Genomic DNA, 93425 nt, shown 5'->3' with positions numbered 1-93425 from the left:
GGCGGGGGGCGGCGGGACCGGCCGGGAGAGGACGATCGCACCCGGCCGCTCGACGTTGCCGCGCTCGCCCGCACTGCCGACGTTGGCCAGCACGACGGCGAAGTAGGGCAGGACCACGGCGCCGATGGCGAAGAACAGCAGCCACCAGCCGTGGGCGAAGAGCAGGCAGATGACGCAGAGCATCCTGATGCCCATGGCGATCGAGTACTTGATCGCGCGGGAGCGCCGCTCGGCGCTCGGCGACGGCGGTAGGGAGGTGAGTGTCTCGCGTGGTTTCACAGCCCTGCAAGCCTACGTCGCGGCGGGCGGGTGCAGGCCGGGAGGGCCTCATCCCGGAATCTGTTGCGCGACGCGCCTCTAGGATGTACGGGTCGCCCGGCGCCGCACGAGCGCCGGCAGGAGGGACACCATGACCACGCCGCGCACCGTCCTCGTCACCGGGGGCAACCGGGGGATCGGCTTCGCCATCGCCCAGGAGTTCGTGGCCGCCGGTCACCGGGTCGCCGTGACCGCGCGCTCGGGATCCGGTCCGGAGGGCTCCCTCACCGTCGTCGCGGACGTGACCGACGCCGCCTCCATCGACGCCGCGTTCACGCAGGTCGAGGCCGAGCTGGGCCCGGTCGAGATCCTGGTGGCGAACGCGGGCATCACCCGCGACACCCTGCTGCTGCGCATGACGGAGGAGGACTTCACGTCCGTCGTCGACACGAACCTCACCGGGGCGTTCCGCGTCGTCAAGCGCGCATCGAAGGGGATGCTCAAGCAGCGCTTCGGCCGCGTCGTCCTCATCTCCAGCGTGGTCGGCCTCTACGGGTCGCCGGGCCAGATCAACTACTCCTCGTCGAAGGCCGCCCTCGTGGGCTTCGCCCGCTCGCTGACCCGCGAGCTCGGCGCCCGCAACATCACCGCCAACGTCGTCGCTCCCGGCTTCATCGAGACCGACATGACCGCGGAGCTCTCCCCGGAGCAGCAGGCGGAGTACCGGAAGAGCATCCCGCTCGCCCGCTACGGCACCGCTGCCGAGGTCGCGAAGGTCACGCGCTGGCTGGCCGGCGACGAGGCCGCGTACATCTCGGGTGCCGTGATCCCGGTCGACGGCGGCCTCGGGATGGGCCACTGATCGATAAGCTCTGGGCTTATATCCGGCGGATATAAGCTCTAGGCTTATGCGATGACCTCCTCCGATGTCGTCGCCGTGCTCCTGGACCTGGTGACCTCCCGCTCCCTCGTCGACCGCGCGGGTGCTCAGCGCGAGATCGAGCGGGGCTTCGCCGAGGTGGAGGCCGCGGTCCCGGCGATCCAGCCCCTGCACCCGACGGTCGGCGACGAGTTCCAGGCGATCTACCCCTCCGTCCACGCCGCACTCCGGGCGACGCTGCAGGCGCGCCTCTCGCTCCCGGCCGGCGTCGACTGCCGCGCGGGCATCGGCCTGGGCGAGGTGCGGGTGGTCGGGTCGGGGATCGCGGGGGACCTCGAGGACGGGTCCGGCTGGTGGCGCGCGCGCGAGGCCATCGATCGCGCCCACGCGCTCGAGGACGGTGCCGTGCCCACGGCCCGCGGATGGTTCGTCGCCGGGGACGCCGACGGGGACTCCGGCGAGGCGGCCGTCAACGCCTACCTCCTCTCCCGCGACGCCCTGGTCGGAGCGCTCAGCGCGCGCGATCGCCGACTCGTGCTGGGGAGCCTGCGCGGAGCGTCGCAGAAGGAGCTGGGCGAGCAGGAGTCGATCTCGCAGCCCGCCGTCTCGCAGGCGCTGCGGCGCGCGGGAGCGGGCGCCCTCCTCGCCGGCGCGCGCCTGCTGGAGGAGACGTGCTGACGGCGCTGCTGCTCGCCGTGATCGGCCTCGGCGACCTCGCGCGCACGCACCTCCGCCGCCGTGCGGCCCTCCTCGCGATCCCCGTGCTCGCCGCCGCAGCCGTGACCGCAGCGCTCCTCGTCGGAGTCCCGCCGCTCGGTGCGGCGATCGTCGTCGTCCTGGCCGGAGCCTGGCTGCTGACGACCACGACCGTCGAGAACGCGCGGCCGCCCGGGGGTCTGCGTCCGGCCGTCGCCCTCGTCGCGGCGGTCCTGGTGCTGACCGCTGTCGACCGCGCCGCCGGCGTCCCGACGGGGCCGCTCGCGCCGACCACCGTCGCGAGCACGCTCCCTCCGATCGAGCAGCTCGCTCTGGCGGTCGGAGCCGGGCTCTTCCTGCTGGAGAGCGGCAACGTGATCGTGCGGGCGGCGCTGTTCCGCGAGCTCCCGCAGGCCGAGCCCGCGCCGCGTCCGCGCTGGAGCGAGCGGTTCGCGCGTCGGGAGCCGGCCGACGCCCGCCTGCCGGACCTCCAGGGCGGGCGCACGATCGGACCGCTGGAGCGGCTGCTGATCGCCGGTCTCACGCTCGCCGGAGCGATCGGCCTCGCCGGTGCCGTGCTCGCGGCCAAGGGGATCGTGCGCTTCCCCGAGATCTCCCGCGACGGCGGCAGCGGCGAGAAGGCGGAGTACTTCCTGGTGGGCTCGCTCGTCAGCTGGGCGCTGGCGCTCGGCTGCGCCGGACTCGTCGCGATCGCGGGCCGCTGACCTTCCTGAGGCCGGGGGAGGCGGGCCTCAGCCGCGGAGGCCGAGGACAGGCAGCAGCTGCGACAGGTCGAGGCCGCCGACGACGAGGTCGGCGCGCTCGCGCACCAGGGGCTTGGCGTTGAAGGCGACCGCGAGGGAGGCGACCGCCATCATCTCCAGGTCGTTCGCACCATCGCCGACGGCGATCGTGCGCTGAGGCGGGACGCCCGAGACCGCCGCCCACTCGCGGAGCGCCTCCGCCTTGGCCGCGGCGTCGATGACCGCCCCGTCGACCGCTCCGGTCAGCAGGCCGCCCCCGCAGCAGAGGCGGTTGGCCCGGACGAAGTCGAGGCCGAGCGCACCGGCGACCGGGTCGAGGACCTCGTGGAACCCTCCGGACACCACACCGATGCGGCCGCCGGCGGCGTGGACGCCGGCCACGAGCTCGGCGGCGCCGGGCGTGACGCGGACGCCCGAGCTCACACCGGGGAGCACCGACTCCGGGACCCCGGCGAGAGTGGCGACCCGCTCGCGGAGGCTCTCGCCGAAGTCGAGCTCGCCGCGCATCGCCCGCTCCGTGACGGCGGCGACGCGCTCCTCGGAGCCGGCGTGCACCGCGAGGAGCTCGATCACCTCGTCCTGGAGGAGGGTGGAGTCCGCGTCGAGGACGACGAGGAAGCGGGCAGGCGTCGCAGGACGCTCACTCATGGGCCGGTCCGATCGGTCGGGTGGGCGCGCCGGGGCGCAGAGCTCGACCCGCGGGGGTGCTACGGGTGGACGACGACGCCCTTGCCGACGACGGTGATGCCCGACTCGGTGACGGTGAACCCGCGCTCGCGATCGCGGTCGTGGTCCACGCCGACTCGAGCACCGGGCTCGACGACGACGTCCTTGTCGAGGATAGCGCGGACGACCAGCGCGTCCGGGCCGATGCGGACCTTGTCGAAGACCACCGAGTCGGTGACCGTCGCGTTCGACTCGATGACCGTCCAGGGCCCGACGACGCTGCGCTCGATGTGCGCGCCCGAGATCACGGTGCCGAGCGAGACGACCGAGTCGACCGTCGATCCCATGTTGCCCTTGCCGTCGCGGACGATCTTGGCCGGAGGGGAGTTCAGCTGCGACGAGAAGATCGGCCACTGCTGGTTGTAGAGGTTGAAGACCGGCAGCGCCGAGATGAGGTCCTGGTGGGCCTCGAAGAAGGAGTCGATGGTGCCGACGTCCCGCCAGTAGTAGCGGTCGCGGTCGGTCGAGCCGGGGACGTCGTTGAGCTTGAGGTCGTAGACGCCGGCCTCGCCGCGCGCGACGAAATCCGGGATGATGTCGCCGCCCATGTCGTGGTCCGACGTGGAGGACTCGCCGTCGCGGATGACCGCGTCGATCAGGGCGTCCGCGTCGAAGACGTAGTTGCCCATGGAGGCGAGGACCTCGTGCGGGGAGTCGGCCAGGCCGACGGCGTCCTTGGGCTTCTCGAGGAACTCGGAGATCATCGTCGGGACGATGCCGTCGCCCGCCTCGTCACCGGCGAGCTGGATGACGCCGAACTGGTCCGCGAGCTCGATCGGCTGGCGGATGGCCGCGACGGTCGCCTTCGCACCGGACGTGATGTGCGCGTCGATCATCTGCGAGAAGTCCATGCGGTAGACGTGGTCGGCGCCGACCACGACGACGATGTCGGGCTTCTCGTCGCGGATCAGGTTGAGGCTCTGCAGGATCGCGTCGGCCGAGCCGCTGAACCAGCGCTTGCCCAGGCGCTGCTGCGCGGGGACCGAGGCGACGTAGGAGTTCAGGAGCCCGGAGAGGCGCCAGGTCTGCGAGACGTGGCGGTCGAGCGAGTGCGACTTGTACTGCGTCAGCACGACGATCTGGGTGAGACCGGAGTTGATCAGGTTGGACAGCGCGAAGTCGATCAGCCGGTACTGCCCGCCGAACGGCACCGCGGGCTTGGCCCGGTCCGCCGTGAGGGGCATGAGGCGCTTTCCCTCGCCGCCGGCGAGGACGATGCCGAAGATCTTCTTTGACTGCATGGCACCACAGTAGGGGCTCGGGCTTCCCCGTGGACCCCGGCTGTCGCCGGGGGAGCGCCCTGTACTACGGTTCGGGGGTGCGAGTCGATCTGCTGACCAAGGAATACCCGCCCGAGGTGTACGGGGGAGCCGGTGTCCACGTGGCCGAGCTCACCAAGGCGCTGCGCAGCGACCTGGAGGTCGTGGTGCGCTGCTTCGGCGCGCCGCGCGAGGAGGAGGGCACGTTCGCGTACTCCGTCCCCGCGGAGCTCGCCGAGGCGAACGGCGCGCTGCAGACCCTCGGGGTCGACCTGCAGATCGCGCAGGACGCGGCGGGGGCCGACCTGGTCCACTCCCACACCTGGTACGCCAACGCCGCGGGGCGTCTCGCCCAGCTCCTGCACGGCATCCCGCACGTGGTCTCGGCGCACAGCCTCGAGCCGCTGCGTCCGTGGAAGGCCGAGCAGCTCGGCGGCGGCTACCGCGTCTCGAGCTGGATCGAGCGGGAGGCGTACGAGAACGCCGACGCCGTGATCGCGGTGTCCGGCGGCATGCGCGAGGACATCCTCCGCTCCTACCCGGCCCTGGACCCGGCGAAGGTCCACGTGGTCTACAACGGCATCGACCTCGACGCCTGGCACCCGGTCGAGGACGAGGCCGTCCTCGCCGAGCTGGGCATCGACCCCTCGCGCCCCTCCGTGGCCTTCGTCGGCCGCATCACTCGGCAGAAGGGCCTGCCCTACCTGCTCCGCGCCGCGGCGACCCTGCCTCCCGAGGTGCAGCTCGTGCTCTGCGCGGGCGCCCCCGACACCCCCGAGATCATGGCCGAGGTCACCTCCCTCGTCCGCAGCCTCCAGGAGGAGCGCACCGGCGTCGTCTGGATCGACCGGCACCTGCCGCGCCACCAGCTCTCCGCGGTCCTGACGAACGCGACCACGTTCGTCTGCCCCTCGATCTACGAGCCCCTCGGCATCGTCAACCTCGAGGCGATGGCCTGCGGTGCGGCGGTCGTCGGGACGGCGACCGGCGGCATCCCGGAGGTCGTCGACGACGGCGTGACCGGGCGACTCGTCCCGATCGAGCAGGTCACCGACGGCACCGGCACCCCCGTGGACCCGGAGCGCTACGTCGCCGACCTGGCCGCCGCCCTCGCCGAGGTCGTCGCCGACCCGGAGACGGCGAAGCGGATGGGCGCCGCGGGCCGCGAGCGCGCGCAGAGTCACTTCAGCTGGACGCAGATCGCGCGGGACACCCGGGCGATCTACGACTCGCTCGTCTGAGCCTCCCGGCCGCCTCCTTTAGAATGGCTCCCATGCCCAGCGTTGTCTCGTTCGTCGATGTGTCCTTCGTCCGGAACGGCAAGCGGATCCTCGACCACGTGTCGTGGGACGTGGCCGAGGACGAGCGCTGGGTGATCCTCGGCCCCAACGGGGCGGGCAAGACCTCGATCCTGCAGATCGCCGCCGCGCAGAACTACCCCTCGACCGGTGCCGCGCACCTGCTCGAGGAGACCCTCGGCCGGGTCGACGTGTTCGAGTTGCGCCCGCGCATCGGCTACGCCTCGACCGCGATGGCCCGCCGCCTCCCGGCCGGCGAGACCGTGCTCGACGTCGTGATGACCGCCGCCTACGCCGTCACCGGCCGCTGGAACGAGGGCTACGACGCGATCGACGAGCGCCGCGCCCGCCGCGTGCTGTCCGAGTGGAAGCTCGAGCACCTCGCCGAGCGCACCTTCGGGACGCTCTCGGACGGCGAGCAGAAGCGCGTCCAGATCGCCCGCGCGATCATGACCGACCCCGAGCTGCTCCTGCTCGACGAGCCGGCCGCGAGCCTCGACCTCGGCGCCCGCGAGGAGCTCGTCCAGCTGCTGGGCGGCTTCGCGAAGGACCCGGCGTCGCCCGCGATCGTGATGGTGACCCACCACGTCGAGGAGATCCCCGACGGCTTCACCCACGCCCTGCTCCTCCGGGACGGAGCGGTGGTGGCGGCGGGCCCGCTGGCCGAGTCCCTGACCGAGGCGACGCTCGCCGAGACCTTCGGGCTCGACATCGCTCTCACCCGCGAGAACGGGCGCTTCTCGGCCCGCGCCCGCGGCTGACCCCGGCTCCGAGGTCCGGGCGCGGCGCGACTTCTGCGCGCGCTGCCGGTCTGGTATTCTCGGTAGCTGGTTCGGGCCCGTTCGCGGTGCGCCCGCCCTCATCCACCCGTTCCCGTCGACGACAGGTGCGGTTCAGGACCATCGACGACAGGACACGACCATGAAGACCGACATCCACCCCGAGTACTCCGCGATCGTCTTCCGCGACCTCGCGTCCGGTGAGACCTTCCTCACCCGCTCGACCGCGAAGAGCAGCAAGACGATCGAGCTCGACGGCGTGACCTACCCCGTCATCGACGTCGAGATCTCCTCCGCCTCGCACCCGTTCTACACGGGCAAGCAGCGCATCATGGACTCGGCCGGCCGTGTCGAGAAGTTCAACAGCCGCTACAAGAACTTCGGCAAGTAGCCTTCCTCGAAGGGCCCTCGACCTCACGGTCGGGGGCCCTTCGTCGTTCGTGCGGGGCGGTCCTCAGTAGCGGTAGAAGCCCTCTCCGGTGGCCGTTCCGAGGCGGCCGCGATCGAGGTACTCCGTCTTCAGGTGGGCGGCGAACGCCTGGGAGGCCTCGTCCGGGGCCGCGGCGGCGATGTTGTAGGCGGTCCGCAGACCGACGACGTCGAAGATCTGGAAGGGTCCGAGCGGGGCGCCGGTGCCGATCCTCCAGGTCTTGTCGATGGTCTCGTGGTCGGCGTAACCGCCCATGAGCAGCCCCGACGCGGCGTTGAGGAGCGGCACCAGCAGCGAGTTCAGGACGTAGCCGGCCTTCTCCTTCTGCAGCCTGATGGGCTCGAGGCCGCTGGAGACGGCGAACTCCACGATGGCGTCGACCACGGCGGGGTCCGTGTCCGTCGTCCCCATGATCTCGGCCGTGTTCTGCGCCCAGACGTGGTTGGCGTAGTGCAGCGCGAGGAACCGGTCGGGTCGGCCGGTCGAGGCCTTCAGGTCGCTGGGGAGCAGCGTGGACGAGTTGGTCGCGAAGACCGTGCGCTCGGGAGCGAGCGCACCCAGGCGGCCGTACAGCTCCTGCTTCAGGCCCAGGTCCTCGGGGACGGCCTCGATCACGAGGTCGGCGTCGGCGACAGCCTCCGCGAGGTCGGAGGTGAGGCGGAGGGAGTCGAGCGCCTCCTGCGGTCCGCCGGCGACGCCGCCGGGCACCGACTCGTAGACGCCCGCGAGACCGCGGAGCCGCTCGCGCGCCGACTCGAGGACGTCGTCGGAGAGGTCGTAGACGGTGACGGCGAAGCCGTGGAAGGACGACTGGAAGGCGATCTGGGAGCCGAGCACTCCGCTGCCGAGGACGGTGACCGTGCGGATCGTGGGCATGACTTCTCCTTGCGAGAGGGGGGGAGGGGGAACACGTGCTCACCCGATCCCACAGCGCCGCGGTCCGCGGAGCGAGGGCTTGCGCCGACGGGCGGGCCGTGGCCGTCGGGGAGCCGGCGCGGTAGCGTCCCGGCATGGTGTCCTTCGCCGACAAGCCGATCCTGCCGTTCACGACTCCTGAAGAGTGGGACGCCTACCTCCGCGGCGAGCCCGACCCGGACGGAGTCCGGCTGAAGCTGCGGAAGAAGGCCGCCGTCGATCCGGGGATCACCTACGCCGAGGCGCTCGACATCGCGCTCTGCCACGGCTGGATCGACGGTCAGGCGGGAGCCTTCGACGAGCAGTTCAAGCTCCAGGCCTTCACCCCGCGGCGTCGCGCGAGCCCGTGGTCCAAGGTCAATCGCGATCACGTCGCACGGCTGCTGGCGGAGGGCCGGATGCTGCCGGGCGGGCTGGCCGAGGTCGAGCGGGCACGCGCCGACGGGCGCTGGGACGCGGCCTACCGGCAGCGCGATGCGGAGGTGCCGGACGACTTCCAGCGGGCGCTCGACGCGGATCCGCAGGCCCTGGCCTTCTTCGCGACCGTCGGCGGGCAGAAGCGCTTCGCGTTCCTCTTCCGCCTCTCGCAGCTGAAGCGGGCGGCGACGCGGGAGCGGCGGATCGCGGAGTACGTGGCGCTCCTGCGCGAGGGGCGCACGCTGACCTGAGGGGTCAGTGGCGGACCGGCCAGCCCCCGTCGGCGACGAAGGACTCGTCGCGGACGCGGCGCATGTACTCCTGGAAGGACTCGGCCTGGGTGCGGCACCAGTCGACCTGGAGCGCGTGCAGGGCCTCCGCGCCGACTCCGAGCTCGTCCGCGAAGGCGCGGCCCAGCGCCTGGGCGACGCGGCCCGCCGCGATCGCGTCCGCGCCCGCGTCGTGCGCCTCGGTGAGGGCGACGCCGTAGTGCTCGGCGGCGAGGGTCAGGGTGCGCTTGCCCTTGCGGTAGCGGTCCACCGCCTTGTCGATCACGAGCGGATCGACGACGGGGCTCGGGTCGAGCAGCACGGGCACGCCCCAGCGGCGCGCCTCGTGGGCGAGGAGCGAGAGGTCGTAGGGGGCGTTGTAGACGACGACCGGGATGCCGCGGGCGAGGAGCGAGCGCAGCGCCTCGGAGATCTCGGCCACAACCTCGCCGGCGGGGCGGCCGTGCGCGCGGGCGTGCTCGGTGCTGATCCCGTGGACGGCGGAGGCGCCGGCCGGGATCTCGACCCCGGGATCGGCGAGCCAGGTCGTGCCCTCGATCGGCTCGCCCGCCGCGTCGATCACGCCGACGTGCGCGGTGACGATGCGGCTCGTGCGGACGTCGATGCCGGTGGTCTCGAGGTCGAACACGGCCAGCAGGTCGAACCACCGCGCCCCTTCGGAGGGGACGAGCTCCTGCTCGGCGTCGTCGAACAGCATCGGCTCGGTCTGCGTCTCGGTCGTTCCGGTGGTGCTCACGCCGACAGCCTAAAGGGGGCCTCCGACATCGGCCGGAGGCCCCTCGGCGTGCTGCCGGGTCAGCGGGCCTCGTGCGCCTTGGCGACGTGGAGCCAGAAGAAGCCTTGCGTGCCGAGCGTCATCGTCAGCGTGCCGTCGTCCGAGAATCCGGGGAAGCGGCCGCCGCCGAACAGGTCGCTGAGCGTCGATCCGGGGTTCTCCGGGTCCGTGATCGTGACCGAGACCGGGTTGTGGTTGAAGCTGAAGACGCAGAGCACCTCCTCGGGCTGGTCGCCCATCTCGGAGCCCGAGCCGGCGTAGTCCCGCACGAAGGCGAGCACCGACTCGTGGTCCGTCTCGAGGACGCGCATCGACCCGAGGCCGAACGCCGGGTGGCCGCGGCGCACGTGCAGGACGTTCCGCATCCAGTGCAGCAGGGAGCGGGACTGCGCCAGCTGCGCCTCCACGTTGACCTGGTTGTAGTGGTAGACGAGCGACTGGACGATCGGCTGCACGAGCTTGCCGGGGTCGGCGGCCGAGAAGCCGGCGTTGCGGTCGGGCGTCCACTGCATCGGCGTGCGCGACGCGTCGCGGTCGTTGAGCCAGATGTTGTCGCCCATGCCGATCTCGTCGCCGTAGTACAGGAACGGGCTGCCGGCGAGGGAGAAGAGCAGGGCGTTGATCAGCTCGAGCTCGGCGCGCGAGTTGTCCAGCAGCGGCGCGAGCCTGCGGCGGATGCCGATGTTGGAGCGCATCCGCGGGTCGTAGGCGTACCAGCCGTACATGGCCTGGCGGTACTCCTCGGACACCATCTCGAGCGTGAGCTCGTCGTGGTTGCGGAGGAACACGCCCCAGGCGGCGCCGCTGGGGATGTCGAACGTCTCGGAGAGCACCTTCTTCAGCTCGTTCGCCGTCTGCGCGCGGAGGGAGTAGAAGATGCGCGGCATGACCGGGAAGTCGAACGCCATGTGGCACTCGGGCTCCTCCTCCGTGCCGAAGAACGCGGCGACCTCTCGCGGCCACTGGTTCGCCTCGGCGATCAGGATGCGGCCGGGGTAGTCGCGGTCGACCATGGTGCGGAGGTTCTTGATGAACTCGTGGGTGGGCGGCTCGCCCTCTCCGTTGCCCTCGTCGGACTCGTAGAGGTAGGGGATCGCGTCGAGCCGGATGCCGTCGACGCCGAGGTCGAGCCAGAACTTGACCACGTCGTGGATCGCCTCGTGCACGGCGGGGTTCTCGAAGTTGAGGTCCGGCTGGTGCGAGAAGAAGCGGTGGAAGTAGAACTGGCGGCGCTCGGCGTCGAAGGCCCAGTTCGAGTCCTCGGTGTCGACGAAGATGATGCGGATGTCCGGCCACTTGTCGTCGGTGTCGTTCCAGACGTAGAAGTCGCCGTAGGGGCCCTCGGGGTCGGACCGGGACTGCTGGAACCACTCGTGCTGGTCGCTGGTGTGGTTGAGCGGGAAGTCCATCACGATGCGCATGTTGCGCTCGTGGGCCTTCCGCACGAGGTCGCGGAAGTCCTCCATCGTGCCGAACTCGGGGAGGATCGCCTTGAAGTCGGAGACGTCGTAGCCGCCGTCGCGCAGAGGCGACATGTAGAACGGCGGGAGCCAGAGGGCGTCGATCCCGAGCCACTGCAGGTAGTCGAGCTTGGAGGCGAGCCCGTTGATGTCGCCGGCGCCGTCGCCGTTGGAGTCGTAGTACGACCGGATCATCACCTCGTAGAACACCGCCCGGCGGTACCACTGGGGGTCGAGGGCGAGTCCGGGGAGTTGGATCGGCGACGTGAAGCTCACGGTGCTCCTTCTGCTGCTGCCTGAGCGGATGACCGTCTCGCGAGACGGGTGGGCGGTGCGCCGTGTTGCGAGCGCGTGATCATGCTCCCGGCTCGGATCGAGGCCACGCAAGGCGTTGCGGCCAGATCTTCGACGGGCTTTCCCTACGATAAGGAACGCGATGACCACTCCCTCCCCTTACGCCTCCGATCTCGGCCGTGTCCCCGTCCGCGAGGCCGCGGTGGACGTCGCCGGATCCCGCACCGCCTACTGGACCTACGGCGCTCCGGACGCCTCGACCGTCCTCGTGCTGGTGCACGGGTTCCGCGGCGAGCACCACGGCCTCGAGCCCGTCGTCGCCCGTCTGCTCGCCGGGGGAGCGGACGTGCGGGTCGTCGCTCCCGACCTGCCCGGCTTCGGCGCCTCGACCCCGATGACGCGCCTGCCGCACGACGTGGACGGCTACGCCTCCTGGCTCGGCTCCTTCCTCGACACGCTGGGGCTCCGCGGCGAGGCGGCCGTCCTCGGCCACTCCTTCGGCTCGATCGTCGCGGCCGCGGCCGTCGCCGACGGGCTGCCCGCTCCGCTCCTGGTGCTGGTCAACCCGATCGGCGCGCCCGCCCTGCAGGGTCCGCGCGGCGTCCTGACCAGGCTCGCCGTCCTCTACTACCGGCTCGGCGCGCTCCTGCCGGGGCCCCTCGGACGCCGCCTGCTCAGCGACCCGCTGATCGTGCGGGTGATGAGCCTGGCGATGGTGAAGACGAAGGAGCCGGCGCTGCGACGCTTCGTGCACGACCAGCACGACCGCTACTTCAGCGCCTTCGCCTCCCGCGACACGGTCCTCGAGGCGTTCCGCGCCTCCGTCTCGCACGACGTCGGCGAGTACGCCTCCCGGATCCGGGTGCCGACGCAGCTGATCGCCGCGGCGCAGGACGACATCACTCCGCTCCCGGCGCAGTACCGCCTGCTCGAGAGGCTGCCGCACGCCCGCCTGCACGTCATCGACGGAGTCGGCCACCTGATCCACTACGAGACGCCGGACGAGGCCGCCGCCGTGCTGCGGACGGCCCTCGAGGAGGGGATCGACCGATGAGGATCGTCGTCGACTGCCGGTACACCCGGCTCGAGCGGCACGACGGGATCAGCCGCTACACCGCGGAGCTCGTTCGCGAGCTCGCGAAGCTGCACGACGTGACCATGCTGATCAGCGACCGCCGCCAGCTCGCGATGCTCCCGTCGCTCCCGTGGGAGCGCGTGACCGGGCCGACCAGCCCGTTCGAGCCGTTCGTCGCGCTGCTGGTGAACCGGCTGCGGCCCGACGTGGTCTTCTCGCCGATGCAGACCATGGGCTCGCTCGGCCGCCGCTACCGGCTCGTCCTGACCGTGCACGACCTCATCTACTACCGCCACCGCACTCCGCCGCGCGACCTGGCCGCTCCCGTGCGCGCGCTCTGGCGGCTCTACCACCTCGCCTGGTGGCCGCAGCGGAGGCTCCTCCAGCGCGCCGACGCGGTCGTCACCGTCTCGGAGACCACCCGCGACCTGATCCGCTCCCACCGCCTCACCACCCGGCCGGTGGTCGTCGTCCCGAACGCGGCGACCGAGCCCGACGAGGCGAGCGCCGCTCTGGCGGGATCGCTGCCCGACCGGTCGGCCGCGCGCTCGCTCGTCTACATGGGCTCGTTCATGCCCTACAAGAACGTCGAGACGCTCGCTCGCGCGATGCGGCTGCTGCCCGACTACGAGCTGCACCTGATGAGCCGGGCGAGCGACGGGACCGTCGAGACGCTCCGGGCCCTGGCGCCGACCGCGAAGCTGGTGTTCCACCAGGGGGCGCCGGACGCGGAGTACCGTGCGGTGCTCGCGCGGGCGACCGCTCTCGTGACGGCGAGCAGGGACGAGGGCTTCGGGATCCCGCTGGTCGAGGCGATGGCGCTCGGGACGCCGGTCGTGGTGAGCGACATCCCGATCTTCCGCGAGATCGCCCAGGACGCCGCCGTGTACGTCGACCCGTCGAGCGCGAAGGGCATCGCGGACGGCGTGCGATCGCTCGAGGACGGCGCCGTGTGGCGGACGCACTCGGCCCGGGCGAGGGAGCGGGCCGCGGCCTTCTCCTGGCGCGACTCCGCCCGGGTGCTCTTCGGGCTCCTGCACGACCTCGGCCGGCGCTGACGCGGGGCCGGCGATCGGACCGCTGCCGGGAGGCGGGCCGTCAGGCTCCCGGGGCCGGGCTGAGCACGTCGTCGAGGTCGACGTCCGCCACGACCACGTCGCCGGAGTCGTCGACGCCGACGATGCGCAGTGCCCCGTCGACGATCGCGAAGTCGTGCCGGGAGCCGTTGCCGACCGAGACGCCGTGCACGGGGAGGTCCTCGCTGCTGAGCGCGCGGATCAGGCTGCCGATGACCGCACCGTGCGTGGCGACGACGACGGACGCGTCGGGGAAGCGCTCGGCCACCTCGAGCAGCGCGGCGGTCGCCCGCTCGACGACCTCGGCGCGGGTCTCGCAGCCGGGGATCGGCGCGCGCTCGATGCCTCCGGGGAAGCGCTCGGCGAGCTCGGGACCGGTCATCCCCTCCGCCTCGCCGTAGGCGCGCTCGGCCAGGCCCGGCACCGCCAGCGGCTCGTCGAGTCCGAGACCGCGCGCAATGATCGCTCCGGTGTCGAAGGCGCGCTGCAGCGGACTGGCGACCACCGCGTCGAAGCGCCGGTCGGCGAGCAGCCGCGCCGCCGCCCGCGCCTGGGCGCGCCCGGTCGCGTTGAGCGGGATGTCGCTCCTGCCCTGGATGCGCCGGGCGGCGTTCCAGTCGGTCTGGCCGTGGCGGACGAGGGTGAGCTGGGTCACAGGGGCCTCTCGGGAGGTCGGGTGCGGAGCGGGCGGGAGCTCAGAGGGCGGCGGTGCGGCGCGCGGGCAGGCGCTCGGCGAGCTCGCGGAGCACCTCGCTGGTGCCGCCGTCGATCTTGATGCTCGCGCGCGAGTCACCCTTGGTGGTGCCGCGGTTGACGATCACGATCGGCATCCGGGCGCGACGGGCGATCTCGAGGAAGCGGATGCCGGAGTTGACCACGAGCGACGAGCCGGCCACGAGCAGGGCGTCGGCGCCCGCGACGATGGCGCGCGCCTCCTCGAACCGCTGGGTCGGGATGAACTCGCCGAAGAAGACGATGTCCGGCTTCAGGATCCCGCCGCAGACCGTGCACTCGGGGACGGTCATCGCCGAGACATCGTGGACCTCGGCGTCGCCGTCGGGGTTGAGGGAGGAGACGTCGGGGTCGTCGAGCCAGGGGTTGAGCGCCTCGATCCGCTCGGCCACCGCGTCGCGGGCGAAGTACTGGCCGCAGGTCATGCAGCGCACACGGTCTGCCGAGCCGTGCAGATCCACCACGCGGCGCGAGCCGGCTCGGACGTGCAGGCCGTCGACGTTCTGCGTGACGACGCCCGTGAGCAGGCCGCGCCCCTCGAGCCGGGCCAGGGCCCGGTGGCCGTCGTTGGGGAGCGTGCTGGTGAAGCGGCGCCAGCCGAGCTGGCTGCCGGCCCAGTACCGGCGGCGGTAGTCGGGATCGGCGACGAACTGGGAGTAGGTCATCGGGCTGCGCACCGGTGCCCCGGCTCCGCGGTAGTCGGGGATGCCCGAGTCGGTGCTCATGCCCGCGCCGGTGACGGCGGCGATACGGCGCCCGCTGAGGAGTTCGACGGCCTGCTCGACCGCGAGCGCCTCGGGGCCCTCGGCGACCGGTGTCGGACTCGACTCCATCCGCGCCTCCTTCGAGGGCCGTTCGAGCGGCCCCTGGACGAGTTTAGTCCGCGCCGTGCCCTAGATTGCCGGGATGCCGATCGTGCACATCACCGACCTCGACCACCCGCTCCTCGCCGACTACCACCGCCTCACCGACGTGGCGCTGCGGCGGGTGCTGGAGCCGGAGGGCGGTCTGTACATCGCCGAGTCCGCCAAGGTGATCGAGCGGGCGCTCGACGCCGGGCACCGTCCCCGCTCGGTCCTGGTGCAGGAGAAGCGGCTGCCGGACGCGGCCGGGGTGCTCGAGCGTCATCCCGAGGTGCCGGTCTTCGTGGCGCCGGATCCGCTGATCGAGGAGCTGACCGGGTTCCACCTCCACCGCGGAGCGCTCGCCTCGATGCACCGTCCGCCGCTGCGGCCGATGGCCGAGCTGCTGGAGGGCGCGCGCCTCGTCGTGATCCTGGAGGACCTGGTCGACCACACCAACGTCGGCGCCGTCTTCCGCGCCGCGGCCGGCATGGGCGCGGACGCGGTGCTCGTGACGCCGCGGTGCGCGGACCCCCTGTACCGGCGCAGCGTCCGGGTGAGCATGGGCACGGTCCTGCAGGTGCCGTGGACGCGCACCCCCGAGTGGGCACCGGCCCGCCGCGCTCTGGAGGAGGCCGGGTTCTCGGTCGCCGCCCTGGCGCTCGCTCCGGACGCGGTGCCGCTCGACGAGTACGCGGCGGCTCGCCCCGAGCGCGTCGCGATCGTCCTGGGCGCCGAGGGGGACGGGCTCAGCCGCGCGGCGCTGGACGCCTCGGACACCGTCGTCACCATCCCGATGCTGCACGGCGTCGACTCGCTCAACGTGGCCTCGGCGAGCGCCGTCGCACTGTGGGCGCTGACCCGCGGGCGCTGACCGCCCGGCTCCGGCGCTCGGCGGCCCCGCGGTGACCTGCTGCTGACGCTCCCGCCGCGGGATCGGGGTCGGTGCCGCGCGTCACCCGCCGCGTCCGACGACGGGGCGGCGTCCGGGACGGGTGAGAGGCCCGCCCGTACGATGACGGGGTGACCTCCCCGACCCGACCCGACGACGCCCTCGACCTGTTCGGGGAGCCCGCCGCGCCGGAGCCGCGACCGCGTCGACGGCGCGGGGCGGTCGTCGCCGGTCTCGTCGCCGCGACCGTGCTGGTCGGTGGAGGCGGTGCCTACGCGACCAACGCGGCGACCGCGGAGCTGCCGACGGCGAGCGCCGTCGCGGTGGACCCCGTCTCGAGCACCGTCGACGCGCCCGCTCCGGCCTGGCCGGCCTACGGCTCCGGCGCCGTGGCGGCCGTGGGCATCGACGGGACGGAGGAGGACGGGCTGCTCGCCCGCTACGGCTCCACCGGAACCGTGCCGACGGGGAGCATCGCCAAGGTCGTCACCGCTCTCGTCGTCCTCGCGGCGAAGCCGATCGCAGAGGGGACGGACGGGGAGACCATCACCTTCACGAGCGCGGACGTGCAGTACTACAACGACACTCTGGCCGAGAACGGCTCGAACGCTCCGGTCACCGCGGGTCTGCAGCTGACCGAGCGGGAGGCGCTGACCGCCATGATGCTCCCGTCCGCGAACAACTACGCGAAGTCCCTCGCGATCTGGGCGTACGGCTCGGAGGACGCCTTCCTCGCCGCGGCGCGCGGCTGGCTCGACGGGCAGGGGCTCGAGCGGACCTCCCTCGCCGACACCAGCGGGCTCTCGCCCGCGACGGTCAGCACGACGGCCGAGATGGTGCGCCTGGGCGAGCTGCTGATCGCGGACCCGGTGCTCGCTCCGATCGTCGCGACGCCGACCGCGGTCATCCCGGGGGTGGGCGAGGTCGACAACACCAACTCGCTCCTCGGCCGCTCGGGAGTGGACGGGATCAAGACGGGGACGACCGATGAGGCGGGCTCGTGCCTGCTGTTCTCGCTCGACGCGACCGTCGAGGGCCGGCCGATCACCCTGGTCGGCGTGGTGGTGGGCGCGCGCACGCACCCGCAGCTCGCCGCGGACGTGCTGACCCTCGTCCCGACCGTCGAGGCGGGCTTCCGGACCGTCCCGCTGACCGTCGAGGGGCAGGACTACGGCACTCTCACGAGCGCGTGGGGGGAGACGGCGATGGCCGAGACCGTGGAGGCGCGGTCCGTGCTCGTCTGGGGCGCGGTCTCGACGTCGACCACGGTCGCCCTCGATCCGCTCGAGACCGTCGCCGACGGCGAGCGCGTGGGGACCGCGACCGTCGACGTCAACGGCACCCCGTACGAGCTTCCCCTCGTCGCCGACGGATCGATAGAGGACCCGGGCTTCGCCTGGCGCCTCGGCCACCCGGCCGAGCTGTTCGGCTGAGCGCGGGGCGAGCCGCCGCCTCCCGGGAGCGGATCAGGCCAGGGGATCCGCGGCCCGGTCGCCGACGATCCGCACGCCGGCGGTCGCGATGTCCTCGGCGACCTCCTCCGGCGTCGCGTTGCCCGGCACGACCGAGCCCGGCTCCGAGGCCGCGGGATCGATGCTCCAGCGCTCGGCGGAGGGCCGCTTGGCGGTGATGAAGTCGCCGGAGGACTGGTGGCGGACTCGGCGCAGCACCCAGGGCACGAGGTACTCCCGCGCCCACTGGATGTCCTCCGTGCGGGCGGCACGCCACGTGCGGGCGTGCAGCGGCTCCGGGGCGAGGGGGCGCAGGTCGTTCTCGACGTTCAGCGACTCGAGGACCATGCGCGCGACCTCGTGGTGGCCGTGCGGGTTGAGGTGCAGGCGATCCGGCGCCCACATCCGCACGTCCTGGATCTCCTGGAGGGACCACTGGTCGGCGACGATGCAGTCGTACCGCTTGGCCAGCGCCCGCAGGTTCTCGTTGTAGATCGCGACCTTCCCGCGGATCCGCCCGAACACGGGGGAGAAGCCCACGTCCACTCCGGTGAAGAGGACGACGGTCGCCCCGTCGGAGCGGAGCCGGGCGAGGCCCGACTCGAAGCGGGACGCGATGTCGTCGGGGTCGGTCCCCGGGCGGATGACGTCGTTCCCGCCCGCGGAGATGGTGATGAGGTCGGGGCGCAGCTCCAGGGCGGGCTCGACCTGCTCGTCGACGATCTGCTGCAGGAGGCGGCCGCGCACCGCCAGGTTGGCGTAGGCGAAGTCCTCGTTCTGGCTGCCCAGGACCTCCGCCACGCGGTCCGCCCAGCCGCGGTGCCCGCCGGGGCTGCCGGGCTCCGGATCGCCGATCCCCTCGGTGAAGGAGTCGCCCAGGGCGACGTAGCGGGACCACGGATGACGCTGCTCGACCATCCCTCCATCATGCTCCGCACCCGGCCGCCGGTGGCACGGCGCGACACGCCGTGCGCCTCCCGGCGGGCCGCGGAGACCGAGCCGCTGTCGGAGGCGTCGGCTAGATTCGGTCCACGTGAACAGTCCCTCGAGCTTCGGTCATCAGGTCGGCACCTCCGCCGCTGAGCACCTGTCCCCGTCGTTCCCGGGCAGGGCACCGTGGGGTACCGCGAACAAGCTCCGCGCCTGGCAGGCGGAGGCGCTCGAGGCCTACTTCGAGCACGAGCCGCGCGACTTCCTGGCCGCCGCGACCCCGGGCGCGGGCAAGACCACCTTCGCGCTGCGGCTGGCCGCCGAGCTGCTGCACAACCGCACGGTCGACCGGATCACCGTGGTCGCGCCGACGGAGCACCTCAAGCGCCAGTGGGCCGAGGCCGCGCACCGCGTCGGCATCCGCCTGGACCCGACCTTCACCAACCGCATGGGCCGCCACGCCCGCCACTACCACGGCGTCGCCGTCACCTACGCGCAGGTCGCCGTCCGCGCCGAGCTCCACCGCGAGCTCACCCTGTCCGGCCGCACCCTCGTCATCCTCGACGAGGTGCACCACGCCGGCGACGCGCTCAGCTGGGGCGACGCGGTGCGCGAGGCCTTCGAGCCCGCCGTCCGCCGGCTCTCGCTGACCGGGACGCCGTTCCGCTCGGACACGGCAGCGATCCCGTTCGTCAGCTACCTGCCGGACGAGGAGGGCATCCGCACCTCGCTCACCGACTACGCCTACGGCTATGGCCGCGCGCTCGCGGACGGCGTCGTCCGGCCGGTGCTGTTCATGGTCTACGCCGGGCAGATGCGCTGGAAGTCGAAGGCCGGCGACGAGATGGAGGCGCGGCTCGGCGAGGGCAACACCAAGGACATCACCTCGCAGGCCTGGCGGACCGCGCTGGACCCGAAGGGCGACTGGATCCCCTCGGTCCTCCGCGCCGCGAACACCCGCCTCACCGAGGTGCGGCGCGCCGTGCCCGACGCCGGCGGCCTGGTCATCGCGACCGACCACTACACCGCGCGCGCCTACGCCGCGATGCTCCGCGAGATCAGCGGCGAGACCGTCACCGTCGTGCTCTCCGACGAGAAGGAGGCGAGCGACCGGATCGAGGAGTTCGCGAAGGACACCAGTCGCTGGATGGTCGCGGTCCGCATGGTCTCCGAGGGCGTCGACGTGCCGAGGCTCGCCGTCGGCGTCTACGCGACATCGGCGTCGACTCCGCTGTTCTTCGCCCAGGCGATCGGCCGCTTCGTGCGCGCGCGGCGCCGCGGCGAGACCGCCTCGGTGTTCCTCCCGAACGTGCCCGGCCTGCTCGCGCTGGCGGGCTCGATGGAGCTGCAGCGCGATCACGCCCTCGACCGCAGGACCTCCGACGACGAGGAGTACCCCGAGGCCGACCTGATGGCCGACGCCGAGCGCAGCGAGAAGGCGTCCTCGGATCTCCTGGAGGAGGGCCGCTTCGAGTCGATCGGCTCGGCCGCCACCTTCGACCGCGTCGTCTACGAGGGCGCCGAGTTCGGGATGGAGGTCGAGGTCGAGAGCGAGGAGGAGCTCGACTTCATCGGCCTGCCGGGGCTCCTCGAGCCCGACCAGGTGCGGGAGCTCCTCCAGCACCGGCAGCAGCGGCAGGCCAAGCGCGCTGGCAGCCGCGCGGGGGCGGCGGCCCCGGCCGAGCCGGTGAGCGAGATCCCGGCACCGCTCTACCGCACGCTCAAGGAGCAGCGCAGCCTGCTCAACTCCCTGGTCGGCCTGTGGGCACGGGGGACGGGCGAGTCGCACGGCCAGGTGCACACCGAGCTGCGCCGGCTCTGCGGCGGACCCGCGGTGGCGCAGGCGAGCGTGACCCAGCTGCAGGCGCGGATCGATCTCCTGCGGCGCAGGCTCGGCTCGCACTGATCGCGGTGAGGCGCCCCGGTACGTGGCGCCGCGCTCTCGACGACGGAGCCGATCGCTGCTCCTGCCCAGCCCGACCGGCCCCTCCGCGTGCGCCGGACAGTCCCTCCGGCGCGTTCTAGCCGATGCACCCGGCGCGGCGCCAGCCCTCCCCGGCGGACCGGGCGCGACCGTACTGTTCGAGCGTGACCCACCGGAACGACCTGCCCGCTCACGCGCCCGCAGGACGAACCGGACGGCGGTTCCGGCCGCCGGTCGTGACCACCGGAGGAGGACCGCGCGATGAGCGCTGACCGTCAGGGGAATGCTCGAGACACGCTCGCTAAGCTGAGCAGTCGGTCCGTCGCGGAAGTGACGGACCATCACCCCCGACGTCGGGCATCCGCAGACCGCACATCGGCGTCTCCCGGACTGCCCGAGAACAATCCCCTGAGGAGTCTCGTGGAGACCTGGCCCGGAACCGCCTACCCGTTGGGCGCGACGTTCGACGGAAGCGGCACGAACTTCGCCCTGTTCAGTGAGATCGCCGAGCGCGTCGAGCTGTGCCTCTTCGAGGAGGACGGCACCGAGACGCGCGTCGAGATCCAGGAGTCGGACGCCTACGTCTGGCACTGCTACCTTCCGCAGGTCCAGCCGGGCCAGCGCTACGGCTTCCGCATCCACGGACCGTACGACCCCGATGCCGGCCACCGCTGCAACCCGAACAAGCTGCTGCTGGACCCCTACGCGAAGGCGATCTCGGGGGAGATCGACTGGGACCAGTCCCTCTTCTCGTACACCTTCGGCGACCCGGACTCGACGAACGACGAGGACTCGGCGCCGCACATGATGATGGGCGTCGTCATCAACCCCTTCTTCGACTGGGCCGGTGACCGCCGCCCGCGCACCTCCTACGACAGCACCGTGATCTACGAGGCGCACGTGAAGGGGCTCACCAAGACGCATCCCGACGTGCCGGAGGAGCTCCGCGGCACCTACGCCGGAGTCGCCCACCCCGCGGTGATCGACCACCTCAAGCACCTGGGCGTCTCGGCGATCGAGCTCATGCCCGTGCACCAGTTCGTGAACGATTCGACGCTGATGGACAAGGGCCTCTCGAACTACTGGGGCTACAACACGATCGGCTTCTTCGCTCCGCAGAACACCTACTCCTCCACGGGCGACCAGGGCCAGCAGGTCCAGGAGTTCAAGAGCATGGTGAAGGCGCTCCACGCGGCCGGCATCGAGGTCATCCTCGACGTGGTCTACAACCACACGGCGGAGGGCAACCACCTCGGCCCCACGCTGTCGTTCCGCGGCATCGACAACGAGGCGTACTACCGCCTCGTCGACGACGACAAGCGCTACTACATGGACTACACCGGCACCGGGAACACCCTGAACGTGCGCCACCCGCACTCGCTCCAGCTGATCATGGACTCGCTGCGCTACTGGGTGACGGAGATGCGCGTCGACGGCTTCCGCTTCGACCTCGCCTCGGCGCTGGCACGCGAGTTCTACGACGTCGACCGGCTCTCCACCTTCTTCGAGCTCGTCCAGCAGGACCCGGTGGTCTCGCAGGTGAAGCTGATCGCCGAGCCGTGGGACGTCGGGCCGGGCGGCTACCAGGTGGGCAACTTCCCGCCCCAGTGGACGGAGTGGAACGGCAAGTACCGCGACACGGTCCGCGACTTCTGGCGCGGCGAGCCGTCGACGCTGGGGGAGTTCGCCTCGCGCCTCACCGGCTCGGCCGACCTCTACGCGCACTCGGGCCGCTACCCGGTCGCCTCGATCAATTTCGTCACGGCGCACGACGGCTTCACCCTCCGGGACCTGGTCTCGTACAACGAGAAGCACAACGACGCCAACGGCGAGGACGGCAACGACGGGGAGTCGCACAACCGCTCCTGGAACCACGGAGTGGAGGGGCCCACGGACGACTCGCGGGTGCTCGCGCTCCGGGCGCGCCAGCAGCGGAACTTCCTCGCGACGATGCTGATCTCCCAGGGCGTCCCGATGATCCTCCACGGCGACGAGCTGGGCCGGACCCAGAACGGCAACAACAACACCTACGCCCAGGACAGCGAGCTGACCTGGATCGACTGGGCCCACGCCGACCGGCCGCTGCTCGAGTTCACCGCGGCGCTCATCCGCCTGCGCGCCGAGCACCCCACCTTCCGACGCATGCGCTTCTTCGACGGCCGCCCCGTGCTGCGCGGCGACGGCGAGCCCCTGCCCGACATCGTCTGGTTCACCGCCGCCGGCACCGAGATGTCCCCGTCCGACTGGGACTCCGGTCTCGGCCGATCGGTGGGCATCTACCTCAACGGCAACGGGATCCGCGAGCGCGACCAGCGCGGGCGCCCCGTCACCGACGTCAGCTTCCTCCTGTACTTCAACGCCGACGACGTCGACGTCGAGTTCGCGATCCCGAGCGACGAGTACGCGCTCGAGTGGAGCGTCCTCGTCGACACCGCCGGCGCCGAGGCGGACTCGATCCCGCGTCCGGCGGGGGCGATGCTCACCGTCCAGGCGAAGTCGCTCGTCATCCTCCAGGAGCACAGCACCCCCGAGCCCGAGGTCGACCACTCGGTCGCCGCCTCGCTCGCGTCCCTGGCCGCCACCTCGGCCATCCCGATCGTCTCCTCGACGGGACCCACCAGCCCCCACGCCGAGTCGACCGACTCCGCGACCGCACCCTCGACAGGAGCCTGACGTGCGTCTGCCCGCCTCCACCTACCGCCTCCAGATCCGGTCGGCGTTCGACCTCGACGACGCCGCCCGCGTCGCCGACTACGTGCGCGCGCTCGGAGCGGACTGGCTGTACTTCTCGCCGCTGCTGAAGGCCGAGCCCGGCTCGGACCACGGCTACGACGTGGTGGACCACACCGAGGTCGATCCCGATCGCGGTGGCGCGGCCGGCCTGGCGAACGCCTCGGCCGCGGCGCGGGCGGAGGGCCTCGGCGTCCTCATCGACATCGTCCCCAACCACATGGGCGTCGCGACCCCGAGCGAGAACTCGTGGTGGTGGGACCTGCTGAGGAACGGGAAGTCCTCCCGCTACGCCACCGCCTTCGACATCGACTGGGAGGCGGGGGGCGGGAAGCTGCGCGTGCCGATCCTCGGCGACGGTGCGAGCGAGGGAGACAGCGACAGCGAGCTCGACGCGCTCGAGGTCGTCGGCGACGAGCTGCACTACTACGAGAACCGCCTGCCTATCGCGCCCGGCACCGCCGAGCCCGGCGACTCCGGCCGCACGGTGCACGAGCGCCAGAGCTACGAGCTCGTGAACTGGCGCCGCGCCGACGCCGAGCTGAACTACCGCCGCTTCTTCGCGGTGAACACCCTCGCCGCCATCACGGTCGAGCGGCCCGAGGTGTTCGACGCCTCGCACGCCGAGATCGTCCGCTGGTTCACCGAGGGGCTCGCTGACGGCCTGCGCGTCGACCACCCGGACGGCCTGGCCGACCCGGGCGGATACCTCGACGACCTGGCCCGCGCGATCGGCGGCGCGCCGGTCTGGGTCGAGAAGATCCTCGAGGGCGACGAGGAGCTCCCGCCGCATTGGGCGACCGTCGGCACCACGGGCTACGACGCCCTGGCCGACGTCGACCGCATCCTGGTCGACCCCGACGCCCGCCCCGTGCTGGAGGGCCTCGACGCCGAGCTCACGGGGAAGGGCGCCCCGCTGCAGTGGGCCGACCTCATCCACGACACCAAGCGCGGCATCGCCGACGGCATCCTCCGCTCCGAGGTCCTGCGGCTGGCCCGCCTGATCCCCGGCATCGAGGGAGCGGACGACGCGCTGGCGGAGCTCCTGGCGACCTACCCGGTCTACCGCAGCTACCTCCCCTACGGAGCGGAGCACCTCGAGCACGCCCGCGTCGACGCCGTGCGCCGCCGTCCCGAGATCCGCGCGACCATCGACGAGGTCGCCGCGGCGCTCGGCGAGACCGGCACGCCGGTGTCCGTGCGCTTCCAGCAGACCTCCGGCATGGTGATGGCGAAGGGCGTCGAGGACACGGCGTTCTACCGCTTCAGCCGCCTCACCTCGCTGAACGAGGTCGGAGCGGACCCGGACGAGTTCGCGATCGACCTGGTCGAGTTCCACCGCCGCCAGGCCGTGCGCCAGGCCTCGTTCCCCGCCTCGCTCACCACGCTCTCGACCCACGACACGAAGCGCGGCGAGGACACCCGTGCCCGCATCACCGCACTGGCCGAGGACCCGGAGGCGTGGGCGGCGACGCTCCGCGAGCTCCACGCCCTCGTCGGCTTCGGCGACGGCCCGATCGAGCACCTGCTCTGGGAGGCCGTCGTGGGGACCTGGCCCGCGAGCCGCGAGCGCCTGCACGCCTACGCCGAGAAGGCGTCGCGCGAGGCCGACGACTCGACGCACTGGACCGCTCCTGACGAGCAGTTCGAGAAGCGGATGCACGCGGCGATCGACGCGGCGTTCGACGAGCCCGCCGTCCGCCGGCTGGTCGAGCAGACCGTCGAGCGGGTGTCGGCCGCCGGCTGGTCGAACGGCCTCGCCGCGAAGCTCGTGCAGATCACCGCCCCGGGCATCCCGGACGTCTACCAGGGCAGCGAGCTCTGGGAGACCTCCCTCGTCGACCCGGACAACCGCCGCGAGGTCGACTTCGGGCAGCGTCGAGCGCTGCTGGAGCGGATCGACGGCGGCTGGAAGCCCGCGATCGACGCCGAGGGAGCCGCGAAGCTCCTCGTCACCTCGCGCGCCCTCCGGCTCCGCCGCGACCGCCCCGAGCTGTTCACCCGCTACGCCGCCGTCCCCGCGATCGGGCCCGCCGCCGAGCACGCGATCGCCTTCGACCGCGGCGGCGCGCTGACCGTCGCGACCCGGCTCCCCGAGGGCCTCGCCGCTTCGGGCGGGTGGAACGGCACGGTCGTGGTCCTGCCCGGGCACCCGATGGAGGACGTCCTCACCGGCCGCACCTTCGCGGGAGGAGTGACTCCGGTCGCCGAGATCCTCGCCGACTACCCCGTGGCACTGCTCGCCCCGGTCTCCTGACCGGTTCCGCACCGCACCGCAGACCGATCCGACCCCTCCTGGAGACAGCAGTGATCAGCACGACTCCCTACCGCTACGCACTCCCGACGACCGGGCCCGAGCGGTTCGACGTCTGGGCCCCCGAGGCCTCGACGGTCGAGCTCCTCCTCGGCGACGACTCGTCGCTGACGATGACCCGCCACGGAGACGACGGATGGTGGCGGGCGCCCGCGTCGGCCCCGGCCACCGGCGAGGTCGACTACGGGTACCGGGTGGACGGCAGTGGTCCGCTGCCGGACCCCCGCTCGCGCCGCCAGCCGAAGGGCGTGCACGAGCTCTCGCGCACGTTCGACCCCTCGGCGCACGAGTGGGGCGACTCCGCCTGGACCGGGCGCGAGCTCGCCGGCGCCGTCATCTACGAGCTGCACCTCGGCACGTTCACACCCGAGGGCACCCTGGACGCGGCGGCGGAGCGCTTCGAGCACCTGCGCTCGATCGGCGTGGACTTCATCGAGCTGCTGCCGGTCAACGCGGTGAACGGAACGCACAACTGGGGCTACGACGGCGTCCTCTGGTACGCCGTGCACGAGCCGTACGGCGGACCCGAGGCGTACCAGCGCTTCGTGGACGCCGCCCACCGTGCCGGCCTCGGCGTGGTCCAGGACGTCGTCTACAACCACCTCGGCCCGAGCGGCAACTACCTGCCGGAGTTCGGCCCGTACCTCAAGAACGAGAAGGCCAACACCTGGGGCAGCTCGATCAACCTCGACGGCGAGGGTTCGGACACCGTCCGCGGGTACATCATCGACAACGCTCTGATGTGGCTGCGCGACTACCACGTCGACGCCCTGCGCCTGGACGCGGTGCACGCCCTCTCGGACGAGCGGGCCGTGCACGTGCTCGAGGAGATGGCGAGCGAGGTGGCCGTGCTGTCGGCCCACCTCGGGCGCCCTCTGACGCTGATCGCCGAGTCCGACCTCAACGACCCGACGCTGATCACTCCGCGGGAGGCGCACGGCTACGGGCTCGACGCGCAGTGGAGCGACGACTTCCACCACGCGGTCCACGTCGCGCTGACCGGGGAGACCACGGGCTACTACGAGGACTTCGCGCCGCTCGGCGCCCTCGCGAAGGTGCTGACCCGGGGCTTCTTCCACGACGGCACCCTCTCGACGTTCCGCGGCCGTCACCACGGCCGTCCGGTGGACACCGAGCACATGCCGACCTGGCGCCTGGTGGTCTGCAGCCAGAACCACGACCAGATCGGCAACCGGGCGGTCGGCGACCGTCTGACGGCGACCCTCGACGAGGGGCGCCTCGCGATCGCCGCGGCTCTGACGCTGCTGGGCCCTTTCACTCCCATGCTGTTCATGGGGGAGGAGTGGGCGGCGTCGACCCCGTGGCAGTTCTTCACCTCGCACCCGGAGAATGATCTGGGCGAGGCGACGGCGAAGGGCCGCATCGAGGAGTTCGCGAAGATGGGCTGGGACCCGGAGGTCGTGCCCGATCCGCAGGACCCGGAGACGTTCCTGCGCTCGCGGCTCGACTGGTCCGAGGTCGGGGAGGGGCGTCACGCCCGCACCCTCGAGGTGTACCGCGAGCTGGCGGCGATCCGCCGCCGCTACCCCGAGCTGACGGACCCGCGCTTCGGGTCGCTCCGCGTGGATTTCGACGAGGAGGCCCGCTGGCTGACTCTCGGCCGCGGTCGGGTGACCGTGGCGATCAACGTCGGCGAGTCCGCCGCCCGCATCGCCCTGCCGGAGGTGGCGGAGACGCTGCTCGGCGTCGGGGAGTACGCGGTGCAGCCCGGGGACACCGAGGTGGATCTCGGCGGTTCCTCGCTGCTGGTGACGCTGAGCGCCTGAGCTCCGTGGCGGCCGGCTGTTCAGGTGGCCGGCCGCCGCTGTCCTGAACGGTCGCCTCGGGCCCGAGCGCTCAGAGCGTGACCGCGGCGTACTCCGTCGCGGTCACGACCCGCACTCCCTCGTCGTGAACGAGCAGGAGCGCGCGGAGGGGGATGGCCCGCTTGTGGCACGCCGCCGCCAGGTGACGGGCGAGGACCCGATCGGTCTCGCCGAGGAAGGCGCGCCCGGGACGTTCGAGGGCGAAGGCGAGCGAGCCCACGTCCTGGTGCGCCACGGCCTTGGCGAGGGTGGCGACGATCCGCTCGGTCTTCTCCTCGTCGGGGTGCACGGGGAGCCCGTCCACCGGGTAGAGGATCGGCAGCTGCACGCCGTCGCGGTCGAGGAAGATCGGCCACAGGGCCCGGCGGTAGGCCGGTCCGATCAGCGAGGAGACGCGCTCGCGCAGCTCGCGGTCGTTCAGGAGCGGCGCATCGAGGTGCGGAGCGGGAGCGGCGTGGTCGAGAGTGGTCATGGTGTCGCTTTCTCGTGGGCGAGCGGGCGGTGCCGCTGAGGGGTCATCGGAAGTTGCGGGAGGTGGTGCGAGCGCCGACCGTGAGGGTCTCGAACCTGTCGGCGAGGAGGTTCGTCACCCCCTCGTCGGAGCGCTCGAGTATCCCCCTGACCAGCAGGGCGGGTGCCTCGCGGGCCACGCGGCGGTAGCGGTTCCATACTCCGACGGAGCAGATCACGTTGAGGATCCCGTGCTCGTCCTCGAGGTTGAGGAAGGTCACTCCACCGGCTGTGGAGGGACGTTGGCGGTGGATCACGACCCCGCCGACCTCGATCCGGGTCCCCGAGGGGATGCCGGGGAGATCGGCCGAGGAGCGGGCGCCGCGGCGAGCGAGTCCCTCGCGGAGGTGGCGCAGCGGATGGTCGTCGGGTGAGATGCCGGTGGCCCAGAAGTCGAAGACCACGCGCTCCTGAGGGGAGAGCATCGGCAGGAGCGGGGGCTGCACGACGACCGTGGAGCCCGCAAGGAACTCCTCGCGGTCGCCTGCGGCGGTGCCGGCCTCCCAGAGCGCCTGCCGACGCTGCAGACCGAGCGAGTCGAAGGCGCCCGCGGCGCCGAGGGCCTCCAGCTGAGCGGCGGTCGTGCCGACCCGACGCGAGAGGTCGGCCATGCTCGCGTAGGGTCCGCCGCGTTCGCGCTCGGCGACGATGTGCTCGGCGAGCGCGGTGCCGATGCCCTTCACCCCTGCCAGCCCGAGCCGGATCAGGAAGCCGCTGTCGCGCCTGTGGTCGTCCGTGTGGAAGTGCTCGGTGCGGTCGAACAGTCCCGTGGGCGGCTGATCGGCGCGGAGGCAGTCGTCGCTCCCGTAGGCGGCGCCGCCCCTCCGGCGTGCGGGGGCGTCCTCCTTCGCCTCGAGCCCGGGAGGCGCCAGGGAGCGGTTGACGTCGGGCGAGACGACCTCCACTCCGTGACGCCGGGCATCGGCGACCAGGGTGTGCGGGGCGTAGAAGCCCATGGGCTGCGCCCTCAGCAGCGCGGCGGTGAACGCGGCGGGGTAGTGCAGGCGGAGCCAGGCGCTCGCGTAGACCAGCAGGGCGAAGCTGATCGCATGGCTCTCGGCGAAGCCGAAGTTCGCGAAGGCCTGGATCCGGAGGTAGATGTCGTCCGCGACCTCGCCCGTGATGCCGTTGCGGGCCATCCCCTGGTAGAGCCGCTCGCGGAGGGTCTCGATCTTCTCGGTCCCGCGCTTGGACCCCATCGCCCGGCGCAGCAGGTCGGCGTCCTCCGCGTTGCAGTCGCCGACGGCCACGGCCACCTGCATGAGCTGCTCCTGGAAGAGCGGCACGCCGAGGGTGCGCTTGAGCGGCGTCACGAGGAGGGGGTGCTGGTAAGTCACCGGCTCCTCGCCGAGCTTGCGGCGGATGTAGGGGTGGACCGCACCGCCCTGGATGGGGCCGGGGCGGATGAGCGCGACCTCGATCACCAGATCGTAGAAGCGGCGCGGCTGCAGCCGGGGGAGGGTGCCCATCTGCGCCCGGCTCTCGACCTGGAACACCCCGATCGAATCGGCGCGGCAGAGCTGGTCGTAGACGCCCTTCTCCTCCCGGGGAAGGGTGGAGAGGTCCCACTGCTCGCCGACGTGCTCGGCGACGAGGTCGAACGTGTACTGCAGGGCGGCGAGCATCCCGAGCCCGAGGAGGTCGAACTTGACCAGGCCCATCCAGGCGCAGTCGTCCTTGTCCCACTGCAGGACGGTGCGGTCCTCCATCCGGGCGGGCTCGATCGGGCAGACCTCGCCCACGGGCCGGTCGGTCAGCACCATGCCGCCGGAGTGGATGCCCAGGTGCCGGGGCGTGCCCAGCACCCGGGTGGTCAGGGCGACCACGTCCTCGGGGATGTCGTGGTCGGTGCTCTCGGTGACGGACCCCCACCGCTCGACCTGCTTCGACCAGCCGTCCTGCTGCCCGGCGCTGTATCCGAGGGCCTTGGCCATGTCGCGCACGGCGAACTTGGGCCGGTAGGTGATGACGTTGGCGACCTGGGCCGCGTTCAGACGTCCGTACTTCCGGTAGACGTACTGGATCACCTCCTCGCGTCGCTCCGAGTCGAAGTCGACGTCGATGTCGGGCTCCTCGTCGCGGATGCTGGAGAGGAACCGCTCGAACGGCAGGTCGTAGAAGATCGAGTCGACCGCCGTGATGCCCAGGACGTAGCAGACCGCCGAGTTGGCGGCCGAGCCGCGTCCCTGGCAGAGGATGCCGTTCCGCTTGGCGTAGTGGACGATGTCGTGGACGATCAGGAAGTAGCCCGGGAAGTCCTTCTGCTCGATCACCGCGAGCTCCTTCTCGAGGCGCGCGAGGACGTCGGCGTCGGCGCGGGGGTACTTGGCCGGCACGGCCTCGCGCACGAGCTCGCGCAGCCAGCTCATCGAGGTGTGCCCCTCGGGGACCTCCTGGCTCGGCAGCCGGGGCCGGACTCGGCCGAGCTCGAAGGCGATCTCGTCGGCGACTCGCACCGTGTTCTCCACGGAGCCGGGGTAGCGGCCGAAGCGCTCGGCCATCTCGGCGCCGGAGCGCAGGTGGGCGCCGCCTGCGGCGGGGAGCCAGCCGTCCATCTCGTCGAGGCTCCGGCGTGCTCTGACCGCGGCGAGGGCCGTCTGGAGGGGGCGCTCCTCCGGCCGGGCGTAGTGCACGTTCCCGGTGGCGACCGTCTGCAGCCGGAGCTTCTCGGCGATCGCCGCCAGCTGGTCGTTGGCGCGCGAGGCGAGGGGATCCCCGTGGTCGTACAGCTCCACGAGGACGTTGGCGGGACCGAAGAGCCGGACGAGCTCGCGGACCTCCCGCTCGGCCGCGGCCACTCCTGCGGCGGCGAGCGCTTGACGGACCGCTCCCTTGCGGCAGCCCGTCAGCACGATCCAGTGGCCGTCGGCGGCGCGCGCGAGCTCCTCGAGGTCGTAGCTCGGCTTGCCCTTCTCGGCTCCGGCGAGCTGGGCGGTGGTGATCGCACGGGCGAGGCGGTGGTAGCCCTCCTCGCGGCGCGCGAGGACGAGCAGGTGGGTCCCCTCCGGATCGGCGACCCCGTTCTGAGGCGAGGTGAGCCCGATCGAGAGCTCGGCTCCGAAGGCCGTGCGGACGGCGTGCCCCTGCGCGGCCTCGGCCATCCTCACGATGCCGTAGAGGCCGTCGTGGTCGGTGAGCGCGAGAGTGTCGATGCCGAGCCGGACCGCCTCCTCGACCAGCTGCTCCGGCTTGCTCGCCCCGTCGAGGAAGCTGAAGTGGGAGTGGGCGTGCAGCTCGGCGTAGGGCACCGGATGAGCCGGCGGCCGGACGTCGTCCCCTGCCACGTAGGCGGGGCGCTTGTGGGACCAGGCCGGACTGTCGCCGCCGTCGCCCCGGACGACCGTGCCGTCGGCGCGCTTGCCGCTGGAGAGGCGGCGCTCGAACTCCGACCAGGGGATCGGCGGGTTGTTCCAGCCCATCGGGGCTCCTTCGGTGCTCGTTCGCGGTGGTGGAGGGATGCTCCGGTTCAGTCGTAGCGGGCTTCTGCTGCCCAGACCCCGTCGAGGCAGAGCAGCAGCCAGGCGACACCGGCGGCGTCGACCACCTGGAAGCGGTCGTAGCGGACGGCGGTGCGCGGATCCCACCAGCGCTCGTCGATCGGCCAGGGACCCGCCCATCCGGCGAGGGGCTCCAGGCGTGCCTGAGAGGTCCCGGGGGTGAAGTAGGCGGGCACGGAGCTGAGGGCGCCGCGCTCGTCGACGGCGACGGGTTCGCCCCTCGGTCCGCGGACCAGCACGGCCGCGGGCTCCGCGAAGACCGTCGGCGGGAGGGGCGGCGGCAGGGAGCCGGGCCAGGGCAGGGTCCTCGGCCGTGCGTCGCCCGGCTCCCGGTCGCCCCAGGGGATCAGGTGCTGGCGGTCGCGGAGGGATCGACCCCCTCCGATCGCCGCGGTCATCACGGCCTCGTGCCCGAGCATGCTCTGCACGCGGCTCAGCCCGTGGTGGACGCGCTCCTCCGGAGCGGTGCCCCAGAGACCCTGCTCGTGGTTGCCGATCGCGTCGACCGCCTCGGGCTCGACGCACAACCGCGAGATCGGAGCTCCGAGACCGGTGTCGATCTCCCCGCTGCCCTGCAGCTGCCAGCGGACCCGGTCGAGCACGTCGCCCGGGGTGAACCATCTCGGGTGCAGCCAGCTCCGGGAGGAGACCTCACCGCGCTCGCTGACGACCTCGATGCGGATGGCGGTCGCGACCAGCTGTGCGCGGGTGAGCCCGGCGACGAACTCCTCCGCGGGGACGCGGAAGGCGAAGGCGGCCTGGTCGATGCGGTCCAGAGGGGGCTCGAACTCCATCGCCCGGTCGAGACGCTCCGGCGGGAGCCGGGGCACCACCGTCTCCGACTCCGCACCGGCGGCGAGGAGGTGCGCGTGGGCGCCCTCCGGTCCGAACCGGGCGGCGACGTCCTCGCGAGGGAGGGCGGCGAAGGCGCCGAGGGTGCGGACGCCGAGTCTGCGCAGGAGCGCCACCAGGTCGTCCCCCCGGCGGGGAGCACGGGCAGGGGCTGCGACGGACTCGGTCTCGAGGGCGTCGAGCGGGAGAGGAGCGAGGAAGCCTGCCGCTGCTCCTGGGGGCACGACGGCGACAGGACGGCCGGAGTGCTTCGCGGCGAGCTCGGAGGCGAAGAGCCCGTCGGCGATCCCGATGCGGGCGTCGGGGAGACCCAGCTCGGCCAGCCGCTGCAGGATCGCCTCGGCCGCGCTCTGCTCGCTCCCGTAGTAGCGGCGCGGACCGCGGGCGCGGATCGCGCACAGACCGGGCCGGATCAGCTGGACGCCCGGGGTGATCTCCTCGAGCGCTTGGATGAGCGGCTCGAACGCCCGGTGGTCGAGCACCGGGTCGTACGGGAGGACGGCGAGACCCGTGCAACGGGACTGCGCCTCGCGCACGCGCATGCCCCGCCGGACCCCCTCCGCCCGGGCAGCGGGGGAGGAGGCGAAGACCAGGCTCTTCTCCGTGAGGGCCAGGGGGTGCTCGTCGCCGAGGCCGGCGTCGGCGGCGGCCGCGAGGAGGGGCCAGTCGGGGCACCAGACGAGGATCGTCCGCCGCAGCTCGGGTGCGCTCGCCATCTCAGACCGCCCGCTCGTGCAGGCGGCCGTGCTCGACCCGGGAGCCGAAGGCGCTCTCGACGCCGGGCATGCTCATCCGCACCGTGCGCACCCGGGTGCCGGCCCGGCCGACCACATCGACCATCGCCTCACGGGAACGCAGGTAGCCGTGGCCGTCGCCGAGCCCCTCCCAGCGGCTGCTGCGGATGCTGAGCCGCGCCTCGGCCTGGGGCCACTCGCCGAGGACCACGAGCGCGGCACCCCGCTGGCGCAGTCGTGCTCCCAGACGCGAGACGTCGGCCGAGGAGACGGAGGCGGGCGGACGGGTGAGCACGACGGTCAGCACATCGACCAGAGCGGCGGTGACGGTGAGCCAGTGCTCGGCCGGTGCGGGCACGAGCACCAGGCGCTCGAGGTCGATCCCCATGCCTGCCGCGGCCTCGGCCCCGAACTCCGGGACGCCCACCACGCCGCACCACGAGCCCTCGGCGGACGGGCCGGCGAGCAGCCCCATCGCCAGACTCATCGAGCCCTCCACCGAGTAGGCGGCACCCTGCTTGAGCGAGCCGCCCGGGAGCACGGAGGAGAAGGCCGGCAGGGTGGCGAGGCTCCTGGTCTCGAGAGTGGTCGCCTGCATGTCCCGGATGCGGGACTGCAGCTCCTTCACCGACGCGAGCTGCCGCAGAAGGGGCTCTGCGGCCTCGGCCGTCTCCGCGGAGACGAGGGGTGAAGGGGGGCTCATCTGCCCATGTTCGAACATGTGTTCGAGTATGTCAATCGCCACCGACATCCACCGGCGAGCCGCTCGGACCCTTCCGCGACCGCCCGGCGAGGCGCACTGAGGAGGAGGTTCCAGACGTCCCGGGCAGTCTCGCATCCGCCTCCGACATCCCCGTCCGGGGGCGTTCTCCACCGGGTCTCGGCGAGGGAGGGCCTCCTGCCGCGCCTCTACCATGGGAGCCATGTCCGACGCCCTGCCCGACCCCGCCGACTCCGACGCCACCGCCCCGGCCGCGCCGCGCAGAAGGACCCTCGTGGTCAAGATGGGGTCCAGCTCGGTCACCAAGCAGTCGGGTCCGGATCCCGTTCTCCTGGCCAGCGCGCTCGAGAGCGCCTTCGCCGCCCGCGCGCTGGGCTGGGACGTCGTGCTGGTCTCCTCCGGCGCCGTCTCCTCGGGCCGGGCGCTCTTCGCCCGCTCGCAGGAGGAGCCGATCAGCGCACGCCTAGCGGCAGCGGTGGGCCAGACCGTCCTGATGGGCTTCTACCGCTCGGTGGCCGAGCTCTCGGGCGCCCTGGTCGCGCAGATCCTCATCGGCGAGTCCGACCTCGCCTCTCCCCGGCAGATGGCGCACGTCGCCGAGGCGATCCGCCACGCCCTCGACGCCGGAGTCGTGCCCGTGGTCAACGGCAACGACACGATCGACTCCGCCGGCTCGGACAACGACGGCGTCGCCGGCGGACTGGCTATGCTCCTCGGGGCGGACCTTCTGCTGCTGCTCACCGACGTCCCCGGCGTCTTCGCCGGCAGCATCGCCGAGGGCGTGCACCTCGAGGAGCTGGGCATCTCGGAGCTGCGCCGCATCGGCGTGCAGAAGGGCGGTACCGGCCGAGGGGGCATCCGCTCCAAGCTGCGGGCCGCCGAGCTCGCCGCGCACAACGGCGTCTCGACCAGGATCGCCGGGGCGCGCACCCCCGAGGTCATCCTGGGCGCCCTGGGAGGGCCGGGCCCGGGCACCCTCGTCCGCGCCGTGCACGCGCATCCGCCCGTGGAGCAGCGCTGGATCTCCGGAGTGGCCACCGGCCGCGGCCGCGTCGAGATCAACCTCGAGGCCGAGCGGAGCATCGGAGCCGGCTCGAGCCTGTTCGCCTCGGGCATCAAGCGCGTCTCCGGCGAGTTCGGCGGCGGCGACGTGATCGAGGTGCGCGCCCTCAGCGGAGAGCTCCTCGCGCGCGGCGTCTCCCGCGTCTCCTCGCGTCTGCTGACCCTGGTCCGCGCACTCCGGGTCGACGAGATCGCCCGCGTCTTCGTGGCGGTCCTCGGCCATGCCGCCACGACGGCGCCGTCGGCGAGTCCGGAGGGGGAGGAGAGGCCGCAGCTGACCCGCGCTCTGGAGTACGCGCGCACTCTCTCCTCCGAGCACGCGCGGGCCGTCGCGATGGAGATCGTCTCCCTCTTCCCCGCCGAGAGCATCTCGGCCCTGCTGGGGCAGGGCGCGGGGGAAGGCGAGCTCGTCGAGCGCTACACCCGCCTCGTCCGCACCCTCGCCATCGTGGAGAACGAGAACCTGGCCGTCTTCCGCTCCTGACTGCCGGTGGCGCGCCACGTCTCAGTGCATTTCGCGCCTTCGCGTCATGATCGCCGTTCTCCGGTGTCTTCCTGGTGATGGCGCCGCTCCTGGGCGCCCCCGACGGAACGGATCATCGATGAGCGTCCCCACTTCCACAGCCGGCCACTTCCGCGAGTCCGACATCACGCCCGAGAGCTTCGAGATCGAGCGGCTCGAGCGGCGGCTCGCCCTGCTCGAGGCCTCGATCGCCCAGGGGGAGCGGGCACTGCTGGGCCGGGTCGACCCGAGCACCGGAGATCCCCTCCCAGGCGCCTGCGGGGGGCACCGAGCCCAGCTGGTCAGCAACCTGACGACGGAGCGGGCCCTCGCCGACCGCATCCGGGAGATGCTCGCCGCTCGGAGCTGACGGGGTGCGTACGGCACCATGGGGCCATGGTCACCATCACCGTCGCCGGTCTCGCCCAGCACTTCCACCCCGCCGAGCGGGGCACCGTCCGCCTCGAGATCCGGCGCGAGTCGCGATCCCGACCCCAGGCGCTCGCCGAGGTCACCGCCCTGCACGCGCGGGTCCGTGAGGAGGCGGCCGCCGAGCAGGCGTCCGGCGCCGCCACCTGGTGGTCCTCCGATCAGATCTCGGTCTCCTCGATCCGCCGGTACATCAAGGACTCGGACGTTACGCAGCTGTTCCATGTCGCGGCCGCCGGGGTCCGGGTGAAGTACCGGGACTTCGCGGCTCTCGGGCGCTGGGTCGGCTCGATCTCGGAGGTGCCGGGGATCCAGATCTCGGGGGTCGACTGGGACGTGACGGCGGCGCGACGGGCGGGCATCGAGCGCGAGGTCCGCACCGCTGCCGTGCGCGACGCGCGCGAGCGGGCCGAGGCCTATGCTGCGGCCCTCGGCCTGACCGAGGTGCGGGTGCTGACCCTCTTCGAGCCGGGACTGCGGCCGCACACGCGCATCGAGGGCGGCTCGGCGATGATGAGCCGCGCCAAGGCGTTCTCCTCTCCTGAGGAGCCGCTGGCCCTCAAGCCGGAGGACATCGAGGTCACCGCCTCGGTCTCCGCCGACTTCGAGGCGCACTGACGCGGAGACGCGACCGGGCGACCGGTTCCGCTGCGGACGGAGAGCGCCTGCCTGCACCTGCGACCCGCTGATCGTCTGCATGGCGACCCCGAGAGTCGCCCCGAGGCGACCGACCATCGGCTCCACGACGACCCCTCTCCGCCCCGATCAGCGGGCACGCGACCACCATACGTGTATTGAGGACTCCTCGGGAGCGCTGTCGCGGTTCGGCGTCCGCCGTGCACACCCTCCGGGAATAGCGGGGGACCGCCGAGCGCTGAGGCAGGCATGGCCTCGCGCATCGGCTTCCTCTCCTTCGGCCACTACCAGTCCGTCCCCGGGTCTCAGACCCGCTCGGCTCGCGACGTCCTCCTCCAGACGATCGAGCTCGCGGAAGCGGCGGAGGAGATCGGCATCGACGGCGCCTACGTCCGCGTGCACCACTTCGCGCCGCAGCTCGCCTCGCCGTTCCCGCTGCTGGCGGCGATCGCCGCGCGCACCCGCCGCATCGAGATCGGCACCGGGGTCATCGACATGCGCTACGAGAACCCGCTCTACATGGCGGAGGAGGCGGCCGCCACCGACCTGATCTCCGACGGCCGGCTCGAGCTCGGGGTCAGCCGGGGATCGCCCGAGACGGCCCTGCGCGGGTCCGAAGCGTTCGGCTTCGTCCCCCAGGAGGGGATGACCGACGCCGACCTCGCCCGGCAGAAGGTGCGGATCCTCCGGGAAGCGCTCGCCGGGGCGCCGGTCGCGCAGTCCGATCCGGCGATGACGCGCCAGTCGCTCCCGCTCTCGATCGAGCCGCGCTCGCCCGGCCTCGAGGACCGGATCTGGTGGGGTGCCGGCAGCTTCGCGACCGCGCGCTGGGCGGCCGAGCAGGGCATGAACCTGCAGTCGTCGACCCTGCTCCTGGAGGAGGAGGGCGTGCCCTTCGACGAGCTGCAGGCCCGCCAGATCCGCGAGTACCGCGCCGCGTGGAGCGAGGCGGGCTGGGAGCGCACCCCGCGCGTCTCCGTCTCGCGCAGCGTTATCCCGATCACGAGCGATCTCGACCGCCTGTACTTCGGCGGCCGCGGTGAGCAGGACCAGGTCGCCACCCTCGAGGGCGTCCGCGCCCGCTTCGGCCGCAGCTACACGGGCGAGCCGGACGCCGTCGCCGCCGAGCTCGCTGCGGACGCCGCCGTGCAGGAGGCGGACACGCTGCTGCTCACCGTTCCCAACCAGCTCGGCGTTGATTTTAATGTACGTTTGCTGGATTCCATCATGCGTGACATCGCGCCAGCGTTGGGATGGAAGCCAAGCCAGGTTACTCACAAGGCGTCAACGTCGATCTGAGCTCGCGAGGTAGCTACGACAACGGGACGCAGGCTCAGGCGCTAGCGGCGTCTCAGGTTGCCTCCGCTACGCGAAGCGTCGGCGATCAGCTGTCGAGCGTTCCACTCGTCGCCGAGGACCTAGCGCAGCGCCGATCTACGGCCCGAGAGACAGCCCCAGGCCCCGTCCGATTCCACATCCTTGGCTAGCTCCTCGACGCCATCCTGTTGCGGAAGCGACTCACGAGCGCGTCGAGTACGTTGAGAGCGAAATTCTGCCAGTATTTTGCTGGGAGGTAGCACGCCGGCGTGCTCCGTCCTGCGGCTGAAGGCGGGGGCACATGTACATAGCGCGAGTGATCGTGAAGAACTTCCGGGGAATCTCCTCTGCGGACGTTCGATTTACGGGGAACGCGGTTCTCTTGGGAGATAACAACTCCGGCAAATCAACTCTGCTCGAAGCTGTGGAGTTGGCTATAGGCGCAGACCGGCTGCACCGCCGACCTGTCATCGACGAACACGACTTCTACGGCGGTCGATACCTGGACACCGAGATACGAATCGAAGTCGTCATCGCAGACCTGGATGGAGAACTGCAGTCAAGGTTCCGGGGAAATCTAGAGTTCTGGGACGAGTTGACCGGCTCTGTAGCGGAGACAGCGCAGACCCCTGATGCAGGAGCGGTCCCATGCGTCCGTGTGAACTTCGTCGGACGCTACGATCCCGACGAGGACGATTTCAAGGGCCGCACGTGGTTCAGCAGCCCCGTCGATGACTCTGGTACCCCAACGCAAGAAGCGAAGTCGCTCGACAAGCGCGAGTTCGGCTTCCTTCTGCTTCGTGCGCTGCGGACAGGAACACGCGCCATGTCCATGGAACGGGGCTCGCTTCTGGACTTCGTGCTCCGCGCTTTCGAGATCGAGGTGCAGATGTGGGAGAACCTCCTCGACAGGCTGCGCGTCATCCCAGTCGCTGGTGACGAAAACCCTGAGTTCGGCAATGTCCTGTCAAGCATCGATACGGCGATGAAGCGCATCGTCGCCATGGAATGGGCTGACGCGCCGCATCTTCGAGTGTCCGAGCTGACGCGCGATGACCTTCGTCACGTGTTGCGCTCGTTCATGGCCACTGGAGTACCAGGACATGCTGCCCCCTTCAATCACCAAGGATCAGGCACCATCAACTCTTTGGTCATCGCGATGTTGACCTTGATCGCGGAGAAGAGAGGTGGCCGCGTCATCTTCGCGATGGAAGAACCCGAGATCTCGGTACCGCCTACGTCGCAGAAGCGCGTGGTCGATCTCATCACAGGCCTGGGAGGGCAGGCGATCTTCACAACGCACTCGCCATACGTTCTGGAGGAGTTTGAGCCGGACCAAATGATGGTGCTCTCTCGCGAACATGCTTCGGGCGCCCTAAGCGGCAAGCGGGTAGACCTTCCTGGATCGCTCAAGGTCAAGGCATTCCGCTCCGGTATACGCACCCGATTCTGTGAAGCTCTCCTCGCACGGCGAGTTCTGGTCACCGAAGGGGATACGGAAGCAGCTTCGTATGCGACTCTCTCGAAGACCGCCGCACGCGCGAACCCGGAACGATTCGCGAGACTCGACACACGAGGATGGGCCATCTTCGACGCACAGGGTGAGACCAACGTGGCAGCCTTTGCGGACTTCTTCCGCGGCCTCGGAAAGCATGTTGCAGCGGTCTTTGACCAACAGCCCGCTGAACGGCTTGCTGAAATCGAAGCAAGCGCCGACCTTGCGTTCGAACAGCAGTACTCGGGCTTCGAAGCGCTCGTCCTGGCTGAGGTTCCGGCCGATGCGCAAAAAGCTTACGTAGACGATCTGATTTCTAGCGGCGTCTGGCCCGCCCATGTGGGACAGCCGGAAGGAGCCGACGATGCAAGCTACGCGCAGGCACTCAAGACGCTTCTGAAGAAGGGAAAGGGAGATCGCTATGCCGCCGAGCTTCTGGCCGGTCTCACGGAGAACCAGTTCCCCGCGACCATGGCGCTGATCCTTGAGGCGCTGAAGGAAGCTAGTGAGGCGCCGGTGGAATTAGCGGTCGAGGCCGAGGAAGAAGTCCATGACGGCAACCCCGTCGACTGACCAAGCCTACGAGGAAGCGATCGCGCCGCTTCTCGATGCTCAGGGGCACGCGGTAGTCGTAGGAAGCGCTGGTTGCGGTAAGACCACGGTCGCTCTCCGCAAGGCCGCATTGACCATCCAGAGTGGTATGCGCGACCGTCATCAACGGGTGCTGTTCCTTAGCTTCGCCAATGCGACGGTCGATCGGATATCGGAGCATGCGGCTAGTCAGTTGGGGAGAGAGGACCGCCGGCAGCTAGAAGTTGGCACCTACCACAGCTTTGCTTGGTCGATTCTGAGGAGTCACGGTTACCTGTTGGGCGCACCTCGGGGCGTGAGGATCATGACTCAGGCGGAGCAAAACTCCTTTCGGTCTCACCTGGATAGTCCCGACGCTGACCTCAAAGCGGAATTCCTTCGACAGTTCCAACTTCTCGGCCACGTGCGGTTCGACGATTTTGCTGCGTTGTCCAACCGCATTCTGACCGAGAATCCGACGCTCCTGAGGGCCTATACCTCCGCCTACCCACTGATCGTCCTAGACGAGTTCCAGGACACCACAGACGATCAGTGGGATCTTGTGAAGACACTCGGGCGGCAGTCCCGTCTGATCGCTTTGGGCGACCCCGATCAGCGCATCTACGACTTCGTTGAGGGCGCTAGCGACACTCGCTTCGCAGACTTCACGGCGGAGTTTCATCCGATCGAAATCGACCTCTCCGCCTGGAATTGGAGAAGTCCTGGAAGTTCTATTACCCGATTCGGGCGTGACATCTTGCGCGGTCAGCTAGAGGGCACCTACGACGAGGTTCGACTCGCGCGAAGCGACTATCCCCCACTGGTGACATTGAAGTCCGAAGTGTTGAAGGCGCTTAGACGCCTTCGCGAGAGGGGGGGAGGGACCCTGGCCATCTTGACGCCAACCAACAATTTATCCGCGCGCGTCTACGAGTATATAAGCGCGACTCAGCAGCAACCAGCGTTCCCAGCGCTCCAGATAGACATCCACGCCGGCAAGGAGGAGGGCTACGCCGCGCTGATCTTCATAGCCACCGTCTTGCAGTTCAGCGAGCAGACCGAAGACCGTCACGCACTAGCCTGCGACGCCATGGCGCACTACCTTCGCACCAAGTCAGACAAGCTGACAAACACGGCGCGGACGCTGGCGACCAAGTTAGAAGGCTATGGTGCGCGACTCCGCTCGGGTGCGACCGTCAATGTCAAAATTGTGGCGGCGATTCGATCGGTGGTCGAGTACTCGCTTGATCACGGCCGGACTGGCCACGTTCTCGGAGACTACCTGACGCTAGTGAGTTCCTTGGCGGCTTCGGATGCACCGGAGTTGGTGTCGATGGCTGCGGCGGCTCGCATGTTGAACTTCGTCACGCGCGGCTCGGAAATTGAAACATCCTTGGCCGGGATCTGGCGAGCAACGGGCTCGTACATCGACGCTCGCGAGGTCATGCATGCCGCCGTGTTGCAGTATCAGTTGACTAGCAGTAAGCGGGGAAACAGAGACCTCATCGTCATGACCATCCACCGCGCCAAGGGCCGAGAGTTCGACGAGGTCATCGTCTATGAGGAGAAGCACACGCCTCTGCTCAAACCAAACCCAACTCACCGAGACTTGGAGTCAGCTCGGTACGCCTTGAACGTCGCCATTACGCGAGCGCGAACACGCGCGACTTTGATCACGCCACGCCGCGACCCCACCCCCTTGCTTGGCCTCTAGGCGCGTATCGCCGAAACCCTGAGCTTAAAGCACGGCCAGCGCCAACGAGCTACTAGTTCGCGGCACGCAGCTTCTTGCGGTTGAACACCAGCAACGTCTCCTTTGGCGTCACGAAAATCCGGCAGTAGATGGCAGCATTGCCTCGATTCGTCATCCAGTTCTGTTCCGCGGGAAAGCGGTAATTACATTACTAAACGATCCCCAACCAGCTCGGGGTCGAGTACAACGCGCGGCTCCTGCGCACTGTCGTGGAATCGATCGCTCCGGCTCTCGGCTGGTCGCCGGCAGCAGTGGGCGTCTGACACCGAGGCTCGGTCCGTGCGGGAGGGCCCTGCGGTGCAGGAGCGCCCGTCCGCTGCAGAAGCGCCCGTAAGATGCAGCAGACGCCCCGCCTCTTCGGGAAAGAGCGGGGCGTCTGCTCTCTCCGCCCGCCGCATCCCTCCCACCGGCACGAGGAGGGAGGTGCCGGAAACGACGGAACCCCCCGCCTCTCCGAGGAGAGACGAGGGGTTCCGATCAGTGTGTCCGAGGGGGGACTTGAACCCCCACGCCCTATACGGGCACTAGCACCTCAAGCTAGCGCGTCTGCCATTTCCGCCACCCGGACGAGTGTTTCCTTCGACCTGCGTTTCCGCGGCCGAAGAAGACATTAGCACGGTTCCGGGGCCTCTCACGCCACCTCCCGGCCCACCGTCCTCCGCGCGCCGTCGAGCCCGCGCCGGTACCGTTGCCCGCATGTCCGACAGCATCGACAGCGCGCCCGTGACCGACAGCACCCTCGACGAGACGGCGCTCATCGCGCGCGATCTCATCCGCTTCGACACCAGCAACTACGGCGACGGGAAGGCGGAGCCGGAGCGCCCGGCCGCGGAGTACGTCGCGGCGAAGCTGCGCGACCTCGGCCTCGAGCCCGAGCTGATCGACTCCGACCCGGGACGCACGAGCGTCGTGGCGCGGGTCGCCGGGGAGGACCGCGAGCGCGGCGCCCTCGTCGTCCACGGGCACCTCGACGTGGTGCCCGCCATCGCCGACAACTGGAGCGTCGACCCGTTCGGCGGCGAGATCAAGGACGGCATGCTCTGGGGCCGCGGCGCGGTCGACATGAAGAACATGGACGCGATGATCCTCGCCTCGCTCGGCGACATCCTCCGCGAGGGGAGGCGCCCCTCCCGCGACCTCGTCATCGCCTTCTTCGCCGACGAGGAGGCGGGCGGCGTGCGGGGATCGGGATTCCTGGCCCGTGAGCGGCCCGAGCTGTTCGCCGGAGCGACCGAGGCGATCAGCGAGGTCGGCGGCTACTCGATCGAGCTGGCCGGCAAGCGCGCCTACCTGGTGCAGACGGGCGAGAAGGCGCTGATGTGGCTGACCCTCCGCGCGCACGGCACGGCGGGGCACGGCTCGCAGATCAACTCCGAGAACGCCGTCACCCGGCTGGCGCAGGCGATCGCCCGCATCGGAAGCGAGGAGTGGCCCACCCGCCTCACCGACACCACGCGCGAGCTGCTCGACGAGGTCGCCCGCCTGCTCGGCCACGACCCCCAGCGCAGCACTCCGGAGGAGCTGGCACTCGCCACCGGCACCGCCTCGCGCTTCATCGCCGCGACGCTGCGCACCACCGCCAATCCGTCGATGCTGTCGGCCGGCTACAAGGCCAACGTCATCCCGGACACCGCGGACGCCACCATCGACGTGCGCGTCCTCCCCGGCGAGGAGGATGCGGTGCTCGAGCGCCTGAAGGTCCTCGCGGGCGAGCACGTCGAGATCCTCGTCCAGCACCGCGACATCGGACTCGAGGTGCCCTTCGCCGGCCCCCTCGTCGAGAGCATGGCCGCCTCGATCCGCCGGTTCGATCCGGGCGCCGAGGTCCTCCCGTACCTGCTCTCCGGAGGCACCGACAACAAGGCGCTCTCGACGCTCGGCATCACCGGATACGGGTTCGCGCCGCTCCAGCTGCCGTCGTCTCTGGACTTCCCGGCGCTGTTCCACGGGGTCGACGAGCGCGTTCCACTGGACGCACTAGTGTTTGGCAGGAAGGTCCTGACCGATCTCCTGCTGAGCTCCTGACGGCGCCGCGGACCGGGTCAGCACCGACCGATCCCGACCGACTGCTGGCCGACGACGCCCCAGCCCTCCTCGAAAGTGACGCATGGGCCTGCTCGACGCGCTGATCCTGGGACTCGTCCAGGGTCTGACCGAATTCCTCCCCATCTCCTCCAGCGCCCACCTCCGGATCGTCAGCGAGCTGCTGCCCGGTCTCGGCGGCCGCGACACCGGAGCCGCTTTCACCGCGATCACGCAGCTGGGCACCGAGACCGCCGTCATCATCTACTTCTGGCGCGACATCGTGCGGATCGTGTCGCACTGGGCGCGCTCCCTCGTCGGCCGGATCCCGCGCTCGGACCCGGACGCACGGATGGGCTGGCTCATCATCCTGGGCAGCCTTCCGATCATCGTCCTCGGCCTCGTCTTCCAGGACGCGATCGAGACGACCCTCCGCTCTCTGTGGGTGGTGGCCACCACCCTCATCCTCTTCGGCATCCTGCTCGGCATCGCCGACGCGGTCGGCGCGAAGAAGCGCCGCCTACGCGACCTGGGCGTCCGCGACGGCCTGATCTTCGGAGGCGCGCAGGCGCTCGCCCTGATCCCCGGCGTCTCGCGCTCGGGAGGCACCATCACCGCCGGCCTCTTCCTCGGTTACGAGCGCAAGGCGGCGGCGCGCTACTCCTTCCTCCTCGCGATCCCCGCGGTGTTCGGCAGCGGTCTCTACCAGCTGTACAAGAGCATCAGCGACCCGGTCGTGCTCCCGAACCAGGTCCAGGTCGGCGGCCTCGAGACCCTCGTGGCGACCATCGTCGCGTTCGTGGTCGGCTTCGTCGTGATCGCGTTCTTCATGAGCTACATCTCCCGCCGCAGCTTCCTCCCGTTCGTCGTGTACCGCATCGTCCTCGGCGTCGTCCTCATGGTCGCGCTCGCCACCGGCCTGATCGCCGCCTAGATGCGCGCCTGGACCGCCGCCGACGTCCCCGCCCTGCCCGGCCGGGGGAGCGCACCGCGCCTGCACGACACCGCGACCGCCGGCCCCGTCGAGCTCGACGCGCCCAGCGGAGTCGCGAGCCTCTACGTCTGCGGCATCACGCCCTACGACGCCACCCACCTCGGGCACGCGTCGACCTACCTCGCCTTCGACACGGTCCAGCGCGTCTGGCTCGACGCGGGCTACACGGTCGAGTACGCCCAGAACGTGACCGACGTCGACGACCCGCTGCTCGAGCGTGCGACGGCCACCGGCGTCGACTGGCGCGACCTCGCCGAGGAGCAGGTCGAGCTGTTCCGCGGCGACATGGCCGCCCTGCGCGTCCTGCCTCCGCAGCACTACGTCGGAGTCACGGAGACCGTGGATCCCATCGCGGAGGCGGTCGCCCTCCTGGAGCGCAACGGCGTCGCCTACCGCGTCGCTGCTCCGGACGCGGCGGAGGAGGGCGCGAGCGACCTCTACTACGACATCGCCGCGGCCGAGAGCGCCGTCTGGCACCTGGGCAGCGAGAGCCGGCTCGACGCGGAGTCGATGGCCCGCTTCTCGGCGCTGCGCGGGGGCGACCCGGAGCGCGCCGGCAAGCGCGACCCCCTCGATCCGCTGCTCTGGCGGGCCGAGCGCGCCGGCGAGCCCGCCTGGGACGCCGAGGTCGGTCGCGGCCGTCCGGGCTGGCACATCGAGTGCTCGGTGATCGCCCTCGACCGGCTCGGACCCGAGTTCACCCTGCAGGGCGGCGGCAGCGACCTGGTCTTCCCGCACCACGAGTTCAGCGCCGGCCACGCCGCTTCGCTGTCCGGCCGTCCTCTGGCCAGTGCCTACGCGCACGCCGGGATGGTCGCCTACCAGGGCGAGAAGATGAGCAAGTCGCTCGGGAACCTGGTGCTGGTCTCCCGTCTGCGGAGCGAGGGCGCGGACCCGCGGGCGATCCGCCTCGCGCTCCTCGCGCACCACTACCGCTCCGACTGGGAGTGGCTGCCCGAGGACCTGCCGTCGGCCGAGGCGCGCCTGGCGCGCTGGGAGTCGGCCCTCGCCGCCGTCGGACCGCGCTCGGCGCTCGAGGTGCTGGCGCAGCTGCGCGAGGCGCTGGCCGACGACCTCGGCACTCCGGCCGCCCTCGCCGTCGTCGACGCCGCACTGACCGAGGGCGTGGACGACCCGTCGCTCCTGCGCGACGCGGTCGACGCCCTGCTCGGGGTGCGCCCGGCCTGAACCCCGTCAGGCTCGAGTCCCGTCAGGCTCGAGTCCCGTAAGCCTCGAGTCCCGGACGGCTCGAGTCCCGTCAGGGCGGCCCGGAGTGTCAACGGTCGGGAACAGTCCAGTGATCGATGACCGTCTCGGACGAGCGGGCGCCGGCGGAGGCTACGGCCGCCAGGGCTCCTCGCCGGAGCGGCCGTCGCCGCGGCGGCGCAGGTAGCGCTCGAACTCCTGGGCGATCGCCTCGCCGCTCGCCTCGGGCGAGTCGACGGTGTCGCGCGCCTGCTCGAGCTGGGCGATGTACGACGCCATCTCCTCGTCCTCGGCGGCGAGGGCGTCGATGCCGCGCTCCCACTCCTCCGCCTCCTCGACGAGGTCGCCGCGGGGGATCGCCAGGCCGACGACCTCCTCGAGCTTCTCGAGCAGCGCCAGCATCGCCTTGGGCGAGGGCGCGTTGTGCACGTAGTGCGGGACGGAGGCCCAGATCGAGACGGCGGGGATGCCGACCTTCTGCGCGGCCTCGCCGATCACGCTGAGGATGCCGACCGGCCCCTCGTAGCTGGAGCGCTCGAGCTCGAACGAGCTCCGCAGCTCCGCGTTCTCGCTCGAGGCGAAGATGGAGATCGGCCGGGTGTGCGGGACGTCGGCGAGCATCGCGCCGAGGAAGACGACGGCGGAGATGTCGATCGCGAGCATGGCGTCGACGACCTCGGCGGCGAAGCTCTTCCAGCTGCGCGAGGGCTCGGTGCCGATCATGAGGTACAGCGCGCTCTCGGCGTCGACCGAGGTGTCGGCCGGGCCGAAGATCTGGGTGCCGGGCCAGGCGAGGCTGCGGCGGCCGTCCTCGCCGATCGAGAGCATGGGGCGGGTGTACTGGAAGTCGTAGTACTGCTCGGCGTCGACGGCGAAGAGGGGCACGTACTCCCCGGCGTCCTTGACCAGCCGCAGCGCGCCGCTGGCGGCGTCCCCGGCGTCGTTCCAGCCCTCGAAGGCCACGACCAGGACGTTCCCCGTGATCACGTTCATAGGCAGGATCTCCGCGTTCGGCTCGATGTGCGGGGAGCGCACACCGCGCCTGTCCCTCCGTCCAGGATAGGACCGCCCCCGGCCCCGCCCGTCCCGTCCGGCGGGATCGGCCGCGCTGTTCGCTCTCGGCCCGCGGCCGGGGAAGGGCGCGGCCCTGCCGGTACCATGGTCGCTCGTGACTCCCGAGACCTCCGCCCGGCCGCTGTCCTCCGAGCCGCTCGGAGGAGCGTCCGCCCCCGCCGCCGTCCTCTGGGACATGGACGGGACGCTCGTCGACACCGAGCCGTACTGGATGGCGTCGGAGCACGCGCTCGTCTCCTCCTTCGGCGGAGTGTGGACCCACGAGGACGCGATGGGACTCGTCGGCTCGGGCCTGCCCGCCGCCGCCCGCATCCTGCAGGGCAAGGGCGTCGACCTCTCCGTCGACGCGATCATCGACCGGATGACCGACGAGGTCGTCGACCAGCTGGCCGTGAGCATCCCGTGGCGACCGGGCGCGCTCGAGCTGCTGCGCGCGGTGTCCGAGGCGGGAGTGCCGCAGGCGCTGGTCACGATGTCGATCTCGCGGATGGCCGCGGCCGTCGTGGACCGGATCCCGTTCCCCGCCTTCGCCGCCGTCGTCAGCGGCGACATGGTCGAGCGCAGCAAGCCCCACCCCGAGGCGTACCTCCTCGCCGCGAGCACCCTCGGCGTCGACATCGCCGCCTGCGTCGCGATCGAGGACTCCCTCACGGGCCTCGGCGCGGCCGTCGCCTCCGGAGCCGCGGCGATCGGCGTCCCGCACCAGCTGGAGCTCGACCCCGCCGCCCCCTACGCCCTCTGGCCCACCCTCGCGGGCCGCACCGTCGCGGACCTCGCGACGGTGTCCTCCGAGCACCGCGGCTCCGGCCCGGCCACGACCGAGACGGAGGCCCGCCGATGACCGGTGAGGCACTGCAGCATTCCGGACCCTTCCGCGCGGGGGACCGCGTCCAGCTGACGGGACCCAAGGGGCGGATGAACACCATCACGCTCGTTCCCGGCAAGGTGTTCCACACGCACCGGGGCGGCATCGAGCACGACACGGTGATCGGGCTGCCCGACGGCTCGGTGGTGACCAACACCGTCGGCGTCGAGCACCTCGCGCTGCGCCCCCTCCTCGCCGACTTCGTGATGTCGATGCCCCGCGGCGCGGCGATCGTGTACCCGAAGGACGCGGCCCAGATCCTCGCCCTCGCCGACGTCTTCCCCGGCGCCCGCGTGGTCGAGGCCGGTGTCGGCTCCGGCGCGCTCTCGCTCTGGCTGCTGCGGGCGGTCGGTCCGACCGGCCGGCTGTCGTCGTTCGAGCGGCGCGAGGAGTTCGCGGATGTCGCACGGGCGAACATCGAGACCTTCCTCGGCTACACGCCCGACAACTGGAGCGTCACCGTCGGCGACCTCGTCGAGGCGCTGCCCGGCACGGTCCCGTCCGGCGAGGCCGACCGCGTCGTGCTCGACATGCTCGCGCCCTGGGAGTGCCTCGACGTCGCCGCCGAGGCTCTCACGCCCGGGGGAGTGCTCCTCTGCTACGTGGCCACCGTCACGCAGCTCTCGCGGACGGCGGAGGCGATCCGCGCCTCGGGCCAGTTCACGAACCCGTCGTCGAACGAGACCATGGTCCGCGGCTGGCACGTCGAGGGCCTCGCGGTCCGGCCGGACCACCGGATGATCGGCCACACCGGCTTCCTCATCACCGCTCGCCGGCTCGCTCCGGACACCGTGCTCCCCGAGCTCAAGCGTCGCCCGTCGAAGACGGACTTCAGCGACGAGGACGTGGAGGCCTGGACCCCCGGCGCGCTCGGCGAGCGCGCCGTGAGCCCCAAGAGCCTGCGCAAGCGGGTCCGCGAGTCCGCTACCAGCGCCGAGCTCTCCCGGGCCCGCGGGTTCGGCGAGGAGACCGCGGAGCCCGACGACGAGGGCATCCTCTAAGCTGTTCCCGGCCTCCGGGCCGTCTCCACCCCGGGCGTCACCGCTCCCCTTCTCTCGAATCGAGGACCCGTGCGCAGGACCACCGCGCTCATCGCCGGCATCGGCATCGTCGCCGCTCTCACCGGATGCACCGCGTCCTCCTCGCAGGCGGACTGCGACGCTCCGTTCTCCTCCGGCGACTCCTCGGCGGCGGTCAGCGCCACGGGCGACTTCGGAGCGAAGCCGGACGTCAGCGTCCCGACGCCGCTGAAGGCGGACGGCACGCAGGTCAGCACCCTCATCGAGGGCTCGGGCGCACCGCTCGAGAAGGGCCAGCTCGTCACCATCGACTACACCCTGGTCAACGGAGCGGACGGCACGGTCCTCGAGACCTCGCCCTACGACGGGTCGAGCACCGCCCGCTTCGGCGTCGGCGGAGCCGGGCTCGTCGGCCTGAACGAGGGCCTCCTCTGCACGCAGGTCGGCTCGCGCGTCGCCATCGCGATCGCCCCCGAGGACGGCTTCGGCCAGTCCTCGTCGCAGCTCGGCATCTCGGAGGACGACACGCTCGTGCTCGTCGCGGACGTCCGCGAGGCCTCGCTGGCCCGCGCGAACGGCGCCGCCCAGCCCGCGCCCGACGGCTTCCCGACGGTGACGCTCGGCGACGACGGACGCCCGGGGCTCGCGAAGCCCTCGGGCGACGCACCGTCCGACCTCCGCATCGCCCAGCTCAAGAAGGGCGACGGAGACGTCGTCGCCGAGGGCGACCAGGTCGTCGTGGCCTACACCGGCTGGCAGTGGAGCGACGGGAAGGTGTTCGACTCCAGCTGGGAGAAGGGCGCTCCCGCCGTGTTCACGGCCGCCGACGGCTCGACCACCCAGGGCGGAGTCATCGCCGGATTCGCCGACGCCCTCATCGGCCAGCCCGTCGGATCCCAGGTCATCGCGGTCATCCCGCCGGACCAGGGCTACGGCGACCAGGGCTCCCCTCAGGGCGGGATCCCCGGCGGCGCGACGCTGATCTTCGTCGCTGACATCCTCGGAAAGGTCTGACCGGGCCCGGCCCTAGACTGGAGGGCGTGCCTTCCGACGCCCCGTCCTCGAGCCGCGTCCCGGCCGAGGAGCGTCTGTTCAACCTCGTGCTCGCGCTCGTCGCGGCCGAGAACGGACTGACGAAGGCCGACGTCCTCTCCACGGTGCAGGGCTACCGGCAGCGGGTGGGCCGGGGCGACCGGACCTCGCTCGAGCGCCAGTTCGAGCGCGACAAGGACGACCTGCGCGAGCTGGGCATCCCGATCGAGACGGTCGACGCCCCGGGCGATCCGGGCAACACCCAGACCGTCCGGTACCGCATCGCGAAGCGCAGCTACGACCTCCCGGCCGACCTGACCTTCGATCCGGAGGAGCTCGCGCTGCTCCGCCTGGCCGGGGCGGTCTGGCGCGAGGGGACGCTCTCGGCGGAGTCGCGGCGCGCGCTGATCAAGCTGCGCTCGATCGGGGTCGAGTCCGTCGACCCCGTCATCGGCATCAGCCCCTCGATCCGGGTCCGCGAGGCTTCGTTCGAGCCGCTCAACGCCGCGCTCGACCGCGGCCAGGTCGTCCGCTTCCCCTATCTGAAGCCCGGCGGCGAGGAGCCGCGCATGCGCACGGTGCAGCCCCGCGCCCTGGTGAACCACCAGGGGCGCTGGCACCTCCACGGCTGGGACGAGGGCGCCGAGGGCACGCGGACCTTCCTCCTGTCGCGGATCGTCGGGCCGGTCGCGTCCACCGGCCGCACCGCGCCTCCCGCGGCGGGGGACCACGCGGCGACCGCTCTCGCCCAGCTCGACGAGATCCTGCAGCGCAACAGCGCGCTCCTGCGCGTCGCCCCCGACTCCGACGCCGCCCTCCGTCTCGGCGGGCGTGCCGAGGCCGAGGGCGAGGGCCAGGGCCTGCTGCGCCTGCACTACACCGACCCGGACGTGCTCGCGGACGAGCTCGCCGGTCACGGTCCCGAGGTGCGGGTGCTCGAGCCGGAGGAGCTCCGCCGCCGCGTCCTCGACCGCCTCCGCCGCACCCTCGACGACCATGGAGGGGATTCTCGTGGCTAGACCCCGCTCCCTGCAGGCGCGCGACCGCCTGGCCGTCCTCCTCTCCCTCGTTCCCTACCTCCTCGACCGGGGCCGCGTCTCCGTCACCGAGGTCGCCGCGCACTTCGAGATCCCGGAGGAGGAGGTGCGGCGCGCGGTGCGCCTCATCGCCGTCTCGGGCATCCCCGGCGAGACCGCGCAGTACCAGGCGAACGATCTCTTCGACATCGGCTGGGACGACTTCGAGGAGAACGACCACGTCGTCCTCACCCACCAGGTCGCGATCGACGACTCGCCGAGGTTCTCGGCGCGGGAGGCCGCCGCCCTCATCGCCGGCATGCAGTACCTCGCAGCGCTGCCCGAGAACCAGGGCAACGACAGGATCGCCTCGCTGATGGGGAAGCTCGCACGCGGCGCCTCCTCGGCCCCGAGCGCGGTGGCGGTCTCGCGCGGCACGGGCGCGGACAGCGCTGTAGCGCTCCTGCGGACAGCGATGGGCTCGGCGACGCAGGTCGCTTTCGACTACCGCAGCGCCCGCGGCGAGACCGAGTCCCGGCTCGTCGACCCCTTCGTGCTCGAATCGGTCGACCGGGACTGGTACCTGCGCGGATGGGACCACCTCCGCGAGGGCGTCAGGACGTTCCGGGTCGACAGGATGCGCTCCCTCCGCGACACGGGGACGCCGATCGTCCGGCGCCGCAACGAGGTGACCCTCTCGGAACGGCTCTTCGAGGCCTCCGCCTCCGATCTCGTCGTGGACCTGCGCGTCGCTCCCAGCGCCGTCGTGCTGCTGGGCGACTACGCGGCCGACGCCGAGTTCCCCGATCCCGTGCCGGGGGAGGAGGACCACGGTGTCCTCGTCCGTCTCCGCGTCGCCCATCTGGAGGGACTGACGCGCCTGGTGGCGTCGTTGGCGGGTCTCGTCACCGTGGTGGCACCCCCCGAGGCGCGCACCGCGGTCGCGCACTGGGCGGCCTCCGCGCTCGCCGCGAACGAGGGGGAGCCGTCGTGACCTGGTGGTCGTGGATCCTGATCTGGCTCGGCCTCGCGCTGGGCGCTCTGGCGATGCTGGTCCTCTTCGCCCTCTCCTACTGGCGCAAGGGGAAGGTGCTCCTCGGACAGCTGTCCGAGGTCACCGCGAAACTCGAGACACTGAGTCCAGGAGTGACGGACGACCTGCCGCCCCGTCCTCCCTCGTCGCTGTTCGCCGATCGCGACGACGTGAGGCGTGCGCACGAGGGCCGACGTGACGCACGTCACGACAGGATCGATCTCCGCCGGTCAGGACGGGTCGAACGGGGTAAGCTCCTCGTACACCGCAACCGACAAGTGAAGTGAGTCTGCAATGTTCGCTGGCCTCCAGGGGTGGCACCTCCTCATCATCCTCGCCGTGATCCTCCTCCTGTTCGGTGCGCCCAAGCTCCCGCAGCTGGCCCGCAGTGTCGGGCAGTCGATGCGGATCTTCAAGAGCGAGGTCAAGACCATGAAGGACGAGGACGGCACCGAGCGCCGTGAGTCGACCGAGGGGACCACCGGCACCGTCGCCGGATCCACCGGCTCGACCACCGGCACCGGCACCACCACGCCGCCCGAGTCCCCGCTCAAGTAATGACGTCCGTGGCACCGAAGAAGCCACGGACGAAGCGGACGAAGAACCCCGACGGGCGCATGTCGCTCGGGGCGCACCTCGTCGAGCTTCGCAACAGGCTCTTCAAGTCGGCGATCGCGATCGTCATCGCGTGCGTCGCGGGGTGGTTCGTCTCGGAGTGGGTCTTCGAGGCCCTCAAGGCTCCGATCTCCGAGGTGGCCTCCACCCAGGGCAAGGAGGCGATCCTCAACTTCCCGACGATCGCCGGTGCCTTCGACCTGCGGCTGCAGATCGCCATCACGGTGGGCATCGTCCTGGCGAGCCCGGTCTGGCTCTACCAGATCTGGGCGTTCCTCGTCCCGGGCCTGACCCGCAAGGAGATGCGGTACGGCCTCGGCTTCATCCTCACCGCCATCCCGCTGTTCTTCGCGGGCTGCGCGGCCGGCTGGTTCGTGTTCCCGCACATCGTGGAGCTCCTGACGAGCTTCACCGGCAGCAACGCGGCGAGCTTCCTCGACGCCAAGATCTACTACGAGTTCGTTCTCAAGCTCGTGCTGGTCGTCGGCATCGCGTTCGTGCTGCCCGTCTTCCTGGTGCTCCTCAACTTCCTCGGCATCCTCCCCGGCATGCTGATCCTCAAGTCGTGGCGCATCGCGATCATGGCGATCGTGCTCTTCACGGCGATCGCGACCCCCGCGGCCGACCCGATCTCGATGTTCCTCCTGGCCATCCCGATCATCTTCCTGTTCTTCCTCGCCTGCGGGATCGCGATCCTGCACGACCGGCGCGCCGCCAAGCGCCAGCTGGCGTTCGACGGCAGCCCCTCCGACCTGCCCGCGTGACCGGACCGTCTCCCGCCGAGCGGTTCGCCGCGTTCCGGACGCGCCAGGGCCACGCGAGGGTCGAGGCGTTCCGCTCGACCCTCGCGTTCGACCTCGACCCCTTCCAGTACGAGGCCTGCAGCGCGCTCGACGACGGCCACAGCGTCCTCGTCGCCGCGCCCACCGGCGCCGGCAAGACGGCGGTGGCCGAGTTCGCGATCCACCTGGCCATGCAGGACCCGACGGCCAAGGTCTTCTACACGACGCCGATGAAGGCGCTGAGCAACCAGAAGTTCCAGGAGTTCGTCGAGGACTACGGGGCCTCCGAGGTCGGCCTGCTGACCGGCGACTCCAACGTCAATGCGCGCGCCCGCATAGTCGTGATGACGACCGAGGTGCTGCGCAACATGCTGTACGCCGACTCGGACCTCCTGCGCGACCTCGCCTACGTCGTGATGGACGAGGTGCACTACCTCGCCGACCGCTTCCGCGGCGCCGTCTGGGAGGAGGTCATCATCCACCTCCCGCAGCGCGTGCGGCTGGTCTCGCTCAGCGCGACCGTGTCGAACGCCGAGGAGTTCGGCGACTGGCTCCAGACCGTCCGGGGCGAGACCGAGGTCATCGTCTCCGAGGAGCGCCCCGTCCCGCTCGACCAGCACGTCCTGGTGGGCGGCAAGCTGGTCGACCTCTTCGACTCCTCCGGTCGGGCGGCGACGAACCGGGTGAACCCCGAGCTCGCCCGCATGGCCCAGGGCGGCTCCCGGGTCGAGCGCGGCGGCAGGGGCGGCCGCAACGGCCGAGGCGGTCGCGGCCGCTACCCGGAGCAGCGCACCGAGGAGCTCGTGCTGCGCTCGGAGGTCGTCGAGATCCTCCGCGGCAAGAACCTCCTCCCCGCGATCTTCTTCGTCTTCAGCCGTGCGGGCTGCGACCAGGCCGTGCGCCAGGTGCTGCGGTCGGGCGTGCGCCTCACCGAGCGCCACGAGCGCGACGAGATCCGCGCGATCGTCGAGGAGCGGTGCCGGACGATCCGCGACGAGGACCTCGCGGTGCTCGGCTACTGGGAGTGGCTCGACGGACTCCAGCGGGGCGTTGCCGCGCACCACGCCGGGATGCTCCCCGCCTTCAAGGAGGTCGTCGAGGAGCTGTTCCTGCGCCGTCTCGTGCGGGTGGTCTTCGCGACCGAGACGCTCGCGCTCGGCATCAACATGCCGGCCCGCACGGTCGTCCTCGAGAAGCTCGAGAAGTTCAACGGCGAGGCGCGCGTCCCGATCACACCGGGGGAGTACACCCAGCTCACCGGCCGGGCGGGCCGACGCGGCATCGACGTCGAGGGCCACTCGGTGATCCAGTGGCGCGGCGGGATGGACCCTCAGGCGGTCGCGTCCCTCGCCTCCCGGCGGACCTACCCGCTCAACTCCAGCTTCCGCCCCAGCTACAACATGGCCGCGAACCTGATCGAGCAGTTCGGGCGGGTGCGCACGCGCGAGATCCTCGAGTCGTCGTTCGCGCAGTTCCAGGCCGACCGGTCCGTCGTCGATCTCGCCCGCCGGGTCCGCCAGCAGGAGGAGTCGATGGCGGGCTACGTCACGGCGATGCAGTGCCACCTGGGCGACTTCGAGCAGTACGCGGCGATCCGCCGTGAGATCGGCGACCTCGAGCGCCGGGGCGCGGTGCGCGGCGAGTCGGCCTCCCACGCCGAGCGCGAGAAGCGCCAGGGACAGCTCACGAGCCTGCGGCGTCGGATGAAGGCGCACCCGTGCCACGCCTGCTCCGACCGCGAGCAGCACGCGCGCTGGGCCGAGCGCTGGTGGAAGCTGCGCCGCGAGACCGACGAGATCGAGCGCCAGATCCGCTCGCGCACCGGCGCCGTCGCCCGCATCTTCGACCACATCACGGACGTGCTGCTCGAGCTCGGCTACTTCCGCCGGGACGAGGTCGGCGAGCTCTCGCTGACGCCCAACGGTCGCACGCTCCGCCGGATCTACGGGGAGCGGGACCTGCTCGTCGCCGAGTGCCTCCGGAAGCAGGCGTGGACGGAGCTCGATCCGGCCGGCCTCGCGGCAATGGCGTGCTGCCTGGTCTTCGAGCCGCGACGCGAGGAGGGGACGCTCGGCGAGCAGTTCCTGCCCCGCGGCGCGTTCCCCGAGGCGCTGGAGAGGACCCAGCTTCTGTGGGCCCGGCTCGACGACGTCGAGCGGGAGCACCGCCTGCCGGGCAGCAACCCGATCTCGACGAGCCTGGCGCTGTCGATGAACATGTGGGCCAAGGGCATGCCGCTCGACATGGTGCTCCGCGAGTCCGATATGGCCGCCGGCGACTTCGTGCGCTGGGCGAAGCAGACCATCGACCTCCTCGACCAGCTCTCCGTCGTCGCCGAGGGCAAGGTCGGCCGCGCGGCCCGGACCGCCCTCGACCTGGTCCGCCGCGGCATCGTCGCGTACTCGACGGTCGCATGACGCCGATCGCTCCTCCGCCCGACGGGCGGACCGTTCCGCTGTGGGTGGCGCTGCCCCTCGCCGCCCTCGGCGGCGCCGTGCTCGACCGCGGCTTCCCCGACTCCGACGTCTGGCCGCTGGCGATCGTGGGCGCCGCGGCGATCCTGTTCGCGCTGGCGGGGCGCGGCTTCTGGAGCGGGAGCCTCGTCGGCCTCGTCGGCGGAGCGGTCTTCTGGGGCGTCCACATCGAGTGGCTGACCCTCTACCTCGGCCCGGTCCCGTGGGCGGCCCTCGCCGGCCTGCAGGCGATCTTCTTCGCGCTCTCCGCGGGGCTGATGGCGGTCGTCTCCACGCGCGGCCACCGCGTCTGGACGGGTCCGCTCGGCCGGATGGTCGGCCTCCCCGCCCTCCTGGGGGCGCTCTGGATCGGGCGCGAGTCGATCACCAGCGTCTGGCCCTACGGTGGCTTCGCCTGGGGCCGCCTCGCGATCTCGCAGTCCCTCGGCCCGCTCTCCGGTCTCGCGGCGTGGATCGGCTTCGCCGGCCTCGGCTTCGTGGTGGCGTTCCTCGCGGCCGTGCTCGCGCAGGCCGTCCGCGAGATGTCCGTCCCGGCCTCCTCTCGCGTCAGCGCTCTCGCGGGCTTCGCGATCGTGGCGCTGGTGTTCCCCGCCTGGCCAGCACCGACGGAGGGCACGACCCGGATCGCCGCCGTCCAGGGCGACTCCGATGCGGGCCTGTTCTCGCAGAGCTACCGCGGGCAGATCCTCGAGGACCACACCTCGGCGACGCTGCCTATCCTCGATCAGGACGTCGACATGGTGGTGTGGCCCGAGAACGGCGTCGACATCGATCCGACCCGGAACGCCCAGTCGGCCGCCGTCCTCGACTACCTCAGCCGGACGATGGACGCGCCGTTCGTCGTGGGCACCATCACGAACCCCTCGGACGACGTCTTCTACAACAGCTCGCTGCTCTGGAAGGCGGGGGAGGGGGCGACGCAGGTCTACGACAAGGTGCATCCCGTCCCGTTCGCCGAGTACATGCCGGACCGGGCGTTCTGGCGGATGTTCGCTCCGGACCTGGTCGACCTGGTGAGCCGCGACTACTCGATCGGCACCCGTCCCAACGTCTTCGACGTGAACGGCGTGCTCGCAGGCATCGCGATCTGCTTCGACATCTCGGACGACGCGCTGACGAACGCGATGGTCGACGGGGGTGCCCAGGTCATCCTCGGGCAGACCAACAACGCCGACTTCGGCCGGACCGACGAGAGCGTCCAGCAGCTCGCGATCGCTCGCCTGCGGGCCATCGAGACCGGGCGCAGCGTGGTCAACATCTCGACCGTCGGGACGAGTGCGATCATCGGGCCGGACGGCGCGACGATCGACTCCCTGACATGGTTCGAGCCGGGTGCCATGGTGGATGAGGTCCCCCTCAGCTCCACCACGACCCCGGCTCTGGTGTGGGCGCGAGACCTCGGCTGGTACTTCCTGGCCGCCGGTCTCATCGGCATGGTCTCGTTCGTCCTCAGGACGCGCGAGCCGCGACGCCGTTACCGCTGACCGGCGCTACGCGCCGATCTTGTGCTCGCCGCGCCTGGCGCGCAGATAGGCGAGCCGCTCCTCGAGCAGCTCCTCCAGCTCCGCGCGGGTCCGACGCTCGAGCAGCATGTCCCAGTGGGTGCGCGGAGCCTTCTGCTCGCCCTTGTCCACGACGACCGGCTTCGAGTCCACCATCAGAGTGGCCTCGTGACCGCAGGAGCGGCACTCCCAGGTCTCCGGTGCTTCCGCATCGGCCGAGAACACCATGTCGGTGTCGTGGCCGCAGTTCGCGCAGTGGTACTCGTACGTCGATCGCGGGGAGAAGACGACGCCTTCTTCGCTCTGCAGGCTCTGGGATCCGAGCCGCATTCCTCGCAAGCTTCGATCTGCCATTGTGTGGTCTCCTCTCGCTGTGCTTCCCCAGTGTCAACGTCGTACCTGGAGGTGGTCTTCCCGTCCCTGCCATTGCCAGAGAATCCTCAGGTCGGAGGCGTATTCCGCGGTTCCTGAGGGCGTGGCTGACGGGCGCTGAGGAAGGCGTCGACGGCCGCTCGGGCGAGGTCGGTGCGGTCGGTCACGAGCCCGTCGATCCCGAGCGCGAGGAGCTGCTCCATCCGCTCCGGATCGTCGATGGTCCAGAGGTGGATCTCGCAGCCGGTCACCCGCAGCCGGGCGAGGATCCGCGGCTCGGCGACGCGGAGGCCGAGCGCGCGCTCGGGCACCTGGAGCGCGTCGATGCCGCGGAGAGCGAGACGCACGGGGAGGGCGGCGCCGAGGTGGGCGGCGACCAGGGCGACGACGAAGCGGACCGCCGACGCCGAGGTCGCGGCGCCGGGAAGACGGCGGAGGGCCGCTGCTCGACGGATCTCGGAGAACGAGGTGATCAGGACGCGCTCCGCGGCGGCGGCGCCGGACACCGCCGCGACGACCGGGTCGATCGCGTCCCGCGACTTCACGTCGATGTTGAAGCGCGCGCGGGGGAGTGCGGCGAGGGCCTGCTCGAGAGAGGCGAGCCGGGCGCCGCCCGCCAGTCGGAGGTCGGCGAGCTCCTCCCACCGGGTGGCGGCGACGACGTGGCGGCGGCCGGAGCGGTCGATCACCTCGGCGTCGTGGACGAGCACGGCGACCCCGTCGAGGGAGGCGCGCGCGTCCGTCTCGAGGAGGTCCGCACCCGCGGCGAGGGCGCGTTCGAAGGCGGCGAGCGTGTTGCCCTCGGCCTGCGGGCCGAACCCGCGATGCGCGATCACCCGGGGGGTCGGCCCGCTCAGGGCGAGGGGTCGCTCAGGGGTGCGCATCGCGGACCGGGTCCGCGGCTAGACGGCCGGCGGCGGGGGAGTGGGCGCCGAGCCGGGGGCTCCGTCGGTCGTAGCGGGCGCCACGGGGGCGGACGTGTCGGATCCGGGCTCGACAGGAGTGGAGCCGACGGACCCGGATGCGGCAGGCGCGGACGCCGCAGGCGCCGACGGGGGTGCCGCATCCTGCGGGCGGACCGCCGGCGCGGACTGGCCGCGCTGGCCGAGCGCGCCTCCGATGCCCTTCAGCGCCTCGGTGAGCTCGCTCGGGATGACCCAGAGCTTGTTCGCGCTGCCCTCGGCGATCTTGGGGAGTGTCTGGAGGTACTGGTAGGCGAGGAGCTCACTGTCGGGGCGGCCCTCGTGGATGGCGTGGAAGACGGTGGTGATCGCCTTGGCCTCACCCTCGGCCCGCAGGACCGCCGCCTTCGCCTGGCCCTCCGCCGCGAGGATCGCGGCCTGGCGCTGACCCTCGGCGTTCAGGATCTGGGACTGCTTGGTGCCCTCGGCGGTGAGGATCACGGCTCGACGGTCGCGCTCGGCGCGCATCTGCTTCTCCATCGAGTCCTGGATCGAGAGGGGCGGGTCGATGGCCTTGAGCTCCACGCGTCCGACGCGGATGCCCCACTTGCCGGTGGCCTCGTCGAGGACGATGCGCAGCTGCCCGTTGATGTTGTCGCGGGAGGTCAGCGCCTCCTCGAGGTTCAGGCCGCCGACGACGTTGCGGAGCGTAGTGGTGGTCAGCTGCTCGACCGCGCCGAGGTAGTTGGCGATCTCGTAGGTCGCCGCGCGGGCGTCCGTCACCTGGAAGTAGACGACCGTGTCGATCGAGACGACGAGGTTGTCCTCCGTGATCACGGGCTGGGGCGGGAACGAGACGACCTGCTCGCGCAGATCGATCAGCGGGCGGACCCGGTCGATGAACGGCACGACGAGATTGAGGCCCGGCAGCAGGGTCTTGTGGTACTTGCCGAGGCGTTCCACGACCCCGGCGGTGGCCTGGGGGATGATGCGGACCGCTCGGAAGAGGACGACCAGGGCGAAGAGGACGACGGCGGCGACGACGACGATCGTCACGACGGAGGACGGTGTCACGGTGTGCTCCTTTCGGCGGGGACGACGACCGCGGTCGCCCCCTCGATGGCGGTGACGACGACTCTCTCGCCGACTCCGAGTGTGCGGTCCTCGACGAGCGGGGACAGGCGGACGGTCCAGGTCTCGCCGTTGGCGAGCTTGACCTGGCCGGCTCCGGGGCCGGCGAGGACGACGCTGCCGGAGAGCCCGAGGAGAGCGTCCGCTCCGCTGGGGGTGGGATCGCCGCCCCGTTTCAGCAGCCGCAGCAGCGGCGGCCGGACGGTGAACAGCAGGAGGGCGGCGAGGACGGCCGCGACGGGGACCTGGACCCAGAAGGGAGCCCCGACCAGCCCGGTCAGCAGTCCGCCGATGCTGCCGACGGCGAGCATCAGGAACGTGAACTCGAGAGTGATCATCTCGACGATCACGAAGATGAGGATCAGCGCGAGCCAGAGGATCCACGCGTACTGGGTGACAGCGTCCATGCTGTGTGCTCCTTCCCCTCGACGAGCATTCCCAGGCTATCAACGCCCCCCGGACGAGGGCTGGGAGAGGGGGTGCGCCGACGGTCTCGAGGCCCTTGGTAGACTCCTCCGTCGGGCCGTGGCCCGTCATCGTGCCCGATCCGGTCTCCGAGCCGGCGTTCTGGAGGAATACCCGTGTCCAATCCCCTCGCCCCCGGCTCCTTCGACGGCAAGCGCGCTCTCGTCACCGGGTCGTCCCGCGGCATCGGCGCCGACACGGTCCGCTACCTGGCCGAGGCCGGAGCCCGCGTCGTCGTCAACTACCGCTCGAAGGCGCCGCGCGCCGACAAGCTCGTCGCGCAGATCGTCGAGGCCGGCGGCACCGCCGTCGCCGTCGGCGCCGATCTCACCGACGCCGACTCGCGCGCCGAGCTCTTCTCCCGCATCGAGAAGGAGTACGGAGGACTCGACGTGCTCGTCCTGAACGCCTCCGGCGGCATGGAGAGCAACATGGGGGAGGACTACGCGATGGTCCTCAACCGCGACTCGCAGGTCGCCGTGCTCGACGCGGCGCTGCCGCTGCTCTCCGAGGGCTCCCGTGTCGTGTTCGTCACGAGCCACCAGGCGCACTTCATCCGGACCACGCCCACGATGCCCGAGTACGAGCCCGTCGCGCTCTCCAAGCGCGCCGGCGAGGACGCCCTGCGCGAGCGGATCGGTGAGCTCGCCGAGCGCGGGATCGAGTTCGTCGTCGTCTCGGGCGACATGATCGAGGGCACCATCACCGCGACCCTGCTGGAGCGCGCGAACCCGGGCGCGATCAGCTCGCGTCGCGAGTCGGCCGGCAAGCTCTACAACGTGCAGGAGTTCGCGGCCGAGGTCGCTCTGGCGGCCGTCGAGCCGATCCCCGCGGACAACACCCGCCTCGTCGGCGACATCTCCGACTTCGCCTGATCCTCACCAGGGGCTGACGCCGGCGCACGGGTCTGCGCTCCTCGACGGATGGCCCCGGTGGACGGCAGTGGACCGGCATCGGGGGAGTCCGACGCCGTCGTGGGCGCAGTCCGTCCGCCGGCGGACGCCGGGCGGCGTGAGCATCCTTCTCGATGCCGTCGCGGTGATGGTGAACCGGCGGGAGCGCTCGCAGGACCGCCGACGCGCGTTGCGGCGGGCGCCCGGGAGGATCGGGTCGACGACGGCGTCCGCGGCACGATGACCGTCGATCCGCAGCTGCGGCTGGTCACGCGCTTCGACACTCCGACCGAGACGTGCTGGTACGAGGACGTCGAGGCGTGGGTGGAGCATTCGCCGATCCGCTGATGACGTTCCGAACCGTCGGGGGCCTCAATCCCGGTCCGTCCGGCCCTTCCGCCGTTATCCGATAATGCACATTATGTCAGTTCGACCGAAGTCCCGTTCTGCAGGGATGGCGATCGGCTCCCCTCAACGCTCCTGCGACAGGACGTCATCGATCGCCGCCGCGCTCCGATGGCAGACCGGGCGCTTCGACGGTGAGGCCTCGGATCACCGCGGCGACGACCATGCGCTGCGTGAATTCGGCGCTGGTGTCCACGGGCCACTGGCTCACCGACCCGACGTGCGCCGCGACGACCGCCTTCGCCAGGACGGCGGACTCGACGGCGGGGACGCGGCCGTGCACGGCGGCGAGGGCGGCGAAGCGCTCGCCCAGCTCGCGCGAGACGCGGTCGTCGTCGATCATCATCCGCTCGGCGAACTCCGGGTCCGCGGCAGCGCGTGCCAAGAGCACCGACCGCAGGGAGAACCACTCGCGGCTGGACGGGAGCGCGTCGAGGAGGGAGCGGACGGCGCCGTCGAGGGTCGCCTCGCGGTGCTCCTCCTGCAGCTGGACGTCGAGGGCCTCCTGCAGGCTCCCCCACACTCTCGCGGCCTGCTCCTCGTGGAGTGCGAGGAAGAGCTGGTCGACACCGGCGAAGTTCGAGTAGAACGCGCCGCGGGTGAAGCCCGCCTGCGCGCAGATGTCCTCGACGCGCTGGCCGATGGTGCCCGTGCCCTCGAAGAGCTCGGCGGCCGCGGCGAGGAGGCGTCGTCGCGTCTCGCTCCTCCGCCGGACCGGAGCCTGCTCGCCTGTGACCACGCCCCCAGCCTATTCGGATCCTTGCGCCGAGTGGGCCTTTTCAGTACGTTTCGTTTCCAATGCATACCGTATCGAAAGCTGAGATGTACGAACCTCGACGGCGACGGTCCCGGTGGCTGCCGACCGCGACCGTCGTGCTCATCGGGGCGGTCCTCGCCTGGCTGAACCGGGTGGAGTGGTGGGGGTGGCTCGTCGTCGCGGCGGCCGCGGTCCTGATCGCGGCCGTCTCGAGGAGCTGGCGGCACCGGCACTGGATGCTGCGTACGGCGGCCTGGGTCGCGTCCGCAGGGCTCGTCGGAGCCGTCGCCCTCGCCGCGGGTCCTCTCCCGGCGACGCGGACGCTCGCCGGTCCGCACACCGCCCCGGTCACGACCCGGCAGGGCGACGTCGTCGGCGTGCACGACGCCGCGGCCGGGGTCGACGCCTTCGCGGGGATCCCCTACGCCGCTCCCCCGGTCGGTCCGCTGCGCTGGGAGGCGCCCCGCCCGGCCCCGCAGCGGTCGGCGACCCTCGTGGCCGACGACTTCGGCCCCTCCGCCGTTCAGCCGGAGCCGACGTTCCTCTCCCGAGCGGCGACCCGCGTGCTCGACCTGCCGCTGGAGGAGACGCTCCTCGGCGGGTACGCGACGGACGAGGACAGCCTCCGCCTGAACATCTGGACGCCGGCCGGCGGGGCGGGCGACTCCAGCCCGGTCCTCGTCTACCTCCACGGCGGCGCGTTCGTCTCGGGGTCCGGCGCCCTCCCCGCCTACGACGGCGCGGCGCTCGCCTCCCGGGGCGCGGTGGTCGTCACCGTCGCCTACCGTCTGGGCGTCCTCGGATTCCTCGCCGGTGATGTGCTCGGCGGCGGCACCCCGGGGAACCAGGGACTGCTCGACCAGGTCGCCGCTCTGCAGTGGGTGCAGGACAACATCGTCGCTTTCGGCGGGGACCCGGGGCGGGTGACGGTCGCCGGCCAGTCCGCCGGCTCCGGCAGCGCCTGCATCCTCGGGGCCTCGCCCCTCGCGGCCGGCCTCCTCCACGGGATCATCGGCGAGAGCGGAGGATGCCTGGGGTCGGCGGGAGATCGCGAGGCCGGCGACCTCTACGACGACGCCGCCACCGCACGGGAGGCGGCTGCGCGCCTGAGCGAGGCCCTCGGCGGGGCGAGCCTGGCCGAGATGAGAGCCCTGCCGGCCGAGCGCATCGTCGCGGCCGCCGCGGGCCTCTCGCAGCACTGGTGGCCCTCGATCGACGGCGTCGTCCTCCCCGACACGCCGCTCGCCGTCTACGAGGCCGGTCGGCAGAACGACGTCCCCCTCCTGCTCGGCAGCAACTCCGACGAGACCTCGCTCGATCTGCTGGGAGGCGTCGACCCGGATCCGGACGCCTACGAGCAGGAGGTGCGCCGGGAGCACGGAGACGACGCGGACCGATTCCTCGCGCTGTACCCGGGTGCCGTCGAGGACCAGGTCGTCGACTCTCGGCTGCGCGCCGACAGCGACCGGACGATGACCGCCCCGATGCGGCTCTGGGCGCTGACGGCCGCCCGGACCGGACGAGCGGGCGTCCACGCCTACATCTTCACGCGCACTCCCCCGGAGAGCGGACTCGAGCGGTTCGGCGCGTACCACGGCGCCGAGGTGATGTACGCGTACGGGAACCTCGGGGCGGACGGCGACGCCGACTACACGGACGTCGACCGCCGGCTCGAGCAGGAGATGACCGCGCGCTGGCTCGCATTCGTCTCCCACGGCGATCCGGACGCCGCCGGCCGCGAGCGGTGGCCGGCCGTCCAGGAGGATCCGGACAGCGTGCTCGAATTCGGCGACGTCGTCCGGGTCGCCGAACGCCCGTCCCCCGACGCGGTCGACTTCTGGCTCGAAGGGACGGGCTGACGCGGGGGCGCTCCTCGCGGCGGAACCTCCGGACAGCGGGGAGCCTTCGCTCAGAGCTGCCCGACGAGGTGCGCCTGCCGACCGTCGCGCGCGAAGACCGGGATGACGGCCAGGGGCGCGTCGGCGACGATCCACTGCCCGCCCTCGTGCTCGGCGCCCGTCGAGAGCTCCGTCCAGCGCGCCCCGGCGGGCAGGTAGACCCGTCGGGAGACGGCTCCGGCGTGCGTGACCGGAGCCACGAGCAGGTCCGAGCCGAAGAGGTACTGGTCGGCCAGATCCCAGGCCTCCGGGTCCCCCGGGAACTCGTGGAACACCGCGCGCAGCACGGGCTGGCCCAGCTCGTGCGCCTCCCGCATCGCCTCGCGCGTGTACGGGCGCAGGGTCTCGCGCAGATGCAGCAGGCGGGTGAGGATCGGCGTGGCCTCCTCGCCGAAGCTCCACACCTCGTTCGCGGCTCCGGTCGCGGCGCGGCGGCTCCCGTCGGCGGCCGTGACCGGGGCCGACGGCGCGCGGTCGCCGTGGAGGCGCATCACCGGGCTGAACGCGCCGAACTGGAACCAGCGCACGAGGAGCTCACGGAACTCCGGATCCGACGGGTCTCCCCCGGCGAATCCTCCGATGTCGGTCGTGAACCACGGGATCCCCGCGACGCCCATGTGGATGCCGGCCGTGATCTGGTGGCGCAGGTCCGCGAAGGTCGAGTGGATGTCGCCCGACCACACGAGCGCACCGTAGCGCTGGCTGCCCGCCCACGCGGTGCGGACGAGGTTGACGATCGCGGTCTCCCCGCCCTCGCTCTGCCCCTCGAAGAAGCCGCGGGAGAACGCCTGCGGGTAGAGGTTGCCGACCTGGACGGCGGGGCCGGCGGCGTAGCGGTAGTTGTCGAAGTCGTAGACGCCGTACTCGGGCTCGGCCTCGTCGAGCCAGAAGAGCCGGATCCCGTGCTCGCCGTAGTTGCGCCGGCACGCCTCCCAGACGAACCTCCGGGCGGCGGGACTCGTCGCGTCGTAAAACGCGCTCGGACCCTCGAACTGCATGTGCAGGTCCAGGCCCCGCTCGGCCTTGACGAGGAGGTTCCCCTTCTTCATCGCGATGTAGTTCTCGGACTCGACCGACACCTGCGGCCAGACCGAGACCATCAGCTCGATCCCGAGCTCGCGCAGCTCGGCGACCATGGCGGACGGATCCGGCCAGAACTCCTCCTCGAAGCGGAAGTCGCCCATGTGCGGCCAGTGGAAGAAGTCGGCCACGATGACGTCCATCGGCAGGCCGCGGCGCCGGTGCTCGCGGGCGACCTCGAGCAGCTGCTCCTGGTTCCAGTAGCGCAGCTTGCACTGCCAGAAGCCGAGGCCGTGCTCGGGCATCATCGGGACGTGCCCGGTCGCGTCGGCGTAGGCCCGGGTGATGTCGGCCGGGGTCTCCCCCGCGGTCACCCAGTAGTCGAGCTGCTGGGAGGACTCGGCGGACCACTCCGTGCGGTTGGCTGCGAAAGTCGCGCGGCCGATCGCGGGGTTGTGCCAGAGGAACCCGTAGCCGCGGCTCGACAGCACGAACGGGACGCTCGACTGGGAGTTGCGGTGCGCGAGCTCGAGCGTGCAGCCCTTCAGATCGAGGATGTCCTGCTGATACTGCCCCATCCCGTACAGCTTCTCGTCGGGGGACGTCTCGAACAGCGCGGTCAGCCGGAAGTCGCCGCCCAGGTGCGGACGCTGCTCGCGGGCGCGCAGCTTGAGCGCTCCCCCGCTCCCGAGCTCTCGGAAGAGCAGCTCCCCCCGACGGTCGTAGAAGGAGAGGGAGCAGGAGAGCTCGTGGTAGCCGGTCTGGTACCCGTAGCCCTCCTGCTGCTCGAGGACGACGGTGATGCCGCCGGCGCGCAGCGTCGCCCGCGGTCCCTCGATCGAGACCTCCGGCGCGTGGCGCTCGGGGGCGATCAGCGCCCAGTCGGTGTCGAGGACCTCCCCGGACCGGCGGGCGCGGACCCGGACGCTGTCCCTCCCCCACGGCTCGACGACGACGGTCTCGCCGTCGCCGCGCCAGACGAGGCGGTCCCCCTCGAGGGCGAACGCGTCGGTGTCCATGTGCTCCTGCTTCCTCGAGTCGGGCACGGCGCTCAGTCCTTGACCGCGCCGGCGGTGACCCCGGCGGCGACGTAGCGCTGGGCCACGATCAGCAGCACGGCGGCCGGGATGGAGGCGATCACGGCGGTCGCCATGATCCCGTTCCAGTTGGTGGTGGTCGATCCGATGTAGCGGTAGAGGCCGAGGGTGAACGGCACGATGCTGTTGCCCGAGGTGAGCGAGTTCGCGTTGAGGAAGTCGGCCCAGGCGAACAGGAACGAGAACAGGCCCGCGGTCACGATCGAGTTCCGGCTCAGCGGGATGACGATCGAGACGAAGGAGCGCCAGTTGCTCGCACCGTCGATCCGCGCGGCCTCGATCAGCTCGTCGGGGATGCCGAGCATGAAGGCCCGGAGGATGATCACCGCGAACGGCACGGAGGCGGTCGCGTCGGCGAGGATCAGGCCCGGATAGGTGTTGAGCAGCCCCAGCGCGTTGTAGATCGCGAACAGCGCGGTGACCAGGACGATCCCGGGGATCATCTGGGCGAGGAGGAACACGAACATCACGACGCCGGTCCCCCGCACCCGGAACTTCGCCATCGCGAAAGCGGCGGGCAGGGCGATCGCCAGCGTCAGGATCACGCAGCCGATCGAGATCACGAGGCTCGTGATGAGGTTCGGCAGCTGCGTCGAGAACGCCTGCACGTACCCGTCGAGGGTCGGGTCGCCGGGGAACAGGCTCGGCGGGGTCTGGATCAGGTTCTGCGGCTTGGTCAGCGAGACGTTGACCATCCAGTAGAGCGGGAAGAGGAGGAAGCCGCAGAGCACGATCGCGATGACCACGTCGATCCCGCGGCGCAGCCCTGTGGTGTGCCGGTTCATCCGAGGTCCTCCTTGCGCTGGGCGCGGATGTAGATCACGCCGAAGACGAGGGCGACGATCACGAGGATCTGGCCGGCCGCCGCACCGACTCCGAACTGCAGGTCGGTGAAGGACTGCTCGTAGGCCCAGGTCGCGAGGGTGTGCGAGCTGTTGGCCGGGCCTCCCTTGGTGAGGATCCAGATGACGTCGAACACCTTGATCGTGTAGACGAGGCCGAGGAGGAGCGTGACGGAGGTCACCGGTCGCAGCAGCGGCCAGGTGATGCTCCAGAAGGACCGCCAGCGCGAGGCGCCGTCCAGTGCCGCGGCCTCGTAGAGGCTCTCGGGGATGCCCTGCAGGCCTCCGTGCAGCAGCACCATGTTGAACGGGATGCCCAGCCAGATGTTGGCGATGATGACCGCCCACAGCGAGACGGACGGATCGGTCAGCCAGCCGACCGGCGTGCCGATCGCGGCGTTCAGGATGCCGAACTGCTGGTCGAAGATCCAGCGCCAGGCCGTCGCCGAGACGATCAGCGGCAGGAGCCACGGCAGCAGGATGAGGGAGCGGAACGTCGCCGAGAGCGGGAACCGGCGGCTGAAGAACAGCGCCAGGGCCATGCCGATCGTGAACTGGCCCACCAGCGAGACCACCGTGAAGACCACGGTGTGCCAGGCGATGCTCGCGAAGATCGGATCGGTGACGACCGTGACGTAGTTGTCGAAGCCGACGAAGGGGGCGATCCCGGTCACGAAGGACGACGGTCCGAAGTCCTGGAGGCTGAGGACGACGCCGCGGATGATCGGGTAGACGAAGAAGACGGCGAGGAAGATCACCACGGGCGCCATGAAGGCGGCGGCGGCGAGGCGGAGGTGGGAGCGGGGTCGGCGGCGGGCGGGCGGCCTGGTGGCCGCCCCGCCCGCGACCGGCGCCGTGAGCACGGCGGGGTCGGTCATGCGGCCGCTACTTCAGGCTCGCCGCGGCGTCGTCGAGGGCCGCCTGCGGCGTCTTCGAGCCGGTCAGCGACTCCTGGATCGCGGTCCAGAGCGCCTTCGAGGTGTCGGGGTAGGCGACGCCGAGGTCGCTGGTGCGTCCCTGCGCGACCGAGATGGCCTCCACCCACGGCTGGAGCGCGGGGTCCTCGGTCGCCTGTTCGGCGGCCGCGTCGGCGTACGGCATGATGTACGACTGGCCGGCCGCCCAGGCCTTCAGGCTGTCGGGCTGGATGACGCACTGCGCGAACTCCGTGGCGAGGGTCTGCTTCGCGGCGTCGGAGGCGACCACCTCGACGAACTCGCCGCCGAGCGGGCTCGGTGCCGCTCCCCCGTCCTTCGCCGGGATCGGCACGACGCCGTAGTCGATGCCCGCCTCGTCGAGGGCGGAGAGCTGCCAGGTGCCGTTGACCATCATCCCGAGCTTGCCCGCGAGGAACTGGTCGCGGACGTCCTGCTGGTTGGCGTTGACGTTCGCCTGCGAGGCCGAGCCGCTCTTCACCAGGTCGGTCCACAGCGCGAGCGCCGAGACGGCGTCGTCGGAGGAGATGTCCTCGAGGGTCGCACCGGAGCCCCAGAAGAAGGGCAGGAACTGGAAGGTGCCCTCCTCGGTGCCGACCGCGGAGAAGCCGAGCCCGGTGACGTCGCCCGCGGTGAGGGCCTTCGCGGCGGTGGTCAGCTCGTCCCAGGTCGTCGGCGGAGTGACGCCGGCTGCCTCGAAGAGCGCCTTGTTGTAGAAGAGCGCGAGGGTGTTCGAGCCGATCGACGAGCCGTAGGTCTTCCCGTCCAGCTGGCCGGCGGCGAGCACGTTCGGGAGGACGTCGCTGGTGTCGAGCCCGGAGGCGGCGTTGTCGACGAGCAGGCCGGTGTCGGCGAACTTCGCGACGTTGGGGTTGTCGAGGACGACCAGGTTCGGCGTGGTCTTCGACGCGGCCGACTGCAGGAGCTTGGTGGTGAGGTCGGGGTCGGAGGTGCGCTCGAGGGTGATCCCGGTCGAGGCCTCGCAGCCGGCCAGGAGCTGGCCGTAGGGGGAGGACGCGTCGTACTGGGTGAAGCTGTCCCAGAGGGTGAGCGACTTCGACGAGTCGTCGCCCGCTCCCTGTGCGCTGCACGCGCTGAGGGCGACTCCGGCGATGAGGACGAGGGAGGCGGCGCCTGCGGCTCGTCGGATGCTGTTCTTCACGGTATTCCTCTCTGAATACGGTCGGAACGAGCGGAGCGCTCGCGCCGGGAAGACCCTCCGGGGGCGCCCGCTGGGGCGGTCCGTCCGGAAGTCGTGGCGAGCCTAACCGAGTCGGAGAACCGGTTCAATAGATTCCGGAGAACCGGTTCACCGATCGCCCGGGGAACGCTCCGGACGACCCGGCGACGTCAGCCGCGCGCCCGCCGCCACGAGGGGACGACGCCCCGGCTGGTGCCCGGCGAGAAGGGCGCGGTGGTGCCGAGGTCCACGACCACCGCGGGCAGCAGCTCCGTCACTCCCGGAGTCGCGGTGCCGGCGAGCTCGTCGAGCACCAGGTCGACCGCCCGCGAGACCATCTCGTCGCCGGGCAGGTCCACCACGGTGACCGGCTGGTCGGCGTGCCGCATCACCGCCTCCGGGGCGATAGTCATGATCGAGCAGTCCTCCGGGACGCGCAGGCCCAGGCCGCTGAGGCGCTGCAGGAACGGCTCGAGCACGCCCGGCCCGTGCGTGACCACGGCGCTCAGGCCGGGGAGCTGCTCCTGCGCCTGCTCGAACCAGTCGTCGACGTCGTCGGTGCTGGGGATGACGGCTCCCCGCACGCCGCGCAGGCGGCACTGGTCGAGGAAGCCCTCGCGGAACCGCAGGGCGAAGGCGTAGCCGCTCTCGTAGGCGTCGGGGCCCATCCCGAGGACCGCGATCTCGACGTGCCCGAGGTCGGCGAGGTGGTCGACGGCGACCCGCGCCGCGCCGTCGAAGTCGAGGTCGATCGCGCTGAACGGGCTGCCCTCGCCCGGGTAGCCGACCAGCGCGGTCGGCAGGCCGATGCTCGCGAGGACCGGCAGCCGGGGGTCGTCCCGGCGGATGTCCATCACGACGAGCGCATCGGCGAGGACGTCGCGCGCGAGCTCCCCCTCGCCCGTGCCCATCATCAGCAGGTCGAAGCCGCGGGCGCGGGCCGCGTACATCGCCGCCCGCACGAAGCGCATGAAGACGTCGACATCGGTCTGCCGCGACTCCGGATCGACGGAGGCGAAGAAGCCGAGGATGTTCGTGCGCCGCAGCGCCAGGGCCCGCGCCATCGGGTCGGGCCGGTAGCCGAGCCGCTCCACGCTCGCGAGCACGCGCAGGCGGGTCGCCTCCGGGAGCTTCTTGTTGCCGGAGAGCACGTAGGACACCGTGCTGCGGGCCACCCCCGCATCGGCCGCGACGTCGCGAATGGTCACCATGGGCTCAGCGTAGTGAGGGCCCGGCGACGGGAGGGCCCGCCGGCGACCCCCTCGACCGGCGGGCAGCAGCGTGCACACCCGGGCGGTCCGGCCGTCCCGCCGTGGGTGGAGAGCCGTCCGCCGCGAGCCGCGCGACGGCGCCGACGGACGCAGGCCGCGGACGAGCAGTCGGTCACGGTTGCGCACGGGTCCGACGGGCACGTACGGTCGACCCGTACCTCGTCGCGAGCCGCGACGTCGGTGCGGCCGCCACACCGGCCGATCCAGCGGCTCGCGGTCACGGGGGCTCCCCGCACGGAAGACGGACTCTTGCGCCCCAGCACCGGTACTGCGTCCACGACGCAGCAGCTGCTCTCGCACTGACGTCCCCCGTGCCCGCCCCTCAGGGGCGAGCCGTTGCTCCTTCGGAGCCCGGTGGTCGTCGTGCGCCGACACCGACCCCTGGAGCACCGTGCCCTCCACTTCCCGCACCACCCCGCCTGCCGTCGTCCTCCACGACTGCACGTTCGCCTGGCCCGACGGCTCCGTCGTCCTCGACCGCGTGACCACTGCGTTCGGCCGCGGGCGCACCGGTCTCGTCGGCGCGAACGGCGCCGGCAAATCCACCCTCGTCCGCCTCGTCACCGGCGGCCTCTCCCCCACCGCCGGGAGCGTCTCGACGACGGGACCCGTCGACCTGCTGCCCCAGCGCCTCCGGCGAGGGCCCGACGACACCGTCGCCGATCTCCTCGGGATCCGGCATCGCCTGGACGCTCTGCACGCGATCCTCCGCGGCGACGCGGATCCGCGGCACTTCGAGGTGCTCGCGGACGACTGGGACCTCGAGGCCCGGGCGCTCGCCGCACTCGGCGACGCCGGGCTCGACCTGGAGGAGGCGGACCTGCTGCGGCCGGTCGCGACCCTCTCCGGAGGGCAGGCCGTCCTCACGGCCGCGACCGGCGTCCGGCTGCGCGGCCGGCCGATCGCCGTGCTCGACGAGCCGACGAACGACCTCGACCGGCGCTCCCGAGGGCTTCTGCTCGACCTGGTCGACCGGTGGCGCGGGACGCTCGTGCTCGTCAGCCACGACCGGGAGCTGCTCGAGCACGTCGACGAGATCGCGGAGCTGCGCGACGGGGCGGTCCGCACCTCGGGCGGGACGTTCTCGGCGTTCGAGGAGCGGCTCGCCCTCGAGCAGGCGGCCGCGGAGCGCGATCTGCGCGACGCCGACCGGCTTCTCCGCGCCGAGCGGCGGCAGCGCATCGAGGCCGAGACGACCATCGCCCGCCGGGCGCGGGCGGGGGCGCGATCGGCGGAGTCGATGCCCGCGATCCTCGCGAACGCGCGGAGAGGACGAGCCGAGGCGACCGCGGGACGGCTGCGCTCCGGGCACGGGGCCGCGGAGGCGCGGGCGCGCGAGCAGGTCGACGCAGCGTCGCGAGCAGTCCGGGACGACGACCGGGTTCGCCTCGACCTGCCGGACCCCGGGGTCGCGGCCGGGCGCCGTCTGGCGGAGGTGACGGTGCGCGGCCGGACGACGGTGCTCCAGGGGCCGGAGCGGATCGCCGTGGTCGGCGCGAACGGGACGGGGAAGACGACCCTGCTCGAGCACCTCGTCGGGGCGCCGGGTGCGCGGGAGCATCCGCTCGCCGGCACCACGGCCCGAGCGCTGACGGAGCGGGTCGGCTGGCTCCCCCAGCGCCGCGAGGGCCTCCTCGACGAGGAGGCCACCGTGCGGGAGCACGTCTCCCGGGCCGCGCCGGATCGTCCGGCGGTCGAGCTGCGGAACGCCCTCGCGCGGCTCCTGGTGCGCGGCGACGTGGTCGATCGGAGGATCGCGTCGCTCTCGGGCGGCGAGCGGTTCCGCGTCGCGCTCGCCGGGCTCGTGCTGGCGCAGCCCGCTCCGCAGCTGCTCGTGCTGGACGAGCCGACGAACGACCTCGATCTCGCCACGACCGACCACCTCGTCGACGTTCTCGCCGCCTGGCGGGGTGGCCTGGTCGTCGTCAGCCACGACGAGGCGATCCTCGACCGGCTCGGACTCCACTCCCGAGTGGTGCTCGACGCGGAGTGACGGCTGGTCCCCCGGCCCCCGGCGGTTCTGGCCTCGACCGGGCCCCTGCCGCCGGGGAGACTGGCCGGGCCCCTCCCGCCCCCAGCGAACGGACCGACGTGCTCACCGGACTCAGCGCCTTCCCCCTCACACCGCTCCGCGACGACAGCATCGACGAGCGGTCGTTCGCCGCTCTCGTCGGGCGGCTCGCGCGGGCGGGAGTCGACTCGATCGGCGCACTGGGCTCGACCGGCTCGGCTCCGTACCTGGACCGCGGCGAGCGCCGGCGCGCCGCCGAGATCGCCGTCCGCAGCGCCGGCCCGGTGCCGGTCGTGGTCGGGATCGGGGCGCTGCGCACCTCGCAGGTGCTGGCGCTCGCCGAGGATGCGCAGAGCGCCGGGGCGAGCGCGGTGCTCCTGGCGCCGCTCGGCTACCAGCCGCTGACGGACGAGGACGTGCTCGGGCTCTACGAGGACGTGACGGCTCAGCTCTCGGTGCCGCTCGTCGTGTACGACAACCCCGGGACGACGCGCTTCTCCTTCTCCGACGACCTCTACGGGGCCGTCGCCCGGCTGCCGCAGGTCGCCTCCCTCAAGATCCCCGGCGTGCCGGAGGGACCGGGCGCCGCGGCGGCGCGCGTCAGCGAGATCCGGGCGCGGGTGCCGGAGGGGGTCACTGTCGGGGTCTCGGGGGACGCCGCGGGTGCGCGCGGGCTGCTCGGCGGCTGCGACGCCTGGTACTCGGTGATCGGCGGCATCCTCCCGCGGACGGCGCTGTCGATCGCCCGGGCGGCGCAGTCGGGCGATGAGGCGGCGGCGATCGCGGGATCGGCACGCCTGCAGCCCGTCTGGGACCTCTTCGCGGAGCACGGCGGCAGCTACCGCGTGGTCGCGGCGATGGCGGAGCAACTCGGTCTCGCCGAGGCGCGCTGCCTCCCGCGTCCGGTCCGCGGGCTCGGTGCACGGGCGCGGGCCCGGGTCGCGGAGGTCCTGGCGGAGCTGGGGCCGGTGCTGGAGTGATCCGCGGGCGGGTCGGCGGGAGGACGGCTCGGACGGCGTGGTCGTTCCGGACAGCTGGAGGGGCGGGCCGGGGATGTCCCCGACCCGCCCCTCCGGCGGAGCACGCGACCTCAGCAGGCCTTGGACGCGCGGTAGGTGTTGCGTCCCGCCGCCACGAACAGCGCGTCGAGGACTCGGGCCTTGCCCGGCGCCACGGAGTAGCAGCTGCCGTCGAAGTCGGCGATGATGTCGGCCTTGCGCTCGACCGTGCTCGACCCGCAGTTGCGGAAGACGAGAGCGCGCTGGCGCAGGACGCCCTCGGGTCCGAGGGTGGCGCCGGTGGCCACCTCCTGGGCTCCGCACGCGTAGTTCCCGGCGCTCACGTACTGTCCGTTCGCGACCTCGGCCGCGGAGGCGGGCGTCGCGACAGCGACGACGCCGACGGAGGCGATGGCGCCCGTGAGGGCGAGGGTGGCAAGAGTTCGTCGAAGAGTCATGGTCGTTTCTCCTTCTGCTTCTCGGTCCCTTCACGCTGGCACCGGTCCGCCGACGAGCGCGAGGAACCTGGGAGCCTTCACACCGGGGGGCCAGACCGGTGCGGGGAAGTGCTCCCGAACGGGGCGAAAGGGTCGGAACCGGCGGGGCGGACGATCAGGAACGGGCCTCTCCTACGCCTCCTGAGCGCCTCGATCCGCCGCCGATGCGGTCGCCGAGCCGCCGACCGTTCCGTCCGTGCGGCGTCGTCCCTCCGTCGTCCCGCGACTGGCGCGCATCGACGGGTCGTCCGGCCGGTCCTCCGGCTAGCGTTGCAGGCACACCCCCCGCCGACCCGGACCGCTCCGCCGACCTCGTCGGTTCGCGGTCCCTGCACGAGGAGCCCCCGTGTCCCCCGACGATTCAGCAGTACCCCCCTCTCGAACTCCCGGCCTCCGGCGGCGCGCCGTCATCGGCGGCGCCCTCACGGGTGCTCTCGCTCTGGGCGCGGCGACGCTCCCGGCCGCCTCCGCCTCCGCCTCCCCCGTGCCCGGCCTGCCCGGGGAGAGGACCCGCACGATCAACGTGAGGACGAAGAACCGCGGCGTGCTCTACGACGTCCTCACGGTCTCGATCGCGGGCGACCTCGCGCGGATCTTCGTGCCGCAGACGGTGAAGCCGCGGCAGGCCGCGGCGGTACCGGTGATCTGGTTCATCCACTCCGCGCAGGCCGACCACACCTCGCTGTCCAGCGTCTTCGCGTACCCGGCCGAGCTCGCCGTCGAGCGGGGCGCCATCGCGATCTGCCAGACGCTCGGCGGAACGATCTGGACCAACGACACCGCGCAGAAGCACCAGCGGAACGGCTACGCCTACCTCTCCGGCCAGTTCACGATCGCCGCCAGCTACCTCTGGGCGATGTCGGCCGGCGGCGCGCTCGCGTGCGAGGACTACGGCGCGCGAGTCTTCCCCGGCATCAACGGCGTCTACCTGGTCAACGGCGTCTACGACCTCCGCGACACCCACGACCGCACGACGCGGGGCCGCTTCTCGATCGGCGGTGCCTTCGGCGGCAGCACCGCTCAGATCGACTCCCACAACCCGAAGCGGCTGCCCGCCTCCGCCTGGGCCGGCGCGAACATCCGCGCGGTGGTGTCCGACACGGCCCACCCGGACCCGAGCGTGCCGCCGGCACTGCACGGGCTCGCCCTCGTGAAGAAGGCGACGGCCACGGCCAGGGAGGCGACCGTCCGGACGCACGCGCTCGGCCACAACGCACCGTCGTGGGTGAACCAGGACGGCATCGATGCGATCTTCCGCTGGCACGCCGGGCTGGCCGCCGCGCCGGCGCCGTCGGCGACGCCGACCCCGACGAAGACCCCCGTCGTCCGCCCGTCCACCGCGGGCCGCTGGGACTTCGACCAGGCGGACGCTCCGTACGCGGGAGGGTCGGGGTCCCCGTTCCGACCCCGCTGAGCGGTCAGGACGCGACGGCGTCCCTCGGGATGCGCTGACCGTCACGGGCCCGCGGCGGGAGCGCTCGGCCGCAGTGAGACCGGGCCTACGTCCCCTCCGCGGAGTTCCGCGGCGCCCTCTTCCGGACAGGGCCGCTAGAGGACATTGTCAGCGGCGGGACGGCCGTGCCACGGTTCGAGGACGGCCGATGAGGGCCGTCCCGATCGAAGGCAGCACATGCGCTCCAGCACCGTCCCTCGTCCGCCCGCCGTCGAGGACGGCACGTCGCAGCCGCGGGATCCAGGAGCGGCGCGGCGGCTCCGGCGGGGTCTGCTCGGGTTGACCGCGGCCGTCGCGCTCCTCGTCGGCACCGCCGTTCCTCTCGCGGCGGTCGCCGCTCCGTCCGCCCCTGTCCTCGGGGTGGCGGCCTGGGGAAGCGGCACCGACGGGAAGACCACGGTCCCGGCCGGGGTCGAGGGTGTCCTCTCCCTCGCCGCGGGCCGGACCCACAGCCTCGCCGCGAACGGCGACGGCGGGGTCGTCGCCTGGGGCCGCGGGTCGTACGGGCAGACCAGCGTCCCCGACGGTCTCACGGGGGTCGTCGCGGTCACCGCCGGCGACTACAGCAGCCATGCGCTGAAGAGCGACGGGACCGTCGTCTCCTGGGGCTACGACGGCGACGGGCAGGTGTCGAGGAGTGCCGCGCTGACCGGGATCGTCGCGATCTCGTCCTCCCGCGACAACAGCCTCGCGCTCGGCAACGACGGCACCGTCACGTCGTGGGGCAGCAACGGGCTGGGCGAGGGCCTGGTCCCGGCCGGCCTCGGAGGCGTCACGGCCATCGCCGCGGGCCAGCGCCACAGGCTCGCCGTGTCCGGCGGAAGGGTGGTCGCCTGGGGCTGGGACCTCTACGGGCAGACCGACGTCCCCGCGGGGCTCGAGGGCGTGGTGGCCGTTGCGGCCGGAGAGACCCACAGCCTCGCGCTGAAGGAGGACGGCACCGTCGTCGCCTGGGGCGCGAGCTCCGATTCGGTCGTCGTCGACTACGGCCAGACCACGGTGCCGGAAGGCCTGTCCGGGGTCGTGGCGATCGCCGCCGCATCCGACTACAGCCTCGCGCTGAAGGGCGACGGCACGATCGTCGGGTGGGGCCGGAGCTCGGCCGGGCAGCTGCAGTTCCCCGCCGGCCTCGCCGGCACGACGGCTCTCGCAGCCGGACCCGATCACGTGCTCGCCCGGGGCCCGCGTCCCGTCCTGACGGCGGACGCTCCTCCCGCGTCCGGGCCGCTCGGAGCGGCCGCCTCGTACACCTTCGCGGCCGACCGCCCCGCCTCGTTCGCGATCGCCTCCGGCTCCCTCCCCGACGGCCTGACCCTCAGCGCGTCCGGGCTCCTCTCCGGCACGCCGACGACCGCGGGGACGTCCACCTTCGCCGTCTCCGCGCGGAACCCCTTCGGCTCCACCGTCGGGGCCTCGCACACGTTCGCCGCGGCGGAGACGACGGTCGCGCCGACCCTGGCCGGCGACCCGCCCGCCGCGACGGTGGGCACCCCGTACGACTTCGACTACAGCGTGACGGGCACACCGGCGCCGACGGTCTCGCTCGTCTCCGGAACGCTCCCCGCCGGCCTGAGCCTCGATGATCGTGGCGGCCTGACCGGGACGCCGACGACCGCCGGCCGCTCCACCTTCACCCTGCGGGCTCAAAACGCTGCGGGGAGCGCGGAGACCACCAGCACCGTCGTCGTCTCCCCCGCCGCCGCTGCACCGGCGATCTCCGGCACCCCCGGGCCGGGCGTCGTCGGCACCCCCTACGACTTCGGCTACACCGTCTCGGGCTTCCCCGCGCCGTCGGTGGCCGTCTCCTCCGGTGCGCTCCCGTCCGGCCTCACCCTGACTCCGGCCGGGCGCCTGACCGGGACTCCGTCCGCGCCGGGCACCTTCACGTTCACGCTGACGGCCCGCGCCGGCACCGCCTCCGCGGAGACCACCAGCACCGTCACCGTCTCGTCGCCGACGGTCGCGCCGACCCTCTCCGGGACGGTCGCGGCCGGCGTCGTCGGCTCGGCCTACGACTTCCGCTACGCGGTGAGCGGCACGCCCGCTCCGTCGGTCTCCCTGGTCTCCGGCGCACTGCCCGCCGGGCTCACCCTCGACGCGACCGGGCGCCTCTCCGGGACGCCGACCACGGCCGGGACCACCACCTTCAGCATCCAGGCCGCGAACTCGGCGGGCACGGCTCGGGCGACGAGCACGCTGACGGTCTCGCCGAAGCAGGTCGCGACGAAGGCCGATCTGCGCGTCTACCTCTCCGGGCCGGCCTCGGCGGTGAAGGGGAGGACGCTCACCTACGCCCTCATCACGACGAACGCCGGTCCGGTTGCGTCTGGGTCGGTCTTCTCGCAGGTCGTCCTGCCCGCGGGTGTGCAGTTCGTCTCGGCGACCGGCTCGTACACCAGGGTCGGGAACGTCGTGGTGTTCCAGCGGGCCGGCCTGGCGGACGGGCGGACCGTGTCGGAGAAGATCACGGTGAGGGCGGCCGTCTCGGGCACGGCGACCGCGCTGGCGGCGGCGTTCTCGACGAAGACGCCCGACCCGTCCATCCGCAGCAACGCGGACACGACGAGCACGACGATCCGCTGACCGCGGGAGCGTGACGGCGGGCGGTCCCTCGCGGGCCGCCCGCCGTTCTCGGTGCGGGAGCGTCGAGGTCCGCCGCGTCCGCGCCTCGTCTTCGACCGCTAGCCGGCCCGAGGGCGGTAGAAGCGCACGACCGGGAGGGCAGCCGTCGGAGCCTCGCGCACGACGATCTCGAGGCGCTGGATCAGGGCCGGGACGGTCGGCGTGGTCTCGAGCCGGCACTCGAGCTCTCCGTCGCGGCCCGGCAGGAGGAAGGCCGCCTGCGCCGCGGAGGCGCTCCAGAGCAGCCGCTCCACCAGCGGCCTCGCGGTCGGGTCCTCGGCGAGCCCGCCGATCTCCGCGATCGCCGTGGCGAGGCGGCGGGCGCGCACGTCGGCCGGCACATCGCTCAGCAGGTTTGGGCTGAACAGGGCGCCGCTGCCCGGCTCCCCCGCCCGGGTGAGGTCTCCCGCGACGATCGCGGCCTCGACGGCGGCGGCCGCGGCGAGCGTCCACGGGAGGAGGGTGATGGTCCGCGCCGGAGGAGCGGTGTCCTCGAGGGCGGCGCGGAGGAGTCCCGTCGCGGCGGCGGCGAGCTTCGCCCCGTTCGCGGTCGCGAAGACCACGGCCCCCAGGCCCGACTCCAGATGCCACCGCATGTTCGACGACCAGCCCGGCAGGCCGCCGGAGTGGTGGGCGATCCCGCCGAAGCGGACGTCGTGCTCGACGACGAGGCCGAACCCGTACGCGGAGCCGTCGAGCGTGCTCTCGACGGCGCGAGGGCTCAGCGCGGGGACCGGCGTCCAGCCGCGCTGCATCTCGCGGCGGGAGGCACGGCTCAGCACCGGGTCGTCGTCCGCGCCGTCCTCGCCCTCGAACGCGGAGGAGAGCCAGCCGCTCCAGCGGGCGATGTCGCCGACCGTGCTGAACATGCTCGCGGCGCAGGCGCCCGCTCCGGTGCCGGTCACGGGGCGGGGCACCCAGGTCGCTCCGTCGTCGAAGGTGCTGAAGCCGGCCGCCAGGTCGGTGCCGTCGGGGTAGTCGCCGCTGTCGTAGCGGGTGTCGTGGAGGCCGAGCGGCTCGAGGATCGTCCGCGTCGCGAAGGACGGGAAGTCCTCCCCGGTCACGTTCTCGACGAGCACGCCGAGCAGCCAGAAGCCGATGTTCGAGTACTGGTAGACCTCACCCGGCCGCTCCGTGAAGGTCAGCCCGCGGCCGACGACCTCGAGGAACTCCTCCCGCGTCAGAGCCATGACGTCGTCGGCCCAGCCGTTGTCCTCCGGGAGACCCGAGCAGTTGCTGAGGAGCATCCTGACCGTCACGGGCAGCGGCAGGCCCGCGGAGTCGAGCGGGTCGGTGAACTCCGGCACGTGGTCGGCGACGCGGTCGTCGAGGCGGAGCAGCCCGCGGTCGCGCAGGATCAGCACCGCCGCCGCCTCGAAGCTCTTCGACATGGAGGCGATGCGGTGCACGGTCCCGGGCCCGGGAGCGGCGCCGTCGAGGCGGTGCTCGCCGCGGCCGTGGTGGGCGAGCAGCCCGGTGCGGTCGAACAGGGCCCAGCTCACCGAGGGGGCCGGCGGCGCCTCCCCGTCGAACCACCGGGCCAGCCGGTCCTGGAGCGGCGGGGAGAGGAGCGTCGGCGGAGGGAGCGTCATGCCCTCATCCTCCCGCACGCGGCACAGGCCGCCGCGGTCCTGCGGGTCACCACGGGAGGACGCCGTCGGGGCTCAGCCAGTCCGGGCGGCTCCCCTCGACCGCGTCCAGGACGTCCTCCTGCGGGCCGGTCGCCGGTCTCCGCGGCGACGATGATCCGGTCGTCGACGGGAGCGGAGGGACCCGCCGTGCATCCGGCGAGCATCCCGATCAGCAGCACTCCCCCGGCGATGCGCGCCCCCCTCGGACCCGTCCGCTCACCGTCGAGCGTCGCGGCGATGGCCGCTCCGGCGGGCTGACGGGTCCCGGCGAGAGCCCGGAGCGACTGCCGTCACCTGCGAGCCGGACGAGGAACTTCTCAGGTCCTCTTGCGTGTCGCAGGCGCGGAACCTAGTTTTGTCGAACCGGTTCGAAGCACTGTTGCTCCGACCCCGGACCGACGCCCGCCGTCGTCCGGCCGGCTGTCCCCACAGAAAGTGACCAGCGTGACAACGATGTCCTCCCCGAGGCGCGGCACCCGCTCCCTCGCCCTCGCGCTGAGTGCCGCGACACTCGCCGCCCTCGCCGTCGCTCTCCCGAGCGCCGAGTCCGCCTCCGCGGCCGACACCTCCGTCCCCGCCGACGCGCTCATCCTCCAGTACGACTTCGAGCAGGGGCAGGTGTCCGGATCCACGGTCGCCGACCTCTCGTCGAAGAAGCTCGACGGCACCGTCGTCAACAGCGCGAGAGCGACGTACGTCGCGGGTCGGAAGGCCGGTACGACCGCGATCGACCTTCCCGGGGGCGCGGCGGACTCGACCTCCGCGCCGTACCTGACCGTGCCGAACGGGCTCTTCCAGGGCGTGACGCAGACCACCGTCTCCGCCTGGACGAAGTGGTCCGGCACCGGAGGCTTCCAGTGGCTGTGGTGCCTGGGCATCAGCCCCGACGCCGCGTCGGCCTTCGCTCCGTCGTTCGACGGCGGCAGCGCCCGCGCGATCATCAAGCAGCTGAAGGACGGCGGCGAGACCGGAGTCTCCAGCTCCTCGCCGCTGCAGAAGGACCAGTGGGTCAACGTCACCGCGACGATGGACGGCACGACCGTGACCCTGTACCTCAACGGTCTGCAGGTCGCGACGGCTCCCGCCTCCGTCGACCTCGCGAAGCAGCTCTACTCCGCCTCCGCCTCCAAGAGCGGCAACATCGGCCGGGCGCTCTGGAACGTGCACCCCTACTTCGACGGAGCGATCGACGACTTCCGCGTCTACAACCGGGCTCTGACCGCCGCTCAGGTCCGGGGTCTGGCGGGCGACGCCGCGCCGGCCGTCACCGGCGTTCTCTCGACGAGCGTCGCGGTCACCACCGGCATCGGCGTCGCGCCGGCCCTGCCGGGGGTCCCCGCCACCTACTCCGACGGCGTGAACCGCGACGCCCCGGTCACTTGGGAGAGCGTCCCCGCCTCCGCGTACGCGAAGCGCGGCACCTTCACCGTGAAGGGCACCGTCATCGGCCTCGGCACCGCGGTCACGGCGACCGTCACGGTGCGCGCACTCGACGAGATGACCATCGACCTCGGCGCGAGCACAGGGGAGTTCATGGGCGGCGCGTCCGGCACCCTCTACGGGGTCTACGGCGAGGGCCTCCCCTCCGACAACCTCCTCGAGGGGATCGACCTGCGCACGGTCTCGACCAAGGCGCAGGACGGGCCGCAGCATCCGGGCGCGGACGCGCTGAGCGTCGCGAAGGCCGTCGCCGACACCTCGGACGGCGACACCTACATCTACATGACGGACATCTACCGCGGCTTCCCCTACGAGTGGCCGGGCAGCACTCCCCAGGAGAAGCTGGCCGACTACCAGGCGAAGATCGCCACGCAGGTCGACCAGGTGCTCGCGCTCCCCGAGGAGTACCAGGACAACATCGTGTTCGTGCCGTTCAACGAGCCCGAGGGCAACATGTTCGGCAACGGGAAGTGGAGCTACGACGGGAAGAGCTGGCTGGAGGACCCGACCGCGTTCTTCGCGGCCTGGGACAGCACCTACGCGCTGATCCGCGACAGGATGCCCGACGCCCGCATCGCCGGACCGAACACCAGCGTCCTCTACAACCAGGTCCGCGGGTTCATGACCCACACGCTCGAGCAGGACACCGTCCCCGACGTGATGACCTGGCACGAGCTGAGCGCCCCGGGTGAGATCCGCACCAACGTCGACCGCTTCCGGGCCTGGGAGGACGAGCTGTACGCGGGCACGTCCTACGCCGGGAAGCACCTGCCGGTGAACCTCAACGAGTACGCCTTCAACTACCACACCTCCGTGCCCGGCCAGATGGTCCAGTGGATCAGCGCGCTCGAGGACAAGAAGGTCGACGGCGACATCGCCTACTGGAACATCGACGGCAACCTCTCCGACTCCGCGGTGCAGGCCAACCGCGCCAACGGCCAGTGGTGGCTCCTCAACGCCTACGCCTCGATGACCGGCGACACCGTCGCGGTCACACCGCCCAAGCCCGGCCAGAGCTACACCCTCCAGGGCGTCGCGACCCTCGACACCGCGGCCAAGCAGGCGAGAGCCCTCTTCGGAGGCGTCGGCGGCTCGCAGAAGGTCGCGTTCGAGCGCATCCCGGCCGCCACCTTCGGCTCGAAGGTCCACGTGGAGGTCAGCGAGATCCGCTGGACCGGCCAGGTCGGCGACTCGGGAGCCCCGCAGACGGTGAAGGAGTTCGACGCGTCCGTCGTGGACGGCGCCCTCTCGCTGGACTTCGGCGGATCCCTGCCCGCGCTCGACGTCGACTCCGCCTACGAGGTCGTCCTGACCCCGGGCGCCAACGCGTCGTCGCCGTCCGCCTCGCCCGTCGACTTCCGCCAGAAGTACGAGGCCGAGGACGCCCGCTACACCGGATCGCGGAACCTCAACGGACCCGAGGGCTCGCCGACCAACGTCGGCGGCTTCTACACCTCGGGCGGACGCAACGTCGGCGGGATCCGCACCGGCGGCGACCTGAAGCTCGACTTCGCGGTCACCGTCCCGAAGGACGGCGAGTACGACCTCAGCGTCTTCGCCAACTCCCTCAACACCTACGCCGCCAACGCCCAACAGGGTCCGATCAACGCGTTCCTGCGCGTCGACGGCGCTGCGGAGCAGGAGATCCTCCTTCCGCTGGCCTACAAGTTCGTGGTCTGGGACCACGCGGACACCAAGGTGAAGCTGACCGCCGGCACCCACACGATCTCGCTCGCCGCGAAGAACCTCGCCGGCACGAAGTCGACCGTGGGCGACGCGATCGTCGACAAGATCGAGCTCTCCCTCCCCAGCGCGGCCGCCGCGACCTCGATCCACGAGGCCGAGACCGGCACGCTCGAGAACGGAGCGACGGCCGACTACTCCCGCGCCGGCGTCTCCGGCTCGGGCACGGCGACGCTCACCAGCGGCGCCTCCACCACCGTCTGGGGCTACTCCGCGAAGGACGCGCCGTCCTCCGTGACCGTGGACACCCTGGGCGGCGGCACCGGCGACCTCTACGTGAACGATGTGAAGGTCGGGCCGGTGGGCGCGAGCTCGACCCGTCAGGTCTTCCTCTCGGGCGGCGTGAACAAGATCGAGGTCGTCGGCACGAGCGGCACGCTTCTCGTCGATCGGATCGTCATCGGAGCGAGCGCGAACCCGCCCGCGACGACGAGCTATGAGGCGGAGGCGGCCACGATCACCGGCCCCGCCACGGTCCGCGACCTGTCCTTCGCGTCGGGCGGCAAGGCCGTCGGGAACATCGGGGGCGGACGCGACGGCGACTCGACCCTGACCTTCGGCGACGTGAAGGCCGAGCAGGACGGGACGTACGCGCTCACGCTGCGCTACTCCAACGAGGAGCAGTCCCCCGCGACGCACTACAACCCCGACCCGCTCGCCCGCCACGCGGACATCACGGTCAACGGAGTGACGCAGCGCGTGCTCTTCCCGCACACGTTCCACCAGAACCAGCTGTGGGACCTGAGCGTGCCGGTCACGCTCAGGAAGGGCTCGAACACCATCGCGATCACCTCGAAGGAGCTCCCGGGCTTCGACGGGACGACCTACCTCTCCGACACCTTCCCCGGCGTCCTGCTCACCTCGCAGTACGCGCCCAACATCGACAGGATCTCGGTCACGCCCTTCGTCGGGCGGACCACGAGCCTGACGGTGACCGGCACGGCGGCCTCGCGCTGCACCGCGGGGAAGGTCACGATCACGGGGACGGCGACCAACACCAGCGCGGTCGCCGCTGACATCACGATCGGCTCGGCCTGGGGCACGAAGACCTTCACCGGGGTCGCTTCCGGCAAGACGGTCTCGGCCGCCTTCAGCACCCGCGCTGCGAGCGTCGGAGCCGGCGCTCTCGACGTGCGGATCGCGGGGACGGTCGACGGCGCTGCGGCGAGCGGATCCACGGCACCGGCCTACGGTGCGGCGCGCTGCGGCTGATCCGTCCAGAACGCCCTGACGCGGCCGGGCACCTCGTGCGCCCGGCCGCGTCGGCGTGTCGTCGGGACCGGAGGTTCCCCGACGGGGACGAGCGCGCCGTGGACGAGCAGAGCGCCGGAGCCGCAGCGTCCGGTCCTCGGGCCGCGGACGCGGCGCCCGAGTTGCGTGCGCCGCGCCGCACTGCCACTCTCGACACGGTTCGAGCGGGGGTGGAGATGGCCACGATCGGAGACGTCGCGAAAGCGGCAGGGGTCTCGCGCAGCACGGTGTCGTACGTCCTCTCCGGCAAGCGCAGCATCTCCCCCGAGACGCGCAAGCGCATCGAGGACGCGATCGCCGAGCTCGACTTCACGGTCAACGCCGGAGCACGGGCGCTCGCGACGCGCCGCACCATGGCGCTGGGCCTGCTCGTCCACTTCGACCCGGACGAGTTCGCGCCCGCGATGGTCGAGTACGTGCTCCCCATCACGGCCCGCGCCCGCGAGCTCGGCTACGACGTGCTGCTGGCCACCGAGGCCGACGGGGCGGCTGCCGTCCGCCGGCTCACGCGCTCCGGTCAGGTCGACGGACTGATCCTCCTGAGCGTCGCGGACGACGACGACCGGCTGCCCGTCCTGCGCGCCTCGCGGAGGCCCGGTGCCGCCCTCGGGGTGCCCGCGGACGCCTCCGGGGTGGACGTCTTCGACCTCGACTTCGGCGACGCGGCCCGCCTGCTGATCGAGCACCTGGGCACCCTCGGGCATCGGAGCATCGGTCTCGTCACCCCTCCTGAGCGCGTCTTCGACCGCGGAGGGACCTACGGGCTCCGGTTCCGCGAGTCGGCTCTCGAGACCGCCGGTCGGCTCGGGATCGAGCTGGTGCTGCGCCCGGCCGCCACCGCCGCCGACGCCGTCGAGCCGATGGTCACGGCGTTCCTCGACGACCACCCCGGTCTCACGGCGCTGGTCGTCCACAGCGACCGGACCATCGCGATGCTTCCCGCGATCCTGGGCCGACGCGCTGTCGCCGTGCCCGGGCAGCTGTCCGTCGTGAGCCTGTACTCGGCCGAGTTCGCCCGCGACTTCTCGCTCCCCTACAGCTACGTCGAGACGGGTGCCGCCGAGCTCGGCGCGCACCTGGTCGACACGCTCGTCGAGCGGATCGAGCAGCCGTCCCGCGGCGAGGAGCCGTCGATCCGCCTCCTGCCCGCGCGTCTCGTCGACCGCGGGAGCGCCCGCGCGGTCTGAGGACCGCTCCGGAGCCCCCGAGGCCCTGTCAGAATCGCGAGGCGACCTCGTAGAGGACCTCGTCGTCGCCCGCGTAGACGCCCTCGCGCCGCGGCCAGTGCGCGATCACGTCCGTGAAGCCGAGCTCCTCCGCCCGGCCGGCCATGTCCTCGAACCGGGCGACGCTCTCGAGGGAGTAGTCGCTCCCGGAGTCGAGCGAGAGGTGGCGCTCGACGGTGCGCGGATCGCGCCCGGCCGCCTCGAGCGCCGCGTCGAGCCGCCGGGAGAGGGACGCGACCGCCCGCCACCACTCCTCGCTCGACACTCCCTCCGGGCCGGTGGTGACCCAGCCCTGCCCGCGCTCGGCGACGAGCGCGAGGCCCTTCGGCCCGTTCGCGGCGAGGACGAACGGGACGCGGGGGCGCTGCACGGGCTCGCCCACCATGCGCGCCGAGCGGGCGGTGAACCACTCCCCCTCGAGGTCCACTCCGCCCGAGCCGGGCTCCTCGAAGCGCAGCAGCGCGTCGAGGGCTGTGACGAACTCGGTGAAGCGCTCGTGCCGCTGCCGGGGCGAGTAGTCGGGCTGCCCGAGCACGCGCGCGTCGAAGCCCGTGCCGCCCGAGCCGACGCCGAGGATGGTCCGACCGCCCGAGATCTCGTCCAGCGTCGCGATCTCCTTCGCGAACGGCACCGGGTGGCGGAAGTTCGGGGAGGCCACGAACGTGCCCAGGCGGAGCGTCTCGGTCACCATCGCGGCAGCGGTGAGGGTGGGGACGGTCGCGTGCCACGGCTGGTCGGCGAGGGAGCGCCAGGAGAGGTGGTCGTAGGTCCACGCGTGGTCGAAGCCCAGGCCCTCGGCCGACTGCCACTTCCGGCGGGCCTCGGCCCACGGGTCCTGCGGGAGGATGACGATGCCGTGTCGCATCGTCCGAGTGTACGAGCGCCGTCGGGTCAGAGCGCGGCGGGCGGCACCGGGGGCGGATCGGGCACCTCGTCCACGACCGAGCGCGGGACCATCAGGGTCGGCATCCGCACGCGCAGGCGCAGCGGCTCCCGCTCCGACGCGCCGAGCAGCTCGCGGGCGGCGCTCCGCACCTGCCGGGCGAGCGCCGGGTGCACGGCCCCCGGATCCTCGAACGCGGCGACCAGCTCGCGCAGCACTCGGGTGGTGCTCCGCGGGTCGCCGTCCTGCCTGGGCATCGGATCGGCCCCTCACTCTCGGCACGGCCGTCAGGGTCCCGGCGGTGCAGCGGATGTCTCGCGCCGACGGTAGGGCCGGGGACGGCGCCGTGGCACTGAGGTTGACAACGGGAGGACCCGGCGGATCGCGGTGCGCGGGGTGCGATCCGGGCGAGGGCGGTCCTGCTGGGGATCGACGGCCACCGCCGGGAGAACCCGCTTCCCACGATCGCGCCCGTCCGGTCGCGGCTGCTCTCGGGGCGTGATCACGACGACGGAGCGGGTGGACGACTGGATCGAGGGCTGATGCCGTGCACGCGGCGTGCAGCGCGTCCGCGAGGACGGAGCATGGCTGGTCGATGTCGGAGCGGAGTCGCGCACGCGGGAGCGGATCCTGGTCGATCCGTCGCCCTCCGCGCTGCAGGCCGGCGCCGAGCGGACGGCCGGGCCCCGGGAGTGGATGACGGTCATCGGCCTGGGCGACGACGCCCGCCTCGCGCCCGCCGCCGGGCTGGAGCTCGTCGCGGGCGACGAGAGCCTGATGGCGGCGCTCCTCGGCCCGGGCAGCACCGCGGAGGGAGCCCTGCTCGAGGGAGCCCTGCTCGCGGGAGCCGTGCTCGAGGCCGCCGACGGAGTGGCGAGCGTCCGGCTGCTGGTCGACGGAGTCGTCGCCGCTCAGGGCACCGCCGCCGTGCACGGGACGGTCGCGGTCCTGGACCGGATCGAGACCGATGCGCGGTTCCGCCGACGCGGGCTGGGACGGCGGGTCGTCGACGCCCTCACCGCCTGGGCCCGGTCCGAGGGTGCACGGAGCGGTCTCCTCGTCGCCAGCACGGACGGCCGCGCCCTCTACCTCACCCTCGGCTGGGAGGTGGTCGCGCCGGTGCGCATCTGGCGCGGGGCCGCACTCCGAGATCCGGAACAGGGCTGCGCGGCCGCCGGGCGATGATCCCCCGCCGTACGGCCCTCCGGGAGCGAACGTCCGCCTGAGTACGGAATCCCGCGCAGCGCATACAGGCGGCGGAGAACGGCGGAGCAGCCGTGAAGCGGCCGCCCGCCGATCTGTATTCAGCCGATAACACCACCCTCGAAAGAGGGACGCCCGCTATCGCTCTAACGGCCTTGTCCGAGAAGCGGATCATCCGCTTCTCGGACTCGTGTCACCGCCCTCGGGTCGTCAGCCGAGTGCGCCCTTCTCGGCCGAGTAGAGCTGCTTCACCTGCTCCGCGGTCAGCGCCCGGTCCCACACCCGCAGTCGGGCGAGGGAGCCGGCGAAGCGGTTGATCATCGTGCCGTCCCGGCCGACCGCTCCGACCACGAAGTCGCCCGGAGCCGCGTTGAGGCCGTCGGGGTAGACGTAGGGGTTCTTGGCGTAGGTCGCGCCGAGCTTGTCGGTGTACACCGGGTACGCGGTGGCGGCGCCGTCGAGGTACGAGACCGTGACTGCGCCGTCGTACGTCCCGACGTGCAGCTGCCACACGCCGCGCGTGATCCGGCGGGGCTCCACCGAGTAGTCGCGCGAGTACGGGTAGCCGGGCGTCGGCCCGCCGAGCTTCGAGACGTGCATGCACACGCGCTCCCAGCCGCCGTACTCGGGGAGGTTGTTGAACAGCGCGTAGGAGCGCAGCGGCCCGACCGTCGACTCCTCCCAGACGCCCGCGATGCAGGCGCCGTCCGCGTCGGAGTTGAGCACCCACACCGCGATCGTCACCTGGCCGGTCGAGGCGCCCAGGTTGAGCGGGCCGACCTCGTCCTTGGGGACGACCAGGTGGTCCGTCGTCCCGTTGAGGGCGACTCCGGTGCCGAACGGCGTGGCGACGGCGCGGGCGGAGGAGCCCGCACCCTGCCGGAGCGCCGGAGCGCCCGCGACGGCCGAGGCGAAGGGGGCGGCGCTCTCGGCGAAGGACCACTCCGCGATCGGCGTGGGCACGGTGACCGTGGGGACCGGAGCGGCGTCGCCGACCACGAACGCGTCGAGGATCAGGTTGGTGCCGCTCGAGGAGGGATTGCGGCCGCTTCCGCGGCGGATGGTCACCGTGTGCGGCCCGGCCGCGAGCTGTCCGCTGCTCCAGACCGTCTGCTTCGACCGCGTCGCGGCGCTGTATCGGTCGACGGACGCGACCGTGACTCCGTCGAGCTCGACGTCGTTGATGCCGGACGAGCCGGTGAGGCGGCTGATCCAGCTCACACTGGTACCCGTGAAGGCGAGGGTGGCGGAGGCGTCCGCGGTGGTCGAGTAGGCGATGCTGCCGCCGCTGTCCGTGCTCGCCTTCAGCGTCGACCAGGTGCCGGTCGTGACGATCGGGGCGGCGCCGTTCTCGTAGGTGCCCGCTCCGGGCAGGGTCGTCGCCGGCGGAGGCGTCGCGTCGCCGACCACGAAGGAGTCGAGCAGCAGGTTGCTGCCGGTCGAGGCCGGATTGCGGCTGCTCCCCCGGCGGATCGTCAGCGTGTGCGGCCCGGCCGCGAGCTGTCCGCTGCTCCATACCGTCTGCTTCGAGCGGGTGGACGCGCTGTAGCGGTCGACGGAGGCGACCTTCACGCCGTCGAGCTCGACGTCGTTGATCCCGGAGGACGACGTGAGTCGGCTGATCCAGGCGATGCTCGTGCCGGTGAAGGCGAGCGTCGCGGAGGCGCCGGAGCTGGTCGAGTAGGCGATGCTCCCGCCGCTGTCCGCGGTGGCCTTCAGCGTCGTCCAGGTGCCGGTGGTGACGATCTGCGCGGCGCCGTTCTCGTAGGTGCCCGCGCCGGGAAGCGTGGACACGGGTGGCGTCTCGGGCTCGGGCTCCGTCTGCGGCACGGGGCCCTCGGCGATCCAGCGCTGGAAGGTGTCGAGCATCTCCTTGTTGGTGAAGCTCGGGACCTTGTGCCCGTCGGTGCCCTCCCCCGGGTGGGTGCGGACCGTCGCCTCCTTCGCCAGGGGCAGGGCCGCGGCATGGAGGGCGGCGCCGTGCAGGGCGAACGGCACGACCTTGTCATCGGGCGATCCGGTGATCCTGAGCCGCGCACCGCGCCACACCGACGCGGGCAGCCGCGCCGGGTTGGTGGCGGCGATGGCCGCGGCGTCGGCGTACTCGGGGCCGATCCGGTCCGGTTCGCTCGCCGCCCGCTCCTCCATGTCGTAGGAGCTGTTGCAGAGGTACGCGCCCCGGATGTTCGGCACCATCCGCTTCCCGTAGGCCCAGGTCAGAAGCGGCCCGCCCCCGGAGTCGGAGCGCAGGAGGCTCGCGTCGATCCGCCACACCGACGAGGCCCAGGCGGCGACAGCGGCCTGGATCTCGATCGCCCGCGGGCTCGACCAGATGCTGCCGCCGTAGGTCGGGCAGATGCTGACGATGCCGCGGTCCACGGCGAGGTCGGCCGAGTACGCGAAGGCGCTCGAGAGCGCCGTGTGGGTGCCGTTGCGGGCGTGGTAGTACCAGAGCATCGATGCGCCCCTGGTCTGCGACGGAGGTGTCGCGTGCGGCACGAACAGGCGCGCCCGGTCCCCCGCGACGACGACGTCGATGATCTCGTAGCGCTTCCCGCCCGTCTTCGACGTGGCGGTGGACAGGCGCGAGACCTCGCCGGGCAGTCGGGGCACCGCGGTGAGGTCGCCGGCCGCGAGGGCCGGCGTCGCGAAGGCGATCGCGCCCGCGCCCGCGACGGATCCGGCGAGGATCGTGCGGCGGGAGAGAGCGGAGAGGGCCTTCGCGCCCGATCGGGAGCCGGTGCGGGAGGAGTCGGCGGAGTCGCCGACGGCAGTGTCCTGAGGAGTCACGGAAGAGAGAGCCTTTCCGATCGTCACCGTTACTGGTACACCGATCGAAAGAGGAGGAGAAGGCGTTCAGTGAACGAGCGGCAGTGCTCGCGCTGCTGATGCGGATCGCCTTCTCCTCGAGAAGGAAAGGGAAGCCGGATCAGGCTAACAGAGGGGATGAGAAAGGGTTCAGTATTTCTACCCACCGCTTTATCAACGGGAAGAGGACTCGCCAGTAATCGCTTATCCGGTCGGTTATCGTCCCTTTTCCGGTGACACGACGCGTGCCGGACACCGCCGTCTGGCAGGATGCCCCCGTGTCGGAGACGGGTCGGCTGCAGCGGGGCGGCGCCCTCTCCGTGCTCCTCGTGTTCCTCCGCCTCGGGCTGACCTCGTTCGGCGGGCCGATCGCGCACCTCGGCTACTTCCGCGAGGAGTTCGTGGTGCGCCGCGGCTGGCTGACCGATCGCGCGTACGCCGACCTCGTCGCGCTGTGCCAGTTCCTCCCCGGACCCGCGTCCAGCCAGGTCGGGATGGCGGTCGGCCTGCAGCGCGCAGGACTCGCCGGACTGGTCGCCGCGTGGTGCGGATTCACGCTCCCCTCGGCGATCGCGCTGGTCCTCGTCGCCGGTCTCGTCGCTGGTGCGGGCGACGTCGCCTCCGCCGGCTGGCTCCTGGGCCTCCAGGCGGCGGCGGCCGCGGTCGTCGCGCAGGCCGTGCTCGGGATGGCGCGCTCGCTCGCACCGGACCGCCGACGCGCGACGATCGCCGGTGCGGCGGCGGTCGCCGTGCTCCTCGCCCCGGAGCCCGCGCTGCAAGTGGCGGTGATCGCGGCGGCGGGCCTGGCCGGCGTCCTGTGGCTGCGCGGCGAGGAGGCGGCTCCGGACGAGGGCTCGGGCTTCGCGGTCCGGATCCCGACGGCGCTCGCGGTCTCGGCCCTCGCCCTCTGGGGGCTCCTCCTGGCCGGCCTCCCCCTGCTCGCCGCTCTCACCGGCGAGGGAGCGGCGGGTCTCGCCTCCGTCTTCTACCGCGCGGGCGCTCTGGTGTTCGGGGGCGGCCACGTCGTGATGCCTCTGCTGGAGGCGCAGACGGTCGGCGCCGGCGCGGTCGGGCAGAGCGAGTTCCTGGCCGGCTACGGCGCGGCGCAGGCGGTGCCGGGCCCGCTCTTCACCTTCTCCGCGTTCCTCGGTGCGGTGGGCGCGGGGACGCCGGACGGTGTCGCGGGGGCGGCGATCGCGCTGGTCGCGATCTTCCTGCCGGGCGCTCTGCTCGTGGTCGGCGTGCTCCCGTTCTGGCAGCGGCTGCGGCACCTGCCGGTCGCGCAGAGGGCGCTGGCCGGCGTGAACGCCGGCGTGGTGGGACTGCTCGGCGGCGCCCTCTACGACCCGGTGCTGACCGAGGGCATCGGCTCGACCGGCGCTCTGGCGCTCGCGATCGGCGCCTTCGTGGCGCTGACGCGCTGGACCGTGCCCCCGTGGATCGTCGTCCTCGCCGCCGCGGGCCTCGGCGCCCTGCTCCTCTGACTCCCTCCGGGGACGACGATCCGGACCAGCCCTGGCAGTCTGGACGCATGAGGGCTCGGGGGACGACAGCGGCAGTGGCGACGACGGCAGCGGCGGGGCTCCTGCTGCTGGGCGGGTGCACCGCCGGCGGCGGGGCCGAGGCGGGCGCCACGGCGTCCGCGCCCGCCTCGCGGACGCCGAGACCCGCCATCACCGACTTGATCACTCCGAGCCCGACCCCCTCCGCTCCGGCGACCGCCGAGCCGGTCGGAACCGTCGTCGACGCCGGGCCGGTCGGCGAGGGAGTCCCCGCCACCGTCTCGGGCACCGGCCCGGCCGACGTGTCGTTCCAGCGGCAGGGCGAGTTCGCGGTCGTCCTGAGCCTGGACTGCTCGGCCTGCACCGGCACGGCGATCGTCACCGCCGCGGGCCGGATGACGCCCTTCGGCGAGGCCGCCGCCCCGATGACGGGGTCGTTCCTGACCGGGATCTTCCGCGACGACCCCGTCGAGCAGCAGGTGATCGTCCGAGCCGACGGGCCGTGGACGCTCGGCCTGCAGAGCTGGAACGACCTCGCGACGGTGAGCGGTGCGCAGTCCGGCACCGGCCCGGCCGTCCTGTTCTTCTCCGACGACGTCCCGCGCGTGACGGTCGACTACACGCCCGCGGGTCCGGACGACTCGTTCTCCGGCCGCGTGTTCACGACCTCCGATCAGCCGCAGCTGTTCGGCGACTCCGTCGCCTTCTCCGAGGTGTTCGAGGCCGACCTGCCCGGCGTCATGGCCGTCCAGACCGAGGGGACCTGGACCGTCACGCCGACGCCCTGACCCGGGGTCGCGTCGCGCCGGCCGCGGAGTCGGGGAACGGGCGCCCCTCGGCCCAGACCCGCTGCACGCGGAGCGATGCGTCGAGCAGGACGACGTCGGCGCGGTACCCGGGGGCCAGCAGGCCGAGGTCGCCACGGCCGAGCACGCGGGCGGGAACGGCGGTGAGGGCGGCGACGGACGCCTGCAGCCCGAGCCGGCCGGGCCCGACGGCCCGCCGCAGGGCCTCCTCCTGCGTGAGCGTGGATCCGGCGAGCACAGCGGTGCCCGCGAGCCGGGCGACTCCGCCGAGCACCTCGACGTCGAGCGGGCCGAGGCGGTGCGCTCCGTCGCCCGCCCCGGCCGCCGCCATCGCGTCGGTGACGAGCGCGATCCGCCCGGGAGCCGCCGCGAACGCGAGCCGCACCACCTCGACGTCCACGTGCCGGCCGTCGAGGATCAGCTCGAGCGCGACCCGCTCGTCCCCCAGGGCCACCGGGATCGGGCCCGGGGAGCGGTGGCCGATCCCGGGCATGGCGTTGAACGCGTGCGTGACCAGCCGGGCTCCGCGGTCGAACGCTGCCCGCGCCTGGTCGGCGTCCGCCTCGGTGTGGCCTACCGCGACCACCGTGCCGGCGCCGGCGAGCCGCTCCACCGCGGCGAGGGCTCCCGGCAGCTCGGGCGCGAGCGTGATCTGCGCGAGGCGTCCGCGGGCGGCGTCCAGCAGCCGGCCGACCGCGCCGGAGGAGGGGTGCACGAGAGCCGCGGGGTCGTGCGCTCCCCTGCGCGAGGGCGCGAGGAACGGGCCCTCGAGGTGCGCGCCGAGCACGAGCGGGTCGGTGACCGCGAGGGCCGAGACCGCGTCCAGAGAGGACTCCAGCTGCTCCAGCGGCGCCGAGACCAGGCTGACCAGCGAGCGCGTGGTGCCGCGGGAGCGGTGCAGCGCGAGGCCCGCGCGGATCGCCTCCGCTCCTCCGTCGAAGCCGTGACCGCCCCCTCCGTGCACATGGAGGTCGAGGAAGCCCGGGACAGCGGTGAGGCCCCGCGCGTCGTGCAGCTGCGCCCCCTCCGCCTGCGCCTGCCAGCCGGTGCCGGTGCCGGTCGCCGTGATCGCGCCGTCCCGCGCGAGGAGCCAGTGGTCCTCCACCGTCCCGGCCGCGTCGACCTTCCGTGCGCTGTGGATGATCAGCGCGGCGTGCGCCATGCGGTCGTCTCCTGGGTGTCGTTTCCGGATCGGCGGGGACTCCGCCCCCTCCCGACGATGGCACAGCCCTCGCCGGTCGCGCCGGTCCGACACCGATCACTGCGCCACCCCGAACGCATTCCGCGCCTCCGCGTCACGAACAAGGACCTCACGCGTCTCCTGTGCATGCCTGCCCTGGACCCCCGAACCCCCGCCCCCCGCCTCGCCGCCATCAGGACGGCGGCCAGCTCGAGTCGGCGGAGGGCGAGGTGCTCGTCGAGGCCGAGCCCGTAGCAG

At 71.9% G+C, this 93425-nt stretch carries 75 protein-coding genes and 1 tRNA gene; 45 read left to right on the top strand and 31 right to left on the bottom strand.

What is annotated here, in order from left to right:
* On the bottom strand, window positions 1-279 hold a 279-nt coding region (locus C5C82_RS03640; protein ID WP_146083920.1), incomplete at its 3' end, for a DUF3099 domain-containing protein.
* 130 nt (window positions 280-409) lie between these two features.
* Here C5C82_RS03640 and C5C82_RS03635 point away from each other — a divergent pair.
* Genes C5C82_RS03635 through C5C82_RS03625 form a run of 3 tightly spaced genes read left to right on the top strand, consistent with a single transcriptional unit; the run spans window position 410 to window position 2559 of the window.
* Window positions 410-1120 (top strand): beta-ketoacyl-ACP reductase, encoded by a 711-nt coding sequence (locus tag C5C82_RS03635; RefSeq protein WP_104225284.1) that lies wholly within the window; start codon window positions 410-412, stop codon window positions 1118-1120.
* A 51-nt stretch (window positions 1121-1171) separates the two neighbouring features.
* On the top strand, window positions 1172-1816 hold the full coding sequence (locus C5C82_RS03630) for a SatD family protein (RefSeq protein WP_104221954.1): 645 nt from the start codon (window positions 1172-1174) through the stop codon (window positions 1814-1816).
* The gene (locus C5C82_RS03625) at window positions 1810-2559 is read left to right on the top strand and encodes a hypothetical protein (protein WP_104295328.1); all 750 of its coding nucleotides are present in this window, start codon (window positions 1810-1812) and stop codon (window positions 2557-2559) included. Before C5C82_RS03630 ends, C5C82_RS03625 begins: the two co-directional genes overlap by 7 nt.
* Before the next feature lie 27 nt (window positions 2560-2586).
* Here C5C82_RS03625 and serB read toward each other — a convergent pair whose 3' ends face one another.
* Together serB and C5C82_RS03615 are read right to left on the bottom strand one after the other, a co-directional pair.
* Entirely contained in the window at window positions 2587-3246 is a 660-nt protein-coding gene (gene serB, locus C5C82_RS03620; protein WP_104225283.1) for a phosphoserine phosphatase SerB, read from the bottom strand.
* Window positions 3247-3305: 59 nt separating this feature from the next.
* The gene (locus C5C82_RS03615; RefSeq protein WP_104221960.1) at window positions 3306-4565 is read right to left on the bottom strand and encodes a glucose-1-phosphate adenylyltransferase; all 1260 of its coding nucleotides are present in this window, start codon (window positions 4563-4565) and stop codon (window positions 3306-3308) included.
* 77 nt (window positions 4566-4642) lie between these two features.
* Here C5C82_RS03615 and glgA point away from each other — a divergent pair, with 77 nt between their 5' ends.
* The 3 genes from glgA to C5C82_RS03600 all read left to right on the top strand — a co-directional run bounded on the left by glgA (window position 4643) and on the right by C5C82_RS03600 (window position 7051).
* Window positions 4643-5824, top strand: a complete 1182-nt coding sequence (glgA, locus tag C5C82_RS03610; protein ID WP_104295327.1) for a glycogen synthase — start codon at window positions 4643-4645, stop codon at window positions 5822-5824.
* Window positions 5825-5856: 32 nt separating this feature from the next.
* The gene (locus C5C82_RS03605; RefSeq protein WP_104232626.1) at window positions 5857-6642 is read left to right on the top strand and encodes an ABC transporter ATP-binding protein; all 786 of its coding nucleotides are present in this window, start codon (window positions 5857-5859) and stop codon (window positions 6640-6642) included.
* A gap of 160 nt (window positions 6643-6802) precedes the next feature.
* The gene (locus C5C82_RS03600; RefSeq protein WP_068253003.1) at window positions 6803-7051 is read left to right on the top strand and encodes a type B 50S ribosomal protein L31; all 249 of its coding nucleotides are present in this window, start codon (window positions 6803-6805) and stop codon (window positions 7049-7051) included.
* 63 nt (window positions 7052-7114) lie between these two features.
* Here C5C82_RS03600 and C5C82_RS03595 read toward each other — a convergent pair whose 3' ends face one another.
* Entirely contained in the window at window positions 7115-7966 is an 852-nt protein-coding gene (locus tag C5C82_RS03595; protein WP_104257557.1) for a 3-hydroxyacyl-CoA dehydrogenase, read from the bottom strand.
* A gap of 134 nt (window positions 7967-8100) precedes the next feature.
* Between C5C82_RS03595 and C5C82_RS03590 the strand changes: the two genes are divergently transcribed.
* Window positions 8101-8673 carry a YdeI family protein gene (locus C5C82_RS03590; protein ID WP_104232624.1) on the top strand — a complete coding sequence of 191 codons (573 nt, stop codon included), beginning with the start codon at window positions 8101-8103 and terminating at the stop codon, window positions 8671-8673.
* A 4-nt stretch (window positions 8674-8677) separates the two neighbouring features.
* On the opposite strand, the gene C5C82_RS03585 is transcribed toward C5C82_RS03590, so the two are convergent.
* Together C5C82_RS03585 and treS are read right to left on the bottom strand one after the other, a co-directional pair.
* Window positions 8678-9409 carry a 3'-5' exonuclease gene (locus tag C5C82_RS03585; RefSeq protein WP_104222136.1) on the bottom strand — a complete coding sequence of 244 codons (732 nt, stop codon included), beginning with the start codon at window positions 9407-9409 and terminating at the stop codon, window positions 8678-8680.
* Window positions 9410-9507: 98 nt separating this feature from the next.
* Window positions 9508-11223, bottom strand: coding sequence for a maltose alpha-D-glucosyltransferase (treS, locus tag C5C82_RS03580; protein ID WP_104221970.1), 1716 nt, complete (start codon window positions 11221-11223; stop codon window positions 9508-9510).
* Between the two features lie 160 nt (window positions 11224-11383).
* Between treS and C5C82_RS03575 the strand changes: the two genes are divergently transcribed.
* Both C5C82_RS03575 and C5C82_RS03570 read left to right on the top strand, forming a co-directional pair.
* A complete protein-coding gene (locus tag C5C82_RS03575; protein WP_104328731.1) occupies window positions 11384-12295 on the top strand; it encodes an alpha/beta fold hydrolase in 912 nt (303 codons plus the stop codon).
* Entirely contained in the window at window positions 12292-13374 is a 1083-nt protein-coding gene (locus C5C82_RS03570; protein WP_104354611.1) for a glycosyltransferase family 1 protein, read from the top strand. Before C5C82_RS03575 ends, C5C82_RS03570 begins: the two co-directional genes overlap by 4 nt.
* A gap of 40 nt (window positions 13375-13414) precedes the next feature.
* On the opposite strand, the gene C5C82_RS03565 is transcribed toward C5C82_RS03570, so the two are convergent.
* Window positions 13415-14047, bottom strand: coding sequence for a histidine phosphatase family protein (locus C5C82_RS03565; protein ID WP_104232621.1), 633 nt, complete (start codon window positions 14045-14047; stop codon window positions 13415-13417).
* A 40-nt stretch (window positions 14048-14087) separates the two neighbouring features.
* On the bottom strand, window positions 14088-14957 hold the full coding sequence (locus tag C5C82_RS03560) for a Sir2 family NAD-dependent protein deacetylase (RefSeq protein ID WP_104354610.1): 870 nt from the start codon (window positions 14955-14957) through the stop codon (window positions 14088-14090).
* Between the two features lie 73 nt (window positions 14958-15030).
* Here C5C82_RS03560 and C5C82_RS03555 point away from each other — a divergent pair, with 73 nt between their 5' ends.
* On the top strand, window positions 15031-15840 hold the full coding sequence (locus C5C82_RS03555) for an RNA methyltransferase (protein WP_104232619.1): 810 nt from the start codon (window positions 15031-15033) through the stop codon (window positions 15838-15840).
* Window positions 15841-15989: 149 nt separating this feature from the next.
* Window positions 15990-17291 (top strand): D-alanyl-D-alanine carboxypeptidase family protein, encoded by a 1302-nt coding sequence (locus C5C82_RS03550; RefSeq protein WP_104354609.1) that lies wholly within the window; start codon window positions 15990-15992, stop codon window positions 17289-17291.
* 33 nt (window positions 17292-17324) lie between these two features.
* Here C5C82_RS03550 and C5C82_RS03545 read toward each other — a convergent pair whose 3' ends face one another.
* Complete coding sequence (locus C5C82_RS03545) at window positions 17325-18227, bottom strand: SGNH/GDSL hydrolase family protein (RefSeq protein WP_104287900.1); 903 nt, start codon at window positions 18225-18227, stop codon at window positions 17325-17327.
* Between the two features lie 115 nt (window positions 18228-18342).
* Between C5C82_RS03545 and C5C82_RS03540 the strand changes: the two genes are divergently transcribed.
* The 4 genes from C5C82_RS03540 (at window position 18343) to treZ (ending at window position 26994) form a co-directional block, all read left to right on the top strand.
* Window positions 18343-20145 (top strand): DEAD/DEAH box helicase, encoded by a 1803-nt coding sequence (locus C5C82_RS03540; RefSeq protein WP_104232616.1) that lies wholly within the window; start codon window positions 18343-18345, stop codon window positions 20143-20145.
* Window positions 20146-20583: 438 nt separating this feature from the next.
* On the top strand, window positions 20584-22836 hold the full coding sequence (gene glgX / locus C5C82_RS03535) for a glycogen debranching protein GlgX (RefSeq protein WP_104268648.1): 2253 nt from the start codon (window positions 20584-20586) through the stop codon (window positions 22834-22836).
* Between the two features lies 1 nt (window position 22837).
* Window positions 22838-25150, top strand: coding sequence for a malto-oligosyltrehalose synthase (gene treY, locus C5C82_RS03530; RefSeq protein ID WP_104237464.1), 2313 nt, complete (start codon window positions 22838-22840; stop codon window positions 25148-25150).
* A gap of 50 nt (window positions 25151-25200) precedes the next feature.
* Window positions 25201-26994: a malto-oligosyltrehalose trehalohydrolase gene (treZ, locus tag C5C82_RS03525; protein WP_258065920.1), complete on the top strand. Its 1794-nt coding sequence runs from the start codon at window positions 25201-25203 to the stop codon at window positions 26992-26994.
* Between the two features lie 70 nt (window positions 26995-27064).
* On the opposite strand, the gene C5C82_RS03520 is transcribed toward treZ, so the two are convergent.
* The 4 genes from C5C82_RS03520 to C5C82_RS03505 are packed head-to-tail and all read right to left on the bottom strand — an operon-like array spanning window position 27065 to window position 33329.
* Window positions 27065-27505: a hypothetical protein gene (locus C5C82_RS03520; protein ID WP_104221992.1), complete on the bottom strand. Its 441-nt coding sequence runs from the start codon at window positions 27503-27505 to the stop codon at window positions 27065-27067.
* Window positions 27506-27548: 43 nt separating this feature from the next.
* Complete coding sequence (locus C5C82_RS03515; protein ID WP_104354608.1) at window positions 27549-30962, bottom strand: error-prone DNA polymerase; 3414 nt, start codon at window positions 30960-30962, stop codon at window positions 27549-27551.
* Between the two features lie 47 nt (window positions 30963-31009).
* Complete coding sequence (locus C5C82_RS03510; RefSeq protein WP_104354607.1) at window positions 31010-32608, bottom strand: DNA polymerase Y family protein; 1599 nt, start codon at window positions 32606-32608, stop codon at window positions 31010-31012.
* A gap of 1 nt (window position 32609) precedes the next feature.
* The gene (locus C5C82_RS03505) at window positions 32610-33329 is read right to left on the bottom strand and encodes a hypothetical protein (protein WP_104225270.1); all 720 of its coding nucleotides are present in this window, start codon (window positions 33327-33329) and stop codon (window positions 32610-32612) included.
* A gap of 220 nt (window positions 33330-33549) precedes the next feature.
* Here C5C82_RS03505 and proB point away from each other — a divergent pair, with 220 nt between their 5' ends.
* From proB to C5C82_RS03475, 6 genes are all read left to right on the top strand, one after another.
* Entirely contained in the window at window positions 33550-34893 is a 1344-nt protein-coding gene (proB, locus tag C5C82_RS03500; RefSeq protein ID WP_160034332.1) for a glutamate 5-kinase, read from the top strand.
* Between the two features lie 118 nt (window positions 34894-35011).
* Entirely contained in the window at window positions 35012-35281 is a 270-nt protein-coding gene (locus C5C82_RS03495; protein ID WP_104222002.1) for a hypothetical protein, read from the top strand.
* Window positions 35282-35307: 26 nt separating this feature from the next.
* Complete coding sequence (locus C5C82_RS03490) at window positions 35308-35958, top strand: SIMPL domain-containing protein (protein ID WP_104225267.1); 651 nt, start codon at window positions 35308-35310, stop codon at window positions 35956-35958.
* A gap of 267 nt (window positions 35959-36225) precedes the next feature.
* Entirely contained in the window at window positions 36226-37275 is a 1050-nt protein-coding gene (locus C5C82_RS03485; protein ID WP_104354606.1) for an LLM class flavin-dependent oxidoreductase, read from the top strand.
* 319 nt (window positions 37276-37594) lie between these two features.
* Window positions 37595-39361, top strand: coding sequence for an ATP-dependent endonuclease (locus C5C82_RS03480; RefSeq protein ID WP_104354605.1), 1767 nt, complete (start codon window positions 37595-37597; stop codon window positions 39359-39361).
* Entirely contained in the window at window positions 39339-41072 is a 1734-nt protein-coding gene (locus C5C82_RS03475) for a UvrD-helicase domain-containing protein (protein WP_104354604.1), read from the top strand. The genes C5C82_RS03480 and C5C82_RS03475 overlap by 23 nt, the downstream gene beginning before the upstream one ends.
* A gap of 522 nt (window positions 41073-41594) precedes the next feature.
* Here C5C82_RS03475 and C5C82_RS03470 read toward each other — a convergent pair.
* Window positions 41595-41679: transfer RNA gene (locus C5C82_RS03470), tRNA-Leu, on the bottom strand.
* Window positions 41680-41807: 128 nt separating this feature from the next.
* On the opposite strand from C5C82_RS03470, the gene C5C82_RS03465 reads away from it, so the two are divergent.
* The 3 genes from C5C82_RS03465 to mshC all read left to right on the top strand — a co-directional run bounded on the left by C5C82_RS03465 (window position 41808) and on the right by mshC (window position 45315).
* Complete coding sequence (locus C5C82_RS03465; protein ID WP_181068004.1) at window positions 41808-43136, top strand: M20/M25/M40 family metallo-hydrolase; 1329 nt, start codon at window positions 41808-41810, stop codon at window positions 43134-43136.
* Window positions 43137-43218: 82 nt separating this feature from the next.
* A complete protein-coding gene (locus C5C82_RS03460; RefSeq protein ID WP_104222008.1) occupies window positions 43219-44067 on the top strand; it encodes an undecaprenyl-diphosphate phosphatase in 849 nt (282 codons plus the stop codon).
* Window positions 44068-45315 carry a cysteine--1-D-myo-inosityl 2-amino-2-deoxy-alpha-D-glucopyranoside ligase gene (gene mshC, locus C5C82_RS03455; protein ID WP_104348665.1) on the top strand — a complete coding sequence of 416 codons (1248 nt, stop codon included), beginning with the start codon at window positions 44068-44070 and terminating at the stop codon, window positions 45313-45315. It begins immediately after the preceding gene.
* 150 nt (window positions 45316-45465) lie between these two features.
* On the opposite strand, the gene C5C82_RS03450 is transcribed toward mshC, so the two are convergent.
* On the bottom strand, window positions 45466-46326 hold the full coding sequence (locus tag C5C82_RS03450) for a proteasome assembly chaperone family protein (protein ID WP_104222142.1): 861 nt from the start codon (window positions 46324-46326) through the stop codon (window positions 45466-45468).
* A gap of 175 nt (window positions 46327-46501) precedes the next feature.
* On the opposite strand from C5C82_RS03450, the gene C5C82_RS03445 reads away from it, so the two are divergent.
* The 10 genes from C5C82_RS03445 to lnt all read left to right on the top strand — a co-directional run bounded on the left by C5C82_RS03445 (window position 46502) and on the right by lnt (window position 56727).
* On the top strand, window positions 46502-47248 hold the full coding sequence (locus tag C5C82_RS03445; RefSeq protein WP_258060432.1) for an HAD family phosphatase: 747 nt from the start codon (window positions 46502-46504) through the stop codon (window positions 47246-47248).
* A complete protein-coding gene (locus C5C82_RS03440; RefSeq protein ID WP_104354603.1) occupies window positions 47245-48273 on the top strand; it encodes a tRNA (adenine-N1)-methyltransferase in 1029 nt (342 codons plus the stop codon). Before C5C82_RS03445 ends, C5C82_RS03440 begins: the two co-directional genes overlap by 4 nt.
* A gap of 69 nt (window positions 48274-48342) precedes the next feature.
* Entirely contained in the window at window positions 48343-49305 is a 963-nt protein-coding gene (locus C5C82_RS03435; RefSeq protein WP_104237455.1) for an FKBP-type peptidyl-prolyl cis-trans isomerase, read from the top strand.
* Between the two features lie 26 nt (window positions 49306-49331).
* Window positions 49332-50342 (top strand): YafY family protein, encoded by a 1011-nt coding sequence (locus C5C82_RS03430; RefSeq protein ID WP_104250344.1) that lies wholly within the window; start codon window positions 49332-49334, stop codon window positions 50340-50342.
* Window positions 50335-51333 (top strand): YafY family protein, encoded by a 999-nt coding sequence (locus tag C5C82_RS03425; protein ID WP_258065918.1) that lies wholly within the window; start codon window positions 50335-50337, stop codon window positions 51331-51333. Before C5C82_RS03430 ends, C5C82_RS03425 begins: the two co-directional genes overlap by 8 nt.
* On the top strand, window positions 51330-51659 hold the full coding sequence (locus C5C82_RS03420; RefSeq protein ID WP_104354601.1) for a hypothetical protein: 330 nt from the start codon (window positions 51330-51332) through the stop codon (window positions 51657-51659). The genes C5C82_RS03425 and C5C82_RS03420 overlap by 4 nt, the downstream gene beginning before the upstream one ends.
* A 7-nt stretch (window positions 51660-51666) precedes the next feature.
* Window positions 51667-51930 (top strand): Sec-independent protein translocase subunit TatA, encoded by a 264-nt coding sequence (tatA, locus tag C5C82_RS03415; RefSeq protein ID WP_104232603.1) that lies wholly within the window; start codon window positions 51667-51669, stop codon window positions 51928-51930.
* Entirely contained in the window at window positions 51930-52751 is an 822-nt protein-coding gene (gene tatC / locus C5C82_RS03410; protein WP_374953858.1) for a twin-arginine translocase subunit TatC, read from the top strand. Before tatA ends, tatC begins: the two co-directional genes overlap by 1 nt.
* On the top strand, window positions 52748-55186 hold the full coding sequence (locus C5C82_RS03405) for an RNA helicase (RefSeq protein ID WP_104222026.1): 2439 nt from the start codon (window positions 52748-52750) through the stop codon (window positions 55184-55186). Before tatC ends, C5C82_RS03405 begins: the two co-directional genes overlap by 4 nt.
* Window positions 55183-56727 (top strand): apolipoprotein N-acyltransferase, encoded by a 1545-nt coding sequence (lnt, locus tag C5C82_RS03400; RefSeq protein ID WP_104354600.1) that lies wholly within the window; start codon window positions 55183-55185, stop codon window positions 56725-56727. Before C5C82_RS03405 ends, lnt begins: the two co-directional genes overlap by 4 nt.
* Before the next feature lie 6 nt (window positions 56728-56733).
* Here the strand turns inward: lnt and C5C82_RS03395 are convergent, their stop codons facing one another.
* The 4 genes from C5C82_RS03395 to C5C82_RS03380 all read right to left on the bottom strand — a co-directional run bounded on the left by C5C82_RS03395 (window position 56734) and on the right by C5C82_RS03380 (window position 59557).
* The gene (locus C5C82_RS03395; protein ID WP_068207052.1) at window positions 56734-57099 is read right to left on the bottom strand and encodes an RNA polymerase-binding protein RbpA; all 366 of its coding nucleotides are present in this window, start codon (window positions 57097-57099) and stop codon (window positions 56734-56736) included.
* An 86-nt stretch (window positions 57100-57185) separates the two neighbouring features.
* Window positions 57186-58001, bottom strand: coding sequence for a glycerophosphodiester phosphodiesterase family protein (locus C5C82_RS03390; RefSeq protein WP_104232600.1), 816 nt, complete (start codon window positions 57999-58001; stop codon window positions 57186-57188).
* Between the two features lie 18 nt (window positions 58002-58019).
* Window positions 58020-59075: an SPFH domain-containing protein gene (locus C5C82_RS03385; RefSeq protein ID WP_374952912.1), complete on the bottom strand. Its 1056-nt coding sequence runs from the start codon at window positions 59073-59075 to the stop codon at window positions 58020-58022.
* A gap of 14 nt (window positions 59076-59089) precedes the next feature.
* Window positions 59090-59557, bottom strand: a complete 468-nt coding sequence (locus tag C5C82_RS03380) for an NfeD family protein (RefSeq protein WP_104222034.1) — start codon at window positions 59555-59557, stop codon at window positions 59090-59092.
* Window positions 59558-59731: 174 nt separating this feature from the next.
* Between C5C82_RS03380 and C5C82_RS03375 the strand changes: the two genes are divergently transcribed.
* Complete coding sequence (locus tag C5C82_RS03375) at window positions 59732-60490, top strand: SDR family oxidoreductase (protein ID WP_104250337.1); 759 nt, start codon at window positions 59732-59734, stop codon at window positions 60488-60490.
* 511 nt (window positions 60491-61001) lie between these two features.
* On the opposite strand, the gene C5C82_RS03370 is transcribed toward C5C82_RS03375, so the two are convergent.
* Complete coding sequence (locus C5C82_RS03370) at window positions 61002-61652, bottom strand: TetR/AcrR family transcriptional regulator (protein ID WP_104354599.1); 651 nt, start codon at window positions 61650-61652, stop codon at window positions 61002-61004.
* Window positions 61653-61735: 83 nt separating this feature from the next.
* Here C5C82_RS03370 and C5C82_RS03365 point away from each other — a divergent pair, with 83 nt between their 5' ends.
* A complete protein-coding gene (locus C5C82_RS03365) occupies window positions 61736-63529 on the top strand; it encodes a carboxylesterase/lipase family protein (RefSeq protein ID WP_219814822.1) in 1794 nt (597 codons plus the stop codon).
* 50 nt (window positions 63530-63579) lie between these two features.
* On the opposite strand, the gene C5C82_RS03360 is transcribed toward C5C82_RS03365, so the two are convergent.
* The 5 genes from C5C82_RS03360 to C5C82_RS03340 all read right to left on the bottom strand — a co-directional run bounded on the left by C5C82_RS03360 (window position 63580) and on the right by C5C82_RS03340 (window position 69853).
* Window positions 63580-65607: a TIM-barrel domain-containing protein gene (locus tag C5C82_RS03360; protein WP_104237511.1), complete on the bottom strand. Its 2028-nt coding sequence runs from the start codon at window positions 65605-65607 to the stop codon at window positions 63580-63582.
* Window positions 65608-65639: 32 nt separating this feature from the next.
* Window positions 65640-66470, bottom strand: a complete 831-nt coding sequence (locus tag C5C82_RS03355) for a carbohydrate ABC transporter permease (RefSeq protein WP_104222044.1) — start codon at window positions 66468-66470, stop codon at window positions 65640-65642.
* Entirely contained in the window at window positions 66467-67405 is a 939-nt protein-coding gene (locus tag C5C82_RS03350) for a carbohydrate ABC transporter permease (RefSeq protein ID WP_104225253.1), read from the bottom strand. Before C5C82_RS03350 ends, C5C82_RS03355 begins: the two co-directional genes overlap by 4 nt.
* Before the next feature lie 7 nt (window positions 67406-67412).
* Entirely contained in the window at window positions 67413-68624 is a 1212-nt protein-coding gene (locus tag C5C82_RS03345; RefSeq protein ID WP_104232593.1) for an extracellular solute-binding protein, read from the bottom strand.
* Window positions 68625-68812: 188 nt separating this feature from the next.
* A complete protein-coding gene (locus C5C82_RS03340; protein ID WP_104222050.1) occupies window positions 68813-69853 on the bottom strand; it encodes a LacI family DNA-binding transcriptional regulator in 1041 nt (346 codons plus the stop codon).
* A 451-nt stretch (window positions 69854-70304) separates the two neighbouring features.
* On the opposite strand from C5C82_RS03340, the gene C5C82_RS03335 reads away from it, so the two are divergent.
* Window positions 70305-71906 (top strand): ABC-F family ATP-binding cassette domain-containing protein, encoded by a 1602-nt coding sequence (locus C5C82_RS03335; protein WP_104354597.1) that lies wholly within the window; start codon window positions 70305-70307, stop codon window positions 71904-71906.
* Between the two features lie 98 nt (window positions 71907-72004).
* Window positions 72005-72904: a dihydrodipicolinate synthase family protein gene (locus C5C82_RS03330; protein WP_104354596.1), complete on the top strand. Its 900-nt coding sequence runs from the start codon at window positions 72005-72007 to the stop codon at window positions 72902-72904.
* 110 nt (window positions 72905-73014) lie between these two features.
* Here C5C82_RS03330 and C5C82_RS03325 read toward each other — a convergent pair whose 3' ends face one another.
* A complete protein-coding gene (locus C5C82_RS03325) occupies window positions 73015-73380 on the bottom strand; it encodes a hypothetical protein (RefSeq protein ID WP_104222056.1) in 366 nt (121 codons plus the stop codon).
* A gap of 385 nt (window positions 73381-73765) precedes the next feature.
* Between C5C82_RS03325 and C5C82_RS03320 the strand changes: the two genes are divergently transcribed.
* Window positions 73766-74833, top strand: coding sequence for a hypothetical protein (locus tag C5C82_RS03320; protein ID WP_104354595.1), 1068 nt, complete (start codon window positions 73766-73768; stop codon window positions 74831-74833).
* Between the two features lie 216 nt (window positions 74834-75049).
* Window positions 75050-77455 carry a putative Ig domain-containing protein gene (locus tag C5C82_RS03315; protein ID WP_104354594.1) on the top strand — a complete coding sequence of 802 codons (2406 nt, stop codon included), beginning with the start codon at window positions 75050-75052 and terminating at the stop codon, window positions 77453-77455.
* Window positions 77456-77553: 98 nt separating this feature from the next.
* On the opposite strand, the gene C5C82_RS03310 is transcribed toward C5C82_RS03315, so the two are convergent.
* Window positions 77554-79086, bottom strand: coding sequence for a serine hydrolase (locus C5C82_RS03310; protein ID WP_104354593.1), 1533 nt, complete (start codon window positions 79084-79086; stop codon window positions 77554-77556).
* 492 nt (window positions 79087-79578) lie between these two features.
* Here C5C82_RS03310 and C5C82_RS03305 point away from each other — a divergent pair, with 492 nt between their 5' ends.
* Both C5C82_RS03305 and C5C82_RS03300 read left to right on the top strand, forming a co-directional pair.
* Window positions 79579-83520, top strand: coding sequence for a LamG-like jellyroll fold domain-containing protein (locus C5C82_RS03305; RefSeq protein WP_104354592.1), 3942 nt, complete (start codon window positions 79579-79581; stop codon window positions 83518-83520).
* Window positions 83521-83735: 215 nt separating this feature from the next.
* Entirely contained in the window at window positions 83736-84746 is a 1011-nt protein-coding gene (locus C5C82_RS03300; RefSeq protein WP_104354614.1) for a LacI family DNA-binding transcriptional regulator, read from the top strand.
* Window positions 84747-84774: 28 nt separating this feature from the next.
* On the opposite strand, the gene C5C82_RS03295 is transcribed toward C5C82_RS03300, so the two are convergent.
* Both C5C82_RS03295 and C5C82_RS03290 read right to left on the bottom strand, forming a co-directional pair.
* Entirely contained in the window at window positions 84775-85650 is an 876-nt protein-coding gene (locus tag C5C82_RS03295) for an LLM class flavin-dependent oxidoreductase (protein ID WP_104354591.1), read from the bottom strand.
* 26 nt (window positions 85651-85676) lie between these two features.
* Window positions 85677-85925, bottom strand: coding sequence for a hypothetical protein (locus C5C82_RS03290; protein ID WP_146078454.1), 249 nt, complete (start codon window positions 85923-85925; stop codon window positions 85677-85679).
* A gap of 301 nt (window positions 85926-86226) precedes the next feature.
* On the opposite strand from C5C82_RS03290, the gene C5C82_RS03285 reads away from it, so the two are divergent.
* Window positions 86227-86853, top strand: coding sequence for a GNAT family N-acetyltransferase (locus tag C5C82_RS03285; RefSeq protein WP_219814821.1), 627 nt, complete (start codon window positions 86227-86229; stop codon window positions 86851-86853).
* Window positions 86854-87081: 228 nt separating this feature from the next.
* Here C5C82_RS03285 and C5C82_RS03280 read toward each other — a convergent pair whose 3' ends face one another.
* Window positions 87082-89661 carry a LamG-like jellyroll fold domain-containing protein gene (locus tag C5C82_RS03280; protein WP_104354590.1) on the bottom strand — a complete coding sequence of 860 codons (2580 nt, stop codon included), beginning with the start codon at window positions 89659-89661 and terminating at the stop codon, window positions 87082-87084.
* Window positions 89662-89957: 296 nt separating this feature from the next.
* On the opposite strand from C5C82_RS03280, the gene chrA reads away from it, so the two are divergent.
* Both chrA and C5C82_RS03270 read left to right on the top strand, forming a co-directional pair.
* Entirely contained in the window at window positions 89958-91163 is a 1206-nt protein-coding gene (gene chrA, locus C5C82_RS03275; RefSeq protein WP_258065915.1) for a chromate efflux transporter, read from the top strand.
* A 74-nt stretch (window positions 91164-91237) separates the two neighbouring features.
* Window positions 91238-91969: a hypothetical protein gene (locus C5C82_RS03270; protein WP_104225243.1), complete on the top strand. Its 732-nt coding sequence runs from the start codon at window positions 91238-91240 to the stop codon at window positions 91967-91969.
* Here C5C82_RS03270 and C5C82_RS03265 read toward each other — a convergent pair.
* Window positions 91953-93149 carry an N-acetylglucosamine-6-phosphate deacetylase gene (locus C5C82_RS03265; RefSeq protein ID WP_104292080.1) on the bottom strand — a complete coding sequence of 399 codons (1197 nt, stop codon included), beginning with the start codon at window positions 93147-93149 and terminating at the stop codon, window positions 91953-91955. The genes C5C82_RS03270 and C5C82_RS03265 overlap by 17 nt on opposite strands.
* Between the last annotated feature and the right edge of the window lie 276 nt (window positions 93150-93425).

It is taken from the genome of Rathayibacter sp. AY1D5 (genome assembly GCF_002932515.1).
Taxonomy (GTDB): domain Bacteria; phylum Actinomycetota; class Actinomycetes; order Actinomycetales; family Microbacteriaceae; genus Rathayibacter.
The sequence above is the reverse complement of the archived record's forward strand: the minus strand, read 5'-3'. Positions and strand labels throughout refer to the sequence as shown.

Bases quoted from the DNA above. Each gene is read 5' to 3' on its own strand.
- C5C82_RS03560 (WP_104354610.1), bottom strand. From the start codon at position 14,957: ATGGAGTCGAGTCCGACACCGGTCGCCGAGGGCCCCGAGGCGCTCGCG.
- C5C82_RS03315 (WP_104354594.1), top strand. From the start codon at position 75,050: ATGCGCTCCAGCACCGTCCCTCGTCCGCCCGCCGTCGAGGACGGCACG.
- C5C82_RS03475 (WP_104354604.1), top strand. From the start codon at position 39,339: ATGACGGCAACCCCGTCGACTGACCAAGCCTACGAGGAAGCGATCGCG.
- C5C82_RS03485 (WP_104354606.1), top strand. From the start codon at position 36,226: ATGGCCTCGCGCATCGGCTTCCTCTCCTTCGGCCACTACCAGTCCGTC.
- C5C82_RS03460 (WP_104222008.1), top strand. From the start codon at position 43,219: ATGGGCCTGCTCGACGCGCTGATCCTGGGACTCGTCCAGGGTCTGACC.
- C5C82_RS03635 (WP_104225284.1), top strand. From the start codon at position 410: ATGACCACGCCGCGCACCGTCCTCGTCACCGGGGGCAACCGGGGGATC.
- C5C82_RS03510 (WP_104354607.1), bottom strand. From the start codon at position 32,608: ATGGCGAGCGCACCCGAGCTGCGGCGGACGATCCTCGTCTGGTGCCCC.
- C5C82_RS03350 (WP_104225253.1), bottom strand. From the start codon at position 67,405: ATGACCGACCCCGCCGTGCTCACGGCGCCGGTCGCGGGCGGGGCGGCC.
- tatC (WP_374953858.1), top strand. From the start codon at position 51,930: ATGACGTCCGTGGCACCGAAGAAGCCACGGACGAAGCGGACGAAGAAC.
- C5C82_RS03355 (WP_104222044.1), bottom strand. From the start codon at position 66,470: ATGAACCGGCACACCACAGGGCTGCGCCGCGGGATCGACGTGGTCATC.
- C5C82_RS03570 (WP_104354611.1), top strand. From the start codon at position 12,292: ATGAGGATCGTCGTCGACTGCCGGTACACCCGGCTCGAGCGGCACGAC.
- C5C82_RS03390 (WP_104232600.1), bottom strand. From the start codon at position 58,001: ATGCGCACCCCTGAGCGACCCCTCGCCCTGAGCGGGCCGACCCCCCGG.
- C5C82_RS03340 (WP_104222050.1), bottom strand. From the start codon at position 69,853: ATGGTGACCATTCGCGACGTCGCGGCCGATGCGGGGGTGGCCCGCAGC.
- C5C82_RS03575 (WP_104328731.1), top strand. From the start codon at position 11,384: ATGACCACTCCCTCCCCTTACGCCTCCGATCTCGGCCGTGTCCCCGTC.
- C5C82_RS03310 (WP_104354593.1), bottom strand. From the start codon at position 79,086: ATGACGCTCCCTCCGCCGACGCTCCTCTCCCCGCCGCTCCAGGACCGG.
- C5C82_RS03380 (WP_104222034.1), bottom strand. From the start codon at position 59,557: ATGGACGCTGTCACCCAGTACGCGTGGATCCTCTGGCTCGCGCTGATC.
- C5C82_RS03600 (WP_068253003.1), top strand. From the start codon at position 6,803: ATGAAGACCGACATCCACCCCGAGTACTCCGCGATCGTCTTCCGCGAC.
- C5C82_RS03480 (WP_104354605.1), top strand. From the start codon at position 37,595: ATGTACATAGCGCGAGTGATCGTGAAGAACTTCCGGGGAATCTCCTCT.
- C5C82_RS03630 (WP_104221954.1), top strand. From the start codon at position 1,172: ATGACCTCCTCCGATGTCGTCGCCGTGCTCCTGGACCTGGTGACCTCC.
- C5C82_RS03520 (WP_104221992.1), bottom strand. From the start codon at position 27,505: ATGACCACTCTCGACCACGCCGCTCCCGCTCCGCACCTCGATGCGCCG.
- C5C82_RS03590 (WP_104232624.1), top strand. From the start codon at position 8,101: ATGGTGTCCTTCGCCGACAAGCCGATCCTGCCGTTCACGACTCCTGAA.
- C5C82_RS03295 (WP_104354591.1), bottom strand. From the start codon at position 85,650: ATGCGACACGGCATCGTCATCCTCCCGCAGGACCCGTGGGCCGAGGCC.
- C5C82_RS03365 (WP_219814822.1), top strand. From the start codon at position 61,736: ATGTACGAACCTCGACGGCGACGGTCCCGGTGGCTGCCGACCGCGACC.
- C5C82_RS03440 (WP_104354603.1), top strand. From the start codon at position 47,245: ATGACCGGTGAGGCACTGCAGCATTCCGGACCCTTCCGCGCGGGGGAC.
- C5C82_RS03495 (WP_104222002.1), top strand. From the start codon at position 35,012: ATGAGCGTCCCCACTTCCACAGCCGGCCACTTCCGCGAGTCCGACATC.
- C5C82_RS03605 (WP_104232626.1), top strand. From the start codon at position 5,857: ATGCCCAGCGTTGTCTCGTTCGTCGATGTGTCCTTCGTCCGGAACGGC.
- C5C82_RS03490 (WP_104225267.1), top strand. From the start codon at position 35,308: ATGGTCACCATCACCGTCGCCGGTCTCGCCCAGCACTTCCACCCCGCC.
- C5C82_RS03585 (WP_104222136.1), bottom strand. From the start codon at position 9,409: ATGCTGTTCGACGACGCCGAGCAGGAGCTCGTCCCCTCCGAAGGGGCG.
- serB (WP_104225283.1), bottom strand. From the start codon at position 3,246: ATGAGTGAGCGTCCTGCGACGCCTGCCCGCTTCCTCGTCGTCCTCGAC.
- lnt (WP_104354600.1), top strand. From the start codon at position 55,183: ATGACGCCGATCGCTCCTCCGCCCGACGGGCGGACCGTTCCGCTGTGG.
- C5C82_RS03300 (WP_104354614.1), top strand. From the start codon at position 83,736: ATGGCCACGATCGGAGACGTCGCGAAAGCGGCAGGGGTCTCGCGCAGC.
- C5C82_RS03290 (WP_146078454.1), bottom strand. From the start codon at position 85,925: ATGCCCAGGCAGGACGGCGACCCGCGGAGCACCACCCGAGTGCTGCGC.
- C5C82_RS03595 (WP_104257557.1), bottom strand. From the start codon at position 7,966: ATGCCCACGATCCGCACGGTCACCGTCCTCGGCAGCGGAGTGCTCGGC.
- C5C82_RS03360 (WP_104237511.1), bottom strand. From the start codon at position 65,607: ATGGACACCGACGCGTTCGCCCTCGAGGGGGACCGCCTCGTCTGGCGC.
- C5C82_RS03395 (WP_068207052.1), bottom strand. From the start codon at position 57,099: ATGGCAGATCGAAGCTTGCGAGGAATGCGGCTCGGATCCCAGAGCCTG.
- C5C82_RS03505 (WP_104225270.1), bottom strand. From the start codon at position 33,329: ATGAGCCCCCCTTCACCCCTCGTCTCCGCGGAGACGGCCGAGGCCGCA.
- C5C82_RS03545 (WP_104287900.1), bottom strand. From the start codon at position 18,227: ATGGTCGAGCAGCGTCATCCGTGGTCCCGCTACGTCGCCCTGGGCGAC.
- C5C82_RS03515 (WP_104354608.1), bottom strand. From the start codon at position 30,962: ATGGGCTGGAACAACCCGCCGATCCCCTGGTCGGAGTTCGAGCGCCGC.
- proB (WP_160034332.1), top strand. From the start codon at position 33,550: ATGTCCGACGCCCTGCCCGACCCCGCCGACTCCGACGCCACCGCCCCG.
- C5C82_RS03465 (WP_181068004.1), top strand. From the start codon at position 41,808: ATGTCCGACAGCATCGACAGCGCGCCCGTGACCGACAGCACCCTCGAC.
- mshC (WP_104348665.1), top strand. From the start codon at position 44,068: ATGCGCGCCTGGACCGCCGCCGACGTCCCCGCCCTGCCCGGCCGGGGG.
- C5C82_RS03305 (WP_104354592.1), top strand. From the start codon at position 79,579: ATGTCCTCCCCGAGGCGCGGCACCCGCTCCCTCGCCCTCGCGCTGAGT.
- C5C82_RS03615 (WP_104221960.1), bottom strand. From the start codon at position 4,565: ATGCAGTCAAAGAAGATCTTCGGCATCGTCCTCGCCGGCGGCGAGGGA.
- C5C82_RS03265 (WP_104292080.1), bottom strand. From the start codon at position 93,149: ATGGCGCACGCCGCGCTGATCATCCACAGCGCACGGAAGGTCGACGCG.
- C5C82_RS03555 (WP_104232619.1), top strand. From the start codon at position 15,031: ATGCCGATCGTGCACATCACCGACCTCGACCACCCGCTCCTCGCCGAC.
- tatA (WP_104232603.1), top strand. From the start codon at position 51,667: ATGTTCGCTGGCCTCCAGGGGTGGCACCTCCTCATCATCCTCGCCGTG.
- C5C82_RS03325 (WP_104222056.1), bottom strand. From the start codon at position 73,380: ATGACTCTTCGACGAACTCTTGCCACCCTCGCCCTCACGGGCGCCATC.
- C5C82_RS03450 (WP_104222142.1), bottom strand. From the start codon at position 46,326: ATGAACGTGATCACGGGGAACGTCCTGGTCGTGGCCTTCGAGGGCTGG.